This window comes from Nocardioides sp. Z35_8 (genome assembly GCF_059621125.1).
Genome location: NZ_JCAQIE010000001.1, coordinates 1,693,161 through 1,805,806, shown reverse-complemented (window position 1 = coordinate 1,805,806; position 112,646 = coordinate 1,693,161). Strand labels below are relative to the sequence as shown.

At 72.8% G+C, this 112,646-nt stretch carries 111 protein-coding genes (2 of these 111 cut by a window edge); 29 read left to right on the top strand and 82 right to left on the bottom strand.

Going from position 1 to position 112,646, the window contains the following annotated elements; translation table 11 throughout:
- The 11 genes from xdhC to AC54T2_RS08650 form a co-directional block, all read right to left on the bottom strand.
- Window positions 1-59, bottom strand: the 5' portion of a protein-coding gene (gene xdhC, locus AC54T2_RS08700) for a xanthine dehydrogenase accessory protein XdhC (protein WP_186342365.1). It extends 757 nt beyond the left edge of the window; only the first 59 of its 816 coding nucleotides appear in the window; its start codon is at window positions 57-59; the stop codon falls past the left edge of the window.
- Window position 60: 1 nt separating this feature from the next.
- A complete protein-coding gene (xdhB, locus tag AC54T2_RS08695; protein WP_186342366.1) occupies window positions 61-2,436 on the bottom strand; it encodes a xanthine dehydrogenase molybdopterin binding subunit in 2,376 nt (791 codons plus the stop codon).
- A complete protein-coding gene (locus tag AC54T2_RS08690) occupies window positions 2,433-3,818 on the bottom strand; it encodes a xanthine dehydrogenase small subunit (protein ID WP_496665971.1) in 1,386 nt (461 codons plus the stop codon). Before AC54T2_RS08690 ends, xdhB begins: the two co-directional genes overlap by 4 nt.
- A gap of 111 nt (window positions 3,819-3,929) precedes the next feature.
- Window positions 3,930-4,769: a bifunctional allantoicase/(S)-ureidoglycine aminohydrolase gene (locus AC54T2_RS08685; protein WP_186342367.1), complete on the bottom strand. Its 840-nt coding sequence runs from the start codon at window positions 4,767-4,769 to the stop codon at window positions 3,930-3,932.
- Window positions 4,766-6,100, bottom strand: coding sequence for an allantoinase AllB (allB, locus tag AC54T2_RS08680; RefSeq protein ID WP_186342368.1), 1,335 nt, complete (start codon window positions 6,098-6,100; stop codon window positions 4,766-4,768). Before allB ends, AC54T2_RS08685 begins: the two co-directional genes overlap by 4 nt.
- Window positions 6,090-6,410 (bottom strand): hydroxyisourate hydrolase, encoded by a 321-nt coding sequence (uraH, locus tag AC54T2_RS08675; RefSeq protein ID WP_496665970.1) that lies wholly within the window; start codon window positions 6,408-6,410, stop codon window positions 6,090-6,092. Before uraH ends, allB begins: the two co-directional genes overlap by 11 nt.
- The gene (gene uraD / locus AC54T2_RS08670; RefSeq protein WP_186342370.1) at window positions 6,410-6,919 is read right to left on the bottom strand and encodes a 2-oxo-4-hydroxy-4-carboxy-5-ureidoimidazoline decarboxylase; all 510 of its coding nucleotides are present in this window, start codon (window positions 6,917-6,919) and stop codon (window positions 6,410-6,412) included. The genes uraH and uraD overlap by 1 nt, the downstream gene beginning before the upstream one ends.
- The gene (gene pucL / locus AC54T2_RS08665; RefSeq protein WP_186342371.1) at window positions 6,916-7,770 is read right to left on the bottom strand and encodes a factor-independent urate hydroxylase; all 855 of its coding nucleotides are present in this window, start codon (window positions 7,768-7,770) and stop codon (window positions 6,916-6,918) included. The genes uraD and pucL overlap by 4 nt, the downstream gene beginning before the upstream one ends.
- Before the next feature lie 35 nt (window positions 7,771-7,805).
- On the bottom strand, window positions 7,806-9,071 hold the full coding sequence (locus tag AC54T2_RS08660; RefSeq protein ID WP_186342372.1) for a DUF6986 family protein: 1,266 nt from the start codon (window positions 9,069-9,071) through the stop codon (window positions 7,806-7,808).
- Between the two features lie 20 nt (window positions 9,072-9,091).
- Window positions 9,092-9,409 (bottom strand): hypothetical protein, encoded by a 318-nt coding sequence (locus AC54T2_RS08655; protein ID WP_186342373.1) that lies wholly within the window; start codon window positions 9,407-9,409, stop codon window positions 9,092-9,094.
- Window positions 9,410-9,420: 11 nt separating this feature from the next.
- Entirely contained in the window at window positions 9,421-11,133 is a 1,713-nt protein-coding gene (locus AC54T2_RS08650) for a sodium:solute symporter family protein (protein WP_186342374.1), read from the bottom strand.
- Between the two features lie 150 nt (window positions 11,134-11,283).
- Between AC54T2_RS08650 and AC54T2_RS08645 the strand changes: the two genes are divergently transcribed.
- Window positions 11,284-11,682 (top strand): hypothetical protein, encoded by a 399-nt coding sequence (locus tag AC54T2_RS08645; RefSeq protein WP_186342375.1) that lies wholly within the window; start codon window positions 11,284-11,286, stop codon window positions 11,680-11,682.
- 69 nt (window positions 11,683-11,751) lie between these two features.
- Here AC54T2_RS08645 and guaA read toward each other — a convergent pair whose 3' ends face one another.
- The 3 genes from guaA to AC54T2_RS08630 form a co-directional block, all read right to left on the bottom strand.
- Entirely contained in the window at window positions 11,752-13,329 is a 1,578-nt protein-coding gene (gene guaA, locus AC54T2_RS08640) for a glutamine-hydrolyzing GMP synthase (protein WP_489975861.1), read from the bottom strand.
- A 328-nt stretch (window positions 13,330-13,657) separates the two neighbouring features.
- Window positions 13,658-15,376 carry a GMC oxidoreductase gene (locus AC54T2_RS08635; RefSeq protein WP_496665969.1) on the bottom strand — a complete coding sequence of 573 codons (1,719 nt, stop codon included), beginning with the start codon at window positions 15,374-15,376 and terminating at the stop codon, window positions 13,658-13,660.
- Window positions 15,373-16,989 (bottom strand): succinic semialdehyde dehydrogenase, encoded by a 1,617-nt coding sequence (locus AC54T2_RS08630; RefSeq protein ID WP_186342378.1) that lies wholly within the window; start codon window positions 16,987-16,989, stop codon window positions 15,373-15,375. The genes AC54T2_RS08635 and AC54T2_RS08630 overlap by 4 nt, the downstream gene beginning before the upstream one ends.
- Before the next feature lie 117 nt (window positions 16,990-17,106).
- Between AC54T2_RS08630 and AC54T2_RS08625 the strand changes: the two genes are divergently transcribed.
- Window positions 17,107-17,640, top strand: coding sequence for a hypothetical protein (locus tag AC54T2_RS08625; RefSeq protein ID WP_186342379.1), 534 nt, complete (start codon window positions 17,107-17,109; stop codon window positions 17,638-17,640).
- A gap of 22 nt (window positions 17,641-17,662) precedes the next feature.
- On the opposite strand, the gene AC54T2_RS08620 is transcribed toward AC54T2_RS08625, so the two are convergent.
- From AC54T2_RS08620 to guaB, 4 genes are all read right to left on the bottom strand, one after another.
- On the bottom strand, window positions 17,663-19,387 hold the full coding sequence (locus AC54T2_RS08620) for a glycerol-3-phosphate dehydrogenase/oxidase (protein ID WP_186342380.1): 1,725 nt from the start codon (window positions 19,385-19,387) through the stop codon (window positions 17,663-17,665).
- 31 nt (window positions 19,388-19,418) lie between these two features.
- Window positions 19,419-20,528 carry a GuaB3 family IMP dehydrogenase-related protein gene (locus tag AC54T2_RS08615; RefSeq protein WP_186342381.1) on the bottom strand — a complete coding sequence of 370 codons (1,110 nt, stop codon included), beginning with the start codon at window positions 20,526-20,528 and terminating at the stop codon, window positions 19,419-19,421.
- 91 nt (window positions 20,529-20,619) lie between these two features.
- A complete protein-coding gene (locus AC54T2_RS08610) occupies window positions 20,620-22,620 on the bottom strand; it encodes a pre-peptidase C-terminal domain-containing protein (protein ID WP_496665968.1) in 2,001 nt (666 codons plus the stop codon).
- 138 nt (window positions 22,621-22,758) lie between these two features.
- A complete protein-coding gene (gene guaB, locus AC54T2_RS08605; protein WP_186342383.1) occupies window positions 22,759-24,261 on the bottom strand; it encodes an IMP dehydrogenase in 1,503 nt (500 codons plus the stop codon).
- Window positions 24,262-24,307: 46 nt separating this feature from the next.
- Here guaB and AC54T2_RS08600 point away from each other — a divergent pair, with 46 nt between their 5' ends.
- Window positions 24,308-25,855 carry a hypothetical protein gene (locus AC54T2_RS08600; RefSeq protein ID WP_186342384.1) on the top strand — a complete coding sequence of 516 codons (1,548 nt, stop codon included), beginning with the start codon at window positions 24,308-24,310 and terminating at the stop codon, window positions 25,853-25,855.
- Window positions 25,856-25,932: 77 nt separating this feature from the next.
- Here the strand turns inward: AC54T2_RS08600 and groL are convergent, their stop codons facing one another.
- Window positions 25,933-27,552, bottom strand: a complete 1,620-nt coding sequence (gene groL, locus AC54T2_RS08595; protein WP_496665967.1) for a chaperonin GroEL — start codon at window positions 27,550-27,552, stop codon at window positions 25,933-25,935.
- 98 nt (window positions 27,553-27,650) lie between these two features.
- Window positions 27,651-27,944 (bottom strand): co-chaperone GroES, encoded by a 294-nt coding sequence (groES, locus tag AC54T2_RS08590; RefSeq protein ID WP_056605525.1) that lies wholly within the window; start codon window positions 27,942-27,944, stop codon window positions 27,651-27,653.
- A gap of 222 nt (window positions 27,945-28,166) precedes the next feature.
- On the opposite strand from groES, the gene AC54T2_RS08585 reads away from it, so the two are divergent.
- Entirely contained in the window at window positions 28,167-29,357 is a 1,191-nt protein-coding gene (locus tag AC54T2_RS08585) for a class I SAM-dependent methyltransferase (RefSeq protein WP_186342386.1), read from the top strand.
- Window positions 29,358-29,375: 18 nt separating this feature from the next.
- On the opposite strand, the gene AC54T2_RS08580 is transcribed toward AC54T2_RS08585, so the two are convergent.
- Window positions 29,376-31,202, bottom strand: coding sequence for a glycoside hydrolase family 3 protein (locus AC54T2_RS08580; protein WP_496665966.1), 1,827 nt, complete (start codon window positions 31,200-31,202; stop codon window positions 29,376-29,378).
- A 310-nt stretch (window positions 31,203-31,512) separates the two neighbouring features.
- Here AC54T2_RS08580 and AC54T2_RS08575 point away from each other — a divergent pair, with 310 nt between their 5' ends.
- Window positions 31,513-32,112 (top strand): helix-turn-helix domain-containing protein, encoded by a 600-nt coding sequence (locus AC54T2_RS08575; protein ID WP_496665965.1) that lies wholly within the window; start codon window positions 31,513-31,515, stop codon window positions 32,110-32,112.
- A 22-nt stretch (window positions 32,113-32,134) separates the two neighbouring features.
- Here AC54T2_RS08575 and AC54T2_RS08570 read toward each other — a convergent pair whose 3' ends face one another.
- The 3 genes from AC54T2_RS08570 to AC54T2_RS08560 all read right to left on the bottom strand — a co-directional run bounded on the left by AC54T2_RS08570 (window position 32,135) and on the right by AC54T2_RS08560 (window position 34,638).
- Window positions 32,135-32,773: an MBL fold metallo-hydrolase gene (locus AC54T2_RS08570; protein WP_489975853.1), complete on the bottom strand. Its 639-nt coding sequence runs from the start codon at window positions 32,771-32,773 to the stop codon at window positions 32,135-32,137.
- Window positions 32,773-33,906: an S-(hydroxymethyl)mycothiol dehydrogenase gene (locus AC54T2_RS08565; protein WP_186342390.1), complete on the bottom strand. Its 1,134-nt coding sequence runs from the start codon at window positions 33,904-33,906 to the stop codon at window positions 32,773-32,775. Before AC54T2_RS08565 ends, AC54T2_RS08570 begins: the two co-directional genes overlap by 1 nt.
- 117 nt (window positions 33,907-34,023) lie before the next feature.
- Window positions 34,024-34,638, bottom strand: a complete 615-nt coding sequence (locus AC54T2_RS08560; RefSeq protein WP_496665964.1) for a hypothetical protein — start codon at window positions 34,636-34,638, stop codon at window positions 34,024-34,026.
- Window positions 34,639-34,773: 135 nt separating this feature from the next.
- Here AC54T2_RS08560 and AC54T2_RS08555 point away from each other — a divergent pair, with 135 nt between their 5' ends.
- Window positions 34,774-35,172: a hypothetical protein gene (locus AC54T2_RS08555; RefSeq protein ID WP_186342392.1), complete on the top strand. Its 399-nt coding sequence runs from the start codon at window positions 34,774-34,776 to the stop codon at window positions 35,170-35,172.
- Between the two features lie 3 nt (window positions 35,173-35,175).
- Window positions 35,176-36,723 (top strand): hypothetical protein, encoded by a 1,548-nt coding sequence (locus AC54T2_RS08550; protein WP_496665963.1) that lies wholly within the window; start codon window positions 35,176-35,178, stop codon window positions 36,721-36,723.
- Window positions 36,724-36,824: 101 nt separating this feature from the next.
- On the opposite strand, the gene tsaD is transcribed toward AC54T2_RS08550, so the two are convergent.
- The 9 genes from tsaD to glmS are packed head-to-tail and all read right to left on the bottom strand — an operon-like array spanning window position 36,825 to window position 45,684.
- A complete protein-coding gene (gene tsaD, locus AC54T2_RS08545; protein WP_496665962.1) occupies window positions 36,825-37,871 on the bottom strand; it encodes a tRNA (adenosine(37)-N6)-threonylcarbamoyltransferase complex transferase subunit TsaD in 1,047 nt (348 codons plus the stop codon).
- Window positions 37,864-38,319, bottom strand: a complete 456-nt coding sequence (locus AC54T2_RS08540; RefSeq protein ID WP_186342395.1) for a GNAT family N-acetyltransferase — start codon at window positions 38,317-38,319, stop codon at window positions 37,864-37,866. Before AC54T2_RS08540 ends, tsaD begins: the two co-directional genes overlap by 8 nt.
- Window positions 38,316-38,954 carry a tRNA (adenosine(37)-N6)-threonylcarbamoyltransferase complex dimerization subunit type 1 TsaB gene (tsaB, locus tag AC54T2_RS08535; RefSeq protein WP_496665961.1) on the bottom strand — a complete coding sequence of 213 codons (639 nt, stop codon included), beginning with the start codon at window positions 38,952-38,954 and terminating at the stop codon, window positions 38,316-38,318. The genes AC54T2_RS08540 and tsaB overlap by 4 nt, the downstream gene beginning before the upstream one ends.
- Before the next feature lie 10 nt (window positions 38,955-38,964).
- Complete coding sequence (gene tsaE, locus AC54T2_RS08530; RefSeq protein WP_496665960.1) at window positions 38,965-39,855, bottom strand: tRNA (adenosine(37)-N6)-threonylcarbamoyltransferase complex ATPase subunit type 1 TsaE; 891 nt, start codon at window positions 39,853-39,855, stop codon at window positions 38,965-38,967.
- Complete coding sequence (locus AC54T2_RS08525) at window positions 39,852-40,916, bottom strand: alpha/beta fold hydrolase (protein ID WP_496665959.1); 1,065 nt, start codon at window positions 40,914-40,916, stop codon at window positions 39,852-39,854. Before AC54T2_RS08525 ends, tsaE begins: the two co-directional genes overlap by 4 nt.
- Window positions 40,913-42,064, bottom strand: coding sequence for an alanine racemase (gene alr, locus AC54T2_RS08520; protein WP_489975847.1), 1,152 nt, complete (start codon window positions 42,062-42,064; stop codon window positions 40,913-40,915). The genes AC54T2_RS08525 and alr overlap by 4 nt, the downstream gene beginning before the upstream one ends.
- Window positions 42,065-42,071: 7 nt before the next feature.
- Window positions 42,072-43,472, bottom strand: a complete 1,401-nt coding sequence (locus tag AC54T2_RS08515; RefSeq protein WP_496665958.1) for an NAD(P)H-hydrate dehydratase — start codon at window positions 43,470-43,472, stop codon at window positions 42,072-42,074.
- Window positions 43,473-43,481: 9 nt separating this feature from the next.
- Window positions 43,482-43,835, bottom strand: coding sequence for a holo-ACP synthase (locus AC54T2_RS08510; RefSeq protein ID WP_186342401.1), 354 nt, complete (start codon window positions 43,833-43,835; stop codon window positions 43,482-43,484).
- Window positions 43,836-43,839: 4 nt separating this feature from the next.
- A complete protein-coding gene (glmS, locus tag AC54T2_RS08505) occupies window positions 43,840-45,684 on the bottom strand; it encodes a glutamine--fructose-6-phosphate transaminase (isomerizing) (RefSeq protein ID WP_496665957.1) in 1,845 nt (614 codons plus the stop codon).
- A 65-nt stretch (window positions 45,685-45,749) separates the two neighbouring features.
- Between glmS and coaA the strand changes: the two genes are divergently transcribed.
- The gene (coaA, locus tag AC54T2_RS08500) at window positions 45,750-46,718 is read left to right on the top strand and encodes a type I pantothenate kinase (protein WP_186342403.1); all 969 of its coding nucleotides are present in this window, start codon (window positions 45,750-45,752) and stop codon (window positions 46,716-46,718) included.
- A 6-nt stretch (window positions 46,719-46,724) separates the two neighbouring features.
- Here the strand turns inward: coaA and AC54T2_RS08495 are convergent, their stop codons facing one another.
- From AC54T2_RS08495 to rplM, 4 genes are all read right to left on the bottom strand, one after another.
- Window positions 46,725-47,720: a GNAT family N-acetyltransferase gene (locus AC54T2_RS08495; RefSeq protein WP_496665956.1), complete on the bottom strand. Its 996-nt coding sequence runs from the start codon at window positions 47,718-47,720 to the stop codon at window positions 46,725-46,727.
- A gap of 418 nt (window positions 47,721-48,138) precedes the next feature.
- A complete protein-coding gene (glmM, locus tag AC54T2_RS08490) occupies window positions 48,139-49,485 on the bottom strand; it encodes a phosphoglucosamine mutase (RefSeq protein WP_496665955.1) in 1,347 nt (448 codons plus the stop codon).
- 107 nt (window positions 49,486-49,592) lie between these two features.
- Window positions 49,593-50,093 carry a 30S ribosomal protein S9 gene (gene rpsI, locus AC54T2_RS08485; protein ID WP_186342406.1) on the bottom strand — a complete coding sequence of 167 codons (501 nt, stop codon included), beginning with the start codon at window positions 50,091-50,093 and terminating at the stop codon, window positions 49,593-49,595.
- 17 nt (window positions 50,094-50,110) lie between these two features.
- Window positions 50,111-50,554, bottom strand: a complete 444-nt coding sequence (rplM, locus tag AC54T2_RS08480) for a 50S ribosomal protein L13 (protein WP_186342407.1) — start codon at window positions 50,552-50,554, stop codon at window positions 50,111-50,113.
- A 225-nt stretch (window positions 50,555-50,779) separates the two neighbouring features.
- On the opposite strand from rplM, the gene AC54T2_RS08475 reads away from it, so the two are divergent.
- On the top strand, window positions 50,780-52,105 hold the full coding sequence (locus AC54T2_RS08475) for an NAD(P)/FAD-dependent oxidoreductase (RefSeq protein WP_496665954.1): 1,326 nt from the start codon (window positions 50,780-50,782) through the stop codon (window positions 52,103-52,105).
- 119 nt (window positions 52,106-52,224) lie between these two features.
- Entirely contained in the window at window positions 52,225-53,529 is a 1,305-nt protein-coding gene (locus AC54T2_RS08470) for a citrate synthase (RefSeq protein WP_186342409.1), read from the top strand.
- A 71-nt stretch (window positions 53,530-53,600) separates the two neighbouring features.
- On the opposite strand, the gene AC54T2_RS08465 is transcribed toward AC54T2_RS08470, so the two are convergent.
- From AC54T2_RS08465 to AC54T2_RS08455, 3 genes are read right to left on the bottom strand one after another with little or no spacing between them, the layout of a single operon-like run.
- Window positions 53,601-54,212, bottom strand: coding sequence for a DUF3558 domain-containing protein (locus AC54T2_RS08465; protein WP_496665953.1), 612 nt, complete (start codon window positions 54,210-54,212; stop codon window positions 53,601-53,603).
- Complete coding sequence (locus tag AC54T2_RS08460) at window positions 54,205-54,600, bottom strand: hypothetical protein (protein WP_186342411.1); 396 nt, start codon at window positions 54,598-54,600, stop codon at window positions 54,205-54,207. Before AC54T2_RS08460 ends, AC54T2_RS08465 begins: the two co-directional genes overlap by 8 nt.
- Window positions 54,600-56,060, bottom strand: a complete 1,461-nt coding sequence (locus tag AC54T2_RS08455; protein ID WP_496665952.1) for a methyl-accepting chemotaxis protein — start codon at window positions 56,058-56,060, stop codon at window positions 54,600-54,602. The genes AC54T2_RS08460 and AC54T2_RS08455 overlap by 1 nt, the downstream gene beginning before the upstream one ends.
- 158 nt (window positions 56,061-56,218) lie before the next feature.
- Between AC54T2_RS08455 and AC54T2_RS08450 the strand changes: the two genes are divergently transcribed.
- The 4 genes from AC54T2_RS08450 (at window position 56,219) to AC54T2_RS08435 (ending at window position 61,088) form a co-directional block, all read left to right on the top strand.
- Window positions 56,219-57,487, top strand: coding sequence for a S1C family serine protease (locus AC54T2_RS08450; protein ID WP_186342413.1), 1,269 nt, complete (start codon window positions 56,219-56,221; stop codon window positions 57,485-57,487).
- Between the two features lie 136 nt (window positions 57,488-57,623).
- Window positions 57,624-58,775, top strand: coding sequence for an acyl-CoA dehydrogenase family protein (locus tag AC54T2_RS08445; protein WP_496665951.1), 1,152 nt, complete (start codon window positions 57,624-57,626; stop codon window positions 58,773-58,775).
- Window positions 58,776-58,784: 9 nt separating this feature from the next.
- A complete protein-coding gene (locus AC54T2_RS08440; protein WP_496665950.1) occupies window positions 58,785-59,924 on the top strand; it encodes an acyl-CoA dehydrogenase family protein in 1,140 nt (379 codons plus the stop codon).
- Between the two features lie 15 nt (window positions 59,925-59,939).
- Window positions 59,940-61,088, top strand: coding sequence for an acyl-CoA dehydrogenase family protein (locus tag AC54T2_RS08435; protein WP_496665949.1), 1,149 nt, complete (start codon window positions 59,940-59,942; stop codon window positions 61,086-61,088).
- Between the two features lie 19 nt (window positions 61,089-61,107).
- On the opposite strand, the gene AC54T2_RS08430 is transcribed toward AC54T2_RS08435, so the two are convergent.
- A complete protein-coding gene (locus tag AC54T2_RS08430) occupies window positions 61,108-62,307 on the bottom strand; it encodes a PucR family transcriptional regulator (protein WP_496665948.1) in 1,200 nt (399 codons plus the stop codon).
- A gap of 149 nt (window positions 62,308-62,456) precedes the next feature.
- On the opposite strand from AC54T2_RS08430, the gene AC54T2_RS08425 reads away from it, so the two are divergent.
- Genes AC54T2_RS08425 through AC54T2_RS08405 form a run of 5 tightly spaced genes read left to right on the top strand, consistent with a single transcriptional unit; the run spans window position 62,457 to window position 67,226 of the window.
- Window positions 62,457-63,218 carry an ABC transporter ATP-binding protein gene (locus AC54T2_RS08425; RefSeq protein ID WP_186342418.1) on the top strand — a complete coding sequence of 254 codons (762 nt, stop codon included), beginning with the start codon at window positions 62,457-62,459 and terminating at the stop codon, window positions 63,216-63,218.
- Window positions 63,218-63,922, top strand: a complete 705-nt coding sequence (locus tag AC54T2_RS08420; RefSeq protein WP_186342419.1) for an ABC transporter ATP-binding protein — start codon at window positions 63,218-63,220, stop codon at window positions 63,920-63,922. Before AC54T2_RS08425 ends, AC54T2_RS08420 begins: the two co-directional genes overlap by 1 nt.
- 12 nt (window positions 63,923-63,934) lie before the next feature.
- A complete protein-coding gene (locus AC54T2_RS08415; RefSeq protein ID WP_186342420.1) occupies window positions 63,935-64,813 on the top strand; it encodes a branched-chain amino acid ABC transporter permease in 879 nt (292 codons plus the stop codon).
- On the top strand, window positions 64,813-65,886 hold the full coding sequence (locus AC54T2_RS08410; RefSeq protein WP_186342421.1) for a branched-chain amino acid ABC transporter permease: 1,074 nt from the start codon (window positions 64,813-64,815) through the stop codon (window positions 65,884-65,886). The genes AC54T2_RS08415 and AC54T2_RS08410 overlap by 1 nt, the downstream gene beginning before the upstream one ends.
- Window positions 65,883-67,226, top strand: coding sequence for an ABC transporter substrate-binding protein (locus AC54T2_RS08405; RefSeq protein ID WP_186342422.1), 1,344 nt, complete (start codon window positions 65,883-65,885; stop codon window positions 67,224-67,226). Before AC54T2_RS08410 ends, AC54T2_RS08405 begins: the two co-directional genes overlap by 4 nt.
- Before the next feature lie 22 nt (window positions 67,227-67,248).
- Here AC54T2_RS08405 and AC54T2_RS08400 read toward each other — a convergent pair whose 3' ends face one another.
- From AC54T2_RS08400 to AC54T2_RS08375, 6 genes are all read right to left on the bottom strand, one after another.
- Window positions 67,249-68,535, bottom strand: a complete 1,287-nt coding sequence (locus tag AC54T2_RS08400) for a glycosyltransferase (RefSeq protein WP_496665947.1) — start codon at window positions 68,533-68,535, stop codon at window positions 67,249-67,251.
- Window positions 68,532-69,542 (bottom strand): glycosyltransferase family protein, encoded by a 1,011-nt coding sequence (locus AC54T2_RS08395; protein WP_496665946.1) that lies wholly within the window; start codon window positions 69,540-69,542, stop codon window positions 68,532-68,534. The genes AC54T2_RS08400 and AC54T2_RS08395 overlap by 4 nt, the downstream gene beginning before the upstream one ends.
- Before the next feature lie 83 nt (window positions 69,543-69,625).
- The gene (locus AC54T2_RS08390) at window positions 69,626-70,279 is read right to left on the bottom strand and encodes a hypothetical protein (protein ID WP_496665945.1); all 654 of its coding nucleotides are present in this window, start codon (window positions 70,277-70,279) and stop codon (window positions 69,626-69,628) included.
- Window positions 70,280-70,321: 42 nt separating this feature from the next.
- A complete protein-coding gene (locus AC54T2_RS08385; RefSeq protein ID WP_496665944.1) occupies window positions 70,322-71,110 on the bottom strand; it encodes an LLM class flavin-dependent oxidoreductase in 789 nt (262 codons plus the stop codon).
- Window positions 71,111-71,132: 22 nt separating this feature from the next.
- Entirely contained in the window at window positions 71,133-71,315 is a 183-nt protein-coding gene (locus tag AC54T2_RS08380; RefSeq protein ID WP_186342427.1) for a hypothetical protein, read from the bottom strand.
- Between the two features lie 67 nt (window positions 71,316-71,382).
- Window positions 71,383-73,062: an ABC-F family ATP-binding cassette domain-containing protein gene (locus tag AC54T2_RS08375; RefSeq protein WP_496665943.1), complete on the bottom strand. Its 1,680-nt coding sequence runs from the start codon at window positions 73,060-73,062 to the stop codon at window positions 71,383-71,385.
- A 396-nt stretch (window positions 73,063-73,458) separates the two neighbouring features.
- Here AC54T2_RS08375 and AC54T2_RS08370 point away from each other — a divergent pair, with 396 nt between their 5' ends.
- A complete protein-coding gene (locus tag AC54T2_RS08370) occupies window positions 73,459-74,721 on the top strand; it encodes an Nramp family divalent metal transporter (RefSeq protein ID WP_186342429.1) in 1,263 nt (420 codons plus the stop codon).
- Between the two features lie 6 nt (window positions 74,722-74,727).
- On the opposite strand, the gene AC54T2_RS08365 is transcribed toward AC54T2_RS08370, so the two are convergent.
- The 4 genes from AC54T2_RS08365 to mgrA form a co-directional block, all read right to left on the bottom strand.
- Window positions 74,728-75,102: a hypothetical protein gene (locus AC54T2_RS08365; protein WP_496665942.1), complete on the bottom strand. Its 375-nt coding sequence runs from the start codon at window positions 75,100-75,102 to the stop codon at window positions 74,728-74,730.
- 92 nt (window positions 75,103-75,194) lie between these two features.
- Window positions 75,195-75,461 (bottom strand): hypothetical protein, encoded by a 267-nt coding sequence (locus AC54T2_RS08360; protein WP_496665941.1) that lies wholly within the window; start codon window positions 75,459-75,461, stop codon window positions 75,195-75,197.
- A gap of 45 nt (window positions 75,462-75,506) precedes the next feature.
- Window positions 75,507-76,883, bottom strand: a complete 1,377-nt coding sequence (locus AC54T2_RS08355) for an FAD-dependent oxidoreductase (protein ID WP_186342431.1) — start codon at window positions 76,881-76,883, stop codon at window positions 75,507-75,509.
- Window positions 76,880-77,932, bottom strand: coding sequence for an L-glyceraldehyde 3-phosphate reductase (mgrA, locus tag AC54T2_RS08350; RefSeq protein WP_496665940.1), 1,053 nt, complete (start codon window positions 77,930-77,932; stop codon window positions 76,880-76,882). The genes AC54T2_RS08355 and mgrA overlap by 4 nt, the downstream gene beginning before the upstream one ends.
- A gap of 98 nt (window positions 77,933-78,030) precedes the next feature.
- Between mgrA and AC54T2_RS08345 the strand changes: the two genes are divergently transcribed.
- Genes AC54T2_RS08345 through AC54T2_RS08335 form a run of 3 tightly spaced genes read left to right on the top strand, consistent with a single transcriptional unit; the run spans window position 78,031 to window position 81,022 of the window.
- Complete coding sequence (locus AC54T2_RS08345) at window positions 78,031-79,305, top strand: cytochrome P450 (RefSeq protein WP_496665939.1); 1,275 nt, start codon at window positions 78,031-78,033, stop codon at window positions 79,303-79,305.
- 30 nt (window positions 79,306-79,335) lie between these two features.
- Window positions 79,336-80,049, top strand: a complete 714-nt coding sequence (locus AC54T2_RS08340; RefSeq protein ID WP_496665938.1) for a sortase domain-containing protein — start codon at window positions 79,336-79,338, stop codon at window positions 80,047-80,049.
- A 52-nt stretch (window positions 80,050-80,101) separates the two neighbouring features.
- Complete coding sequence (locus AC54T2_RS08335; RefSeq protein WP_186342435.1) at window positions 80,102-81,022, top strand: aminoglycoside phosphotransferase family protein; 921 nt, start codon at window positions 80,102-80,104, stop codon at window positions 81,020-81,022.
- Here AC54T2_RS08335 and AC54T2_RS08330 read toward each other — a convergent pair.
- Window positions 81,019-81,615, bottom strand: a complete 597-nt coding sequence (locus AC54T2_RS08330; protein ID WP_186342436.1) for a class I SAM-dependent methyltransferase — start codon at window positions 81,613-81,615, stop codon at window positions 81,019-81,021. The genes AC54T2_RS08335 and AC54T2_RS08330 overlap by 4 nt on opposite strands.
- Window positions 81,608-82,444, bottom strand: a complete 837-nt coding sequence (truA, locus tag AC54T2_RS08325; protein ID WP_496665937.1) for a tRNA pseudouridine(38-40) synthase TruA — start codon at window positions 82,442-82,444, stop codon at window positions 81,608-81,610. The genes AC54T2_RS08330 and truA overlap by 8 nt, the downstream gene beginning before the upstream one ends.
- A gap of 124 nt (window positions 82,445-82,568) precedes the next feature.
- Between truA and AC54T2_RS08320 the strand changes: the two genes are divergently transcribed.
- The 4 genes from AC54T2_RS08320 to AC54T2_RS08305 are packed head-to-tail and all read left to right on the top strand — an operon-like array spanning window position 82,569 to window position 85,014.
- Window positions 82,569-82,943: an ArsR/SmtB family transcription factor gene (locus AC54T2_RS08320; protein WP_186342438.1), complete on the top strand. Its 375-nt coding sequence runs from the start codon at window positions 82,569-82,571 to the stop codon at window positions 82,941-82,943.
- Complete coding sequence (locus AC54T2_RS08315) at window positions 82,940-83,461, top strand: SRPBCC domain-containing protein (RefSeq protein ID WP_496665936.1); 522 nt, start codon at window positions 82,940-82,942, stop codon at window positions 83,459-83,461. Before AC54T2_RS08320 ends, AC54T2_RS08315 begins: the two co-directional genes overlap by 4 nt.
- Entirely contained in the window at window positions 83,461-84,027 is a 567-nt protein-coding gene (locus AC54T2_RS08310) for a maleylpyruvate isomerase family mycothiol-dependent enzyme (RefSeq protein ID WP_496665935.1), read from the top strand. The genes AC54T2_RS08315 and AC54T2_RS08310 overlap by 1 nt, the downstream gene beginning before the upstream one ends.
- Before the next feature lie 30 nt (window positions 84,028-84,057).
- The gene (locus tag AC54T2_RS08305) at window positions 84,058-85,014 is read left to right on the top strand and encodes a ketopantoate reductase family protein (RefSeq protein ID WP_496665934.1); all 957 of its coding nucleotides are present in this window, start codon (window positions 84,058-84,060) and stop codon (window positions 85,012-85,014) included.
- Between the two features lie 69 nt (window positions 85,015-85,083).
- Here the strand turns inward: AC54T2_RS08305 and rplQ are convergent, their stop codons facing one another.
- The 11 genes from rplQ to AC54T2_RS08250 form a co-directional block, all read right to left on the bottom strand.
- A complete protein-coding gene (gene rplQ / locus AC54T2_RS08300; RefSeq protein ID WP_186342442.1) occupies window positions 85,084-85,662 on the bottom strand; it encodes a 50S ribosomal protein L17 in 579 nt (192 codons plus the stop codon).
- Window positions 85,663-85,763: 101 nt separating this feature from the next.
- Window positions 85,764-86,780 carry a DNA-directed RNA polymerase subunit alpha gene (locus tag AC54T2_RS08295; RefSeq protein WP_056599781.1) on the bottom strand — a complete coding sequence of 339 codons (1,017 nt, stop codon included), beginning with the start codon at window positions 86,778-86,780 and terminating at the stop codon, window positions 85,764-85,766.
- A gap of 122 nt (window positions 86,781-86,902) precedes the next feature.
- Window positions 86,903-87,511 carry a 30S ribosomal protein S4 gene (gene rpsD / locus AC54T2_RS08290; protein ID WP_186342443.1) on the bottom strand — a complete coding sequence of 203 codons (609 nt, stop codon included), beginning with the start codon at window positions 87,509-87,511 and terminating at the stop codon, window positions 86,903-86,905.
- 29 nt (window positions 87,512-87,540) lie between these two features.
- Complete coding sequence (gene rpsK, locus AC54T2_RS08285; protein WP_056906616.1) at window positions 87,541-87,936, bottom strand: 30S ribosomal protein S11; 396 nt, start codon at window positions 87,934-87,936, stop codon at window positions 87,541-87,543.
- 82 nt (window positions 87,937-88,018) lie between these two features.
- Window positions 88,019-88,393 carry a 30S ribosomal protein S13 gene (gene rpsM, locus AC54T2_RS08280; protein ID WP_116570804.1) on the bottom strand — a complete coding sequence of 125 codons (375 nt, stop codon included), beginning with the start codon at window positions 88,391-88,393 and terminating at the stop codon, window positions 88,019-88,021.
- A 257-nt stretch (window positions 88,394-88,650) separates the two neighbouring features.
- On the bottom strand, window positions 88,651-88,764 hold the full coding sequence (gene rpmJ, locus AC54T2_RS08275) for a 50S ribosomal protein L36 (RefSeq protein ID WP_004008316.1): 114 nt from the start codon (window positions 88,762-88,764) through the stop codon (window positions 88,651-88,653).
- 65 nt (window positions 88,765-88,829) lie between these two features.
- The gene (gene infA, locus AC54T2_RS08270; protein WP_056599768.1) at window positions 88,830-89,051 is read right to left on the bottom strand and encodes a translation initiation factor IF-1; all 222 of its coding nucleotides are present in this window, start codon (window positions 89,049-89,051) and stop codon (window positions 88,830-88,832) included.
- Window positions 89,052-89,252: 201 nt separating this feature from the next.
- A complete protein-coding gene (locus tag AC54T2_RS08265; RefSeq protein ID WP_496665933.1) occupies window positions 89,253-91,712 on the bottom strand; it encodes a transglutaminase-like domain-containing protein in 2,460 nt (819 codons plus the stop codon).
- Window positions 91,709-92,878, bottom strand: coding sequence for a DUF58 domain-containing protein (locus AC54T2_RS08260; RefSeq protein WP_186342445.1), 1,170 nt, complete (start codon window positions 92,876-92,878; stop codon window positions 91,709-91,711). Before AC54T2_RS08260 ends, AC54T2_RS08265 begins: the two co-directional genes overlap by 4 nt.
- Window positions 92,879-92,897: 19 nt before the next feature.
- On the bottom strand, window positions 92,898-93,869 hold the full coding sequence (locus AC54T2_RS08255; protein WP_496665932.1) for an AAA family ATPase: 972 nt from the start codon (window positions 93,867-93,869) through the stop codon (window positions 92,898-92,900).
- Between the two features lie 87 nt (window positions 93,870-93,956).
- Window positions 93,957-100,235: an Ig-like domain-containing protein gene (locus AC54T2_RS08250; protein ID WP_496665931.1), complete on the bottom strand. Its 6,279-nt coding sequence runs from the start codon at window positions 100,233-100,235 to the stop codon at window positions 93,957-93,959.
- Between the two features lie 206 nt (window positions 100,236-100,441).
- Between AC54T2_RS08250 and AC54T2_RS08245 the strand changes: the two genes are divergently transcribed.
- Complete coding sequence (locus AC54T2_RS08245) at window positions 100,442-101,578, top strand: FHA domain-containing protein (protein ID WP_496665930.1); 1,137 nt, start codon at window positions 100,442-100,444, stop codon at window positions 101,576-101,578.
- Window positions 101,575-103,014 (top strand): serine/threonine-protein kinase, encoded by a 1,440-nt coding sequence (locus AC54T2_RS08240; protein ID WP_186342449.1) that lies wholly within the window; start codon window positions 101,575-101,577, stop codon window positions 103,012-103,014. Before AC54T2_RS08245 ends, AC54T2_RS08240 begins: the two co-directional genes overlap by 4 nt.
- Window positions 103,015-103,041: 27 nt before the next feature.
- On the opposite strand, the gene AC54T2_RS08235 is transcribed toward AC54T2_RS08240, so the two are convergent.
- The 18 genes from AC54T2_RS08235 to rpsC all read right to left on the bottom strand — a co-directional run.
- On the bottom strand, window positions 103,042-104,073 hold the full coding sequence (locus tag AC54T2_RS08235) for a TerC family protein (protein ID WP_186342450.1): 1,032 nt from the start codon (window positions 104,071-104,073) through the stop codon (window positions 103,042-103,044).
- Between the two features lie 206 nt (window positions 104,074-104,279).
- Complete coding sequence (gene map, locus AC54T2_RS08230; RefSeq protein ID WP_496665929.1) at window positions 104,280-105,104, bottom strand: type I methionyl aminopeptidase; 825 nt, start codon at window positions 105,102-105,104, stop codon at window positions 104,280-104,282.
- A gap of 15 nt (window positions 105,105-105,119) precedes the next feature.
- On the bottom strand, window positions 105,120-105,695 hold the full coding sequence (locus AC54T2_RS08225; protein ID WP_186342452.1) for an adenylate kinase: 576 nt from the start codon (window positions 105,693-105,695) through the stop codon (window positions 105,120-105,122).
- The gene (secY, locus tag AC54T2_RS08220; protein ID WP_186342453.1) at window positions 105,696-106,991 is read right to left on the bottom strand and encodes a preprotein translocase subunit SecY; all 1,296 of its coding nucleotides are present in this window, start codon (window positions 106,989-106,991) and stop codon (window positions 105,696-105,698) included. It lies immediately after the preceding gene.
- A 190-nt stretch (window positions 106,992-107,181) separates the two neighbouring features.
- Window positions 107,182-107,622 (bottom strand): 50S ribosomal protein L15, encoded by a 441-nt coding sequence (gene rplO, locus AC54T2_RS08215; protein WP_186342454.1) that lies wholly within the window; start codon window positions 107,620-107,622, stop codon window positions 107,182-107,184.
- Between the two features lies 1 nt (window position 107,623).
- Complete coding sequence (gene rpmD / locus AC54T2_RS08210) at window positions 107,624-107,806, bottom strand: 50S ribosomal protein L30 (protein WP_056599717.1); 183 nt, start codon at window positions 107,804-107,806, stop codon at window positions 107,624-107,626.
- The gene (gene rpsE, locus AC54T2_RS08205) at window positions 107,806-108,420 is read right to left on the bottom strand and encodes a 30S ribosomal protein S5 (RefSeq protein WP_186342455.1); all 615 of its coding nucleotides are present in this window, start codon (window positions 108,418-108,420) and stop codon (window positions 107,806-107,808) included. Before rpsE ends, rpmD begins: the two co-directional genes overlap by 1 nt.
- 40 nt (window positions 108,421-108,460) lie before the next feature.
- Complete coding sequence (rplR, locus tag AC54T2_RS08200; protein WP_186342456.1) at window positions 108,461-108,844, bottom strand: 50S ribosomal protein L18; 384 nt, start codon at window positions 108,842-108,844, stop codon at window positions 108,461-108,463.
- 1 nt (window position 108,845) lies between these two features.
- Window positions 108,846-109,388, bottom strand: a complete 543-nt coding sequence (rplF, locus tag AC54T2_RS08195; RefSeq protein ID WP_186342457.1) for a 50S ribosomal protein L6 — start codon at window positions 109,386-109,388, stop codon at window positions 108,846-108,848.
- Window positions 109,389-109,422: 34 nt separating this feature from the next.
- Window positions 109,423-109,842, bottom strand: a complete 420-nt coding sequence (gene rpsH / locus AC54T2_RS08190) for a 30S ribosomal protein S8 (protein WP_135838853.1) — start codon at window positions 109,840-109,842, stop codon at window positions 109,423-109,425.
- Between the two features lie 69 nt (window positions 109,843-109,911).
- Window positions 109,912-110,097, bottom strand: a complete 186-nt coding sequence (locus AC54T2_RS08185) for a type Z 30S ribosomal protein S14 (protein WP_011757321.1) — start codon at window positions 110,095-110,097, stop codon at window positions 109,912-109,914.
- Window position 110,098: 1 nt separating this feature from the next.
- Entirely contained in the window at window positions 110,099-110,665 is a 567-nt protein-coding gene (rplE, locus tag AC54T2_RS08180) for a 50S ribosomal protein L5 (protein WP_186342458.1), read from the bottom strand.
- Between the two features lies 1 nt (window position 110,666).
- The gene (gene rplX / locus AC54T2_RS08175; RefSeq protein WP_222129775.1) at window positions 110,667-111,020 is read right to left on the bottom strand and encodes a 50S ribosomal protein L24; all 354 of its coding nucleotides are present in this window, start codon (window positions 111,018-111,020) and stop codon (window positions 110,667-110,669) included.
- A 3-nt stretch (window positions 111,021-111,023) separates the two neighbouring features.
- Window positions 111,024-111,392, bottom strand: a complete 369-nt coding sequence (gene rplN / locus AC54T2_RS08170; RefSeq protein ID WP_056599693.1) for a 50S ribosomal protein L14 — start codon at window positions 111,390-111,392, stop codon at window positions 111,024-111,026.
- A 103-nt stretch (window positions 111,393-111,495) separates the two neighbouring features.
- Window positions 111,496-111,777, bottom strand: coding sequence for a 30S ribosomal protein S17 (gene rpsQ, locus AC54T2_RS08165; protein WP_186342460.1), 282 nt, complete (start codon window positions 111,775-111,777; stop codon window positions 111,496-111,498).
- On the bottom strand, window positions 111,774-112,016 hold the full coding sequence (gene rpmC, locus AC54T2_RS08160) for a 50S ribosomal protein L29 (RefSeq protein WP_206054509.1): 243 nt from the start codon (window positions 112,014-112,016) through the stop codon (window positions 111,774-111,776). The genes rpsQ and rpmC overlap by 4 nt, the downstream gene beginning before the upstream one ends.
- Window positions 112,016-112,435, bottom strand: a complete 420-nt coding sequence (rplP, locus tag AC54T2_RS08155; RefSeq protein WP_186342461.1) for a 50S ribosomal protein L16 — start codon at window positions 112,433-112,435, stop codon at window positions 112,016-112,018. Before rplP ends, rpmC begins: the two co-directional genes overlap by 1 nt.
- A 4-nt stretch (window positions 112,436-112,439) precedes the next feature.
- Window positions 112,440-112,646, bottom strand: partial view of a 30S ribosomal protein S3 gene (gene rpsC / locus AC54T2_RS08150; RefSeq protein WP_186342462.1) — the 3' end only. 612 nt of this gene lie beyond the right edge of the window; only the last 207 of its 819 coding nucleotides appear in the window; the start codon falls outside the window, past its right edge; it ends in the stop codon at window positions 112,440-112,442.

The window sequence follows — 112,646 nt, the reverse complement described above, 5'->3', positions numbered from 1 at the left end:
ACGAGCACGCCGGCCCGCCGCTCGTCGCGGAGCCGTCCGACCGCTGCCAGCCAGTGCACGTCAGGCCTCCCCTGCCGCGTGGGCGGCCCGCTCGGAGCGTGGGCGCAGCGGGGGCGCCGCCGGGTCGGGCCGGTCGGGCTCGACGCCGGGCAGGCCCTCGACGACCCGGCCGGGAGCCGCGGCCCGCGCGCGCTCCACCGCCCAGAACACCGCCTCGGGGGTGGCCGGCGAGGCGAGCTCGACGCTCGTGCCCTCCGGGCCGAACGCGGCGGCGGCCGCCCGCAGCGCCTCGCGCACCGCGAAGGCCAGCATGACCGGCGGCTCGCCGACCGCCTTCGAGCCGTAGACCACGCCCGTCTCGGCGGCCTGCTCGAGGAGCGCGACGTGGAGCTCGTCGGGCAGCTCGCCGAGGCTCGGCAGCTTGTAGGTGCTGGCCGACTGCGTCGTCAACCGGCCGCGGGCCGGCCCGTGCGACTCGTCCCAGCGCAGGTCCTCGAGCGTCAGCCAGCCCACGCCCTGCGCGAAGCCACCCTCCACCTGGCCGAGGTCGACGAGCGGGGACAGGCTGTCGCCGACGTCGTGCACGATGTCGACGCGTCGCGTGCGGTGGGCGCCGGTGAACCCGTCGACCTCGACCTCGGCCGCCGCGACGCCGTAGGAGAAGTACTTGAACGGGTGGCCCTGCATCAGCGTGGAGTCCCAGTGGATGCCCTCGGTGCGGTAGAAGCCGGCCGCCCAGAGCTGCACCCGGCTGGCGTAGGCCTCGCGGACGACCTCCGCCCAGGGCAGTCCCCGCCCCGCGTCGACCTCGCGCAGGCGGGCCAGGATCTGCTCGCACGCGTGCTTCACCGCCCCGCCGTTGAGGTCGGTGCTCGAGCTCGCCGCGGTCGCAGACGTGTTGGGCACCTTGTCGGTGCGGGTGGGCGCGACCCGCACCCGGGCGAGGGGCACGCCGAGTGCGGTGGCCGCGACCTGCAGCATCTTGGTGTGCAGGCCCTGGCCCATCTCGGTGCCGCCGTGGTTGATCAGCACGGACCCGTCCTTGTAGACGTGCACCAGCGCCCCCGCCTGGTTGAAGGCGGTGAAGTTGAACGAGATGCCGAACTTGACCGGCGTGATCGCCAGTCCGCGCTTGCGGTGGGGGTGGGCGGCGTTGAACGCCTCGACCTCGGCGCGTCGGCGTACGACGTCACCGGAGGCGATCACCTGGTCCCAGGCGGCGGCGAGCCGCTCGGGGTGGCGCACCGGCTGGCCGTAGGGCGTGGACTGGCCCTCGACGTAGAAGTTGCGGCGGCGCAGCTCGGCCGGGTCGATCCCGAGGAGGGGCGCGCAGCGACCGAGGATGTCCTCGATCACCAGCATCCCCTGCGGTCCGCCGAAGCCGCGGAAGGCGGTCTGGGAGGTCTTGTGGGTGCGCGCCACCCGGCCGTGCAGACGCACGTCGGGGATCCAGTAGGCGTTGTCGACGTGGCACAGCGCGCGGGCCAGCACGGGCTCGCTGAGGTCGAGGCTCCAGCCGCCGTCGGAGGTCAGCGTCGCCTCGAGCGCGGCGAGCCGGTCCTCGCCGTCGAAGCCGACCCGCCACTGCGCGTGGAAGCCGTGGCGCTTGCCGGTCATCGTCATGTCGTGGGTGCGGCTCAGCCGCAGCCGCACCGGGCGGCCCGTGAGGACGGCCCCGAGCGCCGCCACCGCGGCGAAGCCGTGCGGCTGCATCTCCTTGCCGCCGAAGCCGCCGCCCATCCTCAGGCACTGGACGGTGACGTGGTGGCTGTCGAGGCCCAGCACGTGGGCCACGATCTCCTGCGTCTCGCTCGGGTGCTGGGTGCTGCACTGCACGAAGACCTGCCCGCCCTCGTCGACGAGCGCGAGCGAGGCGTGGGTCTCGAGGTAGAAGTGCTCCTGGCCGCTCATCTCGGTCACGCCGCTGAAGACGTGGGCCGCCCCCGCGAGCCCTTGCTCGACGTCGCCGCGCGCGACGACCGGCCGGCCGCCCTGGAAACTCCCGGCCTCGATCGCCTCGGTGAGCGCCACGACCGCGGGGAGCGGCTCGTAGCCGACCTCCACGGCCGCCGCGCCGAGGCGGGCGGCCTCGATCGTCTCCCCCAGCACCCAGCACACCGCGTGCCCCACGAACATCGCGATCTCGGGGAACAACGGCTCGTCGTGCTTGACGCCGGCGTCGTTGGTGCCGGGCACGTCGGCGGCCGTCAGCACCCGCACCACGCCCGCCACCTCCAGCGCCGGCGCGGGATCGAGGCGGACGACCCGGGCGTGCGGGTGCGGCGAGCAGACCGGGTGGGCGTGCAGGACGTGGGGCGTACGGTGCACCAGGTCGTCGGTGTAGAGCGCGTGGCCGGTGACGTGCAGCGCGGCGCTCTCGTGGGGCAGCGACAGCCCGACGACCGCGTCGTCGGGGCGCCGGGACAGCTCGCTCACCGCTCCCCCCACCCCTCCGCCCACCAGGCTCGCAGCGCGTTGCCGAGCATCGCCGCGCGATAGGCGGCGCTCGCCCGCTGGTCGTCGATGGGCGTGCCCTCCCCGGCCAGCACGACGGCCGCGGCCTCGACGGTCTCGGCCGACCACGGCCGGCCCGCCAGGGCGGCCTCGGTGGCGCGCGCCCGCACCGGGGTGGCGGCCACCCCGCCCAGGCCGACGCGCGCCCGCGCGACGGTGCCGTCGACGACCTCGAGCGCGATCGCGACCGCGACGCTGGAGATGTCGTCGACGCGGCGCTTGGCGACCTTGCGGAACGTGGTGTGCGACGCGAGCGGCGTCGGCACCCGGACGCACCGGATCAGCTCGCCGGGGCGCAGCACGCTCTCGCGGTAGCCGGTGAAGAACTCCGCCAGCGCCACCTCCCGCTCGCCGGCGGCGGACGCGAGCACGAGGCTCGCGTCGAGAGCGAGCAGGGCGGGGGCCAGGTCGCCGATCGGGGACGCGGTCGCGAGGTTGCCGCCGATGGTGGCGCCGTTGCGGATGAGCGGCGAGGCGAACTGCGGCCACAGCTCGGCCAGCAGCGGGACGGTGTCGCCGAGCGCGGCCGCGACCTCGTTGAGCGTGAGCGCGGCGCCGATCTCGACCGGTCCGCCGGCGGTGATCCCGCGCAGCTCGGGCAGCCGGTCGATCGCGACGAGGTGGGCGACCCGGCGTCCGCGCAGGTTGACCTCCACCCCCCAGTCGGTGGACCCGGCGACCACCGTGGCGTCGGGGTGCTCCGCCAGCAGCGCGAGCGCGTCGGCGAGGTCGGCGGGACGGGTGAACCCGGCGACGCGGGTCGGCACCGGCCCGGGCGCCGGGGCGGCCTGCCGCTGCGCGAGGGGGTCCCCCGGCTCGGGGCTGCCGAGCGCGAGGGCCGCGTCGCGGATCGGGCGGTAGCCGGTGCAGCGGCAGAGGTTGCCCGCGATGGCGTGCAGGTCGAACCCGCCGGGACCGTCCTCCCGGTCGGGCCGGTAGTACTCCGCGGCCATCGAGCAGGCGAACCCCGGGGTGCAGTAGCCGCACTGCGAGCCGCCGCGCACCGCCAGCTCGGACTGGACCGGGTGCAGGTCGTCGGGTCGGCCCAGGCCCTCGGCGGTGAGCACCTCCTGGCCGTCGAGCGCGAGCGCGGGGACCAGGCAGGCGTTGACCGGCGTCCACCGGCTGCGTGGCCCGTCGGGCCGGGCGACCAGGACGGCGCAGGCGCCGCACTCGCCCTCCGCGCAGCCCTCCTTGGCGCCGGTCAGCCCGCAGCCGCGCAGGAAGTCGAGCGCGTTGGTGTGGGCGGGCGTGCCGGTGAGCGGGCGCGGGCGCCCGTTGACGGTGATGTGCGGCTCGGGCACGTTCCTCCCCGTGGTGCGTGGCGCAGTGCGGTCGCATGGTTCGGGAGTCACGGGCCGCCGGTTGTCCATGCCGAACGACGACCTGCCGCCCGCCATGCTACGTGACCTGGGTCACGTCGCGGGAGAGGACGGACGAAGCCGCGGGTGCCGGTTGACGTCCTTGTAGAGCAGGTAGCGGAACCGTCCCGGGCCGCCGGCGTAGCAGGCCTGCGGGCAGAACGCGCGCAACCACATGAAGTCGCCCTCCTGCACCTCGACCCAGTCCTGGTTGAGCAGGTAGACCGCCTTGCCCTCCAGGACGTAGAGGCCGTGCTCCATGACGTGGGTCTCCGGGAACGGGATCGCGCCGCCCGGCTCGAAGCCGACGATGTTGACGTGCATGTCGTGGCGCACGTCGAGGGGGTCGACGAAGCGCTGGGTGGCCCACGCCCCGTCGGTGTCGGGCATCGGCTCGGCGGTGACGTCGTCCTCGTGGACGACGAACGCCTCGGGCACCTCGACGCCGTCGACGCGCTCGTAGGCCTTGCGGATCCAGTGGAAGGTCGCGGTCGCCTCGCCGCCGTTGCGCAGCGTCCAGCGCGCACCGGGCGGCAGGAACGCGTAGCTGCCGGCGCCCAGGGGGTGGCTCGCGCCGTCGATCGTCAGCAGCGCCTCGCCGTCGACGACGAGCAGCACCGACTCGGCGTCGGGGTCGTCGTCGGGGCGCTCGGTGCCCCCGCCCGGCGCCACCTCGACGACGTACCACGAGAACGTCTCCGCGAAGCCGGACAGCGGCCGGGCCAGCACCCACAGCCGGGTGTCGTCCCAGTGGGGCAGCCGGCTGGTGACGATGTCGCTCATCGTGCCGCGCGGCAGCACGGCGTAGGCCTCGGTGAAGACCGCCCGGCCCGACTGCCCGGTGGTCAGCTCGGCCTGCGCCGGCAGCCCGCCCCTCGGCACCCAGTAGCTCATCGCCGCTCCCCTCTCCTCAGCAGTCGTCCGCGCGGCGGGGCGGCCGGGTCGACCGGGCGTCCGCGCAGCCAGGTCGCCCGCACCGTGCCGGTGAGCGTACGCCCGGCGTAGGGCGTGACCGGGTTCTTGTGGTGCAGCGCCGCCGGGTCGACGACCCACGTCTCGTCGGGCGCGAAGACGCACAGGTCGGCGTCGGCCCCCACGGCGATCTCACCCTTGGCGGCCAGCCCGACCCGGCGGGCGGGCGCGGTGGCCATCCAGCCGACCACGTCGGCGAGGGGGACGCCGCGCTCCCGGGCACCCGTCCAGACGACCGGCAGGCCGAGCTGGAGGGAGGCGATCCCGCCCCAGGCCGCGGCGAAGTCGCCGGTGTCGCGGGCCTTGAGGTCGGCGGTGCACGGCGAGTGGTCGGTGACCACCAGGTCGATGTCGCCGTCGACCAGGGCCCGCCAGAGCGCGTCGCGGTTGGCCGCGCCCCGGATCGGCGGGCAGCACTTGAGCTCGGTGGCGCCGTCGGCGACCGAGGCGGCGTCGAAGTGCAGGTAGTGGGGGCAGGTCTCCACCGACACGTCGACCCCGGCGGTGCGGGCGGCCCGCAGGGCCGGCACGGCGCCCGAGGCGCTGAGGTGCACGACGTGCGCGCGGGCACCGGTGCGGCGCGCGGTCTCGACGACGAGCGCGACCGCGCGCTCCTCCGCCGCGTCGGGCCGGCTCTCCAGGAAGCCGCGGTAGGTGGTGCCGTGCGCGCACTCGCCCACCTCGTCGGCGTCCTCGGCGTGGACCACCAGCAGCGAGCCGAGGCGCGCGGACTCGCCCATCGCGGCCGCCAGCTCGGCGGGCGAGAGGTGGCCGAACTCCTCGACCCCCGAGTCGAGCAGGAAGCACTTGAAGCCGAACACCCCGGCCTCGTGCATCGGGGCCAGGTCGGCGACGTTGCCCGGCACCGCACCGCCCCAGAAGCCGACGTCCACCCACGCCTGCCCGGTCGCGACCGCTCGCTTGGCCTCCAGGGCCGCGAGGGTCGTGGTCGGCGGGACGCTGTTGAGCGGCATGTCGACGATGGTGGTGACTCCCCCGGCCGCCGCCGCGCGGGTGGCGCTGGCGAAGCCCTCCCACTCGGTGCGGCCCGGCTCGTTGACGTGGACGTGGGTGTCCACCAGACCGGGCAGCAGCACCTCGTCCGCGTCAAGCACGACCTCGGTGGCGCCCGCGGCGTCGGCGTCGAGGGCCGCGACGCCGACGATGACCCCGTCGCGGACGCGTACGGAGGCCGACCGCTCGACGCGCCCGACCACCGCTCGCCGGGCGCGCACCAACAGCTCAGCTGCCACGGTAGGTGGAGTAGCCGTAGGGGTTGAGCAGGAGCGGGACGTGGTAGTGCTCGTCGGCGCCGACGGCGAAGGTCACCGCGACCTCGGGGTAGAACGCCTCGACGCCCGCCGCAGCGAACCAGGCGCCGGTGGCGAAGCGGATCCGGGCCTCGCCCCGGGGCACGTCGCTGGCCAGCTCCCCGACGCGTCCGTCGGCGTCGGTCACGGCCGACGCGAGGACCGTGCCGTCGACCGTCTCCAGCGTGACGCGGACGCCCGAGGCCGGGCGGCCGGCGGAGGTGTCGAGGACGTGGGTGCTCAACGACGCCATCACGCCACCGTCCCTGCCAGCTGCTCCCGCAGGCGCAGGACCGCGATCTGGGTCAGCTGGTCGACGGTCGCGGCGCGCTCGAGCTCGTCGCTGTTGTCGAGGCGCTGCCGCAGGTGCTCCAGGATCTCGGGCCCGCTGCGGCCGGCCGCGCGCACGATGAAGACCCGGCCGAACCGCTGCTCGTAGGCGCGGTTGCCCTCCTCCAGGCGGCGGGCGAGGTCGGCGTCGGCGTGGTCGACGCCCGACTGCTCGCGGGCGGAGTGCTCCGCGTCGTGCCGGTCGGCGTCGGCGCGCTCGCCGATCCGCGGGTGGCGGGCGAGTGCGGCGACGAGGTCGGCGTCGTCGATCGTCGCCGACGCGGCGAGCAGCGCCGCCTCCACCTCGCCGAGGTCGGCGTAGGGCCGCCCGGCCAGCACGCGGTCGACCCAGCCCGGGGCGTCGAGGCAGGTGAGCAGCACCGCCCGGGCGTCCTCCCGCCCCGCGGCGTTGAACGCGTCGAGGTCCCTCACGCCCCCTCCCGCACGACCGTGGCCTCGATGAGCCCGTAGGGGCGGTCGGCCGCGTGGAAGACCTCGCCCGGGTTGTCGAGCCCGAAGGGCTCGAGGTCGACGAGGAAGTGGTGCTTGTTGGGCGCCGCGAACGCGATCGCGGCGATCTCCTCGTGGGCCTCGAGCACGGCGCGTCCCATGGCGTAGAGGGTCTCCTGCAGCGCGCGGCTGTAGGTCGTCGCGAAGGTCGACAGCAGCAGCGCACGCACCGCGTCGTGGGCCGCGTTCCAGTCGACCTGCGCGCCGTCGCGGTAGCGCCACTGGGCACGCAGGGCCGTGGCGAGGATCCGGTCGTCGGCGTCGGGCAGCGTCGTGTAGTCGTCGCGGAGGAAGCCCTTGAACTCCGAGCCGGTCGACTTGAGCACCACCAGGTCCTTCAGCCCGGACGTCACCGTCGGGCCGGCCGGCGACTGCTCGACCACGACGGTGCGCACCTCGCCGCCGCGCCGCACGAACGCGTGGTCGTGGCCGTGACCGTCGACGGGGATCCGGTCCCAGGCGTGCTCCTCGACCTGCACGACCGCCCCCTCCGCGGCCGGGGTGGCCTCGAGCAGTCGGGCGCCGAGCGCGATCGCGTAGTCCTCGGGCGACGACACGCCGTGGCGCTTGGCGAGGGCGAACGCGGTGTTCTTCTGCGTGTCGGTCGGCAGCACCTGCGACTGGTCGCCGTCGGTGTGCGCGGCCGCGAAGTCACCGTGGAGCGACGTCGACACGGTGAGGTCGCGGATCTCGTGGCGCGGCGTGTCGCGCACGATCCGCACCACCCGCGACTCGGCCTTGCCGTAGCGGTTCGGTCCCAGCACGATTCCCATTCCGGCTCCTGCTCCCTGTGATCTCGTCGTCGCCGTCACGCGCGGCCCTCCACGGCACGGTGCGCCAGCCCCGCGAGCCGGTCGGCGGCCAGGCCGGTGCCCGCGCCCACCTCCTCGGCCGACAGCGCGCCGCAGTCGACTCCGCGCAGCAGGAAGTCGGCGAGGGCGCGGGCGGTGGCCGGCTCGTCCAGGACCCCGGAGTCGCGGCGCTCGACGTAGCTGCGCAGCCTGCTCGCCGCGGCGGCCAGGCCGTCGCGGTAGAACCCGAACGTCGCCGCGAACCGCGTCGGCAGCTGGGCCGGGTGGAGGTCCCACCCCTGGTAGTAGCCGCGCGCCAGCGAGCGGCGCACGAGCCGCAGGTGGGTGGCCCAGGCGGCGGCGACCTCGTCCGGCCCACCGACCGGCAGCACGTTGGTGGAGCCGTCGGAGAGGCGTACGCCGGTGCCGGCCGCCGCGGCCTGCATCACCGCCTTGGCGTGGTCGGCCACCGGGTGCTCCAGGCTCTGGTGGGCCGCCGCGATGCCGCACGCCGCGGAGTAGTCGTAGGTGCCGTAGTGCAGCCCGGTGCAGCGCCCCGCCGAGGCGTGCACCATCCGCGCCACCAGCGCGCCACCGTCGGGCCCCAGGATCGACTGCGGCGTCTCCACCTGGATCTCGAAGCGCAGCGCCCCGTCGGCCAGGCCGAGGCCCGACTCGAGCCGGCCGGCAGCGTGCACGAGCGCCTCCACCTGCTCGACCGCGGTCACCTTGGGGAGCGTGACGACGAACGTGTCGGGCAGCGGGCCGTCCTCGACGAGGCGGGACACGAACAGCGCGAGCGTGCGCACCCCGCGGCTGCGGGTGGGGGCCTCGAAGCCCTTGAACCTGATGCCGGAGAACGGCGCGGCGGAGCCCGTGTCGAGCGCCGCGCGCAGCTCGTCGGCCGCGCGGCGGACGTCGGCGTCCTCCTCGGCGTCGGGGCGGGTGCCGTAGCCGTCCTCGAGGTCGATCCGGAGGTCCTCGACGGGCTCGCGGGCGAGCTTGTCGCGCACCCGCGCCACCAGGTCGGCGTCGCCGTCGACGAGGGCCAGCAACCGGTCCTCGTGGGCGTCGACCGCGCGCAGCGACGCGGCGCCGTGCTCGGCGACCAGACCGGCGTGGAAGCGGTCGGCCGGCACGTAGACGGTGTGCACCGGCTGGCGTCCCGCGCGCTCGCCCGGGTAGTGCCTCGCCAGCGCGGCGTCGGCGTCCGCGAGCCGCGCGTCGAGCTCGCTCGTGAGCCCTCCCACGAGGCGGTCGAGTCCGGGCGCCAGGCTCTCCATGCGCCGACCCTAGACCCGCGTCAGTGCGCTGGGGGGCGCTTCCGCTGTGGCGCCGGGCGGGTCGGATCGTCGTCCGGCCGGTCGACGTCGGCCGGCACGACGATGGGCCGCAGACGCGCCCACGCCAGGAAGCCCAGTCCCACCGCCAGCAGGGCGAGGCCCGTCCAGAGGTTGGCGTTGATCCCGCCGGTCTTCTCCGGCTCGTGCTCGCCGAGCAGTCCGGCGAGCGCGAGGATCACGCCGTACAGCGCCAGCAGGGCGCCGATGATGTTGCGGATGTCGAAGAGGCCGGCCTTCTTCTTGGGCTTGCCGTCGGTCTCGGACGTCGTGGTGGACATGGCGCTCCCTCTCAGAAGACGAAGTTGAGGACGATGACCATCGCGAGCGCGATGCCGGCGAGCGGTGCGGTGCGGCGGTACCACGGGTACGACGCCTCGAGCGGGTCGGTGCGGTCCTCGCGAGGCGTCTCGGAGTAGACCAGCCCCCGGAGCTCCTCGGCCGGCTTGGGCCTGGTCACCAGCGACACCACGATGCTGAGCACGATGTCGACGACGAAGGCGACCGACGCGGCGAGGAACGCCACGCCCTGGCCCGACAGCTCGAAGACCCCGGCCGCCGCGGTGCGGTCGACCGCGATGGCCGACAGCGTTCCGGCCACCAGGCCCACCCAGCCGGCGGTCGGGGTCATCCGCTTCCAGAACATGCCGAGGATGAACGTCGCGAAGAGCGGGGCGTTGAAGAACCCGAACAGCGTCTGGAGGTAGTTCATGACGTTGTCGTAGCCGAGCGCGATCTGGGCGGTGAAGATCGCGATGACCGTCGCGCCGACGGTGGCCAGCCGGCCGATCCGCAGGTAGTAGTCGTCGCTGTGGTCCTTGCGGATGTAGCGCTGCCACAGGTCGTAGGAGAAGACGGTGTTGAACGCCGAGATGTTGGCCGCCATGCCGGCCATGAACGCCGCGAGCAGGCCGGCGATCGCCAGGCCCAGCAGGCCGTTGGGGAGGACGTCGCGCATCAGGAGCAGGAGCGCGTCGTTGTAGGCCACCCCCTCGCCCGACGCCCCGCCCGCGGGACTGCCGCCGTCCTTGAGCTCGATCATCTCCGCGACCAGGACGGCCGAGACCATGCCCGGCACGATGACGATGAACGGCACGAACATCTTGGGGAAGGCGCCGATGATCGGGGTCTTGCGGGCCGCCGAGATGGAGTCGGAGGCCATCGCGCGCTGCACCTCGACGAAGTTGGTCGTCCAGTAGCCGAAGGACAGCACGAAGCCCAGCCCGAACACGATGCCGATGACCGACAGGAGCGGGGAGTCGAAGCCGGAGAGCGCCTGGCCCGGCCAGGCGTTGAGCTGCTCCGACGCAGGTGGCGCCTCGGACGCCGACGACGCCCCCGCCGCGGCGGCGGTGATCTTCTCGGTGAGGCCGTCCCAGCCGCCGACCCGGTGCAGGCCGATGAGCGTGAGCGGGGTCAGCGAGGCGACGATCACGAAGAACTGGAGCACCTCGTTGTAGATCGCCGCGCTCAGCCCGCCCAGGGTGATGTAGGACAGCACGACCGCGCCGGCCACGATCAGCGAGACCCAGATCGGCCAGCCGAGCAGGGCGCGCACGATGCCGGCCAGGAGCGCGAGGTTGACGCCCGCGATCAGCAGCTGGGCCACCGCGAAGCTGATCGCGTTGACCAGGTGGGCGCCGGTCCCGAACCGGCGGAACATGAACTCCGGCACCGAGCGGACCTTGGAGCCGTAGTAGAACGGCATCATCACGACGCCGAGGAAGAGCATCGCCGGGACGGCGCCGACCCAGAAGTAGTGGAACGTCGGCAGGCCGAGCTCCGCGCCGTTGGCCGACATGCCCATGATCTCGACGGCGCCGAGGTTGGCCGAGATGAACGCCAGGCCCGTCACCCACGCCGGCAGCGAGCGTCCCGACAGGAAGAAGTCGATCGAGTCCGACACCGAGCGCCGTGCCATCACACCGATGCCGAGGACGAAGCCGAAGTAGATCGCGACCAGCAGGTAGTCGAGCCAGTTGGCGTCGATCAGGGTGTCGGACACGTGGTGCCTCCCGAGAGTCGGCGGTGATCCAGTGGGGCCCTCAGCAACCTAGACCTCCCGCCACGCCTCGCGCGACCACCCCGTGGAAGGTCCTGGCGGTGCAGCGCGCGGCCCATGCCGCGGCCCCTGGACCTCTGACAAGGTGGCGGGGTGGACCGCCAGCCCGTCTCCCCACCCGTCCCCCGGCCCGTCTCCCAGCACGTCTCGGCGCCCGTCATCGCGGCGCTCGTCGTGCTCGGCGTGGGGCTCGCCGCCGTTCCGGCGTTCGCCGCCGGATTCACGGTCTGCGGGGTGTCGGGCTGCTCCGGGGGAGGGTTCGGCCGCTCCACCGACCCCGACCTGACCCGGCTGCTGCTGCTCGCGACCGGGGTGGTCGCCGCCCTGCCGCTCGCCGGCTACGCGCTCGTGCGCCGCAGCGGCCGGCTGGCGGCGTACGCCCTCGGAGTCGCCGTGCTCGCGACGCTCCTCGCCGGCGTCGTCGTCGGCTCCGACCTCCGCGGCTGCCCGCGCAACGTGTCGCACGAGACCTGCCTCGAGGAGTCGCGCTGACGAGGGAGGATCCGAGCCGCCATGTGACCCGGAACCTCCACGGTCACCGTCGTGCGGGAGGCGCGGGGCTCACTCCCACTCGATGGTGCCCGGCGGCTTGGACGTGATGTCGAGGGTGACCCGGTTGATCTCGGCGACCTCGTTGGTGATGCGGGTGGAGATGCGCTCCATCACCTCGTAGGGCAGGCGCGCCCAGTCGGCCGTCATCGCGTCCTCGGAGGTGACCGGGCGGATCACCACGGGGTGGCCGTAGGTGCGGCCGTCGCCCTGGACGCCGACCGAGCGGACGTCGGCGAGCAGGACCACCGGCATCTGCCAGATGTCGCGGTCCATCCCGGCGCGGGTCAGCTCCTGGCGCGCGATGGCGTCGGCGCGACGCAGGATGTCGAGGCGCTCGGCGGTCACCTCGCCGATGATGCGGATGCCGAGGCCGGGGCCCGGGAAGGGCTGGCGCCAGACCATCTCGGCCGGCAGGCCGAGCTGCTCGCCGACGAGGCGCACCTCGTCCTTGAAGAGGGTGCGCAGCGGCTCGACGAGCTCGAACTCGAGGTCCTCGGGCAGCCCGCCGACGTTGTGGTGCGACTTGATGTTGGAGGTGCCGGCGCCACCGCCCGACTCGACGACGTCGGGGTAGAGGGTGCCCTGCACGAGGAAGCCGACCTTGGCGCCGGACTCGGCCGCCTCTCCCAGCACCTCGACCTCGGCGGCCTCGAACGCGCGGATGAACTCGCGGCCGATGATCTTGCGCTTCTCCTCCGGGTCGGTGACCCCGGCGAGGGCGGCGAGGAAGGTCTCGCGCGCGTCGTAGACGTGGAGGTTGACGCCGGTGGCGGCGACGAAGTCACGCTCGACCTGCTCGGCCTCGCCCTCGCGGAGGAGGCCGTGGTCGACGAAGACGCAGTGCAGCCGGTCGCCGATCGCGCGCTGCACGATCGCGGCCGCGACGGCGGAGTCGACGCCGCCGGACAGGCCGCAGATCGCCACCCCGGTCTCGCCGATCTGCTCACGCACCCGCTCGATCTGCTCCTCGGCGATGTTGAGCATCGTCCAGGTCTGGCGGGCGCCGGCGATGTGGTGCAGGAAGTGCTCGAGCACCTTCTGGCCGTGCTCGGAGTGCAGCACCTCGGGGTGCCACTGCACGCCGGCGAGGCCGCGCCCGACGTCCTCGAAGGCGGCGACCGGGGTGTCGGCGGTCGAGGCCAGCACGGTGAACCCCTCGGGCGCCTGGGCGACGGAGTCGCCGTGCGACATCCAGACCCGGTGCTCGGCGGGGATGCCCTCGAGGAGGGTGCCGGGCTCGCTGACCGTGACGGGCGTACGTCCGTACTCGCGGGCGCCCGTGTGGGCGACCTCGCCGCCCAGGCCCTTGGCCATCAGCTGGAAGCCGTAGCACATGCCGAAGACCGGGACGCCGGCCGTGAAGACGTCGTCGTCGATGCCGGGGGCGCCGTCGGAGTAGACGCTCGCCGGGCCGCCGGACAGGATGATCGCCGTGGGCTTGCGCGCCAGCATCTCGGCGACCGGCATCGTGTGGGGCACGATCTCGGAGTAGACCCGCGCCTCGCGCACCCGCCGCGCGATGAGCTGGGCGTACTGCGCCCCGAAGTCGACGACGAGGACCAGGTCGTGCTCTCCAGGCTGCGTCACGCGTGGAGTCTATCGGCGCGCCGTGGGCCCGGGGCGGCCCGGGGCGGCGTCCTGGGACGGACCTTGGAGGCCCAGTCCGACACCTGGAGGCGGTTGCAACGGCCTCCAGGTGTCGGAGTCCCCACTCGAGCGGGGACTCCGACGGCCCCGACGAGGCGTCGCTCCAGGGCCCGATCGAAGAGGGAGGGTGATCGGGCCCTGGAGCTTTGGTCCCAGCCACTGCGGACAGCGCCGAGATCCGGGAGCCCGACCCCTTGGGAGGGAGGGAGCGTGCAGCCGGACTCCGTACCCCGCCCAACGACGCCCTCGGTGCGGGGTTACGGACCAGTCAGCTGACGCCCACGATGGGCAGGCGCAGGGCGCCGGGGGCGGCCTCGGGGACGACCGGGTTCTTCGGCTCGACGGGGGCGAGCCGGCGGTAGGCCGAGCCGAGGGCGGGCCGCGGGTCGGCCTCGCCCTTGTTGGGCCAGAACGCCATCGCGCGCTCGGCCTGGGCGGTGATCGTCAGCGACGGGTTGACGCCCAGGTTGGCCGAGATGGCCGACCCGTCGACGACGTGCAGGCCCTCGTGGCCGTAGAGCCGCTGCCACGGGTCGACCACCCCGTTCTGGGGGGTGTCGCCGATGGTGCAGCCGCCGATGAAGTGGGCGGTCATCGGGCGGTCGAACGGCTCGCCGATGGTGCCGCCGGGCGTGCCGCCGATGAGGTCGGCGATGCGGCGCACGGCCTCGTGACCCACCGGGATGTAGGTGGGGTTGGGAGCACCGTGGCCCTGCCTGCTGGTCATCCGCCACCCCCACCGACCGCGGACGCCTACGGTGGTGATCGAGTTGTCGAGCGACTGCATCACCAGCGCGATGACCGCGCGCTCCGACCAGTGCTTGAAGTCGTAGAACCGGCGGGCGTGGCGGCGTTGGGTCCACAGCTCACGCAGCCAGGTGCGCACCCTCGGCGTGCCCGGCACGTCCTCGGCCAGCACGGTCTGCAGCAGCGCCATCGCGTTGGAGCCGCGGCCGTAGCGCACCGGCTCGATGTGGGTCACCTCGTCGGGGTGGAACGACGAGGTGATCGCCACCCCGCGGGTGTAGTCGACGGAGCGGTCGCTCGCCACGGCGCCGAGGATCGCCTCGGAGTTGGTGCGCGTCAGCATGCCGAGCCGGTCGCTGATGCCGGGCAGGTGCCCCTCGCCCTTGAGCCGGTGCAGCAGCTTCTGGGTGCCGAGCGACGCCGCGGAGAACACCACCTGGTCGGCGGTGAAGGTGCGGGTGGCGGTGCGTCGCGACAGCTTGGCCTTGGTCCACCGCGCGGTGACCTCGTAGCCGCCGCCGTCGCGGGGGCGTACGCGCGTCACGGTGGTCAGCGGGTGGACGACGGCGCCCGCCTGCTCGGCGAGGTGGAGGTAGTTCTTGACCAGGGTGTTCTTGGCGTTGTGGCGGCACCCGGTCATGCACTCGCCGCAGTTGAGGCAGGCGTTGCGGGCCGGCCCGGCTCCGCCGAAGAACGGGTCGGCGACCTCCTCGCCGGGCGCGGCGTCGGGGCCGCCGAAGAACACCCCGACCGGGGTCCGGCGGAAGGTGTGGCCGACGCCCATGTCGTCGGCGACCTGCTTCATCACCGCGTCCGATGGCGTGTGGAGGGGGTTGTCCACCACGCCCAGCATCCGCTTGGCCTGGTCGTAGTAGGGCGCGAGCTCGCTGCGCCAGTCGGCGATCCGCGCCCACGACGGGTCGGTGTAGAACGCGTCGAGCGGCTCGTAGAGCGTGTTGGCGTAGACGAGCGACCCGCCGCCCACGCCGGCCCCGGCCAGGATCAGGCAGTCCCTGACCATGTCGATGCGCTGGATGCCGTACATCCCCGCGGCGGGGGCGAACAGCCACCGCCTGGCGTCGAAGGACGTGGCCGGGAAGTCGTCGTCGGCGAAGCGGGCGCCCGCCTCCAGCACACCGACCCGGTAGCCCTTCTCGGTCAGCCGCAGCGCCGTCACCGACCCCCCGAAGCCGGACCCGACGACGACGACGTCGTAGTGGGTGACCGGGGCGGTGCTCATGCGCGGCCGAGCTTGTTGAGCAGGCGCAGCGCGACCGTCATCACCTTGGCGTTGGTCTCCTCCGACATGCCGAGCACCGGCGCGATCGGCACCAGCCGCTGGGTCCCGACCGACTGCGCCTCTGTGTAGCGGTGGATGCCCTCGGCGCCCTGGCGACGCCCGAGGCCCGACTCGCGCATGCCGCCCATCGGCGCCCCGAGCGAGCCGAACGTCGCGCCGTAGGCCTCGTTGACGTTGACCGTGCCGCAGGCGATGCGACGCGCGATCGCCCGCCCGCGGGCGGCGTCGCGGGTCCACACCGAGGCGTTGAGGCCGTAGGTGCCGTCGTTGGCGCGCTCCACGGCCTCGTCCTCGCCGTGGAAGCGGTAGAGCGAGACGACCGGGCCGAAGGTCTCCTTGCCGAAGCAGGTCATGTCGGCCGTGACGCCCTCGAGGATGGTGGGCTCGAAGACGAACGGGCCCAGGTCGGGACGGTGCCGGCCGCCGGTGAGCACGCGGGCGCCCTTGGCGACGGCGTCCTCGACGTGGGCGGTCACGGTGTCGAGCTGGGCCTGGGAGATCAGCGAGCCGATGTCGACCGACCAGTCCTGGCTGGCGCCGAGGGTCATCGCCTCGGTGCGCCCGACGAACGCGTCGACGAAGCGGTCGTAGACCTGGTCGGCGACGAAGAGCCGCTCCATCGACACGCACAGCTGGCCGGCGTTGGAGAAGACCGCGCGGGTGGCGCCCTCCGCGGCGCGGTGCACGTCGGCGTCACGGAGCACGAGCATCGGGTTCTTGCCGCCGAGCTCGAGCGAGCAGCCGATGAGCCGCTCGGCGCACCCCTGGGCGATGATCCGCCCGGTGGCCGTGGAGCCGGTGAAGCAGACGTAGTCGGCGTGGGCGACGATCGCGCCGCCGACCTCCGCCCCGGGACCGGCGACGACCTGCCAGGTCTCCGGAGGGAACCCGGCCTCCTCGAGCAGCTGGGCGGCGAGGAGGGCGGTCAGCACGGTCTGCGCGTCGGGCTTGGACACCACGGCGTTGCCGGCGAGCAGGGCCGGGATGCCGTCGCACAGCGCCATGGTGAGGGGGTAGTTCCACGGCGAGATGATGCCGACGACGCCCTTGGGCACCCGGTTGACCTCGGCGCGGGTCAGCAGCGGGAACATGCCGCCCACGCGCCGGGTGTCGAGGTGCTGGTGGGCGGTGCGGGCGTAGTAGCGCGCGGTCAGCGCGAGGTGCGCGACCTCGAGGTAGGCGTCCTTGCGGGCCTTGCCCGACTCCCACACGACGAGGTCGATGAGCTCCTCCTGCCGGTCGAGCAGCAGGTCGTGCAGCCGCAGCAGCGCCGCGGCCCGCTCGTCGATGGACGTGGCCGCCCAGGACACCTGCGCCCGGCGCGCCCGGGTGAAGGCCTCGGCCACGTCGGCCGGGCTCGACCGGGGCACGTGCGCCAGGGGGGTGCCGCCGATCGGGGACACCACGGCGGCCGTCTCGCCGGTCGTGCTGACCAGGCGCCGGGTCAGGCTGGCGACGTAGGAGCGGTCGAGGGCGTAGGTGGCGGTGGCGTCGTGCTCGGGGTCCGCCGGGCCATCGGTGACGGGACCACTGGCGGGCGTCTGCTCGGTCATCCCCGAAGCGTAGATCGCTCGCGAAGCGCCCGCTACCGGTCGGTCACTTCGCCCGGGACGCGACCGACCGACCCCACGTGCGCGCAGCGCGTCCGCTCCGCCCCTAGGCTTCGCCGCATGTCGACGCCACTCCCCGATCCCGCATCCTTCGCCCGCTCGACCCGCGTCCTCGCGGCGACCCTCATGGGCGGGCTCGTCGTGGTCGGCGTCGTGCTGGCGGTGGTCCTTCCCGCGCCCGTGTGGGGCGGGGAGGCGCTCGTCGTGCTCGCCGTGCAGGTGGTGGCGGGCGTCGCCGCGCACCTGGTGCTCGAGACCATCGGCTACCGCACGCCGGCGCTGTCCACCGATCTCACCGACGCGGACGCGGCCGCCCGGGCCCGCACCCGGTGGCAGTCGTCGATGATCCTGCGGTTCGCGATCAGCGAGTCGATCGCGATCGTCTCGATCGCCGCCGCGTTCGTGCTGGCCGACGGCAGCATCCTCACCTACCTCGGCGGTGCGGCAGTGTCGCTGGCGCTGATGCTCGTGCACGTGTGGCCGAGTGCCCGGCCGGTCGGCAAGGTCGCCGAGGCCCTCGAGGCGGACGGCCGACGCTCGGGCCTGCGGGAGAGCTTCGGCCTGTCGTCATCCGGCGCGATCCAGCGGCTCTGACCCCGGGCGGTCCCCGCTCGGGTCACACGATGTCGCGCGCCTTGACCCGCGCCTCGTCGGCCTCCTGGTCGGTCGGCATGAGCTGGCTCTGCCGCTCCGCCTCGACGCGCCGCAGGTAGTGGTCGACCTCGTCGTCGAGCTGGGCCCGGTCCCAGCCGAGCGCCTCGGCCATCAGCTCCGCGGCCGGCCGGGCGGCCGCGATCCCGCGGTCGAACGTCTCGATCGACACGCGCGTACGCCGCGCCAGCACGTCGTCGAGGTGGCGTGCGCCCTCGTGGGTCACGGCGTAGAGCACCTCGGCGCGCAGGTAGTGCTCGGCCCCCGGCAGCGGCTCGCCCAGCTCGGGCCGCTCGTGGATGAGCGCGAGCAGCTCGTCGACGAGGCCGCCGTAGCGGCCGAGCAGGTGGTCGACGACCCCGACGGCCAGGCCCGACGCCCGGCTCAGCGCCACGCGCTGGTTGGTGCGCGCCGCGTGGCCCCAGGCCCCCATCAGCGGCACCCGGTCGGTGATCGAGGCGGGCGTGGCGTCGAAGTCGCGGATCGCGTGGTCGACGGCGTCACGCGCCATCACCCGGTAGGTGGTGAGCTTGCCGCCCGCGACGAGCACGAGGCCGGGCACCGGGTTGGCGACCGTGTGCTCGCGGGAGAGCTTGGTGGTCTCCCCCATCTCGCCGTCCTTGCGCATCGGCTTGAGCAGTGGCCGCAGCCCGGCGTAGACGCCGACGACGTCGCGATGGTCGAGGGGGTCCTTGAGGAGCCGGTTGGCGTGCTCGAGCAGGTAGTCGATGTCGCTCTTGCTCGCGGCGGGGTGGGCCAGGTCGAGGTCCCACGCGGTGTCGGTGGTGCCGATGATCCAGAACTGGTCCCACGGGATGATGAAGAGCACCGACTTCTCGGTCTTGGTGATGAAGCCGCACTCGGACCGGATGCGGTCCTTGGGCACGACCACGTGGATGCCCTTGCTGGCGTCGACGTCGAGCTGCGCCCGGCCGCCGAGCAGCTCCTGCACCTCGTCGGTCCACACGCCGGCGGCGTTGATCACCACCCGGGCCCGGATCTCGAGGTCGCGCTGGCCCTCGAGGTCGCGGGCGCGCACGCCGACCACGCGGGCGTCGTCGCCCTCCCCGTCGCGCAGGAAGCCGGTCACCTTGGTGCGCGTCGCCACGTGGGCGCCGTTGTTGGCGGCGGTCCGGGCGATGGTCATCACCAGCCGCGCGTCGTCGACCTGGCAGTCGTAGTAGCGGATCGCGCCGTGCAGGTCGTCGGTGCGCACGTCGGGCGCCATCCGCGCCAGCTGCCTGCGGAAGACGTGCTTGTGCCGGGGCACGCCCATGTCGTACCGGCCGGCCATCGCCATGGCGTCGTAGAGCGCCACGCCGGCCCCGACGTAGGGCCGCTCCCAGGCGTGCTCGAGGGGGTAGAGGAACGGCACCGGCCGCACGAGGTGGGGCGCGAGCCGGGTGAGCAGGAGCCCGCGCTCCTCGAGCGCCTCCTTGACCAGCGCGAAGTCGAACATCTCCAGGTAGCGCAGCCCGCCGTGCACCAGCTTGGAGGAGCGTGACGAGGTGCCGGAGGCGAGGTCGCGCTGCTCGACCAGGCCGACCTTGAGCCCGCGGGTCACCGCGTCGAGGGCCGCTCCGACGCCGACGATCCCGCCGCCCACGACGAGCACGTCGAGCTCACCCGACCCGAGCTGGTCGAGCGCGTCGGCACGCTGGTCGGCGTCGAGGGCCTTGGCGAGCGGCATGGTGCCAGTGTCGCAGGCGCCACCGAACGGGTCAGTGCTGGACGACGACCTCGATGCGCTGGAACTCCTTGAGCTCGGTGTAGCCGGTCGTCGCCATCGCGCGGCGGAGGGCGCCGACGAGGTTCATCGTGCCGTCGGCGACGCGCGAGGGGCCGAACATGATCTCGTGCAGCGACCCGACGGGGTCGAAGCCCACCCGCTCGCCGCGGGGCAGCTGGGCGTGGGTGGCCTCGCTTCCCCAGTGGAAGCCGAGGCCGGGGGCCTCGGTCGCACGGGCCAGCGGCGAGCCGATCATCACGGCGTCGGCGCCGCAGGCGATCGCCTTGGCGATGTCGCCCGAGCTGCCGATGGAGCCGTCGGCGATCACGTGGACGTAGCGACCGCCCGACTCGTCGAGGTAGTCGCGGCGGGCCGCGGCGACGTCGGCGACCGCACTGGCCATCGGCACCGCGACGCCGAGGACGGTGCGGGTGGTGTGGGCGGCCCCGCCGCCGAAGCCGACCAGGACGCCGGCGGCGCCGGTGCGCATGAGGTGCAGCGCGGCCTGGTAGGTCGCGCACCCGCCGACGATCACGGGGACGTCGAGCTCGTAGATGAACTCCTTGAGGTTGAGCGGCTCGGCCTGGCTGCTCACGTGCTCGGCCGAGACGGTGGTGCCGCGGATGACGAACACGTCGACGCCCGCGTCGACGACGGCCTTGACGTGGTCCTTGGTGCGCTGCGGCGACAGCGAGCCCGCGACGGGCACGCCGGCGGCGCGCACCTCCTCGAGCCGGGCGGTGATGAGCTCGGGCTTGATCGGCTCGGTATAGATCTCCTGCATCCGCCGGGTCGCCTCGGGACCATCGAGGGCGGCGACCTCCTCGAGCAGGCCGCTGGGGTCGTCGTAGCGAGTCCACAGGCCCTCGAGGTTGAGCACCCCCAGTCCGCCCATCTGGCCCAGCGCGATGGCGGTGGAGGGCGACATCACCGAGTCCATCGGCGCCGCCAGGACGGGGATCTCGAAGCGGTAGGCGTCGATCTGCCAGGCGGTGCTGACCTCCTCCGGGTCGCGCGTGCGCCGCGAGGGCACGATCGCGATGTCGTCGAAGGAGTAGGCGCGGCGTCCGCGCTTGGCTCGGCCGATCTCGATCTCGCTCACCGGGCCAGCCTATCGGCGCCCGCGCCCCGTGCGTACGACGGCGCGGCCGCCCCGGTGGGGACGACCGCGCCGCCGATCGGTGCGCTGCGGGTCAGCGGCCCGCGTAGGCCCAGGAGGTCACGTTCTCGGTGTCCTCGAGGCCGGTGAAGCCCTCGACCGGCGAGTAGGTGTCGGTCTGGAACTGGATGTTCTCGTCGTCGGCCGTGCCGCCCACGTTGTCCGGGCCGACCCCGTAGAGGTTCTGCCCGAAGTTGGCACCGCCGGAGTCCATCATGTTGTGGATCTCGTTGGCGTTGTCGGTGTGGTAGTTGCCGATGGTGTGGCCGACCTCGTGGGCGGTCACGTTGGCCACCGCGTTGGAGACGAACGTGAACCGGTCGCTGCTGGCGTTGATGTAGGTGTTGAGCGACGACGCGGGTCCGGCCGGGTTGCTCAGCACGTCGAGCAGGACGATGGCCTCGTCCTGGTGCCCGAAGTTGCCCGGGTCGATGTACTGCGCGATGCCGATCGTGTTGATGCCGGTCTCGGCGATCGTGCCGGCGATGTAGATCCGCGAGACGTTGTCCTGCCCGATCAGCTCCTGGTTGTCGCGCGCGTTGAGCACCTGGACGTTGACGGACGGGTTGGTGCCGGCGATCTCGTCCTGCAGGTTGCGGCGGACCTGGTTGACGATGCGGTTCTCCAGGCGGCGCGCGTCGGCGCGCGCGATGCCCCACAGCGGGACGAACGAGGAGAGCGGCGACACCGAGCGCGTGCCGGGGCCGCCCCAGGTGCCGGTGTTGACCCGGCCCGGCGCGAAGTCGAGCAGGACCGTCTGCTGGCGGCCGCGGTCGCCCTGGGTGCCGGGCCGGTAGCCCTCCACCGTCACGTCGTAGGCGCCGGTGCCCCCGCTGACCTGCACGGAGTACCAGCCGGCCTCCTCGGCGACGTAGGCGATGGCGGTGTTGCCGCCACCGATCAGCGGCGAGGTGGGCGGGTAGAGCGACGAGGCGTCGGTGCCCACGCCGCCCACGCGCTCCTCGCCCGAGGGCGTACGCACCTTGAGCCCGGTGGCGGTGCCCTCCGCGCTGGAGCCGATGACGTCGCCGGGGCGCAGCCGCAGGGAGAAGAAGTCGGCGTCGAGCCGACGGCTCGCGATGGTGACGCGGTAGGCGCCGGTGTCGGCACCGCCGGCACCGCTGCCCGAGTCGAACGGGTCGGCCGGGAGCGGGTCGAAGGCGTAGCCGCCGACCATCACGTAGTAGGTGCCGGGCGCCTCGGGCTTGTAGGACACCGAGCTGAGCAGGCCCGTGCCGCCGTCGTCGTCGGCCGCGAGCGGCGTGCCCTCGGCGTCCCAGACGACGAGGATCGTGTCGGTGCCGGTGGCACTGCCCTCGGTGTTGGCCGTCAGCGTCTCGCCGGCCCCGACCTGGACCGAGAAGAAGTCGAAGTCGTTGCTGCCCGAGCCGCTCGAGGCGACGGGGCCGTGGGGGCCGTCACCGAGGACCGAGTCGGTGACCGAGGCGCCGTTGCCGACGATGCCGGTCGACGTGGCGAGCGGGATGGAGCCCTGGTCCTCGGTTGTGGTCACGGTGCGCGTGGTGACCGCCGCCGGTGCGGCGAGCTCGCCCAGGATGCGGACGGCGGGCGTGCGGGCGGCCGCCGTGCCGAAGCCGGGGATCGGCTCGGCGTCGGGGTGCGTGTCGTTGGACCCCGACCGGCCGGCGGGCTCCTCCTCGTCGTGGACGAACGGGGTCAGCACCGCGCGGGCGTTGACGCCTCCGGCCTTGGCGCCGAAGGCCGCGCGGCGGTTGGCGGCCAGCTTGGCGGAGTCGGCCCGCTGCTCGGCGCGCTCGTGCATCACCTTGTTCCAGGCGAAGTAGTTGGCGTCGGTGAGGTCGGGCAGGTTGGCCAGGTAGGGGTTGGGGTTGGTCCGTGCCGCCAGGGCGGCGGCGTCGGAGTCCTTGGGGGCCACCTGGATGCCCAGGTCGAGGGCCTCCTGCTGCGACGGCGTGACGGTGTCGTCACCGGCTGGTGCGGCGACGGACAGGGCTGGGGTGACGACGGCCAGCAGCCCGGCACAGCCGGTCGCGACCAGGATATTTCTGCGCACTGAAGCGCTCCTCCCGAGAGAAATCGGGATCGAGCGCCCAAGGGCGATGGATCGCATCGTCGTCGTGGGGCCCGATCCCCTGACGCGAGTCAACGTATGCCCACGCGACCGCTTTGCGGAAGGGCCGGAAGGGAGTGATCAGGCGCCGGTGTAGTTGGGCGCCTCGACGGTCATCTGCACGCCGTGGGGGTGGCTCTCCTTGAGCGAGGCGGAGGTGATGCGCACGAAGCGCCCCTTCTCCTGCAGCTCGGGGACCGTGCGAGCGCCGACGTAGAACATCGACTGGGTCAGACCGCCGACGAGCTGGTGGGCGACCGCGGCCAGCGGGCCGCGGTAGGCGACCTGGCCCTCGATGCCCTCCGGGACGATCTTGTCGTCGCTGGCGACCTCGGCCTGGAAGTAGCGGTCCTTGGAGTAGGACTTCTTGCCGCGGCTGCTCATCGCGCCGAGCGAGCCCATCCCGCGGTAGGACTTGAACTGCTTGCCGTTGACGAACACGACGTCGCCGGGCGACTCCTCACAGCCCGCCAGCATCGAGCCGACCATGACCGCGTCGGCGCCGGCGACCAGCGCCTTGGCGATCTCACCGGAGTGCCTCATCCCACCGTCGGCGATCAGCGGCACGCCGGCGGGCCTGGTGGCCAGCGACGCCTCGTAGACCGCGGTCACCTGCGGGACGCCGACCCCGGTGACGACGCGGGTGGTGCAGATGGAGCCGGGCCCCACGCCGACCTTGACCGCGTCTGCCCCCGCATCGACGAACGCCTGCGCCCCCTCGCGCGTGGCGACGTTGCCGCCGATGACCTGGACGTGCCTGGTCGCCGGGTCGGACTTGAGCCGGCGGACCATGTCGAGCAGGAGGTGCACGTGCCCGTGGGCGGTGTCGGCGACGAGCACGTCGACGCCGGCCTCGACCAGGGTGGTGGCGCGCTCCCAGGCGTCGCCGAAGTAGCCGATGGCCGCGCCGACGAGCAGCCGGCCGTCGGCGTCGTAGGACGCCTGGGGGAACTGCTCGCCCTTGACGAAGTCCTTGACCGTGATGAGCCCACCGAGGCGGCCGTCAGCGTCGACCAGCGGCAGCCGCTCGCGCTTGTGGGCCCGCAGCAGCGTGGTGGCCTCGTCGCGGGAGATGCCGACGTGGCCGGTGATCAGGCCCTCGCGCGTCATCACCTCGTCGACCTTGGTGGTCGCCCACTCCGCGACCGGGGTGAAGCGCAGGTCGCGGTTGGTGATGATGCCGAGCAGGCGGTTGTCGAGGTCGACCACGGGCAGGCCGGAGACGCGGTACTCGCCGCAGATCCGGTCGAGCTCCTCCAGCGTCGCGTCGGGACCGATCGTGACGGGGTTGGAGATGATGCCGGTCTGGGTGCGCTTGACCAGGTCGACCTGACGGGCCTGGTCGTCGATGGAGAGGTTGCGGTGGAGCACGCCGATGCCGCCCTCGCGGGCCATCGCGATCGCCATCCGCGCCTCGGTGACGGTGTCCATCGCCGCGCTGACCAGAGGCACCCGGATGGAGATCTCGCGGGTGAGCCGCGTGGTGGTGTCGATGTCGCTCGGCGCGAGGTCGGACTCCCCCGGCAGCAGCAGCACGTCGTCGTAGGTGAGGCCGAGCGCAGCGAACTTCTCCGGGATCTCCACACCCTCATTCTACGGCCGTTCGCCACGGCTCTGGGACAGTGTGGGGGTGGGGGTGGACACGTGGCGCTCGGGGCGCATGGTGTGGGTGGCGGCTGCCCTCGCCTTCCTCGCGCGGTTCCCCTCGCTGCTCTGGCCGCTGCGCCCCGACGAGGCCGGCTTCCTGCTCGTCGCGCAGGCCTGGCAGCCCGAGGTCGACTCGGTCTTCGGCCGCTACTTCGTGGACCGGCCGCCGGTGGTCATCGCGCTGATGCGGGCCGTCGACGCCGTCGGCGGGGCGTACGCCCACCGGCTGGTGGCTGCGGTCGGGTGCGCGCTGCTCGTGCTGGCCGCCGCGGCGGCGGCCCGCGAGGTGGCGGTCCGGGCGGGGGTGCTCGACCCTCACGCGGTGCGGCGGGTGACCGGCTGGACGGCGGTGGCGGCGGCCGCGCTCGTCAGCAACGCCGACATCGACCCGGCCGGCGCCAAGGGCGAGCTCTTCGGCATCCCGCTGGTGATGGGCTCGTGCTGGCTCGCGCTGCGGGCCGCGCGCCGCGGGTCGGGCCGCGACGCGTTCCTCGCCGGCCTGCTGGCGATGCTCGCCGTCGGGATGAAGCAGAGCATGGCCGGGGGCCTGGTGTTCGGGGCCACGCTGCTGGTCGGGTCGCTGGTGGCCCAGCGGCTCGACGTGCGCGCCCGGCTGCGGTGCACCGCGTCCGCCCTGGCCGGCGCGGTGGTGCCCGTCGTGGGCGTCGTGGCCTGGGCGGTCGTGGCGGGCGTACGCCTGGACGAGCTCTGGTACACGGTCGTGACGTTCCGATCGGAGGCCAGCGAGGTCCTCGCCGCACAGGACTCCCCCGCGGCGCTGGGCCGGGGCGTGGACGTGCTGCTCGTCTTCGTCGGCACGGGCATGGTGCTCGTGCTGGTGCTGTTCGCCCTGCGCCTGCGCGGCCTGCTGCGACGCGACCCGGTGGTGGTCGTCGCGATCACGGCGACGCTCGTGGCCGACCTGCTCGGAGTCGCGCTGAGCGGGAGCTTCTGGGTGCCCTACCTCTTCGTGCCGATCCCCGGCCTCGCGCTCGCCGTGGCGGCGCTGGCCGCCCACGACCAGGTCGACCGGGTGCCGCGCTGGGCCACGCCGGCGACGGTGGGCGTCCTGGTCGTCTCCAGCGTGGTCGCGCTCCTGCTCTGGACGGGCTCGTGGGTGCGCGGCCGCGTGCCTGTCGAGGTGCGCACGGGCGAGGCGATCGCCGCGGCCGGGAGGCCCGGTGACCGGGTGCTGGTCTACGGCGGCCGGGCCGACATCCAGTGGGCGAGCGGCGCCCCCTCGCCCTACCCGTACCTCTGGTCGCTGCCGATGCGCACGCGCGACCCGGACCTCCAGCAGCTCGAGGAGGTGCTGACCGGGCCCAATCCGCCCACGTGGTTCGTCGAGGCGGCGCACATCGACGCGTGGGCCGATGACGGGACCCGGCCGGTCGAGCGGTCGCTGATCCGCAAGTACGAGTTCGTGGGCACCGCCTGCGACCGCTACCGGGTCTACCACCTCAACACGGTCGATCCGATCCGCCTCGACGTCGACTGCACGACGCCCTTCCGCACGATCCGGGGTCACTGAGCCGGCCCGGCACGGCGACAGGCCCGCACCGGAGTCCGGTGCGGGCCTGTCGTGTCGTGCAGGTGGGACGAGGTGGATCAGTGGCCGTGGCCGTGACCGTGACCGGCGGCGGCCGGCTCCTCCTCCTCGGGCTTGTCCACGACGAGCGTCTCCGTCGTGAGCAGCATGGCGGCGATCGAGGTCGCGTTGACCAGCGCCGAGCGGGTGACCTTGACCGGGTCGAGGACGCCCTGGGCGACCAGGTCGCCGTACTCCTCGGTCGCGGCGTTGTAGCCGTTGCCGACACCGAGCTCGCGGACCTTGGTGGTCACGACGTAGCCGTTGACGCCGCCGTTCTCGGCGATCCAGCGCAGCGGCTCGTCGGCGGCCTTGCGGACCACGCGGACACCGGCGGCCTCGTCGCCGGTCAGGCCGAGGTTGTCCTCGAGCACCGACACGGCGTGGATGAGCGCGGAGCCACCGCCGGGGACGATGCCCTCCTCGATCGCGGCGCGCGTCGCGGAGACGGCGTCCTCGATGCGGTGCTTCTTCTCCTTCAGCTCCACCTCGGTGGCGGCACCGACACGGATCACGCAGACACCGCCGGCGAGCTTGGCGAGGCGCTCCTGGAGCTTCTCGCGGTCCCAGTCGGAGTCGGTGTTCTCGATCTCGGCCTTGATCTGGTTGACGCGGCCCTCGACAGCGGTGCCGTCGCCGGCGCCGTCGACGATCGTGGTGTGGTCCTTGGTGATGACCACGCGACGCGCCTGGCCGAGGACCTCGAGGCCCACCTGGTCGAGCTTGAGGCCGACCTCGGGGGCGACGACCTGGCCGCCGGTCAGGATCGCGATGTCCTGCATCATCGCCTTGCGGCGGTCGCCGAAGGCCGGGCTCTTCACCGCGGCGACGTTGAAGGTGCCGCGGATCTTGTTGACGACCAGCGTCGACAGCGCCTCGCCCTCGACGTCCTCGGCGAGGATGAAGAGCGGCTTGCCGGTGCCGATGACCTTCTCCAGCAGCGGGAGCAGCTCCTGGATCGCGGAGATCTTGCCCTGGTGGAGCAGGATGTAGGGGTCGTCGAGGACGGTCTCCATCGACTCCGGGTCGGTGACGAAGTAGGCCGAGATGTAGCCCTTGTCGAACTGCATGCCCTCGGTGAACTCGAGGTCGGTGCCCATGGTGTTGGACTCCTCGACCGTGATCACGCCGTCCTTGCCGACCTTGTCGAAGGCCTGGGCGAGCAGGTCGCCGATGTGGCTGTCGCGGCTGGAGATGGTCGCGACGGACGCCATGTCCTCGCGGGTCTCCACCTCGCGGGCGGCCTCGCGCAGCGCGTCGCCGACGGCCTCGGCCGCGGCGTCCATGCCACGCTTGAGGCCCATCGGGTTGGCGCCGGCCGCGACGGCGCGCAGGCCCTCGTGGACCATGGCCTGGGCCAGGACGGTGGCGGTGGTGGTGCCGTCACCGGCGATGTCGTTGGTCTTGGTGGCCACCTCCTTGGTGAGCTGGGCACCGAGGTTCTCGAACGGGTCGTCGAGCTCGATCTCGCGAGCGACGGTCACGCCGTCGTTGGTGATGGTGGGGGCGCCCCACTTCTTGTCGAGGACGACGTAGCGGCCCTTGGGGCCGAGCGTCACCTTGACGGCGTTGGCGAGGGCGTCGACACCGCGCTCGAGGGCGCGGCGGGCGTTCTCGTCGAACTCCAGGATCTTGGGCATTGCTGTGCTCCTAGGAACAGGTGAAAGGGGTTCGCCCGGACGTCATGGCCGCTGGTCGCCGGAGCGACCGGCAGCCATGACGTGCCGGGCGAGGGGAATCAGGAGACGACGGCGAGGATGTCGCGCGCAGACAGGATCAGGTACTCCTGGCCGGCGTACTTGACCTCGGTGCCGCCGTACTTGCTGTAGATGACCTTGTCACCCACGGCGACGTCGAGCGGGACGCGGTTGCCGTTGTCGTCGATGCGACCGGGACCGATCGCCACGACCTCGCCCTCCTGGGGCTTCTCCTTGGCGGTGTCCGGGATGACCAGGCCGGAGGCGGTGGTCTGCTCGGCTTCGAGGGTCTGGACGACGATGCGGTCCTCGAGGGGCTTGATGTTGACCGACACTTCGGATCAACCTCCACTTTCTCAAAACAAGAGATCTTCAGGAGCCCGGATCGATTTCCGCCCGGGGCTCCCAGGACGTGGGCTCGCGGACCGCGGCACGCCGTCGCGGGGGTCGTGCCTGGCTCACGAGCGTTGGCATTCTCAGGGCGAGAGTGCCAACGCAGACGCTAGCACTCTGCCCGCTCGAGTGCTAGCCGGTGCCGCCGCTGACAGGATGACGGCGTGGAGATCGAGACGCTGGACTGGTTGCGCACGCCCGACGGCGCCCGTCTGCTCGCCGCCGCCACGCAGGCGTGGGCCGACCACCCGGGCGACCCGGTGCGGGTCGCCGGCGTCGTCCGCCGCCTCGAGCCCGACCCCGAGCGGGCGGCCGCGGCCACCACGCAGGCGCAGCTGCGCGAGCGGGCCGTCGCCAAGTTCGGCGACGCCGCACACCACATGTTCTTCACCCCCGACGCGCTCGAGCAGGCGACCCGGGCGCGGGTCGCCGACCACCGGGCCGCCCGGCTCGCCGCCGCGATCCCCGGCGGCAGCGTCGTCGACCTGGGCTGTGGCATCGGCGGGGACCTCCTGGCCTTCGCCCGGGCCGGGCTGGTCGCGGGCGGCATCGACCAGGACCCGGTGCGGGTGGCGATGGCGCGGGCCAACCTCGAGGCCCTCGGCCTCCCGGGGGCCGTCCAGGTGGGCGACGCCACCGCGATCGACCCGCGGGCGTTCGACGTCGCGTTCGCCGACCCCGCGCGACGCGGCGGCCGCGGCCGGGTCTTCGACGTCGAGGGGTGGACGCCGCCCTGGTCGTGGGTGCTCGACCTGCTGCAGCGGCGCGCGCTGGTCAAGGTGGCGCCCGGCATCGGCCACGACCTCGTGCCCGCGGGCGTGGAGGCGGAGTGGGTCAGCGACGCCGGCGACGTCAAGGAGGCCGCGCTGTGGTCCCCCGACCTGGCCACCACCAGACGCCGCGCCACCGTGATCGCCGACGGCGGGCTCGCCAGCCTCACCGACGAGGACTCGCCCGCCGACGGCGAGGCCGGCACCGAGGTCCGCGAGGTCGGCGCCTTCCTCTACGAGCCCGACGGCGCCGTCATCCGCGCCGGCCTGGTCACGGCGGTCGCCGCCGGCGTCGGTGGCGGGCTGGTCGACCGGCACATCGCCTACGTCACCAGCGACGCCTCGTTCCACACGCCGTTCGCGCGCAGCTACCGGGTGGTCGAGCACCTGCCCTACCGCGAGAAGCCGCTGCGCGCGGCCCTGCAGGAGCGCGGCGTCGGCCGGCTGACGATCAAGAAGCGCGGGGTGCAGGTGGTGCCCGAGGAGCTGCGCAAGCGGCTGGCCCTCAAGGGCGACAACGAGGCCACGCTGGTGCTGACGCGCGTGTCGGGGCAGGGCACCGCCCTGCTCGTCCAGCCGTTCTGAGCCGTTTCGAGCCGCCGCTCAGCAGCCGTCGCGGGCCACGCCCTGGACCGTCACCGGCAGGCGGCCCTTCGCGGGCTGCGCACCGGTCAGCACGTCGACCAGCGCCTCCATCGCCGCAGGCGTGTCCCCGTAGGTGGCCAGGCGCGTCGGGGCACTCACCCGGCCGAGCACCCACGGGCTGTCGGTGGCCACCGCGACCTCCCCGTCGACGGGGGCGTCGCGGTAGCCGGTGAAGCCCACCTGGGCGCCCGCGGCGAGGCGGGCGTCCTCGCGTGCGGTCCAGGCGGCCAGGCGCTCCGACCGCTTCGCCTCGGCCGCCTTCCAGGCGCGCACCCGCTTGCGGAACGCAGGTTTGCGCTCCTTCTTCCTGCGCTCCGGGCGGGGCTCGGCCGTGGCCAGCGCCGCCGGCGGCGAGCGACGCGCCAGCACGGTGATGCCCGCCGCGCGCGCGGCCGCGGTGAACGCACCCACCGCGCCCGCGTCGCCGTAGGCGTGCACCGTGTCGCCGACCAGCCGGCCCGAGCACGCGCCGTGGGTGAGCGTCACCGCGGCGGCCGACAGGCGTCGCGAGGCGGCACGTGCCGAGTCGGGAGGCGCGGCCCCGGTGCCCGATCCTTCGGTGCCGGTGCCGGTGCCGGCGTCGGCGAGGTGCGTCAGCAGGGCGATCTGCCGTGCCGCGGCCTGCTCGAGGCGCCGGCGAGGCAGGTCGTCGCGGCGCACCGCGCGGACCAGCGCGGCGCGGGCGGCGGCCGGCGACGGCGGCATGAGCAGGACGTCGGAGCCGGCCCGCATCGCCTGCACGGCCGTCCGCCCCGGGTCGCGGCCGCGCGTCACCGCCGCCATCTGGAGCGAGTCGGTCACCACGAGCCCCTCGAACCCGAGGTCCTCGCGCAGCAGGCCGGTCACCACCTTGCGCGACAACGACGAGGGCTCGCGCGGGTCCACGGCGCGCACGTCGAGGTGGCCCACCATGACCGCGGGCAGCCCGGCCTCGACACTGCGCGCGAAGGGCACGAGGTCGGTGTCCCTCAGCTCGGCCAGCGACTTCGTCTGCACCGGCAGGCTGAGGTGGCTGTCGGCCGGCACCGACCCGTGGCCCGGGAAGTGCTTGATGACCGGCAGCACGCCGGCCGAGACGAACCCGTCGGCGGCCGCGACCACCTGCTCGGCCACGATCGCCGGTCGCGACGACGCCGAGCGCGACCCGATCGTCGGGTCCTCCGGCCCGGAGGTGACGTCGGCGACGGGCGCGAGGTCGGCGGTGAACCCGAGGCCGCGCAGCTCCGCCGCTCCGGCGGCGTACACCTCCTCGGTCAGCGCGGGGTCGTCCGCGGCCCCGGTGCTCATGAACGCGGGGAAGCGGGTCGCGGCGCCGCGCAGCCGCTCGACCACCCCACCCTCCTGGTCGACGGCGAGGAAGAGCGGCCACTTCCGCGGGACCCGACGAGCGAGCGTCCGGTTGACCGACCTCACCTGGTCGGCGGAGGCGACGTTCGCACTGAAGGCGATCACCCCGCCGAGGTGGAGGTCGCGCACCATCCCCACGGGCGCTGCCGTGCCCGCCCAGTCGGCGACGATCACCTGTCCGGCGAGGTCGGGGAGCCGCATCCGACCGACGGTCCGCGCGGCCCGGTCGAGCTCGGCGCGGTCCGGCCCCCACCCCTCCACCAGCCCGAGCTCCTCGGAGGGGGTCGGCGGCACCGTGGGCGTACTCGTGGCAGCCGGGCCCGCGCTCGAGGGATCCTCGTCGTCCCCCGGTGCCGCGCCGTCACAGGCGGCCAGCGAGGCGACCGCAGCGAGGGAGACGCCGAGGCTCGCCAAACGGGTGGCCGGACGCGAGCGCATCCAGCCATGGTGGCACGCCCTCGGGAGCCCGCCCGCTCGTCGCGCCACCGCCCTCTCCCTCTCACTCTCTCCTGTCATCTGAGTCTCCGGGCGACTCAGATGACAAGGCGGCCCCGCAGAAGGAGCCCGCACCCCCACGCGTCGTCCTGCCACCTGAGTCTCTCCGCGACTCAGGTGCCAGTGCGGGCGGGTGGTCGCACCGGGATTGAGCTGGCCTGTGGACGAGCGATCGCCGGTTGTCGGTGCGGACGACTGGGATGGCAGGACCGAGGACGAGACGACGTCCACGACCGACGGAAGGGGCTGAGAGATGCGGACGACGGAGGAGTGGGACGCGGAGTGCGAGTGGACCGACGACGAGGTGGAGTGGTACCTGATGGGCCCGTTCGATGGAGGCGTGCCCGGTCTCGTGCGCCGCATCAGGCGGATCCTGGACGTGTCGCAGCGCGGGCTGGCGGCCATGATCGGGGTGTCGCAGTCAGTCGTCGCGAGGTGGGAGACCGGCCGCACGAGCCCGCGGGTGAGCGTGATGCAGTACCTGCTCGGCCTCGCCGGACTGGGCAGCACCGTCCACGACGGCGACAGCGGCGAGGTCGTCGAGCCGATGCGCGACGACGGGGCGCGGGACCGGGGCGGGAGGCGCTACCCCGCCCACGTCGACCTCAAGGCCACCGGGTGGTACGTCCCGCGCGGCCTCGAGTGCACGCCCGAGCCCGCTCGGTGGCGGCGCGCCTCGCGCGCCCGGAGGGAGCCGCTCGTCCTCCACCACACCTCGCCCTACTGGCGCTGGCTCCAGCGGCGCGTGTTCGGCACGCCCGTCGACCATCCGGCGTCCCGCCAGCTGGCGGCCGAGGCCGAGCACCTCGACGAGGTGAGGGAGGCCCGCCAGCAGCAGTGGCGGGCCGCCTGACCCCGGCTGGCCACAACCGACCTCAGCCGGCGAGCCGCTCCCGCTCGGCCCCGATGGTGGTGTCGGGACCGTGGCCGGTGTGCACGACCGTCTCGTCGGGCAGCTCGAGGAGCCGCGACCGGATGGACTCCTTGATCAGGTCCTCGTCGGAGTAGGAGCGACCGGTCGCCCCGGGCCCGCCCTGGAAGAGGGTGTCACCGGTGAAGACGCACCCGAGGTCGTGGACGTAGAGGCACACGGCGCCGGGAGCGTGGCCCGGCGTGTGGATCACCGTGACGGCCGCCCCGCCGATCGTGAGCGTCTGACCGTCGGCGAGGTCGACGTCCCAGAGCTCGGCCCCCTCCTCGTCACCACCGTGGGTCAGCTCCCACAGCGGCCGGTCGTCGGGGTGCAGCAGCACGGGCGCCCCGGTCCGGCGGCGCAGCTCGGGCGCGACCCGCACGTGGTCGTCGTGCGCGTGCGTGCACACGATCGCCTTCACGGTGCGGCCGCCGACGACCGCGAGGATCGCGTCGACGTCGTGCGGGGCGTCGATGACCAGGCACTGCTCGTCGTCCCCGATCACCCATACGTTGTTGTCGACGTCGTAGGTCTCTCCGTCGAGGGAGAACGTGCCCGAGACGACGCCGTGGTCGACCCGCACGCCGCGCGGCCCGGTCATCAGAGCACCACCACCGAGCGGAGCACGCTGGGGCCGTCTTCTGGCCCGTGGTGCATCTTCTCGAACGCCGCCTCGACATCGCCGATGCCGATCTCCTCGGTCACGAAGGCGTCGAGGTCGAGCCGGCCCTGCTGGTAGAGGTCGACCAGCATCGGGAAGTCGCGCGAGGGCAGGCAGTCGCCATACCAGGAGGACTTGAGCGAGCCGCCGCGGCCGAAGACGTCGATGAGCGGGATCTCGGGGATCGTCATGTCCGGCGTCGGCACGCCGACGAGGACGACGGTGCCGGCCAGGTCGCGGGCGTAGAAGGCCTGCTTCCACGTCTCCGGGCGACCGACGGCGTCGATCACCACGTCGGCCCCGCCCTCGTGGCCGGTGTCGTCCTGCGGCGGGGTCAGCTCGCGGATGGCGGTCACGGCGTCGACCTCGGCGGAGTTGACCGTGTGGGTGGCACCCATCGAGCGCGCCATCTCGAGCTTGCGGTCGTCGATGTCGACAGCGATGACCCGGGACGCTCCGGCGAGTGCGGCGCCCGCGATCGCTGCGGCACCGACGCCGCCGCAGCCGATGACGGCGACGGTGGAGCCGCGGGTCACGTTGCCCGTGTTGATGGCAGCACCCAGGCCGGCCATCACCCCGCACCCGAGCAGGCCGACGGCGGCGGGACGCGCCGAGGGGTCGACCTTCGTGCACTGGCCGGCCGCGACCAGCGTCTTCTCGGCGAACGCCCCGATGCCCAGCGCCGGCGACAGCTCGGTGCCGGCGAGGTCGCCCTCGGCGAGCGTCATCTTCTGGGTGGCGTTGTGGGTGGCGAAGCAGTACCACGGCTCACCGCGGTTGCAGGCGCGGCACTCGCCGCACACCGCGCGCCAGTTGAGGACGACGAAGTCGCCCGGCTCGACGCTCGTGACGTCCGGGCCGACCGACTCCACGACGCCGGCGGCCTCGTGGCCGAGCAGGAAGGGGAAGTCGTCGTTGATCCCGCCCTCGCGGTAGTGGAGGTCGGTGTGGCACACCCCGCAGGCCTGGATCTTCACGACCGCCTCGCCCGGGCCGGGGTCGGGGACGTTGATGGTGGTGAGCTGCACCGGCTCGCCCTTCGCGAGCGCGACGACCGCCTGGACCTGCTGCATCGATGTGCCTCCTCTGTGTCTGGGTCGACGCGAACGCTGCGACGCCGACCCCACAGATGCAACCACCCCGGGTGTCACGGTGTGCTCACCGGGACCCGGGCCAGCCCCGGGTGCCGCTCAGTCCAGGTCGGTCTTGAAGCTGGCGAGCAGGGAGTCGGTCACGACCTGCATCTCGTCGTCGGTCAGCGGCTGCGGCACGCCGTCGAGGTTGTGCCGGATGGTGATGGTCCAGCTCGAGTCGAGGAACATCACCCCGAAGGTGTGCACGCGGTACTGCGGGTCGGACGTCTCGTCGACGACGTGCCAGGCGTTGTACTTGCCGCCGGCCACCGCGTCGTCCTGGCGCACCTGGACCTTCGGGCCGTCGTGCTGGCGGATCCACTCCTTCGCGAAGGCGTCGAGCGAGGCCGTGTCGGTCAGCGCCGGCGCCAGCGTCACGCCGCTCTGGCCGTCGCGGAAGCCCTGCACGATGCCGAAGTCGCTGTTGCGGGTGTAGGTCGCCAGGCCGTGCATGCTGGCGCCGGGGACCTTGATCCGGGGCCCGTCCGCCGGCTCCACGACCGTGCTCGTCGCGGTCGGGACCGGGGTCGGCGGGGCGGACGACGACGTGGGCGAGCCGCCGACCGGGTCGGCGTCCGTGCCCTCCCCCGACGACTGGCACCCGCTGGCCAGGACCGCGACCAGACCGACGCACGCCGCCACCAGACGGACCCGCTCTCCCCGAGACATCATGCGCGGGAGCCTATCGGGCCGGACGACACGTCCCGGGGCACCGCGTTTTCCCTGGAGGATGCCTCGCGAGGCAGTTCGCCCACATAGGGTGGTTTTGGTTCTGCGACGAGGGGGAAAGGACAGATCATGCTGCCGTTGGAAGACCGTGAACTGCTCAACCAGACCATGGTCGGGCTCAACATCGATCCCGAGACGACCGCCTCCTTGATGGCCTCCTTCGACAAGGCCGCCGAGGGCGTCGTCAACAATCCCGTCGTGCCCGTCGCGAGCACCTCGTTCGGTCAGTCCTACACCGGTGGATACCGCCTCGGCACCAACACCGAGATGGCCCACCAGACCGTCGCCGACGAGCTCAAGAAGATGGCGGCCGGGCTGCGCGGGATGGCCGAGTCGGTGGAGCTCTTCAACAAGGACATGGAGACGACGACCGAGCAGACCGCCGCGACGATGCGCCTGATCCAGACGTCGACGAGCTGCGTGGCTGCCCCCGACTTCGGCACCGACCAGTGCACCATGCCCACCGAGGAGGACTGAGCCGTGACCAAGGGACCCAACCGTCAGGTTCTCGACACCTACCTCGACTCCGCGGCCGGGGGTGAGATCAAGAACGCCGGCGACGCCTGGAAGGAGAAGGCCGCCGACCTGAAGGTGCTGGGCGACGCCCTCAGGAACGCCGCTCAGCAGGCCGAGCTCCGCATCGGCGAGTCGACCCTCACCGGTCCGGCCCTGCGCGCCGGGATGGAGGAGTCGGCGACCTCGATCATCGCGAAGTCCGAGCAGCTCGAGGCGGCCGGCGAGGCCCTGCGCCAGGTGGGACTCCAGATCGAGGACACCCGGACCACGCGCGACAACATGGCTGACCTCGGCGACAAGCCGGCTCCCTACCAGGCTCCCGCGGGCACGCCCGGCGTCGAGCCGACCAAGGAGGAGCTGCAGGCGCAGGCGGCCGCGTCCAGCGCGCGGGCCAACGCGCGCTCGTCCTGGCAGGCGGAGTACGAGAAGCAGGAGGCCAAGGCTCTCGCGCTCACCAAGGACCTCGATGCGGCCTTCCTCGGTGCGATCCCGCCGATGAAGGAGATCCACGGGCAGCCCGACCCGACCGAGCCGCCGCCCAGCGTCCCGACCGGTCCGTCGGGTCCCTACCTGCCGGGCACCAAGGCGCCGGGCGTTCCGACGACGCCCGAGGGTCCCGGCAACGGCAACCCGCCGGGCACCTGGAACCCGACCCCGCAGCCGCCCACCGGCCCCCCGATCCCTGAGCCGCCCCCCGGCGACCCGACTCCTCAGCCGCCCACCGGCAACCCGTCCCCTCCGCCCACCACGGAGCCGACTCCGCCGACCCACACCCCGCCGACCCACACCCCGCCGACCCACACCCCGCCGGGCACGACCCCGACCTACCCGGGAGCCACGCCGGGCGAGACCAGCACGGTCGCGGGCTCGTCGCAGGGCGGGGTGAGCTACACCCCCGGCGGCTCGCAGGTGGCGGCGCCCGGCGCGGCGGGCGCGGCCGGAGCGGGCGCCGGCGGCGTCAACGCCGCGGCGATGGGCGCTGCCGGTGCGGCCGGCGGTGCCAGCGGCATGATGGGCGGCGTCCGCGCCGGCTCGGTGTCCTCCCCCGGTTCGTCCACCACCCGACCGATCGGAGCCACCGGTCGCAGCGGCAGCGCCGGCGCGTTGTCGCGTCCGACCAGCGCGGGTGCGGCAGGTGCGACCGGACGCGGCGGCGCGGCGGCCGGCAGCCCCACCTCGCGCGGAGCCGGCTCGGCGGCCGCACGCGGGGCCTCCACCGGTGGGTCGTCAGCCCGCGGTGCCGGCTCGGCCGGTGCCCGTGGCGCCGGCACGGCGGGTGGACGCGGTGCCGGCTCGGCGGGCAGCCGCGGCGCGGCGGCCGGCTCGAGCACCGGCTCCCGCTCCGGCGGGCGCGGCTCGAGCGGGGCCCGCGGTGCGGGTGCAGCGGCTGGTGGCGCCTCCGGGCGCGGCGGCCGCAAGGGCGACCGCGACCAGGCCGCAGAGCGCGACAGCCTGGTCTACGACCAGGACTGGCTCGGCGACGACGAGGTCGCTCCGAGCGTCCTCGACTGACGACCACGGCGCACGAGTGCGCGTGACGAAGGCCCCCGCTCTCGGGCGGGGGCCTTCGGCGTCCCCCATGGGGCAACGGTGGGGCAACGGTGCCGGAGCGGTCAGGCCACGACGGTCGTGATCGGCTGCGAGGAGTCGGCGGGGAGGTCGAGCGAGGAGGGCGTACGCCCCCGTGCGACGAGCTCGGCGCCGAGCGCGGCGACCATGGCCCCGTTGTCGGTGCACAGGCCCGGGCGCGGCACCCGCACCCGGATGCCACGGGCGGTGGCGCGCTCCTCGGCCATGGCACGCAGGCGGCTGTTGGCAGCCACCCCGCCGCCGATCAGGATGTCCTCGATCCCTCGGCTCGTCGCCGCGTCGATCGCCTTGCGGGTCAGCACGTCGCATACGGCCTCCTGGAACGACGCGGCCACGTCGGCGACGTCGATCGTGGCCCCCGAGCGCTGCTGGGCCTCCACCCAGCGGGCCACGGCGGTCTTCAGTCCGGAGAAGGAGAAGTCGAAGCGGTGACGCTCGAGGTCGCGCCGGCTGGTGAGCCCGCGCGGGAAGTCGATGGCGACGCTGTTGCCCGAGCGCGCCTGCTTGTCGATGTGGGGGCCGCCGGGGAAGGGCAGGCCGAGCAGCCGGGCGACCTTGTCGAAGGCCTCCCCCGCGGCGTCGTCGATGGTGGCGCCCATCGGCTCCACGCCGACCGTGACGTCGGTGACCTCCAGCAGGCTGGAGTGACCGCCCGAGACCAGCATCGCCAGGCACGGCTCGGGCAGCGGACCGTGCTCGAGCTGGTCGACGGCGACGTGGGCGGCGAGGTGGTTGACGCCGTAGATCGGCTTGCCGAGGCCGAGCGCGAGCGCCTTGGCGCTCGCCACGCCCACCAGCAGCGCGCCGGCGAGCCCGGGCCCGCTGGTCACGGCCACCGCGTCGATGTCGGACAGGGAGATGCCGGCGGTCTCGGCGGCCCGCTCGATCGTGGGCACCATCGCCTCGAGGTGGGCGCGGCTGGCGACCTCGGGCACGACGCCGCCGAAGCGGGCGTGCTCCTCGACGCTGCTGGCGACGGTGTCGGCGAGCAGCGTGTGGCCTCGGACGATGCCGACGCCGGTCTCGTCGCACGAGGTCTCGATGCCGAGGACGAGCGGTGCGTCAGTCATGGGCGGTCTCCGTCTGCTCCCTCGCCGCGCCCGGGAGCCAGCGGCACATCACCAGCGCCTCCGACCCGTCGCGGTAGTAGTGCGGTCGTACGTCGATGACGCTGAACTGCCGGGCGACGTAGAACCCGACGGCGGGCGCGTTGGCCACGCTCACCTCCAGCAGCATCCGCGAGGCGCCGTCGGTGTCGACGAGGAGCTCCTCGAGGAGCCGGGAGGCGAGGCCGGCGCGGCGCGCGTCGGGGCGTACGCCGATGCGCAGCAGGTCGACGATGTCGCCGGCGGTCATCGTCACCGCGTAGCCGGAGAGGTCGTCGGCGACCAGGAAGCGTCGCCCGGGCCCCTCGATCTCCTCGCGCACGAGCGCCTCGCTCCACGCGTCGGGACCGAAGAGCTCCTGCTCGAGGGCGAGGAGTGCCGGCAGGTCGGCGAGCGTGGCGGGACGGATCACGAGACGGGCTTCCGGGGTGCGCCGGCGACCGCGTCGGGGCGGCGCAGGTAGAGCGGCTCGGGGTCGAGCAGCTCGACGAGCTCGTCGGCCACGCCGACGGCCAGCCAGCCGGCGCCCGGCCGGGTGGGAGCGATCGCGTGGGGGAACGCGTCGGGGTAGAGCTCGGGACCGGCGCCGGCGACGGGTGCGCCCGTGGCGACCTCTGCCGGGCGGGTCACGACGGGGCCCTCGAGGCGGCGGCCGTCGGCGTCGTAGGAGGCGAGGTAGACCTCCTTGCGGCGCGCGTCGGTGGCGACGAGGAACCCGCCGTCCGGTGCGCCGGCGCCGGCGACCTCGAGGGCGACGGCGTCGAGCGAGCACACGCCGTAGACCGGGACGTCGAGGACGAAGCCGAGGGTGCGCGCGGTGACGACGCCGACCCGGAGCCCGGTGAACGGTCCGGGGCCGACCCCCACTGCGACCCCGGAGAGGTCCTGTCGCACGATGCCGGCGTCCTCCATCGCGCGGGCGATGAGCGGCGCGAGGTGCTCGCCGTGCTTCATCGGCTGCTCGGAGGAGTGCTCGACGACCACCCGCTCACCGTCGTGCAGGGCGACGGAGACCAGCGGGGTCGCGGTGTCGAAGGCGAGCAGCACGGCGTCGAGGCTACTGTCCGACGATCCAGCGCAGCGAAACCCGGCGCGGGTCGGCCCCGTCGTCGGCCGGCGCGTCGCCCACCGTCCGCTCGATCACGACCTCGAGGCGCGACTCGGCCAGCCCCTCGGCCAGGCCCGCCCCCCACTCGACGACGGTCACGGCCGTGTCGAGGGAGGTGTCGAGGTCGAGGTCGTCGAGCTCGTCGAGGCCGCCGAGTCGGTAGGCGTCGACGTGCACGAGATCGGGCCCGTCCCCCAGCGCGGGGTGCACCCGGGCGATCACGAACGTCGGCGACGTCACGCCGCCGCGCACGCCGAGCCCCTCGCCCAGGCCCTGGGTGAACGTCGTCTTGCCGGCGCCCAGCTCACCGGTGAGCACCACCAGGTCGCCGGCGACCAGGCTGGCGCCGACCCGGGCCCCGAGCCGGCGCATCGTCTCCGCGTCGGGGGCGTCGAACGACGTGCCCAGCCACCTCGCGAGCTCGACGTAGGGGCTCGCGCCGCCCGTGACGACGAAGTCGTGGGCCTCCCAGAACGCGACGGTGCCGGGCAGCTCCTCGCGGGCGACGACCCGCACCGCCGACCGCCCGGCGGACGCCTCCACGGCCGCCTCGACGAGTGCGGTGGCCACTCCCCTGCCCTGCGCCGCCGGTGTCACGCCGAAGCGGCGGAGCACCAGCCCGTCGGGCCCCGGGTCGAGGACAACGCAGCCGACCGGCTCCCCGTCGAGGCATGCCAGCAGACCACCCCGGCGCGCGAGCAGGCGCCGCAGGGAGTCGACGTCCTCGCCCAGGGCGTCCGCCGGCGGGTCGAGGGCCGGGCGGGCACCGAAGGCCTCCCGCACCACGGCCAGCACGTCGGCGGCCGACTCGGGGCCGACCCTGCGCACGACGAGGCTCACGACAGGTCCTGCCCCTGGGCCAGCGAGATCAGGTCGTCGAGCTCGGCGGTGACCTGCTTGTGGCGCTCGAGCAGCACCATGTGGCCCGCGCCCTCGCACTCGAGCAGGCTCGAGCCCGGGATCCGGCTGTGCAGCTTGCGGCTGTGACCGACGGAGGTGATCTTGTCGGCGGTGCCGCAGATGATCGAGGTGGGGACCTGCCCCAGGGGCGCGAGGTGGTCGAAGTGGTCGAGGGTGGCGAAGGCGGGGTAGAAGTCCGCGACCACCGCGAACGGCGTCGCGTCGAGCATCGAGTAGACGAACTCGACGTGCGAGGCGGGGACGTCGTCGCCGAAGGCGTAGCGGTCGGTGATGACGTCGGCGACCGCGTGGCCCCAGGACCGCGCGAGGTCGACGGCCTTGTGGCCGCGGTCGAGGGTGCGTACGGCACGGCCGACGAACCGCCCGCCGAGGCCGAGCGGCAGCATCGGGAACAGGATGCGACCCGGGTCGAGGCCTCCGGCCGTGGTGGAGATCAGCGCGGCGCCGCGGACCTTGTCGCCGAAGAGGTCGGGGTGCTGCTGGGCGAGCGAGATCACGCTCATCCCGCCCATGGAGTGGCCGACCACCACGCACGGACCGGGCACCGTCGTCTCGATGACGCGGCGCAGGTCGTGGCCGAGCTGCTCGATCGTGCAGTGCTTCTCGTCGGAGCGCGCGGAGCGGCCGTGGCTGCGCTGGTCGTAGAAGACGGTGCGCACCTGGCCGCGGTAGGCCGCGCGCTGGTAGTGCCAGCAGGCGAGGTTGAGGGAGTAGCCGTGCACGAACACCACGGTGAGGTCGTCGTCGGTCGTGGCGCGGCCGCCGAAGTCGGCGGGCTCGTCGATCTCCACGTGCAGGGCGAGGCCGTCGTCGGCGACCACCACCCGCGGCGGGCTGTGCAGCTCGCCGAAGGCGACCGTCTCCCCGGCGGCGCGGTTGCCGATGACGCGGTTCTGGCGCGCGATGCCCACGGCGCCGGCGGCGGCGGCCAGGCCCGCCGCGCCCACGACCGAGCCGAAGACGCGGCCCTTGACGCTCACGGTGCGGTCCCTCCGGGCTCGTCGCCGTCGACGTGCCGGCGGACGAACCGGCCGCCGATCCGGGTGACGATCTCGTAGCTGATCGTGCCCACCGCGTCGGCCCACTCCTGCGCGGTCGGCTCACCGGCGTCGCCGGGACCGAAGAGGACGACCTCGGTGCCGGGCGGCGGCAGCTCGCCGTGCAGCTCGATCACCAGCTGGTCCATGCACACGCGTCCCCGGACGGGGCGTCGCGAGTCGCCCACCCATACGGCGGCGGTGTTGCCTGCTGCCCGCGGGACGCCCTCGGCGTAGCCGACCGGCACGACGCCGACGCTCGTGTCGCGCTCGGCGTGCCAGGTGTGCCCGTAGGAGACGCCGTCGCCGGCCCGCACCTCCTTGCTGAGCAGCAGGCGGGCCCGCACCGTCATCGCCGGCCGGAGGCCAAGGAGCGGGCTGACGCCGGGTGCCGGGTCGAGGCCGTAGGCCGCGATGCCGCAGCGGACCATGTCGAAGTGGGAGGACGGACGCAGGACCGCCGCCGCCGAGTTGGCCAGGTGGGCCACGTCCGGGTCGAGACCCGCCTCGGCGGCCAGCGCGAGGGCGTCGCGGAAGGCGGCCTCCTGCGCGTCGTTGGCCGGGTGCTCGGGCTCGTCGCTCGCGGCGAGGTGGGACCAGATGCCCGTGACGGTGATGCGGCCCTGGCGCTCGAGCAGGCTCGCCCTGGCGAACAGCTCGGACCACTCCGCGCGGGGCGCGCCGCCGCGGGAGAGGCCGGTGTCGACCTTGAGCTGCACGCGGGCAGCGCCCACGGCGGCGATCTCCTCGAGCTCGGCCAGCGAGTAGGCGGTGACCTCGATGCCGGCCGCCACGGCGGCCGCGAAGTCGTCGCCCGGGGCGCTCAGCCAGCACAGCAGCGGGCCCGAGTCGCCGGCGGCCCGCAGGGCGAGCGCCTCCTCGATGGTGGCCACCCCCAGCCAGTCGGCCCCGGCATCGCGGGCGGCCGCGGCCACCTCGGCCATGCCGTGGCCGTAGCCGTCGGCCTTGACGACCACCATGAGCGCGACGGGGCCGTCGACGTTGACGAGGTCCTTGAGGATGCGCACGTTGTGGCGCACGGCGGCGAGGTCGACGACGATCTCGGCGCGTGGCGGCACAGGATCGCTCATGGGACGATCATCCCAAACCCGCGAGCGTGTCACGCACCAGGCGCGGGATCTGGTCAGCGACGCGGCCCGCGGTGAGCGGTCCGTCGCCGGACGCCTGCGTCGCTGCGGCGCCGTGCAGCCAGGAGCCCACGGACGCGGCGTCGAAGGGATCGAGGCCCGCGGCGAGCAGCGCGCCGATGAGTCCGGCGAGCACGTCGCCGGCCCCGGCGGTGGCGAGCCAGGGCACGCCGGTGGTGGTGGCCCGCACCCGCCCGCCGGGGTCGGCGACGAGGGTGTGGTGGCCCTTGAGGAGCACCACGCAGTCGAAGCGGTCGGCCGCCCGGCGTGCGTGCTCGAGCGGGGCTGCCTCGACCTCGGCGCGCTCCAGGCCGAGCATGGCGGCCAGCTCGCCGGCGTGCGGGGTGAGGACCCAGCCAGGCGCGCGGCCATCGACGTGGCGCAGTGCGTCGGCGTCGGCCACGACGGGCACGTCGTCGGAGCGGGCCGCGGCGACCATCGCCTCGGCGTCGTCGCCGCCCCCGGGGCCCACGACCCAGGCCTGGACCCGTCCGTCGCCCACGACCTCCGGGTGCGCACTGCGGACAGCGGCGGCGACCTCGTCGGGGCCGACGTAGCGCACCATCCCGGTGAGGCCGCACGCGGCGCCGGCGACCGCCAGCAGGGCGGCCCCGGGGTAGGTGCTCGACCCGGCGCGGACGCCCACCACGCCGCGGGTGTACTTGTGCGCGGTGGGTCCCGGCCGGGGCAGCAGGCGGCGGACGTCGGCCGGCTGGAGCGCCTCCACCGCCGGCGCGCCGAGGTCGCCGTCGTCGAGGCCGAGGTCGACGAGGTGGACCGCCCCGCTGGCCAGGCAGGCGGGGTCGACGAGGTGGGCGACCTTGTGGGTGCCGAAGGTGACCGTCAGGTCGGCGCGCACCTGCGCGCCGTCGAGGGTGCCGCCGTCGACGTCGACACCGGACGGCACGTCGACCGCGACCACCGGCACGCCGGCGAACCGCTCGAGCGCCGCCACCGCGTCGTGCCGCAGCCCGGGCCGGCCGCCGATGCCGACGATGCCGTCGACCACCACGTCGGGGTGGGGGTCGAGGTCGTCGGCGTTCCGGGTCGTACGCCCCCCGGCGGCGAGCAGCGCGGCGTGGCCCGCCTCGTGGGCGTGGTCGGCGAGCAGCAGACCCCCGACCGAGGCGCCGCGGGCGGCGAGCCGGGCACCCGCCCACAGCGCGTCGCCGCCGTTGTCGCCGGGCCCGACCAGCAGCAGGACGCGCCGGCCGTAGCCCCCGCCGAGCAGGTCGAGGACGGCGGCTGCCAGGCCTGCCGCGGCGCGCTGCATGAGTGCGCCCTCGGGCAGGCGTGCCATCGCGGCGGCCTCCGCGCGGCGTACGTCCTCGACGGTGTGGGCACGCAGCATCGCGACTCCTCAGGACTCCAGCACGACCACGGCCGAGGCGATGCCGGCGTCGTGCGACAACGAGACGTGCACGTGCACGACCCCCAACGCCTCGGCGCGCGCGGCGACCGTCCCGCGGATCTCGAAGCGCGGCCGGCCGGTCTCCTCCGAGACGATCTCGGCGTCGTGCCAGGCCATCCCGACGGGCGCGCCGAGCGCCTTGGCCATCGCCTCCTTGGCCGCGAAGCGCGCGGCCAGCGACGCCGGAGGACGCACCGACTCGGCCTCGGTGAACAGTCGACCGCGCAGCCTTGGGGTGCGCTCGAGGGACTGCGTGAAGCGGTCGATGTCGACCACGTCGATGCCGACGCCGATGACCGGCATGCGTCTACTCGACCGTGACGGACTTGGCGAGGTTGCGGGGCTGGTCGACGTCGTGGCCGAGCAGCGTGGCGAGCTCGCACGCGAACAGCTGCAGCGGCACCACGGCCAGGATCGGCTGGAGGAGCACCGGCACCTGCGGCAGCGTGATGAGCTCGTCGGCGTAGGGGACGATGGTCGTGTCGCCCTCCTCGGCCAGGCAGATCGTCCGGGCGCCGCGCGCGCGGACCTCCTGGATGCCGCTGATCATCTTGTTGTGCAGGTGGTCGCGGCCCCGGGGCGGCACGACGCACAGGACCGGGAGCCCTTCCTCCACCAGCGCGATCGGCCCGTGCTTGAGCTCGCCGGCGGCGAAGCCCTCGGCGTGCAGGTAGGCGATCTCCTTGAGCTTGAGGGCCCCCTCCAGCGCAACCGGGTAGCCGGCGTGGCGGCCCAGGAACAGCACCGAGCGGTTGTCCACGTGGTCGCGGGCGAGCGCGTAGACCTGCTCGGCCTTCTCCAGCACGGTCTCGACGTGGCCGGGCATCTCGTCGAGCTGGTCCATCACCAGGGAGATCTCGTCGCCGAAGCGGGTGCCCTTGACCTGCGCGAGGTAGAGCGCGAGGAGGTAGCAGGCGACGAGCTGGGTGAGGAAGCCCTTGGTCGAGGCGACGCCGATCTCGGGGCCGGCGTGGGTGTAGATGACGCCGTCGGACTCACGCGGGATGGTCGAGCCGTTGGTGTTGCAGATGGCCAGCACCTTGGAGCGCTGCGCCCGGGCGTGCCGGATGGCCTGGAGCGTGTCGGCGGTCTCGCCGGACTGGCTGATCGCGACCACCAGGGTGGCGTTGGTCAGGATCGGGTCGCGGTAGCGGAACTCGCTGGCGAGCTCGACCTCGACCGGGATCCGGCACCAGTGCTCGATGGCGTACTTGGCGACCATGCCGGCGTAGAACGACGTGCCGGCCGCGATGATGATGATCTTGTCGATGTCGCGCAGGTCCTGGTCGGAGAGGCGCATCTCGTCGAGCTGCAGGTGCCCGTCGGCGCCGCGGCGGCCCAGCAGCGAGTCGGCGACGGCACGCGGCTGCTCGAAGATCTCCTTGCGCATGAACCAGTCGTGGCCGTCCTTCTCGGCGGCCGAGAGGTCCCAGTCGACGTGGTAGCGGCGGCCCTCGGCCGGGGTGCCGTCGAAGCCGGAGACGCTGACGCCCTCGCGGGTGATCGTGACGACCTGGTCCTGGCCGAGCTCCAGCGCCTCGCGGGTGTGCTCGATGAAGGCGGCCACGTCGGAGCCGACGAAGTTCTCGCCCTCGCCGACGCCGACCACGAGCGGGCTGTTGCGGCGTGCCGCGACGACGCGGTCGGGGTCGTGGGCGTCGACGGCGACGAGGGTGAACGCGCCCTCGAGGCCGCGGCAGACGTTCTGCATGGCGACGGTCAGGTCGACGCCGGTCTCGAGCTGTTCCTCCAACAGGTGCGCCGCGACCTCGGTGTCGGTGTCGGAGGCCATCTCGATGCCGTCGGCCTCCAGGCGCGCGCGCAGGTCGGCGAAGTTCTCGAGGATGCCGTTGTGCACCAGCGCCACGCGACGCTGACGGCCCAGGTGCGGGTGGGCGTTGCGGTCCGTCGGCGGGCCGTGGGTGGCCCAGCGGGTGTGCCCGATGCCGGTGGTGCTGGCCGGGAGCGGGGAGTCGATGATCGCCTTCTCGAGGTTGGCGAGCTTGCCGGCGCACTTCTCCGACACGATCGACCCGGCGTCGACGAGCGCGATGCCGGCGGAGTCGTAGCCGCGGTACTCCAGGCGCCGCAGTCCCTCGATGATGACGCCCTGGGCCGGCCTGGGACCCACGTACCCGACGATTCCGCACATGGGCCGGGAGTCTATCGGCAGGGTGCTGCGCGGCCCGACGCAGCGGCGGTGCCACAATCGCACCCATGCCCGAGGACAGCGCGCCCTCCAACGGCGGCGAGTCCTCCCCCTACGTCGAGCTCGACCGGGCGGCGTGGGCGCAGCTGGCGGGCACGGCCGAGACCACCCTGACGCGCGAGGAGGTCGCCCGTCTCCGGGGTCTGGGCGACCAGCTCGACCTGCGCGAGATCGAGCAGGTCTACCTCCCGCTCTCGCGGCTGCTGAGCCTCTACGTCGCGGCCAACTCGCGCCTGCACCGCAAGCAGGAGGAGTTCCTGCACCGCGTCACCCCGCCGCGTACGCCGTTCGTGATCGGCCTCGCCGGGTCGGTGGCGGTCGGCAAGTCGACCACCGCGCGCGTGCTGCAGCAGATGCTCGCCCACTGGCCCGAGCACCCCAACGTCGCCCTCGTCACCACCGACGGCTTCCTGCTGCCCAACGCCGAGCTCGAACGCCGCGGGATCCTGCACCGCAAGGGGTTCCCGGAGTCCTACGACCGCCGGGCGCTGCTCAAGTTCGTCATCGACATCAAGTCGGGCCGCGACGAGGTCGAGGCGCCGATCTACTCCCACCTGGTCTACGACGTGCTGCCCGACGAGAAGGTCGTGGTCAAGCGCCCGGACATCGTGATCATCGAGGGCCTCAACGTCCTCCAGCCCGCACGGGTCCGCGAGGACGGACGCACCGGGCTGGCGGTCAGCGACTTCTTCGACTTCAGCGTCTACGTCGACGCTGCCCTGGCCGACATCAAGCGGTGGTACGTCGACCGCTTCCTGCGGCTGCGCGAGACCGCCTTCCGCGACCCGGCGTCCTACTTCCGCAAGTACGCCGCGCTCTCCCACGACGAGGCCGTCGACCAGGCCACCCGCATCTGGGACTCGACCAACGGGCCCAACCTCGTGCAGAACGTCGCCCCCACCCGCTCCCGCGCCAACCTGGTGCTCCGCAAGGACGCCGACCACTCCGTGCGCTACGTGCGGCTGCGCAAGCTCTGAGTGGCCTCAGAGCCGCTTCTGCAGCTCCAGCAGCGTCTCGATCGTGCGGTAGCCGAGCGCGTCGTTGACGGCGTTCATCCAGGTGTTGACCTCGGCGTTGGAGGTGTCGAGGGAGACCAGGCCGGGATGGGTGGCGAGGGCGAGGTCGTGCGTGGCGACCTTGAGCGCCAGGCCGAGCCGGCGGCCGCGGTGGACCGGGTCGACGAGGGTGATGCCGACCTGGCCGTGGGCCGGGTCGCTGTCGTCGACGCGTACGTCGGAGACACCCGCCACCGAGCCGTCCGGTGCGATCGCCAACGCCGTGTGGACGTGGCGGCCGATCGCGACCTGGCGCTGCTCGGCCTCGCGGATCCGCTCCGGCGTCCAGTCCGACGCCGTGAGGTCGAGCTCGCCGAGCGGGATCTCCGACATCAGCATGCCGAGGATCCGGCCGAACGACGCGAGGTGCTCCTCGGGGCACACGGTGTCGAAGGTGACGACGCGGTAGCCGTCGGGCACCGGCGCAGTCGCCACCAGCTCGTCGCGGCGGGCGCGGAAGTCAGCGAGCGCCAGCTCCTTGATCGACTCGCGGCTGGCGACGTCGTAGCCCATCGCCCGGGCGAAGTGCTCGGCCGGGCCGGACCCGCCGGGCGGGACGTAGGCCTCCCCCTGAATCGTCGTACGCCCGTCGCCCGCGGCCACGACCTCGAGCTCCTCGGCCAGCCGGCGCCCGATGCCCTGCCGCGTGCGGTCGGGGCGGACGTAGACGAACGCCATGGCGGAGTGCAGGTTGTCCTTGAGCGTCCGGGTGAGCAGGCCGGCCCCGACCATCTCACGGCCGTGGATCGCCCCGACGATCGTGACGCCCCGCTCGGGGTTGGGCGCCGGCAGGGCGACCCGGCTCTGCTCCCACACCGGCCACGGCATGCCGGGCCGCTCGGCCGTCGCCGCTCGCCCGACCTCCCACCACGCGCGGAGGGCCGCCTCGTTGCGCGGGTCGATCTGCTCGATGTCGACGCCCACGGCGGCGACGGTAGTCGGCGGGGCCTGCCGGTTCACCCCGATTAACGGCGTGCGTCCGGCGTCACGCTGCTGCAGGGTCGTCGGATGACGACCGACTCACCGCTCCGCAGCTGGCTGCGCACGGCGCTGCTCGACGCCCGCCGTGCTCCCGCGCGAGGCCGGCTGGCCCACTAGACACGTCCCGTCCCCGCTAGGACACCCGGATCCGGGCCGTTGAGCGGGGACATCCCCGCTCCAGCACCGCCACGCTCCCGCGCGAGTCTGGCTGGCCCACTACACACGCCCCGTCCCCGCTAGGACACCCGGATCCGGGCCGTTGAGCGGGGACATCCCCGCTCAACCCCGGTGGTCTTCGCCTGCCGACCTCATTCAGATCGCGTCGTCACACGATCTCGACCCACGTGCTCGATCAGTACGGCTAGAGCGCGAGCTCCCGGCGGACGACCTCGGCGAGCCGGGAGGCGACGTCCTGCGCCTCGTCCTCGCTGGGGGCCTCGACCATCACCCGCACGATCGGCTCGGTGCCGGAGGGACGGAGCAGGATGCGGCCGCGGTCGCCCAGGAGCGCCTCCTCCTCGGCGAGGGCCGCGGCGACCACCGCGTCCTCGTCGGCGCGCGACTTGTCGACGCCCGAGACGTTGAGGAGCACCTGCGGCAGCCGGTGGACCACCGAGGCGAGGTCGGCCAGCGACCTGCCGGTGGTCGCCATCCGCTCCAGCACGTGCAGCGCGGTCAGGATGCCGTCACCGGTGGTGGCGTGGTCGCTGAGGATGACGTGGCCGGACTGCTCGCCGCCGAGGTTGTAGCCGGAGACCCGCATCGCCTCGAGGACGTAGCGGTCTCCGACCTTGGTCTGGCGCACGCCGACGCCGGCCGCGCGCAGCGCCTGCACGAAGCCCAGGTTGCTCATCACCGTCGCGACGACGGTGTCCTTGGCGAGCTTGCCCTGCTCGCGCATGGACAGGGCGAGGATCGCGAGGATCTGGTCGCCGTCGACGACGTTGCCCTCGGCGTCGACGGCCAGGCAGCGGTCTGCGTCGCCGTCGAGCGCGAAGCCGGCGTGGGCGCCGTGCTCGACCACCGCGGCGCGCAGCGACTCCAGGTGCGTGGAGCCGCAGTTGTCGTTGATGTTGATGCCGTCCGGGTCGGCGTGGATCGCGATCACGGTCGCGCCGGCGTCCTCGAGGGCACGCGGGCCTGCGGCGTGCGCCGCCCCCTCGGCGCAGTCGAGCACCACCGTGAGCCCGGCCAGCGGATGGCTGATCGTGCTCTCGAGGTGGGCGGCGTACTCCTCCACTGCGGTGTCGTAGGCCCGCACGCGGCCGACGTCGCCGCCGGTCGGCCGCTCCCACGGCTCGCCCATCCGGCGCTCGACGGCGTCCTCGATGACGTCGTCGAGCTTGTGCCCGCCGCGCGCGAGGAACTTGATGCCGTTGTCGGGCATCGGGTTGTGCGAGGCCGAGAGCACCACGCCGAGGTCGGCGCCGAGGCGGTCGGTCAGGTAGGCCACCCCGGGGGTGGGCAGCACGCCGAGCAGCAGCACGTCGACGCCGGCCGAGGCGAGCCCGGCCACGACCGCCGCCTCGAGGAACTGCCCGGAGATGCGGGTGTCGCGGCCCACCACCGCCAGGGGCCGGTGCCCCTCGAACTCACCGCGGTCGGCCAGCACGTGCGCCGCACAGACGGAGAGGTCGAGGGCAAGCTCGGCCGTGAGGTCGGCGTTGGCCAGGCCCCTGACCCCGTCGGTGCCGAAGAGTCGCGTCATGGCCCGGCAGCCTACGGGCCGTCGGTGCCTGACGCGCCACCGAGGCCGCACATGCGACGAGGCCCGCACCGTCGTAGGACGGTGCGGGCCTCGAGGTGCAGGCTGGATCAGCGCTTGCTGAACTGCGAGGCCTTGCGGGCCTTCTTGAGACCGGCCTTCTTGCGCTCCACGACGCGGGCGTCGCGGGTGAGCAGCCCGGCCTTCTTGAGCGCGGGGCGGTTGGCCTCGGTGTCGATCCCGTTGAGGGAGCGGGCCACGCCGAGGCGCAGGGCGCCGGCCTGGCCGGCGATGCCGCCGCCGTGGATGCGGGCGATCACGTCGAAGCGACCCTCGAGCTGCAGCTCGACGAACGGCTCGTTGGCGATCTGCTGGTGCAGCTTGTTGGGGAAGTAGCTGTCCATCGAGCGACCGTTGATGGTCCACTCGCCGGTGCCGGGGACGATGCGCACGCGGGCGACGGCCTCCTTGCGACGGCCGGTGGCCGCGCCGGGGGCGATGGTCGCCGGGCGGGCCGGGGAGTCCGCGGAGGCGTCGCTCTCGGACGTGTAGGCAACGCCCTCGGCGTCGGTCTCGAAGGTCTCCTCGACCTCGGTGGTGTTCTCAGTCATCTGTGCGTCCTCAGTCGTCACTGGGAGATCTGCGTGATCTCGAAGGGAGTGGCCTGCTGGGCCAGGTGCGGGTGGTCGGGGCCTCCGTAGACCTTCAGCTTCTTCAGCATCTGGCGACCGAGCTTGTTCTTGGGGAGCATGCCCCACACCGCGTTCTCGATGGCCTTGCGCGGGTCCTTCTCGAGGAGCTCGCCGAACGGGGTGGCCGAGAGGCCGCCCGGGTAGCCGGAGTGGCGGTAGGCCATCTTGGTGGTCTTCTTGGACCCCGACAGCGACACCTTGGAGGCGTTCACGATGATCACGAAGTCGCCCATGTCCATGTGAGGAGCAAAGGTCGGCTTGTGCTTGCCGCGGAGGAGGTTGGCGGTCTGGACGGCGAGGCGGCCCAGGACCACGTCGGTGGCGTCGATGACGAGCCACTCACGCTGGATGTCAGCGGGCTTGGGGCTGTACGTGCGCACGGCGGTGTCCCGTTCTGGTTCGTTGGTCCCGGCCCTCGGACGAGGGCCGGCTGGTGCTGCTGCGGCTTCTGACGAACACGGCCCGGATCGCTCCCCCGACTCAGGGAGGATGACGTCCGGATCTGCACCCGGTCCCGGAGGGAGCGGACGCGGCAGGAGTCGCGACCATCAAGACTACGGCCCGCCCGCGGGGCGGTCAAAACGCCGGGGCACCACAATGGGCGCGTGCGCAACGGCGGCGTGTCCTTCTGGTGGCAGCAGGTCGGGCTGCCCTCCCCCACCGACCAACTGGCCGGCGACGCGTCGTGCGACGTGGCCATCGTAGGCGGGGGCCTCACCGGCCTCTGGACGGCCTTCTACCTCGCCGAGGCCGACCCGACGCTCGACGTGCGCGTCGTCGAGGCGCAGTTCGCCGGGTTCGGGGCGTCGGGGCGCAACGGCGGCTGGCTCTCCAGCGAGCTCGCCGGCAGCCCCCGGGCCTACGCCGCGGTGGCCGGCGAGGACGGCGTACGACGCCTGCGCGAGGCGTTGCGCTCGACGGTCGGCGAGGTGATCGGCGTGGCCGCCCGCGAGGGCATCGAGGCCGACATCGTGCGCAGCGGCGTGCTCACCGTCGCGCGCTCGGAGGCCCAGCGCCGGCGGCTCGGCGGCGAGCTCACCGCGGCGCAGGTGGCCGAGCGGGTCCGGGTGGCCGGAGCCGTCGCCGGGCACTTCGACCCCGACTGCGCGCGGGTGCAGCCCGCCCGGCTGGTGGCGGGCGTCGCGCGCGCCGTCCGCGCGCGCGGCGTGCGGATCCACGAGGGCACGCGGGCCACGTCGGTCACCGCCGGGACGGTCGTCACCGACCGCGGCACCCTGACCGCGCCGGTGGTGCTGCGCTGCCTGGAGGGCTTCACCGCCGGGCTGCCCGGGCACCGCCGCGACTGGCTGCCGATGAACTCCGCCATCGTCGTCACCGAGCCGCTCGACCGGGCACGGTGGGACGAGATCGGCTGGAGCGGCGCGGAGCTGCTCGGCGACGAGGCGCACGCCTACTGCTACGCCCAGCGCACCGCCGACGGGCGCATCGCGATGGGCGGGCGCGGCGTCCCCTACCGCTTCGGCTCGCGCACCGACGTCGACGGCCGCACCCAGCCGCAGACGGTCGAGTCGCTGCGCTCGACCCTGACGACGCTCTTCCCGTCGCTGGCCGGCGTGCGGCTCGACCACGCCTGGTGCGGCGTGCTGGGCGTCCCGCGCGACTGGAGCGCGAGCGTGGCGTACGACCCCGCGACCGGTCTCGGCCACGCCGGCGGCTACGTCGGCTCCGGCCTGACCGCCACCAACCTGGCGGGTCGCACCCTGCGCGACCTCGTGCTCGGCCACGACACCGACCTGACCCGGCTCCCGTGGTCCGGGCACCGGGTGCGGAGGTGGGAGCCGGAGCCACTGCGGTGGGCAGGCGTGCACGCGCTGTACGGCCTCTACCGCACCGCCGACCGACGCGAGGACGCGGGGCTGGGTCGCACCAGCCGCATCGCCCGCGTCGCCCACCGCGTCGCCGGCCGGTGACGGCGTGCAGGGATCATGGGCGTCCCTCTGTCTGGACACCTGATTCGCGGTCGTTGCGGACGCCGGTCTAGGTTGAGGGGACCCCACAGACGTACAAAGACGTATGAACAGGAGCCGACGTGACCGACGTTGCGGCCAAGGATTCCCTGACTGTCACCGACAATCGGACCGGTCAGACGTATGACATCGCGATCACCGACAACACGATCGCGGCCAAGGACCTCGGGCAGATCCGCCTCGATGAGGAGCAGCCCGGACTCGCGACCTACGACCCCGGGTTCGTCAACACCGCCTCGTGCCGCTCGTCGGTGACCTACATCGACGGCGACAAGGGCATCCTGGAGTACCGCGGGTACCCCATCGAGCAGCTCGCGGAGAAGTCCAACTTCCTCGAGGTGGCCTACCTCCTCATCCACGGCGAGCTCCCCACCAAGGAGCAGTACGACGCCTGGGTGCACGAGATCACCTACCACACGTTCGTGCACGAGAACGTGAAGAACTTCATGCACGGCTTCCGCTACGACGCCCACCCGATGGGCATGCTGATGGCCTCGGTCGGCGCCCTGTCGACGTTCTACCCCGACGCCCGCAACATCAGCGACGCCGACAACCGGCACATGCAGATCGTGCGCATGATCGCGAAGATGCCGACCCTCGGCGCCTGGTCGTTCCGCCACGCGCAGGGCAAGCCCTACGTCTACCCCGACAACGACCTCGGCTACACCGCCAACTTCTTGTCGATGCTGTTCAAGATGAGCGAGCAGAAGTTCGAGGCCGACGAGCGCCTGGTCAAGGCCCTCGACGTCCTCTTCATCCTGCACGCCGACCACGAGCAGAACTGCTCGACCAACGCGGTGCGCTCGGTCGGCTCCTCGCAGGTCGACCCCTACTCGGCGGTCTCCGCCGGCATCGGCGCCCTCTACGGCCCGCTGCACGGCGGCGCCAACGAGGCCGTGCTGCGGATGCTCAAGCGCATCGGCAGCAAGGAGAACATCCCCGCCTTCATCGAGGGGGTGAAGGACGGCAACGAGCGGCTGATGGGCTTCGGGCACCGGGTCTACAAGAACTACGACCCGCGCGCCAAGATCATCAAGAAGTCCGCCGAGGACGTCTTCGAGGTCACCGGCACCAACCCGCTGCTCGACATCGCACTGGAGCTGGAGAAGATCGCGCTCGAGGACGAGTACTTCGTCAAGCGCAAGCTCTACCCCAACGTCGACTTCTACTCGGGCCTGATCTACGAGGCGTTCCAGTTCCCGCCGGAGATGTTCACGGTGCTGTTCGCCATCGGCCGCACGCCGGGCTGGCTCGCGCAGTGGTCGGAGCTGGTGCAGGACAAGGACCAGAAGATCGCCCGCCCGAAGCAGATCTACACCGGTGACCGCGAGCTGACCTTCACCCCCGCGTCCGAGCGCTGGGCCTGAGTCCCCGCTCCACCGTCGTACGAACGAACGCCCCCGGCCGCACGGCCGGGGGCGTTCGTCGTGTCCGGGCCTCAGGCGGCCGCGACCACCTGCTCGGCGACCGAGCGCACCACCTGCTCGTACTGCTCGACCTGCTTCGGCTCGGCACCGGGCGCGAGCAGCCTGATCGTCAGCAGGCGGTCGCCGGCGAGCGTCGCGAGGTTGACGTAGACCGGGCTCCCCGCTCCTCTCACGAGCAGTGCGGGGCTGCCGCCGACCGTCACGTCCTCGATCTCCTCCTGGCCCGAGATCTGGAGGGCGGCTCCCTCCTGGTCGAGGTCGCCGTGCTCGGTCACGAGCTCGACCTCCACCACCGTGGGCTCGTCCTTCTGGAACAGCGAGCAGCCCTCGTCGCCGCCGATCTCGCCGACACCCGACGGCTCCTCGAGGGGCACGCCGTTGTCCGCTCCGGCGACCTGGACGTCGATCGCCTCGCAGGCATAGCCGTCGCCACCCGCGGCGCCACCGGACGTGGGCTCCTCCGTGGGCTCCTCCGTGGGCTCCGCTGACGAGGTGCCGCTCGGGCTGCTCGTCGCACTCCCCGGGTCGGTGGGCGCCGGCTCGTCGTCGCCGCCGCACCCCGATGCCACCAGCACCAGGGCCACGGCCGCGAACGCCGTCGTCACCCGTCTCAGGTCAGTCACGCTGCTCCTTCGTGTCGAGTCGGGCGAGGGTCTCGCCGGTCTCTCGTGTCGTCCGCACGATCGCGGCCTGGATGATCTCGAAGCCACGGTATTCGTCGTGCGGTCGCTGCCAGAACCGGTCCCAGGTCGTCGCCCGCCGCTCGACCCGCTCGTACACCCGCCGGAAGTGGTCGGGCGCGTCCTGCGCCCCGGTGATCTGCTCGAGTGCCGCGACGATGTCGGCGTCGAGCGGCTGCGCCCCCTCCTCCTCGAGGATGCGATCGACCAGGTCGTCGACCTCGTGCAGGCGCTCGAGCAGGGCCGACGTCGTGGCGTCCGCGCCGAGGTCACCGAGGACCTGCTCGATCGGGTCCTGCGGAGCGGCGCTCGAGGCGTCGTAGAACTCCATCAGCGACCACCCACCCGCTCGGCGACCTTCGGGACGCGCACGTCGTCCTCGGGCACCGCCACCTGCGGCGGCGCCATCGGGGGGTGCCACTCGGGCGGCAGGACCGACGGGCCGAACATGCCGGGCTGGCCCGCGGGCGGGTCGTCGGGCAGGCAGTCCTCGTCGTAGTGGACGCTGGGATCCGTCTTGCCGGCCTCGTTCACGCCCTCGTCGACGGCCGCCTCGAGGTCGTCGAAGGCCTCGCCCTCGGGGTCCCCGAAGTCGGTCTTGAGGTCCTTGAGCGACTTCTCGACGTCGGTCACGTCCTTGGGCAGGTCGCCGAGGCTCATCTTGCCGCGCGCGTGCGGCAGCTTCTCGATGATGGTGACGACCTGCTTGACGGTGTTGATCCGGTCTGCCTGCTCCTTGGCCCACTCCTCCACGTCGTCGGCGAGCCCGAAGGCCACCTTGATGAGCTTCGTGACGGTCTTGACGTCGTCGACGAGGTCGGTGAAGAACGCCGTGCCCTTCTCGGCGATCTCCTTGATCGTCACGAAGATCCCGACGGCCGCGTTGATGCGCTTGAGCAGGAACTTCATCAGCTTGAAGAGCTTCTGGGCGAGCACCCGGATGATCTTCTCCACCTTGATGGCGATCTTCTCGCTCATCTCCGCCAGCTCGTCGAAGACCTTGGCCAGTCCTGACACCACGGCCGAGATCGCGGTCATCACGGTGCCGTAGAGACCGATGTGGGCCGTCAGCGTCAGACCCGCCTGGCCCTTCATGGCCGCCGAGGCGTTGATGGCGAGGAGTCCGAAGTTGTAGGCGTAGTCCTTCAACGCCTTGGACAGATTGCGGCACGCCGAGGCGTTCTGCTGGATCGCGTAGTAGTCACCCGACAGCGGGAAGACGATGAAGTCCTCCAGGCTCTTGTCGGGAAGCTCGTCGAAGATGTCGATCTTGTGGTCGCGGCACCACTTGATGCACTCGTTGATCTTGTCGCGCGCGTCGTCCCAGCCGGTCACGACCGACTGGAACGGCTGGTCGTGGTCCTTGGGGAACTGCTGCTCGCCCGGAGGCGGTGCGGTGAGGACGTCCGTGGGGTCCTTGAGGTTCTTCAGCCGCACCTCGATGCCGGCGCCCTCGCCCCCGGCCTGTCCGGGCTCGCCGGTGAGCCTGTCGATGTCGAACTTGATGCTGTCGTCGGTCGCGTAGACGTCCTTGGCCGTGGTGACCACCGCCTCGCGCAGCCCGTCGTAGCGCGTCTCGAACGTGCTCTTCACCGTGGTGAAGTGGCCACGCATCGTGCCCATCGCATCGGCGAGCTTCTTGAGTGCGAAGGGCTCGAAGTCGAAGCCCGCCGCGTTGCACACGTGCGTGCCGACGTACGTGTCGATGCTGTCCACCTGGTCGCGGATCGCGACCATGTCCTCGAGCAGCATGTCGAGACTGCCCCACTGGATCTGCAGAGTCTGGCCCATCGTTATCCCCCCGGTTCGGTGCTGACGCCACCCGTCTACCCCGTTGCCCGCGCCGTACACTTGGCTGCCGGACGTGCCCTTGCGAGGTGCCGCGAGGTCATCGCGGCTTTACAGCGGGCTCTCAGCGCATCCACAGGGTCCCGGCGCACAGTGGAGCCATGACCGAGCGACCCACTTCCCAGTACGGCGGCCCGCAGACCCCGCGCCCCGCCGGTGACAACCCGTTCCAGCAGGCCACGGCGGGACCAGGAAGCACTGACAGCGTGCACCCCGCCACCGGCGCGGCCACGCCGCCGGGACAGTACCCCGTGACCGCACCCCCGCCCCAGCGACGCCCGAGCGGTCGCGCCGGGCTCGCCGCCGCTGTCCTCGCCACCTCGCTGCTCGTCGGCGGAGGCGCCGGCTTCGGTGGCGCGGCGCTGTGGCACGCCACCCAGGACGAGCCCGCCAGCGCGTCGCAGTCGGCCCCCGCGTCGCCCGCCTCGGAGGCGGACACCCCCGCCCCCGAGGGGTCGGTGGAGTCGGTGGCGCAGAAGGTGCTGCCCAGCGTCGTGAAGATCGACGTCGCCACCGCCCAGGGCGGCGGCTCGGGCTCGGGCATCGTCCTCACCGCCGACGGCACCATCCTGACCAACAACCACGTCGTCGAGGGCGCCGAGGAGGGCGGCCTCCGGGTGTCGTTCGACGACGGCACCACAGCGGACGCGACGGTCCTCGGCACCGACCCGCTGACCGACACCGCGGTGATCAAGGCGGAGGGCGTCTCCGGCCTCACACCCGCGACGATCGGCAAGTCGGCCAACCTCGGCGTCGGTGAGAGCGTCGTCGCGATCGGCTCGCCGTTCGGCCTCGACGCGACCGTCACCAGCGGCATCGTCAGCGCGCTCGACCGTCCCGTCAACGTCGGCTCGGACGACCAGGGCAACTCCACCACCTACCCCGCGATCCAGACCGACGCGGCCATCAACCCCGGCAACTCCGGCGGCCCGCTGGTCGACATGACCGGAGCCGTGGTGGGCATCAACTCCTCCATCCGCTCGGCCGCCTCCCCGTCCCCCTACGGGCAGAGCGAGGCCGGCTCGATCGGTCTCGGCTTCGCGATCCCGATCGACGAGGTCATGCCGATCGTCGACCAGATGGCCGCCGGCGAGACCCCGACCCACGCGCGCCTCGGCCTGCGGGTCACCGACGCCGAGGACGGTGCGCAGATCGCCGGAGTCTCCGACGGCTCGACCGCTGCCGACGCGGGCATCCGTGCCGGCGACGTGATCACCTCGATCGACGACCACCGGATCACCGGCGCCGACTCGCTCGTCGCGACCATCCGGTCCTACCGGCCCGGCGACAAGGTGGAGATCACCTGGACCCGCGACGGCCAGACCAAGCAGGCGACGGTCACCCTGGACTCCGACGCCACCCAGGGCTGACCCCTCCCATTCCCTCCCCTTCCCTTCCCCGCACTCCCGCCCCCACCCAGTGGGGGCGGGAGTTGTGCGCGTGGAACATCGACCCGTGACCACCGGGCGGACATGATGGGGCCACCCGTCACCCCCGAGGAGTCACATGCAGCTCGAGCTCAGCCCCGCCGACGCGGAGTTCCGGACCCGGATGCGGGAGGTCTTCACCACCAAGGTGCCGCAGGAGATCCGCGACGCCGTGCTGGAGGGGCGCCACCTGGCCCGCGAGGACTTCGTGGCGGCCCAGCGCACCCTCAACGCCGAAGGGCTCGCCGTGCCGCACTGGCCGGTCGAGTGGGGCGGGCAGGACTGGACCGACCTCCAGCGCCACCTGTGGCACGAGGAGCTCCAGCGCGCCGGGGTGCCGCCGCCGCTCGCCTTCAACACCTCGATGATCGGGCCGGTCATCGCCCACTTCGGCACGCAGGAGCAGAAGGAGCGCTTCCTGCCCGCGACCGCCAACCTCGACATCTGGTGGTCGCAGGGCTTCTCCGAGCCCGACGCCGGCTCCGACCTCGCCAGCCTGCGCACCACGGCCGTGCGCGACGGCGACGACTGGGTCGTCAACGGCCAGAAGACGTGGACCACCCTGGGCCAGTACGGCGACTGGATCTTCACCCTCGTGCGCACCGACCCCGAGGTCAAGAAGCAGGCGGGCATCTCGATGCTCCTCATCGACATGACCACCCCGGGCGTGGAGGTGCGCCCGATCGAGCTGATCGACGGTGGCCACGAGGTCAACGAGGTGTGGTTCACCGACGTGCGCGTGCCCGGCGACCTGCTGGTCGGCGAGCTCAACGGCGGCTGGACCATCGCCAAGTTCCTCCTCGGCAACGAGCGCGTCGGCGTCGCCCCCGTCGGCACCGTCAAGCGGGTGCTCGCCGGGCTGAAGACCACGGCCGCGGACCGGATGGACGACCCGCTCGTCCGCGCCCGGGTCGCCGAGCTCGAGACCGAGCTGCTCGCCCTCGAGCTCACCGCGCTCCGCGTCGTGGCCCACTCCTCGCACGGCGCCCCGCACCCGGCCTCGTCCGTCCTCAAGCTCAAGGGCACCGAGCTGCAGCAGGCGGTGAGCGAGCTCGCCCTCGACCTCGCCGGCCCGGCGTCGCTCGCCGCCCGGGCGGGCGACGACTCGCCGCAGGAGGGCTGGGCCCGGCGCACGGCGCCGGCCTACCTCAACCTCCGCAAGGCCTCGATCTACGGCGGCTCCAACGAGATCCAGCGCCAGATCATCAGCCGCACCATCCTGGGACTCTGAGGAGACGACGTGGACTTCACCTACGACGACGAGCAGCAGGCGCTGCGCGAGGCCGTCCGCGGCCTCCTGGCCACGACGTACGCCGACCACGACCGACGGCGCCGCACGGTGGCCGAGGAGCCCGGCTTCGACCGCGGGCTGTGGGGACGGCTGGCCGAGATGGGCATCCTCGGGCTGCCCTTCAGCGAGGCCGACGGCGGCGTCGGTGCCGGCCCCGTCGAGATCGGCATCGTGTGCCAGGAGCTGGGCCGGGTCCTCGCGCCCGAGCCCTACCTGTCCGCCGTGGTGCACGCGGGCGGCCTGGTCGCCGCGCTCGGCACCGCGGACCAGAAGGCCGACCTGCTCGGCCGGCTGAGCGCCGGCGAGCTCCTGCTGGCCGCCGCCGACACGTCCCCGGGCGATCGCTGGACCTCGCGCGCCGACGGCGTGCGCGCCTCGGCCACCGACGACGGCTGGACCCTCGACGGCGTGGCCGACCCCGTGATGGGCGGCGAGTCGGCCGACCTCCTCGTCGTGACCGCCGCGCTGCCCGACGGCGGCACCGGGGCCTTCCTCGTGGAGCCGTCCGCGGCGACGGTCTCCGGCTACGCCGCCGCCGACCTCACCCGGGCGGCCACCGTCCGGCTCGACGCCAGCGCCGCGACGCCACTTGGCGAGCCCGGCCGTGACGTCACGGCGAGCGTCGCGACCCTCAGCGACCTCACCCGGATCATGGGGGCCAACCAGGCGCTCGGCGTCATGCAGAGCCAGGTGCGCGCGACCACCGGCTACCTCAAGAGCCGCAAGCAGTTCGGCGTCACGCTCAACACCTTCCAGGCGCTCACCTTCCGCGCCGCCGACATGTACGTCTCGCTGGAGCTCGCGCACAGCGCGGTCGACTGGGCGACGATGACCATCGCTGGCGGTGACCGCGAGGCGGTGGCCGACGCCGCCGACCGCGTCGGGCTCCAGGTCTCCCGCGCCGCGCGCCACATCGGGCAGGAGGCGATCCAGCTCCACGGCGGCATCGCCATGACCGCGGAGTACGCCGTCGGGGTGGGCACCGCACACCTGACGGTGCTCGAGCAGTGGCTCGGCAACGCCGGGCACCACCTCTCCCGGCTCTCCGAGCGGGTCACCGACCACGACCGCGTCGAGGCGCTGTCGTGAGGCGGGCCGGCTGACGTGGACCTCTCCCTCACCGAGGAGCAGCAGGCCTTCCGCGCCCTCGCGCGCGACTTCCTCGAGCGCGAGGCGGTCCCGCACCGGATGCAGTGGGACCGCGACGAGTCGGTCGACCTCGCGATCGTGCCGCGGATGGCCGAGCTCGGCTTCTTCGGCCTGACCATCCCCGAGGAGTACGGCGGGGTCGGCGGCGACTACGTCACCTACTCCCTCGCCATGGAGGAGCTCGGCCGGGCCGACTCCGCCCTGCGCGGCATCGTCTCGGTCAGCAGCGGCCTGGTCGGCAAGTCGATCCTGTTCCACGGCACCGAGGAGCAGAAGCAGGAGTGGCTGCCGCGCCTCGCCTCGGCCACCGCGCTGGGGTGCTTCGGGCTGACCGAGCCGGGCACCGGCTCCGATGCCGGCAACCTCACCTCGCGGGCCGCCCGCGACGGCTCCGACTGGGTGCTCGACGGCCAGAAGCTCTTCATCACCAACGGCACCTGGGCCGACGTCGCGCTCGTCTTCGCCCGCACCAGCGACGACGGCCCGCGCGGCGTGACGGCGTTCCTCGTCCCGACCGACTCCCCCGGCTTCACCGCCCGCGAGGTGACGGGCAAGCTCGGGCTGCGCGGGCAGGCGACCGCCGAGCTGTTCCTCGACGGCGTACGCGTGCCCGACTCCGCCCGCCTCGGGGAGGTGGGCCAGGGCTTCAAGATCGCGATGGGCACCCTCGACAAGGGCCGGCTCGCCGTCGCGTCCGGGTGCGTCGGCATCGTCCAGGGCTGCCTGGAGGCCTCGGTGGCCTACGCGACGCAGCGCACCCAGTTCGGCAAGCCGATCGCGTCGTTCCAGCTCGTGCAGGACCTGATCGCCGGCATCTCCCTCGACGCCGACGCCGCACGACTGCTGACCTGGCGGTGCGCCGACCTCATCGACCGCGGCGAGCCCTACGGCGTCGCCGCCTCCAAGGCCAAGCTCTTCGCCTCCGAGGCGGCCGTCCGCGCCGCCAACGACGCGATCCAGGTGCACGGCGGCGCGGGCTACGTCGACGACTTCCCGGTCGCGAAGTACCTCCGCGACGCGCGGGTGATGACCCTCTACGAGGGCACCTCGCAGATCCAGAAGCTCCTGATCGGGCGGGCGGAGACGGGCATCAGCGCGTTCTAGGTGGCACGGTCCCGGCCGGTCAGGACCGCGCCGTCAGCGCCAACCACAGCAGCATCTTGTCGCGCGGGTCGGTGAGGTCGCGTCCGGTCAGTCGCTCGATCTGCTTGATCCGGTACATGACGGTGTTGCGGTGGCAGTAGAGCTCCTCGGCGGCGTGCGTGGGTGAGCCGTCGTGGGCGAGGAGCGAGCGCAGCGTCTCGAGCAGCGTGTCGACCTGCGGGTGGTCGAGCAGGGCGCCGAACGCCTCGACGATCAGCAGCGGCGTCACGCACGAGTCGCCCGCGAGGAGCACCTCCGGCAGCCGGTCGCTGACGCCGACGACCCCACCCCCGGCCGGTACGGTGCGCGCCGAGCGCATCGCCAGGCGGAACGCGGTGCCGAAGCCGTGGACGCCGTTGCTCGTCGCGACGGCGATCCGCCCCTCGCCGGCGGGCTCGATGAGCCGGACGAGGCCGGGCTCGTCCGGCAGCCGGCCCGACAGCAGCCCGTAGGCCGCGCCCGAGCGCACGTGCCAGTGGGCGGTGATGCCGTGGCGCTGCAGCTGGTCGTCGAGCCGGCCGACCGGGTCGCCGTCGCCCTGGTCCGCGATGACCACCACGCAGGCGACCGCGTCGTGGGCGTCGAGCCCCAGCGCGGCGCGGGCCGTCTCGGCGAAGGTGGGGTCGCCTCCGCGACCGTCGGCCAGCCCGTCCATCACCGTCTGCTGGCGCTGCTGGTCGCGGCGGTGCACGCGGTCGCGCTCGCGGTGGTAGGCCTCGATCAGGACCGCGCTCTGCACGTCGAGGTTGGACCAGACCGCCCGCGCCGCCACGAGGAGGTCGGTGTCGGGCACGTCGGCCGCACCCGAGCGTCCGGCGGCCTCGGCGAGCGCCTCCCAGAGCACCCGCGCCCCCATCGTGTAGGCGTTGAGGACCAGCTCGAGCGGGACGCCCTGGCGAGCCCGGCGCCGTCCCGTCTCGCGCCACAGCTCGACGGCCGAGGCCTTGGCCGAGTCGATCCCCGACAGCACCTGCAGGCCGCGCCGGATGTGCTCGCGGCAGGACTGCCGGATGTCGTCGGGCAGGTGCGCGTTCATCTCGGCGTAGGTGTCGATGTCACGGGCCAGCAGCCGCGCCGAGATCACGTCGGCCACCTCGTCGGAGCGGTGCAGGATCGAGCGCCAGGCGCGCTCGACCCGCTCGGAGGCCGGAGCCGGCTCGTCGCTCACCCGTGTGTCCACGGCCCCACCGTGGCACCCGGCGCACACAGATCGCCACCGCTGGGGCCGAATTGGCCTCCGGTTCTGTGCTGCCCGCCCAATGTGCTCGCAGCCCGATCTGGTGACAGTGGTCTACGTCATGTCCCGGACCGGGAAGGGTCGAGCCACACGTGGACGAGCTCCAGCTGAACGACGTCACCGTCACCTTCGGCGGGCTCACCGCGCTCCGCGACGTCAGCCTCGCGGTCGGGGCGCGCGAGGTGCACGGCGTGATCGGCCCCAACGGAGCCGGCAAGACGACGCTGTTCAACGTGGCGTGCGGATTCGTGCAGCCCGACAGCGGCGAGGTGGTCCGGCGCGGCGAGCGGATCGACCGGCTGCGCCCCCGCGACCTCCCGGGGCTCGGGATGGCCCGCACCCTGCAGGGGCTCGGCCTCTTCGACCGGATGACGGTGCTGGACAACGTCATGGTCGGGGCCGACCACCACGCCCGCTCCGGCTTCCTCGGCTCGCTGCTCGCGCTTCCGAGGGCCGGTCGCGACGAGCGGGCGCTGCGCGAGCGCTCCCGCGCGACGCTCGACGACCTCGGTGTCGCGGCGTACGCCGATCGCTACCCGCCGAGCCTGCCCTACCCCGTCCGCAAGCGTGTCGCCCTCGCCCGCGCGCTCGTCGCCGCCCCCGAGGTGCTGCTCCTCGACGAGCCGGCGAGCGGGTTGTCGGCGGCCGAGATGGACGAGCTCGGCGAGCTGGTGACCACGCTCGCGGGGACGACCTCCGTGCTGCTCGTCGAGCACCACATGGACCTGGTGATGCAGGTCTGCACCCGCATCACGGTGCTGGACTTCGGCCGGGTCATCGCCCAGGGGACGCCCGAGCAGGTGCGCGAGGACCCGGCCGTCCTCGCGGCCTACCTCGGGGAGGAGGTCGGCTGATGCTCGCCATCACCTCCCTCTGCGCCGGCTACGGCCCGATCACGGCGCTCGACGACGTCACGTTCACGGCCCGCGAGGGAGAGATCACCGCGGTGCTCGGCGCCAACGGCGCCGGCAAGACCACGCTCCTGCGGACCGTGTCCGGGCTGCACCGCGCCCGCTCCGGCACGGTGGAGCTCGCCGGCCGCCCGCTCGACCGGCTGCCGGCCGAGCGGATGCCCGGGCTGGGCATGGCCCACGTGCCCGAGGGCCGCGGCGTCATCACCGAGCTGACCGTCGAGGAGAACCTGCGCCTCGGCGGGCTCGGGCGCGGTGGCAAGGTCAGCCGCGGCGACCTGGACCGCGTCTACGACCTGTTCCCCGTCCTCGGCGATCGTCGCACCGCGCTGTCCACGACCCTGTCCGGGGGCGAGCGGCAGATGCTGGTCGTCGGGCGGGCGCTGATGGCGCGGCCCACGATGCTGCTGCTCGACGAGCCGTCGCTGGGCCTGGCGCCCCGCATCGTGGCGCAGCTCTTCGGCCTGGTCCGCGACCTGGTCCGCGCCGAGGGCCTCAGCGTCCTGCTCGTGGAGCAGAACGCGCGCAGCGCCCTGTCCGTCGCCGACCGCGGGGTCGTGCTCAGCCTCGGCCACGTGGTCGCCGACGCTCCGGCCGACCAGCTCGCCGGCGACGAGAAGCTCCGCCACGCCTACCTCGGATTCTGACCAGGAGACCCTGTGCTGCAGCTCGTCAACACCGCACTGACCGGCCTGACGCTGGGCATGGTCTACGCGGCCTTCGCCCTGGCGCTCGTGCTGATCTGGCGCTCCACCCGCGTCGTCAACTTCGCCCAGGCGCCGATGGCGATGGTGACCACCTTCGTGGCCCTCGTGGTCATCGACGCGGGCCACAGCTACTGGCTGGGGTTCGCGGCTGCGCTGCTGTCGGGCCTGGTCCTGGGCGCGGTGCTCGAGCGGGTGGTGATCCGCCCGGCGGAGGGGGGACCCGAGATCAACGCGGTCATCCTGACCCTCGGCCTGTTCATCGTGCTGCACGCCCTGGCGGCCGTCGTCTTCGGCAACCGCTACCGGTCGTTCCCGGCGCCGTTCGGGCTGCGGGGATTCGAGGTCGGCGGGACGACCATCGCGCTAAACGGGTTCGGCGTCTTCACGATCGTCTCGGTCGGGGTCGTCCTGGTCGCGCTCGTCGCCCTCTTCCGGTTCACCGACGTCGGACTGCGGATGCGCGCCGCCGCCCTCGACCAGGAGGTGGCGCGACTGCTCGGGGTCCGGGTCGGGCACATGCTCACCCTCGGCTGGGCCCTCGCGGCGGTGGTCGGCTCGCTCGCCGGCCTCCTGATCGCCGGCGGCAGCCTGGTCCACCCCGCCTACATGGACTCGGTCGTGGTGTTCGGCTTCGTCGCGGCCGTCCTGGGCGGGCTCGACAGTGCGCTCGGGGCGGTGGTCGGCGGGCTGGTGCTGGGCGTGTCGCTCAGCTTCGTCAGCGGCTACGTCGGCTCGCAGCTCGTGCCCCTGGCGGCGCTGGCGATCCTCATGCTGGTGCTGACGCTGCGACCCGGCGGCCTGTTCGCCCAGGCCCCGGAGCGTCGGGTCTGATGCGCGCCCGGGCTGCGGCGATCTGGGGCTCCACCCTCGGCCGCCACCTCGTGCTCACGCTGGCTGCGCTCGTGGTGCTGGTGGTGGTCCTCGAGAGCGTCTCTGACTACCGCAACACCCAGCTCGCGGCCATGGCCTACCTCGGCATCGCGGCCGGCGGGCTGACGGTGCTGACCGGCACCAACGGACAGCTCTCGCTGGGGCACGGAGCGCTGATGGCGGTCGGCGCCTACACCGCCGCCCTGCTGCTGCCCGAGCGCGACTCGGGGATGCCGCTGAGCGTCGTCGTCGTGGCCGCCGTGCTGACCACGCTGGCCGTCGGCACCGTGGTCGGGCTGGCCGCCGCGCGCCTGCACGGGCCCTACCTCGCCGGGGCCACCCTGGCGCTCGCGGTCGCCGTCCCGGGCATCGCGCTCTACTTCAAGCAGACCCTCGGCGGCGAGCAGGGCCTGCGCGTGGTGATGCCCGAGATCCCGGTGTGGGTGCTCGACGTCGCGTTCTTCGTCACCGGTCAGGAGCTCACCCGCTCGCGCTTCACGGCGTACGTCGGGTGGCTGACGCTGATCGTGGTCTACCTGCTGCTGGCCAATCTCGGCGCCGGGCGCACCGGGCGCCGGTGGCGGGCCGTGCGCGACGCGGAGGTCGCCGCCGAGCTGGCCGGCATCGACCTCGGGCGTGCGCGGGTCTCGGCGTTCATGGTCAGTGCGGCCGCGGCGGGGGCCGCCGGCGCCATCGTGGCCTTCACCGTCAAGCTCGCCGCCCCGAGCGCGTTCACCCTGACCCTGAGCCTCACCCTGCTCGCGGCGATCGTGCTGGGCGGCCTCGGCAGCCTGACCGGGGCGCTGCTCGGGGCCGGGCTCCTCACCTTCCTGCCCGGCATCGTCACCGACCTCGGCCGCGGCGCCGGGCTCGACGACATCCGCGCGGCCGAGCTGGCCCCACTGGTCTACGGGCTGGTCACGGTGGCGGTCATCCTCCTCGCCCCCGCCGGGATCGTCGGCTCCCTCCGCGGCGCCCTCGCGCGTCGACGCAGCACCCATCGCACCACCTCATCGAAGGGAACATCAGCATGAGCAGACACTTCCGGGTCGCAGGACCCCTGGCCGTCGCGCTGGCGACCTCGCTCGTCCTCGGGGCGTGCGGCGCCGGCGGGCGCGACGACTCCGACGACGGGGACGGGGGCGGTGGCGGGGCCGCCGCCGACCCCGGCGTCACCGACGACACGGTCACGATCGGCGCGACCTTCCCCCTGACCGGCGTGGCGGCGCCGGGCTATGCGGAGATCCCCACCGGCGCGAAGGCCTACTTCGACTACGTCAACGAGGCCGGCGGCGTGCACGGCAGGACCATCGAGTACATCGTCAAGGACGACGGCTACAACCCCACCAACACCAGCACCGTGACCAACGAGCTGGTCCTGCAGGACGAGGTCTTCGCCACGGTCGGCTCCCTGGGCACCCCGACGCAGGCCTCGGTCGCCGACTACCTCAACGACGAGGGCGTGCCGCAGCTGATGGTGTCCTCCGGCTCGCTCCAGTGGGGCGACGACGTCGAGGCACGCCCGATGACCTTCGGCTGGCAGCCCGACTACGAGTCCGAGGGCAAGGTCATCGGCCAGTGGGTCGCCGACAACATGCCCGACGCGCGGGTCGGGCTGTTCCTCCAGGACGACGACCTCGGCGAGGACGCGGAGAAGGGCGTGCGGCGCTACATCGACGACCAGATCGTCGCGGTCGAGCGCTACACCACCGGCAACACCGACGTCGCCCCCCAGATCACCGGCCTGCAGGCCGAGGACGTCGACCTGGTGCTCGCCTTCAACACGCCCTCCTACACGGCGCTGAGCCAGCTGGTCGCGCTCAAGACCGGGTTCACCCCGAAGTGGTTCTACGCCAACATCGGCTCCGACCCGGCCCTCGTCGGCTCGCTGCTCGAGCGGTTCTCCGAGGGCGCCGTCACGGGCGACTCCGGCGCCCTCGACGGGGTGATGACGACCGAGTACATCCCCGGGGTCGACAGCGCCGACGACCCCTGGGTGCAGCTGTGGCAGGAGGTCTGGGACGAGCACGGGGGCAAGGGCGAGCTCACCAACTACCGCATCTACGGCATGTCCCAGGCCTACGCGTTCGTCCAGGCCCTCGACGCGGCGGGCGAGGACCTGACCCGCGACGGACTGGTGGCGGCGATCGAGGAGGGCGGCTCCGAGTGGGAGGGCCCGCAGCTCGCGCCGTTCCGCTACGGCGCCGACAGCCACATGGGCATCGCCGGCATGCGCCTGGTCGAGCTGAAGGCCGGCGTGGGCGAGCCGGTCACCGACGTGCTGGTGACCGACATCGGCGACGCCGAGATCACGACCGACGACTCGGGCCAGGCCGACGACAGCCCGCCGGAGGGCGGAGTGCCGACGAGCTGAGCGGCAGCCGGCGCGTCGGTCCCTAGGCCGGGTCCGACGCGGCGGCCCACCCGCCCAGCCACGCCTCGAGCGTCGCGTCGCCCGTCCACGGCCGCAGCGACGTGGCGAGCGGGGGTCCCGGCGGGGCCAGGTCGGGCCGCCCCCACCGGCCGGCCCGGCGCAGCAGCCGGAGGTCGCGCAGCTCGACGCACCCATCCGCGACCGTGCGCGACCCGGTGCTCCCGTCGAGGCCGTCGATCAGGGCCGGCCAGGCCGCCGCGTCCCCGTGGAGGCCGCGGCGCACCTCGAGGTGCAGCCGGGCCGTGGCCGGCAGGTCGTCCTCGGCAGCCACGACCCTCGGGTCGTCGCCCACGAGGGCTCGGTGCGCGGCGCCGACGCGGACGACGGCACGCGGGAGCGCCGCCAGCAGCGAGTCGACGGTGACGAGCAGCTCGGTGGCGCCGAGGCCGGGCGCGCAGGTCACGACGAGGTCGGCCGGGCCGCGCAGCAGGCCGCGCCACGTCGTGCCGGCGGCCGACGTCCGGTCGGCCACGGCCGCTGTCTGGGCGAGGTGGGCATCGGGGTCGCGCGGACGGGCGGCGGCGTCGGGGCCGTCGTGCCACGCCACCGCGTCGGCCCGGTGGGCCAGCAGCCCGCCCGCGGTCCACGATCGGTGGGCGAACTCCCAGTCCTCGCCTCCGTAGGTGCGGAACGTCTCGTCGAAGCCGCCCACCTCGTCCCACCACCACCGGCTGCAGGCCAGGACGGCGCTGATCACGAAGCGGTGGCTGCTCGCGTCGGCGTCGAGCAGGTCGCGCGTCGAGGCGTACGCCCGGCGCAGCCACGCCGGCTCCGGCAGCTCGCGGGGCGGACCCGCCGCCTCGACGGGCTCGTCGGGCGCGACGCCGGACAGGTCGGCGTGCCGCCGACGCCCCACGACCAGCGCCTCCGGCAGCGCCTCGGGGAGGGCCACCATCCGCTTGACGAAGCCCGGCTCGGGCGTGGTGTCGGCGTCGAGCAGCACCAGCACGTCGCCGGTCGTGGCCGCGACGCCGAGGTTGCGCGCGGCGGCGGCCCGGAAGCCGTCGTCCCGCTGGCGCACCAGGCGCACCCCGGGCGGGACGACGGGAGCCTGCCTTGACCCGTCGTCGGCCACCACCACCTCGTCGGGCGGCCGGGACTGCCGGCCCAGAGCCGCGAGCGTGCGCGCGAGCGCCTGCTCCTGCTCGAAGTGGGTGACCACGACCGACACCCGACGCCGCGGCGCCCCGGCCGGCGCGAGGTCCCAGCGGTTGCCCGGCACGCTGGTGCCGAAGGGCGGCGCGGTCATCGGACCGAGGCCCACCACGCCCGGTAGGCAGCGACGGTGTCCGCGAGGTGCGGGCCGAGGTCGAGGCCGGGTGCGGTCCACGTCGAGGTCGGGTCGCGGAGTGCGGCGTCGAGGCGCGGCACGAGGGTCGAGTCGTCGAACAGGGTGATCGTGCCCGGGCGGAGCGCGGCCATCTCGCGGGCGTAGGCCCCGTCGCGGACCAGGGGCCGCCGGCCCGCGGCGATCCAGGAGTTGAGGCTCGCCGAGGCCGACACGTTGCGGTGCGCCGTCACCCCGACCGCCACCGCACGCAGGGCGTCGACCAGCTCGTCGTCCGGCACCCGCCCGGCGACCTCGACCGGGACGCCGCGGGCACGGCTCGTGCGCACCAGCACCTCGAGCTCGTCGGCGTGGCCCGGCGCCGCGTCGCCCAGCACCCGCACCGAGGCCGGTGTGCCGGCTCGGCGCAGCGCCGCCACGGCCCGCACCACCTGGCGGTGGCCCTTGCCGGGGTAGACGAAGCCGAAGACGCCGACCACCGGCTCCGGCACGACCGTCGGGCCCTCCCCCGCGCCGCGGGCCGCGGCGCGCACCGGCAGCGGGATGACGGTGCCGCGGGCGCCGGCGGCGCTCCAGCGGTCGACGAGCGCGTGCTCGTGCCACGAGTTGGTCGCCCACGCGCGGCTGGCCCGCACGATCTGCCCGTAGGCTGCCGCGCGGGCCGCGAAGACCGGCCCGTCGGTGGGCTGCGGGACGTCGTGGAGCGTCACCGTCAGGCTCACCTGCTGCGCGAGCCGGCGCACCGCGGCGGCCGCGCGGGCCGGCTCGGGACCGAAGAGCCGGTCGGTCAGGTGCAGGTGCACCGCCGAGCCCGGAGCGAGGTCGCTGACGTCGCGCACCACCCGCGCCCGCGCGGCGGCGGCCACCTCGCCGGCGTACGCCGTGACGCCGTGCGCGTCGGGGCCGAGCAGCAGGTGGTCGGGCACCACGAGGTCCGTGACGCGGACGCCGGCGGTGGGACTCAGCACGCGCCTCATCCTGCGTGACCCGGGACAGACCTTGCCTCCCCCCTAGGCGTGAGCGGCAGACCGTGGGGAGACGGTCGCGCGCGTCAGTCGCACTCGGTGGTGCACCCCGTCCACCCCAGCACCGGCGGGCTCCACCTGCGGCCACTGGGCGCGGTGTCGCTCCTGCCGTCCTTGGCCAGCCGTACGGCGGTCCGCCACGCGCCCCGCGGCCCGTCGCCGGGCGGGCTCGGCGTCCGCAGGCACCGCCACAGGTCGAGCCTGACCTTGAGGAAGCGGTCGGACGAGAAGGCGCCGCCCACGGGCAGGTCGCTGTACGCGGAACCGCAGGGCACCCGCCGCCCGGCGCCGGTCCAGCCGCCGCCGATCCGAAAGGCCTGCCGGGCGTGCAGCAGGCGGGGCCATCTGCGGTCCTTCCGCAGCCGCACGGTGAGTCGGCCCTCGGGCGCGGCGTCGCCGTCGATGTCGAACCACACCGTGAGGTGGTGGCCGTCCCGGAACCGGTGCGGCACGGTGATCCACATCCACTGAGCGGTGAAGCTGCCCGAGCTGGCTACGAGGCTGACCTGCGAGATGTCCACCGAGGGCGGTGAGGTGCGGCCGTCCGTGACGGTGACCGACTCGGGCAGCGGCGCCGGGGCGGGCGCGGGGCTCGCACCCGCCGGCAGCGCGGTGACCCCGAGCAGCACGCCCAGGGCGGGGACGAGTCGCAGGCGGAACGAGCGGCGGCGAGCCGGCATCGTTCGACGCTAGCACCGCCCGGGGCGCGGGGGCACCCCTCCTCAGCGGGGGCCAGTCCGCACCACGCGGCGCACGTCGTCGAGGTCGAGGTCGTAGGGCCCGACCCGGGTGAGCACCCACGACGCGCCGCGGTCCAGCCACGGGGCGGGGTCCTGGTCGGTCCGGAGGTCGACGACGAGGTCGAAGCCCGGCGCCGGGTCGTGCGCCGCCAGGTCGCCGGCGACGGTGTCGAGGTCGCCCGGGTCGTCGAGGCCGATGACGAAGAAGCCGTCGTACGACGCCGCCCGCCGCAGCGGGGCCTGGTTGCCGAAGCGACCGGCCAGCCAGATCGGCACCCGCGGCGCCGGCACGAACCGGGCCTGGCGCGCGCTGTAGTGCTCCCCCACGTGGTCGACGGGCGCCCCCGCGAGCAGACCGGTCAGCACGCCGAGGCCCTCGTCGAGCATCCGGCCGCGCACCCTCGGGTCGGGCTCGTCGCCGAAGGCGCTGTACTCCCCCACCCAGTCGTCACCGAGCCCCAGGCCGAGCACGAGGCGCTCGCCGGACAGCACCGCCAGGCTGGCCGCCTGGCGCGCCAGCACCTGCGGACGGCGGCGCGGCAGCGGCGTCACCAAGGGCCCGAGCAGCAGCCGCTCGGTGCGCAGGGCGATCGCGGCGCAGCACGTCCACGGGTCGGCGATCGCGGCCACCCGGTCGCCGTAGAGCAGGTGGTCCCAGACGAAGAACCCGTCCCAGCCCGCCTCCTCGGCGTCGGCGGCGAGGTCGCCGACCACCAGCGGGTCGGCCAGGCCGTCGAAGGGCGCGACGAAGAGCCCGCGACGCGTGGTCATGCGGTCAGGGAAGCACGGGACGTCAGGCGCCGGGCCCCTCGGAGCCCTCAGCGTCCTCGGCGTCCTCTGGGGAGTCCGGGGTGGGATCCTCCTCCGCGTCCTCCTCGGGCTCGAAGGTGTTGGGCTCGTCGGTCATGCCGATCTCGGCACCGACGGGCTCCTCGCCCTCGGGCCGCCCGGTTGCTGCGTCGCTGGAATCGCTCATGCGTGGGCCTCCTTGCCGTTCGGTCTCCTGTCGCCTTCTGGTACCCGCTGCAGGCGCGAGCGATGCGTCACCGCGAGCGGGCCACGCGACCCTCGTCCCACACGGGTCCATCCGACTCGTAGACCTCGCCGTCGGCGCCGTAGACCAGGAAGCGGTCGAAGCCGCGGGCGAACCAGCGGTCGTGGGTCACGGCCAGCACCGTGCCGTCGAACGCCTCGAGCCCGGCCTCGAGGGCCTCGGCCGACTGGACGTCGAGGTTGTCGGTGGGCTCGTCGAGCAGCAGCAGGGTGGCGCCCGAGAGCTCGAGGAGCAGGATCTGGAAGCGCGCCTGCTGCCCGCCGCTGAGCGACTCGAACCGCTGCTCGCCGGCGTGGGCGAGCTCGTAGCGGTCGAGCACCCGGCTCGCGGCCTCGCGGCCCATCCCGTCGCGGTGGTCGTCGCCGCGGTGCAGGATCTCCAGCAGCGTGCGCCCGACCAGCTCGGGGTGCTCGTGGGTCTGCACGAACCAGCCCGGCCGCACCCGCGCGCCGAGCTTGGCGCTGCCGGTGTGCTCGACCGGCGCGGGAGGCACGCCGACCGGCTGGTGCTCGACGTCGGGATCGCTGCCGCCGGCGGCGAGGAGGCGCAGGAAGTGCGACTTGCCGGACCCGTTGGAGCCCAGCACGGCCACCCGCTCGCCGTACCAGACCTCGAGGTCGAAGGGCTTCATCAGGCCGGTCAGCTCGAGGCCCGTGCACACCACCGCGCGCTTGCCCGTGCGCCCGCCCTTGAGGCGCATCTTGACCTGCTGCTCGCGCGGCTGCTCGGTCGGCGGCCCGGCGTCCTCGAACTTCTTGAGCCGGGTCTGGGCCGCCTGGTAGCGGCTGGCCATGTCGGAGTTGTAGGCCGCCTTCTGCTTGTACATCAGCATCTGCGCGCGCAGCTTGGCGTACTCCTCGTCCCAACGGCGGCGCAGCTCCTCGAAGCGCTCGAAGCGCTCCTCGCGGGCCTGGTGGTAGGTGGCGAACCCGCCCGGGTGGGTCCACACCAGGTTGCCCGCGCTGCCGAGCTCGACGGTGACGATGCGCGTCGCGGTGTTGGCGAGCAGCTCCCGGTCGTGGCTGATGAACAGGATGGTCTTGGGCGACTCGCGGATCCGCTCCTCGAGCCAGATCTTGCCGGGCACGTCGAGGTAGTTGTCCGGCTCGTCGAGCAGCAGCACCTGGTCGGGCCCCTGCAGGAGGTACTCCAGCACGAGCCGCTTCTGCTCGCCGCCCGACAGCGTCGTGAGGGCGCGATACTTGGCGCGGTCGTAGGGCATCCCCATCGCCGCTGTCGTGACCTTGTCCCAGACCACCTCGAGGTCGTAGCCGCCGACGTCGCCGTAGTGGCCCAGCGCCTCGGCGTACGCCATCTGCACCGGCTCGCTGTCGTCGTCCATCAGCCGCAGCTCCTGGGCCGCCACCTCCTGCGACCACCGACGTACGTCTGCCGGGGCCACCGAGAGCAGCAGGTCGGCGACGGTCTCGTCGGCACCCCCGTGACCGACGAACTGGCGCATCACCCCCAGCCCGCCCGACCGCGTGACGACACCCGCGTGCGGCTTGAGGTCGCCGGTGACGATGCGCAGCAGCGTCGTCTTGCCGGCGCCGTTGGCACCCACCAGCGCGACCTTCTGCCCGTCGCCGACGCGGAAGCTGACGTCGTCGAGCAGCACCCGCCCGTCCGGCAGCTCGTAGCGCACCCCGGCGACATCCACGTGACCCACGGGAGGATTCTCGCAAGCGACCTGCCGCGGCGTCGCATGGATATCGGTCGGGGCCGTCCGGGGTGCGGTGCGACCGGCCGCTCAAGCGGGCACGTCCCCGCTCAACCACCCGGATCCGGGTGTCCTAGCGGGGACGAGACCGTCCTAGTGGCCCCGCTCGCCCTGTGCTGCCGCCGCTACCCACCGGGACCACCGCGCACTACCCACCACCCGTCACGCCGAGCGTCCCGCTCCCCAGTCGACCGGCACACCCGGGGTCGCCCGCGATCCGGCCACCCGGGGTGTACGCCGGCCGCGGCGCGCCGCGCAACCTCGGCGAGGATGCGCCGACTCGAGCGACGGTCTCGTCCAGCACGCCGGGCCGCACTGGTCCAGACCGCGGTTATGGTGCTGCCCATGGCTGACACCACCTCGACCGGATCGGCGGAGCAGTCCACGGTCCCCCGCTGGAGGATCATCGGTCCGGGGCTCGTCGTCGCGGCGACGGGCGTCGGCGCCGCCGACCTGGTGGCGACGCTCATCGCGGGCCAGAAGTTCGGCTACACCCTGCTGTGGTGCGTCGTCGTGGGATGCGTCATGAAGATCGTCCTGGTCGAGGGCGCGGGGCGCTACTCGCTGGCGACGGGCCGCACGATCTTCGAGGGCTGGCGCTCCCTCGGCGCCTGGACGACGTGGTACTTCGCGCCCTACATCGTGATCTGGGGCTTCGTCTACGGCGCCGCCGCGATGGCCGGCACGGGACTGGCCCTCACCGGGCTCCTCGGTGGCCTGAGCACGACGTGGTGGGGCATCCTGTCGGGCCTGATCGGCCTGCTGCTGGTGTGGACGGGCCGCTACAGCGTCTTCGAGAAGGTGCTCGCCGCCCTGGTCGGGATCATGTTCGTGACGATGGTCGGCGCGGCCCTGCTGACGCTGCCCAACCTCGGCGAGCTGCTCACCGGCCTCGCCCCGCGCATCCCCGACGACGGCCTCGTCAACACCCTCGCCCTCGCCGGCGGTGTCGGCGGCACCATCACGCTGGCCGCCTACGGCTACTGGCTGCGCGAGAAGGGCTGGTCCACTCCTCGCTACATGCGGGTGATGCGCATCGACAACGCCGTCGCGTACGTCGTCACCGGCCTCTTCGTCCTCGCCACGCTGGTGGTCGGCGCCGAGCTGCTCTACTCCACCAGCGTCGCCATCGAGAGCGGCGACCAGGGCCTCGTCGACCTCGGCGTGGTGCTGCAGGACCGCTACGGCGAGTGGGCCGGCAAGCTCTTCCTGCTCGGCTTCTGGGCCGCCGCGATGTCGTCGCTCGTGGGCGTGTGGAACGGCGTCAGCCTGATGTTCGCCGACTTCATGACCAACGTGACCAAGGGCGATCCGTCCGAGGCCCGCGCCGGCGGCAGGTGGTACCGCGTCTACATCCTCTGGCTGACCTTCCCGCCGATGGCGATGATGTTCCTCGGCAAGCCGATCTGGCTGATCCTCGCCTACGGCGTGCTCGGGGCGTTCTTCATGCCGTTCCTGGCGATCACCCTGCTGTGGCTGCTCAACACCGACCGGACGCCCGCCGAGTGGCGCAACAAGCTCCACTCCAACGTGCTGATGGCCCTGTGCGCACTGGCATTCATCGCCCTGTGCGTCAACGAGGTCCGCAAGGCCGTCGACGGAGCGTGAGGCCCCTCAGGCGCCCGTCGGGTGCCTGACCCACACGTTGGGCTCGACGTAGGTCGCCGTGCCGTGCTCGGCGTCGCACATCACCGGGGCCAGCGCGCCCGGGACGACGACCGGGCCGGTGGTGTCGAACGGCAGGCCGGTCCACTCGCGCCACTCCCCGACCGTGCCGGGGATGACCATCGAGCGGGGGGCGACCCGGTCGATGCGACCGCCGGCGCGCACGTGGACGCGCAGCCACGGGTCGACGGGCAGGCCGTCGTCGCGGGTGCGGAAGGCGTAGTCGGCCATCGGCTCGTGGACGTCGGTCTTGCCGTTGGGCCGCACCGGGGCGAGCAGCTCGGGATAGCCCAGCCGCCGGGCGTTGTCGCGCAGCGCGGCCACGATCCGGCCGGAGAGCCCGGTGCTCTGCAGGCCCGGCTCGATCGCGATCTCGATCGCGGAGACGGCATCGGGCTCCTCGCCGCGCAGCCTCGTCAGCAGGCCGCTGCGGATCGCGTGGTCCCAGCCGGCGTCGGGCAGCTCGCCCTCGTCCAGCGGAACGGCACCGAGTGCGCCTTGGCGACCATCCGCCCGGTGTCGTCGAGGACCACCAGCACGTAGTCGGCGAACTCCTCGAGCGCGGCGTAGTAGGCGTTGCCGATGGGGTCGTGCTTCATGAACTCCGGCCAGGAGGTCTCCATGTCCCAGAAGGTCTCCATGAGACCGGGGCGCTCGGCGAGGGTGACGAACTCGAGGTGCATGACGGCATCCTCGCCCACCCGGGCGCGAGACCGCGCCCGGGTTGCTCAGAGCCGCTCGGCCACCCGACGCGCCGCGATCTGCAGCACCTCCCAGGTGGTGGCGAACGGCGGCGCGTAGGCCAGGTCCATCCAGGCCAGGTCGTCGACCGATCCGCCCGCCCACAGCACGGCGGCGGAGGTGTCGATGCGCTTGCCGGCGCCGTGGCCGCCGACGACCTGCACGCCCAGCAGCCGCCGGGTCACCCGGTCGGCCATCACCCAGATCGCGATCGGCTCGGCCTCCGGCATGTAGCCGGTGGCCGTGGTGCCCTCGGTGACCAGGGCCACCGCGTCGTGCCCGGCAGCCGCGGCGTCGGCCCGCGACAGCCCGGTGCGGGCGATCTCCACGTGCACGTCGCCCGCGGAGAAGCGGGTGATCGAGGTGTCGACCATGCCGTCGAAGGTCAGCCCGCCTCCGGCCAGGCTGTCGCCGAGCGCGCGTCCCATCTTGGCGGCGTGGGTGCCGAGCGGGCGGAACACCCACTGGTCGTCGATCCGGCGGCGCACCTCGCAGCAGTCGCCGGCCGCCCACACGTGGTCGGCGACGCGGCCGTGGGGGTCGGGGCGCAGCGCCCCGCCCTCCGACAGCTCGAGGCCGTTGCCGGCCAGGAAGTCCGTGGCGGGCCGGACGCCGATCGCCACCACCACGAGGTCGGCGTCGCCGCGCCCGCCCTCCCAGCGCACCCCGCTCACCCGGTCGCCGTCGACCTCGAGGCCGGTAACCTCGGCTCCCAGGACGAGCTCGACCCCCGCGTCGACGAGGGCGGCGTTGACGCGGTCGGACAACTCCTCCTCCAGCATCGACATGCCGCGCGTGCGGGTGAGCACGGTGACGCCGAAGCCCCGGGCGAGCGCGGCCTCGGCGACCTCCACGCCGACGTAGCCCGCGCCGACCACGACCACGTGCGCACCCGCGCCGGCGGCCGCGAAGCGCTCGACCCAGGCGGCCCCGTCGTCGAGCGTCTTCACCACGCCCACCCCGTCGTACGCCGTGCCGTCGGGGCGCACCGCCCAGTCGGGCACGACGGCCGGGGCGCCGGTGGCCACGACCAGCTCGTCGTAGCCGAGCTCGTCGCCGTCCGCGGTCGTGACGGTGCGGGCCGCCAGGTCGGCGCCGACCACCTCGACGCCGAGCCGCAGGTCGATGCCCGCCTCGCGGTGCTCCGCGGCGGTGCGGGCGACCAGGTCCTGCTGGGTCGGCACGTCGCCCGACATCCAGTAGGGGATGCCGCAGGCGCTGTAGGAGGTGTGGTGGCCCCGGTCGAGCACCGTGACGGCGAGCCGCTCCCCGTGCCGGGCGGCGGTGCGGAGCGCCTGGTGCGCCGCCGACATCCCGGCCCCGTCGGCGCCCACGACCACGACGCGGCGCTCGGCCCCGCTCACTGCTCGGTCTGCCCGGCCCAGAGGTTGACACCCGAGTCGACGGCGTGGCGGTCGATCTCGGCCAGCTCCTCGTCGGTCAGCGGCGGGCCGTCGAGCGCGTCGAGGTTGGTGTCGAGCTGCTCGACGCTGGAGGCGCCGACCACGGCGCTCGTCACGCGCTGGTCGCGCAGCACCCACTGCAGCGCCAGCTGGGCGAGCTCCTGGCCGCGGCCCTCGGCGATCGCGTGGAGCGATCGGACCCGGCCGAGCGTCTCCTCGTCGAGGCCGGCGATCGTGGACTCGGACCGGGCGGCACGCGAGTCGTCGGGGACGCCGTCGAGGTAGCGGTCGGTGAGCAGGCCCTGCGCCAGCGCGGTGAACACGATGCACCCCATCCCCTGCTCCTCGAGCTCGTCGAGCAGGCTCCGATCGCCGTCGCGCGGCTGCTCGATCCAGCGGTTGAGCATCGAGTAGGACGGCTGGTGGATCAGCAGCGGCGTGCCGAGCTCGCGGGCGATCGCCGCCGCCTCGCGCGTGCGGGCCGCGGAGTAGGACGAGATGCCGACGTAGAGCGCGCGCCCCGAGCGCACCGCCGCGTCGAGCGCCATCATCGTCTCCTCGACCGGCGTCTCGGGGTCGAAGCGGTGGCTGTAGAAGATGTCGACGTAGTCGAGCCCGAGCCTTCCCAGCGACTGGTCGAGGGAGGCCAGGAGGTACTTCCGCGAGCCGCCGCCCTGGCCGTAGGGACCGGGCCACATGTCGTAGCCGGCCTTCGTCGAGACGATCAGCTCGTCGCGGTAGGGCGCGAAGTCGTCGGCGAGGTAGCGGCCGAAGTTCTCCTCCGCGCGACCGTAGGGCGGACCGTAGTTGTTGGCCAGGTCGAAGTGGGTGACCCCTCGGTCGAACGCCCGCCGCAGGATCGCCCGCTGCGTCTCCTCGGGGCGGTCGGTGCCGAAGTTCTGCCACAGCCCCACCGAGAGGGCCGGCAGCTTGAGTCCGCTGCGTCCCGTCGCCCGGTAGTGCATCCCGGTCGTGCCGTCGTACCGCTCGGGGGCTGCGTCGTAGGCCATGGCCCCATCCTGCCCGGTGCGGTCACCCGGGGGTGCCCCGGGACGCCTCGGGGACATGCCGGATGGCAGTGGAGCGCCAAACAGTGTGGACTGGACCCATGGCCCCCTCGTTGTCACCGCCCCGGCCGGCTCCCCGGCTGCGCACCACCGCCCTCCGGTTCGCGCTGTCGTCGGCCCGCCGGGTGCCCGCCCGGGTGCGCTTCCCCCTGGAGCGGCACGGCGTCCAGCCGGTCCCGCGGCTCGAGGAGAGCCGGGCGCGCGGCGACGTCGTCCGCCTGGCCAGCCTGCTCGGCACGCGCGTCTGGCTGGTCACGGGCTACGACGTCGCGCGGGAGGTGCTGGCCGACTCCGTGACGTTCGCCAACGACGTGCGCGGACTCATCGGCCGCCAGGACCGCGACGCCCCCGCCGAGCGCATCGGCGGGCTCGGCATGACCGACTCCCCCGACCACGAGCGCCTGCGGCACGTGCTGACGCCCTACTTCACCCGGCGCCGCCTCGCCGACCTCCAGGACGACGTCGACCGGGTCGTCGAGGCCGCCCTCGACGACATGGCCGCCCACGGCCCCGAGGTCGACCTGGTCGCCCGCTTCGGCTTCGCGGTGCCCTTCGGCGTCATCTGCGACCTGCTCGGCATGCCGGAGGTAGACCGCGAGTCGTTCCGCCGCAGCGGAGCGGCGCGCTTCGACCTGCGCGACGGCGGCAGCGGGATCTTCGACACCGCCGCCGGCACCCGGCAGTTCCTCATCGACCTGGTCGCCGCCGAGCGCCGCTCGCCCCACGTGCCCGACGGCCTCCTCGCGCGGATGGTCGCCGACCACGGCGCCGACTTCGACGACGTCGAGCTGGGCGGGCTGGCCGACGGGGTGTTCCTCGGCGGCTACGAGACCAGCGCGAGCATGCTGTCCCTCGGCACGTGGGTGCTGCTCCAGCACCCGGACGCGTGGGCGGCGCTGCAGCGCGGCGATCGCGTCGAGGTCGACCGCGTCGTGGAGGAGCTGCTCCGCTTCGTGTGCCCGGTGCAGGTCGCGTTCCCGCGGGTGGCCCGACACGAGGTGCGGGTCGGCGAGCAGGTCGTGCGCGCGGGCGACATCGTCATCGTCTCGCTCACCGGCGCCGGTCGCGACCCGGCCCGGCACGTCGACCCCGCCCGCTTCGACCCCACCACGGCGGCGGCCGGCACCCTCGCGTTCGGCCACGGCGTGCACCGCTGCGTCGGTGCGGAGCTGGCGCGCATCGAGCTGCGCACCGCCCTGGTCGGGCTGGCGAGGCGCTTCCCCGACCTCGCGCTGGCCTGCGACCCGCGTGACCTGCGGTTCAGCGAGCTCGCCATCGTCCACGGGGTGGAGGAGCTGCCGGTCCGCCTCGGGTGAGGCCGACCACCCGCTGCGTACGGTGGACGGGTGCCGGGACGCCGCCTCGCCCTCCTCGCCGCCGCCCTCGTCGCGACGGTCTCGGGATGCGCCGCCGAGGGCCCGCGCCGCGGCGGCGGGCCGACCGAGGCGCCGGCGCAGCGGCCCGCGACGAGCGCGCCGGGGCCGGCGCCCACCACCGAGCCCACCACCGAGCCCACCGCTGAGCCGGAGGTCGAGGAGTCGGTGCCGGAGCCGCGTCGCTCCTTCGTCACGATCCCGGCCATCGGCCTGCGCGACTTCCCCGTCGTGCGCTACCGGGGCACCCCCGACGACGGCCCCGGCACCGCGCTGCAGAACGCCGGCGAGATGGCCTCCCCGCGCGGGCCGCGCGGCGGCACCGGTCCCGGCGAGGTCGGCAACTACCTCGTCACCGGGCACCGGCTCACCGGCGCCGCTCCCCTGCGCGACTCGCCGTCGCTCAGGAGGGGCGACCGGATCCTGGTGCGCACCGGCGACACCGTCTTCGTCTACGAGGTGCGCAGGACCCGCTGGCCGTCGTTCCGCCAGCCCGCGTCCCTCCGCGCGCAGCGTGCCGAGGTGCCCGGGCGGCCGGGCGAGGCGGCGACGCAGCCGATGCTCACCCTGTCCACCTGCGCGACGCCCGAGGACCACGCCGCGGGCAACTACTGGGCCGACGAGTTCGACAACCCCGAGCACCGCATCGACAAGATCGGCGTGCTGGTCGCGACCCGGCCGGCCTGACGGCCGCCTCATCCCGTTGCCCGATGCGCCGCCGCGCGGTGGAATGCCGGGCATGAGCCAGCTCGCCGACCGGTGGCGCGACCCCGCCTTCCTCGACGCCGCCCACGCGTGGATCCACGAGCAGCTCGACACGACCGCGCCGGTCGTGGGCATCGAGCAGACCCACGTCACCGACTGGTCGACGGTCCTGCGGGTCACGACCGGCGCGGGGCAGGTGTGGTTCAAGGCCAACGACGACACGATGCGGCACGAGGCCGCCGTCACCGGCGTCGTCGCGGCGCGATCCGCGGGCCGGGTGCCGGCCCCGCTCGCGAGCGACCCCGGCACGGGCTGGATGCTGCTGGCCGACGCAGGCCCGCGGTTGCGCGAGGTGGTGCCCCTGGAGCGGTCCCTCGACCGCTGGCACGACGTGCTCGACGCCTACGCCCGGGTCCAGCTCGCCTGCGAGGACGAGGTCGACACCCTGCTCGCCCTGGGCCTGCCCGACCGGCGGCTCCACACGCTGCCCGCGGCGTACGCCGACCTGCTGGCCGGGCTCGACGGTGCCGACCCTCGCCTGCCGGACGCCTCGCTGATCGCCGAGCTCTGCGACCGACTCGCGGCCCACGGCATCCGCGAGACGGTGCAGCACGACGACCTCCACGACGGCCAGGTGTTCCTCGGCGACGGCGTGCACCAGGTGCTCGACTGGGGTGACGCCTGCGTCTCGCACCCGTTCTTCACGCTGTCGGTGACGCTGGAGGGCGTCATCGCCTGGGGCGTCGACGACGAGGCGGGCTCCGAGGACCTCGAGCCCCACCTGGCGGCCTACCTGCGTCCCTACGAGGAGCACTACGGCCGGACCGACCTCCGCGACGCGGCGGCGCTGGCGATGCGCCTGGGCTGGGTGTGCCGCGCGATCAACGGGGCGCTGCCGCAGGACCCCGGCAGCACCCGTACCCGGCTCAAGATGTTCCTCGACGCGAGGCCCTAGGCGCGGCGCGTCTCCAGCACCCGGAAGCCCTTGCTGCTCGCCAGGCGCTCGGTCGGCCAGCCGCGCTCGGTGAGCCACCGCTGGAGCGAGTCGGCGCCGAGGTTCTTGCCCACCACCATCACCATCCGACCGCCCGGGGCCAGGCGCGGCAGCCACGTCAGCAGCAGCTCGTGCAGGGCCTCCTTGCCGATGCGGATCGGCGGGTTGGACCAGATCTCGTCGAAGACCTGGTTGCCGGGCACCTGCTCGGGCAGGCAGGCGACGAAGCGGGAGTCGAGGCCGGCGGCACGTGCGTTGTCGTTGGCCAGCAGCAGGGCCCGCTCGTTGACGTCGACGCCGGTCACGTTGGCCAGGGGCACCGCCTTGGCGATCGCCAGCCCGATGACGCCGTAGCCGCATCCCAGGTCGAGGAACTGCCCCTGCACCGGCGGCGCGAGCTCCTTGAAGAGCACGGCCGTGGCGTGGTCGAGGTGACCCTTGCTGAACACCCCCGACCCGGTGTCGAAGGTCAGCGTGCTGCCCCACAGCTCGGCGGTGAAGCTCTCCCGCTCGAAGGGGACGCTGGGGTCGGCGGAGAAGTAGTGCTCAGGCATCGATCGCCTCTCGTCGGGCTCGGGCTCGCTCGGCCTGCGCGGCCAGCTCGTCGTCGTCGGGGTAGCCGACCTCCTCCAGCGTGAGGCCGTGGGCGTGCACCACGCGTACGCCCTGGTCGCGGCGCCGCCCGGCCATCACCTCGGCCGGCCAGCCGGTCGGCATGCGGCCCTCGCCGACGGCGATCAGGCAGCCGACGAGGGCGCGGACCATGTTGTGGCAGAACGCGTCGGCGCGGACCGTGCCGACCGCCCGGCCGGCCTCGTCGCGCCGCCAGTCGAGGTCGAGCAGCGTGCGCACGGTCGTCGCTCCCTCGCGCTGCTTGCAGAAGGAGGTGAAGTCGTGCAGCCCCACCAGCGGCCGGGAGGCCTCGTTCATCGCGTCGAGGTCGAGACGCCGGCCCCAGTCCAGGACGTGGCCGCGCACCAGCGGGTCGGCGAGCTCCTGCGCGTCGGCGATGCGGTAGGCGTAGCGGCGCCAGGTCGCGGAGAACCGCGCGTCGAAGCCGGCCGGCGCCTCGCTGATCCGGCGCACGCGCAGGTCGGGGGGCAGGATGCCGTCGACGCGGCGCGCGAGGGCGGCCGGCGGCGGGTCGCTCGAGCGGCCCGCCGAGGCGGCCAGCACGTCGGCGTCGACGTCGACATGGGCCACCTGCCCGCGCGCGTGCACGCCCGCATCGGTGCGGCCGGCCACCGTCACCCGCACCTCCGGCACCCGCAGCGCGGTGGCGAGCGCCGCCTCGAGGGTGCCCTGGACCGTGCGGCGCTCCGGCTGGGCCGCCCAGCCGGAGAAGTCCGCCCCGTCGTAGGCACAGTCGATCCGCAGGCGCACGGGAGCGATCCTAGGCGCCGTCCGCCCGCCCACTCGCGCCGCCCACCTTTGTTCAACCACATGGTTGACAAGGCCGCCCATGGCTCCTACCGTCTACTCAACCAATTAGTTGAGGAAGGTGCTCGTGACCGACCAGCTCTCCCGGGTCTTCGCCGCCCTGGCCGACCCGACCCGCCGTGACATGGTGGCCCGCCTGACCGAGGGCGACCACACCGTCAACGACCTGGCCGCGCCCTACGACGTGAGCCTCCAGGCCGTCTCCAAGCACGTGAAGGTGCTCGAGGACGCCGGCCTGGTGACGCGGACCCGGGAGGCGCAGCGACGTCCCGTGCACCTGGAAGCCGAGGTGTTCGACCTCATGACGAAGTGGATCGAGCGCTACCGACGCCGGGCCGAGGAGCGCTTCGCACGCCTCGACGCCGTGCTCGCCCGCATGCAGGACGACGACGGCTCCGCACCCGGCACCACCACCACCCCGCAGGAAGGAACCGCATCATGACCAGCACGCAGAGCCCCGACGCCTCCACCCGCTACCCCGAGGCCGTCATCGAGCCCGACGGCGAGGTGCCCGCCATCCACATCTGGCGCGACTTCGACGCCACCCCCGCCCAGCTGTTCCGGGCGCACACCGACCCCGACCTCTACGCGCAGTGGATCGGTCCCACCGACGTGGGTGCCGACATCACCCACTGGGACGCCCGCGACGGCGGCAGCTGGAGCTACACCGCGAGCGGCAGCGACGGTCGCGAGGAGTTCGAGACGTCGTTCCGCGGGTGCTTCCACACCGTGCGCGAGGACCGGATCGTGCAGACGTTCACGTGGGAGGGGATGCCCGACGCCGTCTCCCTCGAGACGATGACGTTCGAGGACCTCGGCGACGGGCGCACCCGGCTGCACGCGCTCAGCCTGTGCGACTCGTTCGAGGACCGCGACGGCTGGCTGCGCAGCGGCATGGAGGTCGGCGTCAAGGACGGCTACGCCGCCATCGACCGGATGCTCGCCGAGGGCGCGCTCTGATGCCGCTGCCCGAGGCGCCCGCCGAGCGGCACGCGGCGGTCGCCGACGGCTTCGGCCGGCTGGTGGCGCAGACCACCGACTGGTCGGCGCCGGCCCCGGTCGACGGGTGGACCGCCCGTGACGTGGTGGCGCACCTCGTCGAGTGGTTCCCGCACTTCCTGGCCGCCGGTGGAGTCGAGCTCGCGCCCGGCCCGTCGGCGTCCGACGACCCGGTCGCCGCGTGGCGGCACCACGCCTCGGCCGTGCAGGCCCTGGTGGAGCAGCGCGGCGAGGAGACCTTCAGCCATCCCCACGCCGGCACCGACCGGCTGGCCGACGTGGTCGACCGGTTCTACACCACCGACGTGTTCATGCACGCGTGGGACCTCGCCCTCGCCACCGGCCAGGAGCCGGGCCTCGACGCGGTGCACGCCACCCGGCTGCTGGAGGGGATGCGCCCGATCGAGCAGCTGCTGCGCGACTCGGGCCACTACGGTCCCGCGGTCCCGGTGGCCGACGACGCGCCCGCCGCCGACCGGTTGATGGCCTTCGTCGGACGCGATCCCGCCTGGCGGCCCCCCGCCTGACGCCGCGCCGGCCCTCCGTAGGGTCGTGGCATGCGATACGTGGTGTACGGCGCGGGCGCCGTCGGCGGGGTCGTCGGGGCCCACCTCCACCTGGCCGGGCACCACGTCACGCTGGTGGCGCGAGGAGCCCACCTGGCGGCGATCCGCCGCGACGGGCTGGTGCTCGACGCCGGTGACGGACGCCACCGGATCGACGCCCCGGCGACCGACACCGCCGCGGACGTCGCATGGACCGACGACACGGTCGTGCTGCTCGCGGTGAAGTCGCACCAGGCCGCGACGGCGCTCGCCGACCTCCGCGCCCACGCCCCCGACGACGTCCCGGTCGTCTGCGCGACCAACGGCGTCGCGACCGAGACCGCAGCCCTGAGGCTGTTCGCCCGGACCTACGCGGTGTGCGTGATGCTGCCCGCCACCCACCTCGAGCCCGGGGTCGTCGTCGCGGCGTGCCACCCGACCCCGGCGATCCTCGACATCGGCCGCTTCCCGGGCGGCGCCGACGCCACCACCGCCGCCGTGGCCGCCGACCTCCGCGCCGCGCGCATCGAGTCGGAGGAGCGCGACGACATCATGGCGAGGAAGCGCCGCAAGCTGGTGATGAACCTCGGCAACGGTGTCGACGCGTCGTTCGCCGAGGGCGAGGCGGCCGACGAGCTCGCCGAGCTGGCCCAGGCGGAGGGCGAGCGCGTCCTCGAGGCGGCCGGGCTCAGCGTCACCTCCGCCGAGGAGGACCGGCAGCGGCGCGGGACGATCCTGCAGCGCCGACCCGACCTCGAGCGGCGCGGCGGGTCCACCTGGCAGAGCCTGGCGCGCGGCACCGGCGACTCCGAGATCGACTACCTCGCCGGCGAGATCGTGCTCCAGGGACGCCTCCTGGGGCTGCCGACCCCCGTCAACGAGTCGGTGGTCGCCGCGACCCGGCACCTGGTCGCCACCGGTGGCGAGCCGCGCAGCCTGGACGCCGCCGAGGTCCTCGCCCGCCTCTGACCCACGGGCCCGCGAACGCGCGAGGCCCGCCACCCCGGTGGGGTGGCGGGCCTCGCGATCAGCGGTGGATCAGGCCTTGGCGTCGTCGGCCGGGACCTCGTCGGCCTCGACCTCCGCAGCGTCGCCCTGGGCCTGCGCCTCGGCGGTCTCGGCGTCGGCAGCCTCGGTCTCCACGACCTCGGTCTGACCGTCGACGTCCTCGGCCTCGACCTCGGCAGGAGCGGCGTCGGCGGCGGGCGCCGGCGCGGCAGCAGCCTCGGTCTTCTTGGTCGAGGGAGCCTTGGGGCTGTAGGCCTCGGTCACCAGCTCGATGACCGCCATGGGAGCGTTGTCGCCCTTGCGGGGGCCGATCTTGGTGATCCGGGTGTAGCCACCGGGACGCTCGGCGAAGGTCGGCGCGATCTCGGTGAACAGGGTGTGCACGACCGACTTGTCACGGATGGTCTTGAGGACCTCGCGACGGTTGTGCAGGTCGCCCCGCTTGGCCTTGGTGATCAGCTTCTCCGCGACCGGGCGCAGCAGGCGCGCACGGGTCTCGGTGGTGGTGATCCGGCCGTGCTCGAACAGGGCGGTGGCCAGGTTGGAGAGCATGAGGCGCTGGTGGGCCGGGCTGCCGCCGAGGCGGGGGCCCTTCTTGGGCTTGGGCATGTGGTGCCTTCCTTCTCTCGGGCCGTGTCAGGTACCCGGGTAGACGACCGGCGCGCGCCGGTCGGTTTTGATGGGTGGCCCCGGGAGCCCGGGGCCGCAGGTCAGAGCTGCTCGTCCTCGATGAAGGCATCGTCGTCGTCGTCGCCGTAGGCGGCGAGGGCGGCGTGCGGGTCGAAGCCGGGCGCGCTGTCCTTGAGCGAGAGACCCATCTCGACGAGCTTGGCCTTCACCTCGTCGATCGACTTCGCACCGAAGTTGCGGATGTCGAGCAGGTCCTGCTCCGAGCGGGAGATGAGCTCACCCACGGTGTGGATGCCCTCGCGCTTGAGGCAGTTGTAGCTGCGGACCGTGAGCTGCAGGTCCTCGACCGGCAGGGCCAGGTCGGCGGCGAGCTGCTCGTCGACCGGCGACGGGCCGATGTCGATGCCCTCGGCCTCGACGTTGAGCTCGCGGGCCAGGCCGAAGAGCTCCACCAGGGTCTTGCCGGCCGAGGCGATCGCGTCGCGGGGACGGATCGACGGCTTGGTCTCGACGTCGATGACGAGCTTGTCGAAGTCGGTGCGCTGCTCGACACGGGTGGCCTCGACCTTGTAGGTCACCTTGAGCACCGGGCTGTAGATCGAGTCGACGGGCATGCGGCCGATCTCGTTGTCGGCGCCCTTGTTCTGCACGGCGGAGACGTAGCCGCGACCGCGCTCGACGACGAGCTCCATCTCCAGCTTGCCCTTGTCGGACAGCGTGGCGATCTTGAGCTCGGGGTTGTGCACCTCGACGCCGGCGGGCGGGGTGATGTCGGCGGCGGTGACGTCACCGGCGCCGGACTTGCGCAGGTACATCACGACCGGCTCGTCGTGCTCGGAGGAGACGACGATGCCCTTGAGGTTGAGGATGATCTCGGTCATGTCCTCGGTGACGCCCTCGATCGTCGAGAACTCGTGGAGGACGGAGTCGACCTTGATGCTGGTGACCGAGGCACCCGGGATGGAGCTGAGGAGCGTACGACGAAGCGAGTTGCCGAGGGTGTAGCCGAAGCCGGGCTCGAGGGGCTCGATGACGAAACGCGAGCGGAACTCGTCGACGGTCTCTTCCGTGAGGGTCGGGCGCTGAGCGATAAGCACGGAGTTTTTCCTTTCCGGATCCACCCACTATTTGACGGATCCGAACCTGATGAGGTTGGCGGAGAAGAAGGAATGGGACGAGCTGCGCCGGTGGCCGCCCGGAGGCGGCCACCGGCGGTGGATCACTTCTTGGAGTAGAACTCCACGATCAGCTGCTCCTGGACCGGCACGTCGATCTGCGCGCGGACCGGGACCTGGTGGATGAGGATGCGCATCCGCGACGGGATGACCTCCATCCACGCGGGGACGACGCGCTCGCCGTGGGTCTCGCGGGCGACGATGAGCGGGGTCGCCTCGAGCGACTTCTCGCGCACGTCGATGATGTCGTGGTCGGTGACCTGGTAGGACGGGATGTCGACCTTCTTGCCGTTGACCAGGAAGTGGCCGTGCACGACGAGCTGGCGGGCCTGACGGCGCGTCCGGGCGAACCCGGCGCGGTAGACCACGTTGTCGAGGCGGCACTCGAGGAGCTGCAGGAGGTTGTCGCCGGTCTTGCCCTGGCGACGGCTGGCCTCCTTGTAGTAGCGGACGAACTGCTTCTCCATCACGCCGTAGGTGAAGCGAGCCTTCTGCTTCTCACGAAGCTGCAGCAGGTACTCGGACTCCTTGATGCGGCCGCGGCCGTGCTGGCCGGGCGCGTAGGGACGCTTCTCGAAGGCAGCGTCGCCGCCGACCAGGTCGACACCGAGACGGCGCGACTTGCGGGTCATGGGACCGGTGTAGCGGGCCATGTGTCAGTCTCTCTTTCTCAGTCTCGGGCTCAGACGCGGCGGCGCTTGGGCGGCCGGCATCCGTTGTGCGGGGTGGGCGTGACGTCCTGGATGGTGCCGACCTCGAGGCCGATGGCACCCAGCGACCGGATGGCGGTCTCACGACCCGAGCCCGGGCCCTTGACGAAGACGTCGATCTTCTTCATGCCGTGGTCCATGGCGCGACGGCCGGCGGCCTCGGCAGCCATCTGGGCGGCGAAGGGGGTGGACTTGCGCGAGCCCTTGAAGCCGACGGTGCCGGCAGAGGCCCACGAGATCACCGCACCGGTCGGGTCGGTGATCGTGACGATGGTGTTGTTGAACGTGCTCTTGATGTGGGCTTCGCCCTGAGCGACGTTCTTCTTCTCCTTGCGGCGGACCTTGGTCGCGCGGCTCTTGGGAGGCATTCACTAACTCCTGATGAGGTCTGGTCTTGAAGCTTGCGTGGGGACTGAAGTGATCAGCGCTGCGCCCGGTGAGGGGAGCAGATCACTTCGCCTTCTTCTTGCCGGCGACGGTGCGCTTGGGACCCTTGCGGGTGCGCGCGTTGGTCTTGGTGCGCTGACCGCGGACCGGGAGGCCCATGCGGTGGCGGCGACCCTGGTAGCTGCCGATCTCGATCTTGCGGCGGATGTCCGCCTGGACCTCACGCCGGAGGTCACCCTCGATCTTGAAGTTGGCTTCGATCTCGTCGCGAAGCTTGACCAGCTCCTCGTCACCGAGCGTGTGGACCCGGGCGTTCGGGTCGACGCCGGTGGCGGCCAGGAGCTGCTGGGCGCGGGTACGGCCGATGCCGTAGATGTAGGTGAGAGCGACCTCGATGCGCTTGTCGCGCGGGAGGTCAACACCAACGAGGCGTGCCATGTGGCTGTTCCTTGTCTGTTCTTGCGCTGGTTTCTGGTCGTGACGCGTCCCATCCCGCCTCGGGTGGGCTCCGGCCAGTGCTCCGGAGGTGACTTCGGTCAGGTGGTGCCCGACCTAGCGATCACGTTGTGGGGTGTTGCTGTCGTGCTGAGCTCGTGCTGGGCTGTCGTGCTGGGCTTCAAGCCCGCTTGCCGCAAGCGGCTGCGCGGCTCACGCTGCTCGTCCCGCTCCGGCTCCGCCGGATCGGGGCGAATCGCTCAGCCCTGGCGCTGCTTGTGACGCGGGTTCTCGCAGATGACCATGACCCGGCCGTGACGGCGGATGACCTTGCACTTGTCACAGATGGGCTTGACGCTCGGGTTGACCTTCATGTCAACAACTTCCTTGCTGCTCGGCTGGCGCCTGCGCAGATCGGTGGTCTCGCAGGCTCGATCACTTACTTGTAGCGGTAGACGATCCGACCCCGGGTGAGGTCGTAGGGCGAGAGCTCCACCACGACCCGGTCCTCGGGGAGGATCCGGATGTAGTGCTGGCGCATCTTGCCGCTGATGTGGGCGAGCACCTTGTGCCCGTTGGCCAGCTCCACGCGGAACATGGCATTGGGAAGGGCCTCCACGACGGTGCCCTCGATCTCGATCACGCCTTCTTTCTTCGGCATGTCCTCCACAATCTGTCGTCTCGTTGTCTACCGTGGCCCGGGAACCGCCCGGCACCTGCGAGCAGGTGGCCGGTGGACCTCGTGAGGCGGTCCGGGGGTGCCTCTTCCCGGAGCACGCGCGAGCGTCAGCGACGATCACACGAAGTCCCGGGCAGCCGCGAGGCGCCACGAACACAGCCCACGTTGGGCCGACGCACCAGTTTAGTCAGGCGCGCGGCGAGAACGCCAATCAGTGAGGCCGCGCACCCGCCGGGCCAGCGCCGTGACACGCCCGGGCGCGGGGGGCGGACCCGGTGCGGCACCCCCGTCGTCGCCGTCGCGCGACGACGTCGTACGCCGCAGCGAGCGGAGGCTGACCGCGGCGCGCAGCCGCTGCCACCGGGTCACCTCGTACGACATGGCGCGGCGCTCGGCGTCGACGGACTCCCAGTAGGTCGTCGCCGCCGCGACCTCGGGCGCGCTCGGACCGAAGACGAAGCCATCGGCCCGGCGGGCGAGGACCGCTGCCTGCGCGGAGACGATGCCGGCCGACTGCTCACGACGGGTGACCGTCGGCCCCAGCGGGACCGGCTGCCCGAGGTCGCGGGCGTGGTCGACGAGCTCGCGCCAGGCACCCACGAACCGGGCCGACGGGGAGGCCGCGCTACGGCGGCGGTGCCGGCGCAGCGCCTTCACCCCGACGACGGCGCCCAGCAGCAGCGCGATCGCGAGCAGCGGCAGCCCGACATAGGTCACGACCCGCCCGACCCACGCCGGGAGGCCGGGGATGAGGGCGTCCTCCTCCTCGTCGGCCTTCTTCTTGCGCGTGGCCTTGCGCTCCTTGAGGTCGGCGTCGCTCTGCTCGCCCGCGTCGGACGGCGGCGGGATCGGGTTGGGCGGCGGGATGACGGTGCCGGACATCGGCGTGTCGGTCTCGGGCACCTGGTCGGCCGGCGGGGTGGTGGACATGAAGGCCTCGGTGGGCAGCGTCCGCCACGACCCGTCGGCGGCGCGCAGCTCGACCCAGGCCGAGACGTCCTTGCCGGTGACCCGGCCGCCGGCGGGCACGACCGCGCCGAGCACGACCCGCGCCGGCACGCCGATGTGGTTGGCGATCAGCGCCATCGTGGCGGCGTACTGCTCGTCGTTGCCGACGATCTGCGGGGCGTTGACGAACTCGTCGGACAGCCGCCAGGTGCTGTGGCCGGCCACGTAGATGCGCTCGGTGCGGCCGATGCCGTCGGAGTACCTGCCGTCCGTGCGCAGGTGCTCGGCCGCGGCGAGCACCCGGTCCATCGGGTCGTTGCCCGCACCCTCGGTCCACTTCTCGCTCGGGCCCTGGATGAACGCCGCGCCGGCCGGGAGCGGGGCGACCTCGGCCGAGCCCACGGTCTGGTCGGTGAGCTCGTCGTCGGGGCTCACCGCGGTGAAGGAGTAGCGGTCACCGCTCTGGAGGCCCGTGGGGACCACCGCGGTCGAGGTGGCGAGGTTGTAGCGGAACACCTCGGCCGTGGCGCGAGCGTCGCCGGTCTCGAACGACACCGACCGCAGCGCGCCGACCGTGGGCATCCACACGCCGGTCCACCCCTCCCCCAGCGTCACCGTCGCGGCGACCGGCTCGCCCTCGACGGGGTTGTCGATGGTGGACGAGACCCGCTGGAAGGAGTCGTCGGCCGGGCCGGGCAGCGCGTCGTCGGTGGCGCCCCACACCATCCCGTCGTAGCGGTCCATCGCGGCGAACCTGACCCGGGTCCCGGCGGGGACGCCCTCGATGTCGAGCAGCGTCTTGTCGTAGACGTTGGCGGGGTCGGCGCGGCCCTTGAGGTCGACGTACTTGCGGAATCCGGCCAGCGGGGAGGGGTAGCGGCCGATGTCGAAGGGGGGCTCGACCCAGTTGCGGGCCACCGCCCGCCGGGAGTCGTCGCCGACGACGATCGCGCTGACGGGCTGGGCGAGCGCTGCCGCGAGCGCGAGCATCGCCACCGCGCCCATGCCGCGGACGTACGACGTGGTGCCGCCGTGGACGGTCGCGCTCGCCCGGCGGGCGCGCAGGGCGAGCCAGGCGAGGGCGAGGGCGGTGAAGACGCAGCCCTGCAGCAGGAGGGACTGGGGACGGCGCACGCCGAGCAGGATCACGGCGGCGAGCACCACCGTCATCCCCGCGACGGGCAGGAGCGCGGCCAGCCAGGGCCGCCGCGGCCGCCGCTGCGCGAGGGCGAGGCCGACCAGTCCTGCGACCATCCCGGACAGCCAGGGCAGCACCAGCAGCGGGCCGTCGCCGTCGACCGGCGGGAGCGTGGTCAGCAGGTCCTTCCACCCGAAGACCGCCTGGTCGACGACCCGGGCCAGCGTCGTGGGCCCCGGCAGCGTGTAGGTGTCGCCGAGGGAGCGCAGGCCGAGCGGCCCGCCCAGCACGAGGAACAGCACGAGGCAGATGACGACGGCCGAGACGACCGGCCAGCCGGCCGCCCGGGTCAGGTGCGTGACGACGACCGCGATGACGGCACCCAGCATCCCGACGACCAGGTAGGTCGCGCCGGTGAAGGAGGTGCCGAACGCGAGCAGCGCCACCGCGGCGAGCGCGAGGGTGAAGGCGATGTCGACCCACGAGTGGAGGTCGGGCACGAGCGCGTGGGGCCGCACGCGGGTGCGGGTGCCGGTCGTGGTGCTCTCGGGGCTCATCGCACGCTCCACCTCAGCAGGCCGCCGAGGTCCTCCTTGGCGGCGAGGTGGAGCACGGGCAGCCCGAGGGTCTCGGTCACGCGGCTGTTGCCCCGGGGGTCGATCACGATGCCGAAGCGGCGCACCTCCGGCGGGAAGGCGGCGGAGGCGCGCACCAGGTCGGTGAACGGCGACTCGCTGCCGCCGACGAGGAACGCGAGGCTGGTGTCGGGCGCCAGCATGCTGGCCTGCCGCCCCGACTCGACGATGCCGCGCTCGCCGAGGTCGGCGCGGCACACGGCGTCGAGCGCGAGGTGGCCGTCGGACCCCGACGAGGCGCGGCTGCCGCACACGAACGACACGTCGAACTCGTCGAGCACGGCCCGCACGGCGATCGACGCCGCGACGCTCATCGCGGTCTCGAAGTCGTCCGGGTCCGACCAGGAGTCGAGCCGGTCGTCGACGACGATCGTGGCGTGGCTGCGCCGGGTGTCGAGGTACTGGCGCACCAGCAGGGCCGACTCGCCGGTCGAGGCCATCACCTTGGCCGAGGAGCGCCAGTGGATGTGGCGCAGGTCGTCGCCGGGGACGTACTCGCGCAGGGCGTGGAAGGCGAGGTCGCTCTGGCTGACCGCGTCGGTGGAGACGCCCTCGAGGTCGCGCAGCAGGCCGGCGCCGAGCGACTCCATCGGCACGAGCGGCGGACGGACCAGCACCTCGCGCACCGGCGTCCAGACCACGTCGCGGGAGAAGATGCCGATCGGGTCGCCGCGCCGGGTCATCGCGGGACCGACCGCGATCACCCCACGGCGCTCGGTGCGGATCGTGAACGACTCCTCGTGGGCGGCACCCGGCGCCAGCGAGCGGATGCCGTAGCGGTGCACCGCCGACCCCACCGGGACCTCGAGGGTGGTCGGGACCAGCCGCGAGGACGCCCGGTTGACCACCAGCACACCCGCCGCGACCGACTCCCCCGCGGCGACGCGCTCGGGCTGGAGCCGGAGGTCGACCGACACCGACGTGCGACCGAGCAGGAACGGCAGCGCGAGGACGACGAGCAGCAGGCAGCCCACGCCGAGGACCGCCAGCTCACGCCACTGCGTGAACGCGGCGACCAGGAGCGCGCCCAGGCCCAGGCCGAGGACCAGCCAGCCGATCGGCTTGAGGACCTCGAGCGCGTCGTTCAACCGTTGCCTCATCGAGGGCTCAGACCCCCACGCGGTCGGTCGGCGGGGCCACGGCGTCGAGCAGGCGCGAGACGACCGTCTGCACGTCGACGCCGCTGAACTGCGCCTCCGCGTCGAGGAGCAGGCGGTGCGAGAGCACCGGCTCGGCCAGGTCCTTGACGTCGTCGGGGACCACGTGGTCGCGACCGTCGGCGGCGGCCCACGTCTTGGCGACCCGCACGAACGCCAGGCACCCGCGCGGGGACAGGCCGAGCTTGACGTGCGGCTGGCGGCGCGACTCCTCCGCGAGCTCGGCCACGTAGCCCACGACGGCCGGGTCGACGTAGACCTCGTCGGCCAGGCCGCTCATCTGCGCGATCGTCGCGGCGGTGATCACCGGGGTGACGAGGGCGGCGCGGTCGCGGACGGCGGCGTTGTTGAGCAGCTCGACGGTCGCCTGGCGGTCGGGGTAGCCGACCGAGGTCTTCATCAGGAAGCGGTCGAGCTGGGCCTCGGGCAGGCGGTAGGTGCCGGCCTGCTCGATCGGGTTCTGGGTGGCGATCACCAGGAACGGCCTGCCGACCGGGTGGGCGACGCCGTCGACGGTGACGCGGCCCTCCTCCATCACCTCGAGGAGCGCCGACTGGGTCTTGGGCGAGGCCCGGTTGATCTCGTCGGCCAGCACGATCGTGTGGAAGATCGGCCCCGGGTGGAACTCGAAGGTGCCCTTGTGCTGGTCGTAGACCGTGACGCCGATGACGTCGGAGGGCAGCAGGTCGGGCGTGAACTGGATGCGGGCGTGGCTGCCCTGCACGGTGTTGGCCAGGGCGCGCGCCAGCATGGTCTTGCCGGTGCCGGGGAAGTCCTCGAGCAGGATGTGCCCCTCAGAGAGCAGGCAGGTCAATGCCAGTCGCACGACGTGGCGCTTGCCGAGGACTGCCTTCTCCATGTTGTCGGTGAGCTGGTCGAAGGTCGACTTGAACCACTCGGCCTGTTCGTGGCTGATCGTCATGCGGGTTCCTTGCGGCGGGTGTCGGAGCGGCGGGTGTCGGGGCGGTGGGTCAGGCGTGCAGGGGTCGGGGGCGGTGCCGGTGAGCGGTCACCAGTCCTTCCAGCCCGAACCACCCGCTTGGTAGTTGCCCTGGTCGGGGCGGTAGTCGGGCGTCGTGCAGTTGAGGGCTACCTGCCCGGCGACGAGCGCGCCGTAGTGGTAGGCGTTGCCTCCGCGCGCCTCCGCGGGGTCGACGGCGAACGAGATGTCGGAGCGGAACCGGCGCTGGATGGTGCAGGTGTAGCGGGAGAGGAACCCGCGGACGCTGAAGTTGATGAAGGCGCAGTTGTCGTCCTCGCAGGTGTCCCCGGTCCAGCCGCGCGAGCCGCAGTCCGGGACGTCGGCGGGTCGGTCGGCGCGGGTCGAGCACTTGTCTCCACGGAAGATGACGATCTCGGGCTCCGGGGGCGCGGCCGTCGAACCGTCGGCGCTGCGGGAGACCGGGCCGCGGCCGTTGGCGCCGTCGGCGAGCGTGACGGTGACCCTCTCGCCGTGCCGGAAGCCCACGTCCAGGTTCTGCGTCTGGACCGACCACTGCCCGGCAGGCACCTGGAAGGTCTGGTTGCGGTCGGCGGAGGACACCGTCAACGTGGCCGGGCGACCGTTGGACGTCCCGGTCACCACCCAGGAGAGCCGCTGGCCGTCGGGCACCGGCTGGATCGAGGCGATGTTGTCGGCCTGCAGCGGTCCGAAGCTCTGCACGTTCACCTGCCCGCTCACCGTGCAGCCGGCCGGAGCGTCCTCGTTGCACACGCGCAGCTGCACCGGATAGGGCTGCTCGTTGCCGGGCAGCTGGACACGGGTGGTGACCGCGCCGGTCTGCTGGTTGAACGTCCGGGCGACCCCACCGGCGACGAGGATCTCGACCTTGCTGGTGCTGCCGCGTGAGTCCGGCACGGTGTACTGCAGCTGGACCTCCTGGTTGGCCCCCGTCGCCACCGCCTGGAAGGAGCCCCACGCCGCCGGGCGGCCGACGGCCTGGATGGACGTGCCGGCGCTCGCCTGCGAGCGATTGCCCGGCTCGTCGCCCGGCTGGTTGGCCGCCACCACCGTGTAGGTGTACGTGAGGCCGTCGTAGGGCACGCCGGTGTGCGTGCAGACGAGCGACGCGGTCCGCTGACAGCCGGGGACGGCGCCGGAGCTCTGCCCGTCGGTGTAGTTGACGGTGTAGACGGTCGGCCCGGGCCCCTCCGGCAGCACCGCCTGCCAGGAGATGCGGATGGACGTCTGGTTGGTGCCCGACTCCAGGTCGGCCACCGAGGGAGCGGGTGGTGCGGCCGGCGTGCCGAGGGACTGCATCTCGCCCGACGTGCGCGGGAGGGAGTAGCCCACCTGGTTCTGGGCCTTGATGGTGAAGTCGTAGCGCTGGTTGTTGTCGAGCCCGACGGCGGTGTAGGACGTCCTGCTGCCCGGTACGACGTCCTGTCCGCCGCGCCAGGTGATGGTGTAGTCGAGGATCCGGGAGGTGTCGGTGGCCGGCTTGTCCCACGCCACCGTGATCTGGCCGTCGCCACGGCTCGCCATCCGGATGTTCCGGACCCGGCCCGGCTGGGTGTCGGCCCGCGCCGAGCGCGACACGTCGCTCCACTCGCTCGACCCCACCCGGTTGACCGCCTGGGCACGGAAGCTGTAGTTGCCGCCGGTCTTGAGCTTGCGGAAGACGCACTCGTTGGTGTCGCACCGCTGCCGGGTGCCCGTCTTCTCCTCGCGCACCCAGTAGTGGAGGATCGGCGCCCCGCCGTCGTCGCCCGGAGGGGCCCATCCCATCTTGATGGTGCCCACCTCGTCGGACAGCGGGTAGGGCCGCGGCTCCCCGGGTGCCTCGGGCACGCCGACGACCTTGAACTGGATGCGTCCCTGCGCCCGGCGGTTCGCCGGCGGGTCGGACGTGGCGACGTCGCTCACCACGAGGTCGAAGGCCGCATCGGCGCCCCGGGCGTCCTGCGCGGCGCGCAACGTCAGGCGACTGCCGTCGACGCTGGCCTTCACCGCGGAGTTGCCCGTGCTCCGCACCGACACGACCTGCGGCTGGGGGTCGGCCACCCCCGCCTCGAGGTAGGAGCCGATGTCGTAGGTGCGGGTCTGGCCGGCCTCCATGGTCTCGACCCGGATGGGCAGCAGCCGCGGCGGCGGCGCCTGGGCCAGCCGGAAGCGCACCTCCTGGACGTTGCTGTCGCCGGCACGCACGGCCAGGACGGCATCGCCACCCTCGGTGGCCGCATCGGAGGCGGTGACCGCGACGATCGACCCCTGGGGGCTGGCGACCTCCACCCCGTCGAGTCCCTGGCTCCACTCCGCACTGAACTCGAGGGAGGCGGCGTCTCGCGGATCGACGGTGAAGACCTTGCAGTAGCTCGCGATGTCGAGCTCGTAGCGCTGACCGGCCGACATCGGGATCGCGCTCGTCGGGCACTCGAGCGAGGGGGTGTCGTCGCCGACGAGCACCGGGATGGACAGCACGGCCGTGACCCCGTCCTGGGTCGTGGACGTGTCCTCGTTGCCGCCGGCGCCGGTGGCCGTGGTGACCTCCACGAGGACCGAGCCCGGCCCGCGGAAGCCGGCCGGCGCCGACAGGGTGAAGCGGTTGTCGCCGTCGGGTCCGACACTCAGGGCACTGGGCGAGGCGGAGTAGGAGCGCCGGCCGGACGCGAGCCGCACCTGCCTGCCGTCGGGCGCCGCGATGTAGTCGGAGATCCGGCCCGTCGTGCTCTCACCCGGATCGAGCTCGATGAGGGCGTCGGGCAGGACGTAGGGAAGTTGGTCGCCGGTGGGCGGGATGTAGACGGCCGCGGCCGCGACCGCGCCGTCGGCGTCCCGCACCTGGAAGGGCAGCACCTTGGGCGCCGGGCCCCGGTCGGCGCGCACCTGCACCCCGTCGATCACGCGCGCCGAGGGGTCGCCGGTGACGTCGACGAGCTCGAGGTCGTCGACCGACCCGTCGGGGTCGTAGGCGCCCTCGAGGACGTCGACCACGACGCTCTCGCTCTCGTCGGCGCGCCCGAACGCGTCGTAGACGACCGGCGGGTTGTCGTAGTCGTCGGCAGTGTTCAGGGTCATCGTCGAGCGCGACTCGTCGATGCCGTTGGTGACCCGGTAGACGAGCACCGTCGGCGGCGCGGTCGCCGAGCCGGGCGCGGGCACCGTCACCAGGTTGGTGTCCGGGTCCAGGCGTGCGCCCTGGGGACCGTCGAGGATCTCGATCTCCACGGAGTCGCCCGAGGCGATGAAGTCGTTGGCCAGCGGGTCGAACGTCGCCGTGCGGCCGGGCTCGACGGTGAGCCGGTCCTCGACGGCGAGCGGCGGCTGGGGCTGACCGGGCTCGACCACGGCCACCCGGACCGTCCCGGTCGCGAAGGCGCCCTGGGAGTCGACGACGGAGTAGGTGAACTCGTCGGTGCCGACCGTGCGCGGGTAGGCCTGATACTCCAGGAAGTTGCCGCCCACGCCCTCGATCCGACCCAGCCGCGGGGCCGACGTGATGCCGGTGACCGTGACGGGGTCCCCGTTGCGGTCGACCCCGACGCCGGGCACGCGGACCTTGACCACGTCGCCGGAGACGACGCGGCCCTCCAGGGTCGGGGGCTCCGGCGCGTCGTTGGCCTCGTCCGCAGGCACGACGGTCACCTTCAGCACCCCGTCGGCGCGCTTGCCCTCCAGGTTCTGTGCCACGTAGGTGACGCTGTAGGTGTCGCGCTCCTCGACCGTCTCCGGCGCGACGTAGCGCACGACCCGGCCCGACACGAACGCGCGCCCCACGTCGCCCGTGACGTCGATGGGCGCGACGACGGCGAGCTCGCCGGGGGTGCCGGTGCTCGCGAGGTCGTTGAGCAGGGTCAGCCGGTCGCCGGCGGGCGAGACGTCGTTGTCGAGCACGGGCACCGCGACGGCCGCACCGGCACGCACCACGACCTTGTCGCTGACGGTGATCGGCGTGTTGTCCGCCGGGGCGGGACGCTGGGTGAGCACCACCTCGCCGCGCACGCCCGAGCTGGCACCGTTGCTGATCGTGTAGGAGACGGTCTGGGTGGTCGGGGCGAGCACCGGCTGCACCGCGGAGATCCGCAGCCAGCGTCCGTCGATGATCGCCACGTCGAGCTGTTCGTCGAGGTCGGCGGTCGCGCGCTGCACCACGAGCAGGCCGCCGCCCGGGTCGAGGTCGTTGGCCAGCACGTCGACGATGCCGGGGGCCTGGCCGTAGACGGTGAGGGTGTCCGGCATCGCCACCGGGTCGGCCGAGCGCTTGGGGCGCGCCTTGACGTCGACGCGGATCATGCCCTGGTCGAGCGGCGCGTTGCCGAAGCCGGCGTCATAGCTGAGGAAGTAGGTGCCGGCGCGCTCGCCGGTGAACGTCAGCTGGCCGGCGTCGAGGTCGGAGACGATCTTGGCGTTGGGCTGCTGCGGCACCTTGCCGCCGAGCGAGAGCTCGGCGTCGGGGGCGTTGGGGTCGGATCCGGGCAGGTCGTTGAGCAGCGGCCTGATCTTGATCGGCTTGCCGACCTCGCCGCGTACGACGTCGGGCTCGGCCTGCGGCGCATAGGACTTCTGGTCCTTCGGCGCCTGCACCTGGAAGCTCATCGACTTCCTGACCGGGGCGGAGCGGCCGTCGGTGACCGCGAACTCCACCCGCACCAGCTGTGGGCCATCCGCGGGGCCGCTCGGGGCCGTGAAGCGGATCCGGCCGTCGGCCGTGGTGCGCGCGGCCGCTCCGGACTGGTCCCCGCCGACCGCCCGCGCCGAATCGAGGAGCAGCGTGTCGCCGTCGCGGTCGTCACGCCAGTCGGCGACGACCGGGACCGCGAGCTCGCCGCCGTGCGGCACCTTGTAGGTCGGCTTGGTCCACCCCGCGCGCACGGCCGGCGGCTCGTTCTGCTGGGCGCCGCGCACCTCGATGTCGACGGTGGCGTGTGCGGACAGGCCGTTGCGGCCGTCGTCGATGAAGTAGTCGAACCGCGCCGGCCGGGCGTCCTCGGGCATCTGCAGCACGAGGGTCTGGCCGTCCGGGCTGATCTCGACGCGAGCGCCGCCGGAGGGCTGGTCGACGTCGACGATGCTCAGCAGCCGTCCGGCGGGCGCGGAGTCGTTGTCGAGCGGGTGCAGCACGGTGGTGCGCCCGGCGCGCACGCCGTAGGAGTCCGGCTTGGCGCGCGGGGGGCGCCGGTCGGCCTCGGCCTGGTTCTCGTTCTCCTCGTCGTCGTCCTTGTTCTTCTTCTTGGAGGTGAACGCCTCCCAGTTGTCGATGCGGATCGGCTTGTCCTGCTGGACGTCCCACACCGTGCCGCTGTTGGCATCGTTGAGCACGATCTCGCCCCGGTTGACCCGGAACGCCAGGCTGGTGGCGTTGCCACCGAGGTCGTCCTCCTTGACCTCGGCGGAGCCGCACTGGACCGCGACGGCGCCGAGGCCGCCGGACCAGGCGCCGTAGACGCACGCGCCGAGGCGGACCGGCTCGGCGGGGGCTCCCGACCTGCCCGAGACCGTGGTGACGTCCCCGGAGTCGAGGTCGACGCTCAGCAGTCCCTCGGGCGCGCCCACCAGCACCGTGCCGTGGGCAGGACCGGCCTGCTGCAGCCGGCTGCCCGGCGGGACGGGCACGGTGGCGCCGCCGACGACGCTGAGGACCCCGGCGTCGGCGTCGAGGGTCACGACGCGCTCGCCCACGGTGGTGACCTCCGACACCTGGCCGGCATCGCCGGGGAGGTCGGTGGTGCGGGGCTTGCGGAAGGTCGCGTCGGTGGGCGACAGGGCCGTGAGGGTGCCCTCCTCGGTCGAGGTCACCACCACCGTGCCGGCCTGGCTGACGGCCAGGGCGGCGCCCTCCCCGGTCTCGGCCACCGGCTCGGCCTGCCGGTCGACGGCGCTCACCAGCGGCTTGCCGAGGTGGTCGTCGTAGCGCACGGCCCACACCTCGCCGGTCTCGGCGTCGACGGTGGCCAGGGTGCCGCCCGCCATCGCGACGTCGCCCGTCGCGGGAACCGCGGCGGAGCCGCCGTCCTGGGCCTCCAACCTGCTGGTCTCGATCGCCTGGCCGCGACTGGTGCCGGCATCCAGGGTGACGACCGCGGCGCCGTCCTGCACCACGTCGAGGCGGGCCTTGCCGTTGTCGCCGGGCACGACGCCGTCGAGCTGGTTGATCGGCTTGTTGAGCCGACCCGACCAGCCCAGCTTGCCGTTGACGACCCACACGCCGCCGTCGTTGAGCTCGGCCTCGTGCGCCTTGTAGCCGTCGGCGGTCACGGCGTAGACGACGACGGCGGTGACGGTGATCGCCAGAGCGACACCTGAGGCGATGCCCGCCCGGTGTCGACGCAGAGCGCCCCCACGTGCCACGTCGGTCCCCCCTCGGCCCCACGAATCGGAGGTGCGCCCGCCGCGATCCCCCAGAGGAGGGTAAGTATGCCTTCGGGGTTCGACAAGTTTACGAGAAGTCCAGACCATGTGCGCGGGACTGGCGTGATGGGTGATGATGGCGCCGTGGGGGTGCGCGAGGGGAGCCGAGGTTGATCGTGGAAGCGCGGTACGCCAGAGGGACCGGCGTGCTCGTCGGGCGGGGGGCGCACTGGGTGCTGCTCACCGACCCCGGTGACGAGCAGGTGCTCCAGGACATCTGGGACGCGCTGTCGCCGACCGCACCGTCGGGCCCGAGCGTCGCGGAGAGGGTGCTGGCCATCGCGGAGAGGGCCTTCGCGGGCGACCCGCCCGCCCTGGCCCTCGCCGACTTCACCTCGGGTGCCTCGAGCACCCTGTCGCGCGGCTCCGGCCACGTACGCCTCGCCGGCCCCTCCCGCGTGCTGGGCATCGACCGAGGCGCCGATCCCGACGGCCTCGCGCCCACCCGACGCCTCGTGGGCGGGGTCGTGGCCGCCGACCGCGTCGAGCTCACGCCGGTCTCGACCCGCACCGCTCCCGCGCCGCGTGCCGACGTGGGCGACCCGCCGGCCGCGGCCGAGGCCCTCATCGACGGGATCCCCGCCGACATCCTCGCCGCCAAGGGACCCGACGGACCGCCGCCGCGCACCCGCGTACGCCGCCCCGTCGAGGACACCGGCTCCCTGGCCGACACCTCCGAGCCCGATCCCCTCGTCATGCAGCGGATCGAGGAGGGCGCGCACACCACGATCCGGCCCGCGCCCGGCCCCGCCGGGGCGTCCGACGACCACGACGGGTCGACGACGCTGCGCCCCTCGCACCTGGCGCACGGCACGGTCCCGACCGTGCTGGCGGTGAGCTGCCCGCTGGGCCACCTCACTCCGCCGGCCGCGCCGCAGTGCCGGGTCTGCCACCAGCGCGTCGCCCCGCAGCAGCCCCGTCGCGTCGACCGCCCGCCGCTGGGCGGGCTGCGGCTCCCGACCGGCGAGGTGGTGCCGCTCGACCGCGGCGTGATCCTGGGCCGCAAGCCCGCGCCGCCCGAGGGCAGCACCGACTGGCCCCACCTCGTCCACCTGCCCTCCGACCACTCCTTCGTCTCGCGCCGCCACCTGCAGATCGAGCTCGACGGCTGGGACGTCGTCGCCCGCGACCTCGAGAGCCGCGGGGGCACCACCGTCGCGCTGCCGGGCCGCGACCCCGAGCGGATGCGTCCCGGCGACGCCTACGTCCTCGAGCCCGGCAGCGTCCTCGACCTGGCGCACGTCTACAGCGTGCGCTTCGAGTCGGGGGCGGTCGCCCGGTGAGCGCCCCCACCATCCCGGGGTTCGCGTTCGTCGAGCACCTGGGCAGCGGCGGATTCGCCGACGTCTTCCTCTACGAGCAGCAGTGGCCGCGGCAGCGGGTCGCGGTCAAGGTGGTGCGCCCCGACGTGCCGCTGACCGACCGGGAGAAGTACCTCTTCACCGCCGAGGCCAACGCGATGGCGCGCCTGGCCGACCACCCCTACATCGTCTCGGTGATCACCGCCGGGGTGACGGCCGAGGGCGGCCGTCCGTTCCTGGTGATGCGCTACTGCCCGCCGCCCGACCTGGGCGTGCGGGTGCGCGCCAACCCGATGGCGCCCGTCGACGCCGTCTCCACCGGGATCAAGCTGGCGAGTGCCATCGAGACCGCCCACCGCTCGGGCATCCTGCACCGCGACATCAAGCCGAGCAACGTGCTGGTCACCAGCTATCACGAGCCGGCCCTGACCGACTTCGGCATCGCCGGGCACATCGCCGACGTCGAGGGCGACAACGACGTCCGCATCTCCTATCCCTGGTCCCCGCCGGAGCTGCTCGACGGGCGCTCCAACGGCTCGGTCGCCTCCGACGTCTACTCGCTCGGCGCCACCATCTGGCACCTGCTGGTGGGACGCTCGCCGTTCTCGATACCGTCGGGCGACAACTCCACGCGGGCGCTCAGCGCCCGCATCCTGCACGCCCCCGCGCCGGCCACCCAGCGCCCCGACGTCCCGCCGGCGCTCGACCGGCTCCTGCAGCAGTGCCTGGCCAAGCGCCCCGACCACCGGCCCTCAAGTGCGCTCGAGCTCGCCCGGGCCCTGCAGCGGATCGAGGCGGCCGCCGGCTGGCCCCGCACGCCTGTGGCCGTCGAGGGCGACCGCCCGGACTCGTCCGTGAGCACCGCACCGGCCGTCGGGGCCGCTGGCGGGGCAGTGGGCTACGCCGGGGACACCGACGACGCCACGGCGATGAAGCCGGTCACCGTGATCTCGGCGAGCGGCCCGCGGCGCATCGCCGCGCAGGTCCCCGCGCCCGTGAGCGACGACCAGGACGAGCAGCGCGGCCGCGTGCCCGCACTGGTGTGGGCCGGCGCCGGAGCGGCGGTCCTCGCGGTGGTGCTCGCCCTCCTCGTGTTCGGAGGCGACGACCGTGGGGAGGACCCCGGGGTGGTGGTGCCGACCGCGTCACAGACGCCCGCCGACGTGGTGCCCGACGTGATCACAGAGGCCGTCACCCTCAACGGCACCCGCACACCTCGCGGCGTGCTGTTCGAGTGGCGCCCGCCGGTGCCGGTGGAGCCGGGCGACTCGTTCGGCTGGCACCGCGACGACACCGACGAGTACGGCACCACCACCCGCAGGCGGCTGCTGGTCCGCACCGACGACCCGGTGTGCCTCGACGTGCGGATGACCCGCGGGTCGGACAACTCGCCCAGTGCGAGCGCCTGCGTGTCCTGACCCGCGGGTCGCGCCGTCAGGCCGCGGTCAGTCGTCCTCCCAGTCGCGGCGCGGGCCGGTGGCCGCGTCCTGCTCCTGGGCCGACATCCGGCTCGAGGCCCACAGCGACACGACCGCGGTGATCGCCAGCGTGGCCACGATGACCACCAGGGAGAGCCAGATCGGGATCTCCAGCCAGGCGTAGTCGAGGTGCTCGCCACCGTTGATGAACGGCAGCTCGTTCTCGTGGAGCGCGTGGAAGAACAGCTTCACGCCGATGAAGGCCAGCAGGAACGCCAGGCCGTAGGACAGGTAGATCAGGCGCTGGAGCAGGCCGCCGATCAGGAAGTAGAGCTGGCGCAGGCCCATCAGCGCGAAGATGTTGGCCGTGAGCACCAGGTAGGGCTCCTTGGTGATGCCGAAGATGGCCGGGATCGAGTCGAGCGCGAACAGCAGGTCGGTCGTGCCGAGGGTGATGATCACGATGAGCATCGGCGTGATCATCTTCTTCGCGCCCTCCCCGCTCACGACCAGCTTCCGGCCGTGCCACTCCGAGGTCGCGGGGAAGCGACGCTCGACGAACGCGACGAGCTTGTTCTCCTCGAACTCGTCGTCCTCGTCCTCCGAGCCCTCCTTGGCCAGCTTGACCGCCGTGTAGACCAGGAAGAGGCCGAAGAGGTAGAAGACCCAGCTGAAGTTGTTGATGGCCGCGGCGCCGACGGCGATGAAGACCGCCCGCATGGCCAGGGCCATCACGATGCCGATCATCAGGGCATACTGCTGGAGCTCACGCGGCACCGCGAACTTGGCCATGATGATGATGAAGATGAAGAGGTTGTCGATGGAGAGCGAGTACTCCACCAGCCAGCCGGAGTAGAACTCGAGGGCCGGCGTGCCGCCTGATGTGTACCAGACGCCGAGGCCGAAGAGGATGGCCAGGCCGACGTAGATCGACAGGTAGGTCGCGCACTCCTTCATGCTCGGCTCGTGCGGCCGGCGGCCGACCACGGCGAGGTCGAAGGTGAAGATCGCGAGGGTCACCACGCCAGTGGCGATCCAGACCCAGGTGGGTACGTCCACGCTGCTTGCTCCTAGGGATGAGGCGAGATCGGGGTCCGCGCACGGCACGGACGCCAGAGGTCTCTTCCGCCCGCCCGACCGGGCGGACCAGTGGCACCGGGCGCCGCTCGCGCGGACGCCGTACTGACGACACCACTACCAGGGAATACTCCCCTCCAACCGCGTCAGTCTGTCACGCCCGTCACGGTGGGCACGAACCCCAGGGGTCAGCGTCCGCCGAATGGGACGCCGAGCGCCGCGAGCCGCTCGCGGCCCCCGTCGACCGCGGTGAGCACCCAGGCCCCCTCGGGGGTCACGGTGAACGTGTGCTCGAAGTGGGCGGCGTAGGAGCCGTCGACCGTCGAGACGGTCCACTCGTCCTCGTGGAGGTCGGTGTGCTTGCTGCCGAGGGTCACCATCGGCTCGACCGCGAGCGCCAGGCCCTCCACGATCGACGGACCGCGGCCGCGGCGCCCGACGTTGGGCACGTTGGGCGCCATGTGCATCTCGGTGCCGATGCCGTGGCCGGTGTAGTCCTCGAGGATGCCGTAGCGGCCCTGGGCGCGCACGTAGGACTCGACGGCGTGGCTGATGTCGGAGACCCGCCCGCCGAGCCGTGCGGCGGCCATCCCGCGCCAGAGCGACTCCTCGGTCACGCGCAGCAGCTCGGCCACGTCGTCGGCCACCTCGCCCACGGGGACCGTGACGGCGGCGTCGCCGTGCCAGCCGGCGACGATCGCCCCGCAGTCGATCGAGATCACGTCGCCGTCGGCGAGCGTGCGCTGCCCGGGGATGCCGTGCACGACCTCGTCGTTGACGGACGCGCAGATCGTCGCCGGGAAGGGCGGGTGGCTGTAGCCCTTGAACGACGGCACGCCGCCGTGGTCGCGGATGTGGGCCTCGGCGAGGGTGTCGAGCTCGAGCGTCGTCACCCCGGGCCGGACCGCCGAGCGCAGCAGCTCGAGCGTCTCCCCCACCAGCAGCCCGGCGACCCGCATGAGGTCGATCTGCTCAGGGGTCTTGATCTCGATCCCGCGATCGCGGAAGCCCATGGGTGCGCCCGACCGTCAGCTCTGCGGGACGACGTCGAGGGCACCGAAGATGCGCTCGGTGACCTCGTCGACCTCGCCCATCCCGTCGACCTCGACCAGGAGGCCGCGCTCGCGGTAGACCTCGATCAGCGGCTCGGTCTGCTCGGCATAGAGCTCCTGGCGGCGCCGGATGACGTCCTCGGTGTCGTCGGTGCGACCGTCGGTCACCGCGCGGTTGAGGAGCCGCTGGACGAGCTCCTCCGCGTCGACCGTCAGCACCACGACCGCGTCGAGCCGGTGACCGGTGAAGGCGATCATCTCGTCGAGCTCGCCCACCTGGGCCAGGGTGCGGGGGTAGCCGTCGAGCAGGAAGCCCGGCGCGGCGTCGTCCTCGCCGATGCGGTTGCGCACCATCAGGTTGGTGACCTCGTCGGGGACGTACTCGCCGGCGTCCATGTAGCGCTTGGCCTCGACGCCGAGGGGCGTGCCCTGCGTGACGTTGGCGCGGAAGATGTCGCCGGTCGAGATCGCCGGGATGCCGAAGTGGTCGGCCACGAAGCGGGCCTGGGTGCCTTTTCCGGCTCCCGGGGGGCCCATCAGGATGAGTCTCATCTACTTCAGGAATCCTTCGTAGTTGCGCTGCTGGAGCTGGCTCTCGATCTGCTTCACGGTGTCGAGCGCGACACCGACCATGATCAGGATCGACGTGCCGCCGAACGGGAAGTTCTGGTTGGCCTGGATCATCGCGAACGCGACGAGCGGGACCAACGAGATCAGGCCGAGGTAGAGCGCTCCGGGGAACGTGATGCGGGACAGGACGTAGGACAGGTAGTCCTCGGTCGGCTTGCCCGCCCGGATCCCGGGGATGAAGCCGCCGTACTTCTTCATGTTGTCCGCCACCTCGACAGGGTTGAAGGTGATCGAGACGTAGAAGTACGTGAAGAAGATGATCAGCAGGAAGTAGGTCGCCATGTAGAGCGGGTGGTCGCCGTTGACGAAGTAGGTCCCGATGAAGTCGAGCACGGGGTTCTGGCTCTCGGGGTTGAACTGCACCGCCATCGCCGGCAGGTAGAGCAGCGAGGAGGCGAAGATGACCGGGATGATGCCGGCCTGGTTGACCTTGAGCGGGATGTAGGTCGAGTTGCCGCCGAACATCTTGCGCCCGACCATCCGGCGGGCGTACTGCACCGGGATGCGGCGCTGGGCCTGCTCGATGAAGATGACGCCCGCGACCAGCACGAGGCCGATGACCATGACGATGGCGAACGTGACCCAGCCCTGCGAGGTCTGCACGCCCCACAGCGCGGCCGGGAAGGTCGCGACGACCTGGGTGAAGATGAGGATCGACATGCCGTTGCCGATGCCGCGGTCGGTGATGAGCTCGCCGAGCCACATGATCACGGCGGTGCCGGCGGTCATGGTGATGACCATGACGAGGAACGTGGCGGTGCCGTCGTCGTGGAGCAGGTCGCGCGTGCAGCCCTGCAGCAGGGCGCCGTTGCGCGCGAGGGCGACGATGCCGGTCGCCTGGAGGACGGCGAGGCCCAGGGTGAGGTAGCGCGTGTACTGGGTGATCTTCGTCTGCCCGGCCTGCCCCTCCTTCTTCAGCGCCTCGAGCCGTGGGATCACCACGACGAGCAGCTGCAGGATGATGGAGGCCGTGATGTACGGCATGATCCCCAGCGCGAAGATGGTGAGCTGGAGCAGCGCACCGCCCGAGAAGAGGTTGATCAGGCTGTAGAGGCCGCCCTCCTCCAGCTGGCTGATGCACGCCTGGACGTTGGCGACGTGCACACCGGGGGTGGGCACCTGGGAGCCGAGCCGGAAGATCGTGATGACCAGCAGGACGAAGAGCAGCTTGCGCCGCAGGTCCGGAGTCCGGAAAGCGTTGGCGAACGCGCCTAGCACTGGTTCCTCTTTCGTATGGGTGCCCGGCCGGGGTCGGCGGGCGGACGAGACACCCTCGCCGTCGTACGGCGGAGGGCCCGGGGAAGCCTAACAGCCGGGGTGCGACCCGCTTCCCCGCTCAACGACGAAGGCCCGGCCGACAGTTCCCACTGTGCGGCCAGGCCTTCACCGGATGAGCGAGATCGTGACCTCAGGCCACGGTCACGGAGCCGCCGGCGGCCTCGATCTTCTCCTTGGCGGAGCTCGAGAACGCGTCGGCGCTGACCTGGACGGCGACGGAGATGTCGCCCTGGCCCAGGACCTTGACGGGCTGGTTCTTGCGAACGGCGCCCTTGGCGACCAGGTCCTCGACGGTCACGGTGCCGCCGTCGGGGAACAGCTCGCCGAGGCGGTCGAGGTTGACGACCTGGAACTCCACGCGGAAGGGGTTCTTGAAGCCCTTCAGCTTGGGCAGGCGCATGTGGATCGGCATCTGGCCACCCTCGAAGGCGGACGGCACCTGGTAGCGCGCCTTGGTGCCCTTGGTGCCGCGGCCCGCGGTCTTTCCCTTGGAGCCCTCACCGCGACCCACACGGGTCTTGGCGGTCTTGGCGCCCGGAGCGGGACGCAAGTGGTGCAGCTTGAGCGTCATGTCACTCCACCTCCTCGAACGTCACCAGGTGACGGACAGTGTTGATCATGCCCCGGATCTCCGGGCGGTCTTCCTTCACGACGACGTCGCCGATCCGCTTGAGACCGAGCGAGCGCAGCGTCTCGCGCTGGTTGGCCTTGAGGCCGACCAGCCCGCGCTTCTGCTGGACCTTGAGCTGTGCCATCAGGCCGACACCTCCGCAGCGCCCTCGGCGCGCGCCTTGAGCAGCGCGGCCGGGGTGACGTCCTCGACCCGCATGCCGCGGCGAGCAGCCACGGCCTCGGGCTCCTCGAGCATCCGCAGCGCCTCGACGGTCGCGTGGACGATGTTGATCTGGTTGGACGAGCCGAGCGACTTGCTCAGCACGTCGTGGATGCCGGCGCACTCGAGGACCGCACGCACCGGGCCACCGGCGATGACGCCGGTACCGGGGGCGGCGGGACGCAGCAGGACGACGCCCGCAGCCTTCTCGCCCTGCACCGGGTGCGGGATCGTGCCCTGGATGCGGGGGACCTTGAAGAAGTGCTTCTTGGCCTCCTCGACACCCTTGGCGATCGCCGCGGGGACTTCCTTCGCCTTGCCGTAGCCGACGCCGACCAGACCTTCACCGTCGCCGACGATCACGAGGGCGGTGAAGCTGAAGCGACGACCACCCTTCACGACCTTGGCGACTCGGTTGATCGCCACGACGCGCTCGATGTAGGCGGTCTTGTCAGCCTGGTTGCGACCGTTGTCGCGTCCGCGACGGTCACCAGACTGGCGCTCGCCACCGCGCTGTCCGCGCTGGGCTCCGCTCATGAGACTTGCTCCTTAATCGTCATTCTTGGGTGTCGGGCGATCAGAACTGGAGGCCGCCCTCACGGGCGGCGTCGGCCAGGGCCGCGATGCGGCCGTGGTACTTGTTGCCGGCGCGGTCGAAGACCACGTCGTCGATGCCTGCCGCCTTCGCCCGGTCGGCCACCAGCGCGCCGACCTTCTTGGCCTGGTCGGTCTTGTCGCCGCCCGCGTTGCGGACGTCGGCCTCCATCGACGAGGCGTAGGCCAGCGTCGCACCGGCGAGGTCGTCGACGACCTGCACGGTGATGTGACGCGCCGAGCGGGTCACGACCAGGCGCGGACGCTCGGTCGTGCCGTGGATCCGCTTGCGGCCGCGCGCCTGGCGGCGCAGACGGGCACGAACGCGCGGAGCGGTGTGCTTGTTGTTGGACAGCGAGATCGCCATGTCACTTACCGGCCTTTCCGACCTTGCGGCGGATGTGCTCGCCGGCGTAGCGCACGCCCTTGCCCTTGTAGGGCTCGGGCTTGCGGAGCTTGCGGATCTTGGCCGCAACCTCTCCGACGAGCTGCTTGTCGATGCCGACGACACCGAGCTTGGTCGGGCCCTCGACGGTGAAGGTGATGCCCTCAGGGGCGTCGAAGATGATCGGGTGCGAGTAGCCGAGCTGGAACTCGAGCTGCGTCGGCCCCTTGGGCAGGACGCGGTAGCCCACGCCCACGATCTCGAGCTTCTTCTCGTAGCCGTCGGTCACGCCCACGACCATGTTGTGGATCAGCGTGCGGGTGAGGCCGTGGAGCGAGCGGCTGTTGCGCTCGTCGTCGGGACGCTGCACCTCAAGGATGCCGTCCTCGCCCTTGGCGACCGTGATCGGCGACGCGATGGTGTGCGACAGGGTGCCCTTGGGGCCCTTGACGGTCACCAGCGAGTCGTCGATCGCGACGTCGACACCGGACGGGACCGCGATGGGGAGCTTGCCAATGCGCGACATGCTTCTCTCTCTTCCTGGTCTCAGATGGTCCGGGTCACCAGACGTAGGCGAGGACTTCGCCGCCCACGCCCTTCTGGTTCGCCTGGCGGTCGGTCAGCAGTCCCTGCGACGTCGAGATGATCGCGACACCGAGGCCCCCGAGGACCTTGGGCAGGTTGGTGCTCTTGGCGTAGACGCGCAGGCCGGGCTTGCTGATGCGGCGCACGCCCGCGATGGAGCGCTCCCGGTTGCGGCCGTACTTGAGGGTCACGGTCAGCGTCTTGCCCACGGCGGGCTCGCCCTCGGCGCTCACGTTGTCCGCGACGTCGTAGGAGGTGATGTAGCCCTCCTGCTTGAGGATCTCGGCGAGGCCGGCCTTCATCTTGCTGTAGGGCATCGACACCACGTCGTGGTACGCCTGGTTGGCGTTGCGCAGACGCGTGAGCATGTCTGCGATCGGGTCAGTCATCGTCATGATGGGGTTCTTTCTCGTCGTGGTTTCCCGCGGCTCGCGGCCTCGGGACCTTCAACGTGTGTGAGTGAATTACCAGGAGGACTTGGTGACGCCGGGGAGCTCGCCGCGGTGGGCCATCTCCCGCAGGCAGATCCGGCACAGGCCGAACTTGCGGTAGACGGCCTTCGGGCGGCCGCAGCGCTGGCAGCGGGTGTAGCCGCGGACAGCGAACTTCGGCTTGCGGGCGGCCTTGACCTTGAGCGCAGTCTTCGCCATGTCAGTTCTCCTTGAACGGGAAGCCGAGCTGCTTGAGCAGCGCGCGGCCCTCGTCGTCGTTGGTGGCGGTGGTCACGACGGTGATGTCCATGCCGCGGGACCGGTCGATCCTGTCCTGGTTGATCTCGTGGAACATGACCTGCTCGGTGAGACCGAAGGTGTAGTTGCCGCGCCCGTCGAACTGCTTGGGCGAGAGGCCGCGGAAGTCGCGGATGCGGGGCAGCGCCAGGGACAGCAGGCGGTCGAGGAACTCCCACATGCGGTCGCCGCGCAGCGTCACGTGGGCGCCGATCGGCATGCCCTCGCGCAGCTTGAACTGGGCGATCGACTTGCGGGCCTTGGTCACGGCCGGCTTCTGGCCGGTGATCGCGGTGAGGTCGCGGATCGCGCCCTCGATCAGCTTGGAGTCGCGAGCCGCCTCGCCGACGCCCATGTTGACCACGATCTTGGTCAGGCCGGGCACCTGCATGATGTTGGCGATCTCGAACTCCGAGCGCAGCGCGGGGACGATCTCCTCGCGGTAGCGCGCCTTGAGACGGGGAATCTCAGTGGTCTGGGTCTCGGCCATCTCAGATCTCCTTGCCGCTCTTGCGGGACACGCGGACCGAGCGCGACGCGGCGTAGGTCGAGCCGTCCGGACGACGCTTGGTGACCTCGTCGCGGCGGAAGCCGACCCGGGTGACGCCGTCGCCCTCGACGAGCATCACGTTGGAGACGTGGATGGGCGCCTCGCGCGTGATGATGCCGCCGGTGGTGTTGGTCTGCTGGACGGACTTGGTGTGGCGCTTGACGAGGTTGACACCCTCGACGATCACGCGGTCCTCCTCGCGGAGCACCGAGATGACCTTGCCCTGGGCACCCTTGTCCTTGCCGGCGATCACCTTGACGGTGTCGCCCTTCTTGATGTTCATGTGCTTACCCATCTCTCACAACACCTCCGGGGCGAGCGAGATGATCTTCATGAAGCGCTTCTCGCGCAGCTCGCGGCCGACGGGACCGAAGATGCGCGTGCCGCGCGGCTCACCGTCGTTCTTGAGGATGACGGCGGCGTTCTCGTCGAAACGGATGTAGGAACCGTCGGCGCGGCGACGCTCCTTGACGGTGCGCACGACCACGGCCTTGACGACGTCGCCCTTCTTGACGTTGCCACCGGGGATCGCGTCCTTGACGGTGGCGACGATGACGTCACCGATGCCGGCGTAGCGACGCCCAGAGCCACCGAGAACACGGATGCAGAGGATCTCCTTCGCACCGGTGTTGTCGGCGACCTTGAGTCGCGACTCCTGCTGGATCATTGATTTCTCCTGGTTGTCGAGCTGGTTCTCGCCCCCTCAGCGGGGAGCGAGCCTGGCCGAACTGATGTGTGGAAGATGTGGAGCTCGAGGCCGGGGCCTCAGGTCACTTGGCCTTCTCGAGGACCTCGACGAGGCGCCAGCGCTTGGTGGCCGACAGCGGGCGGGTCTCCATGATCAGGACCCGGTCGCCGATGCCGCACTGGTTGGTCTCGTCGTGCGCCTTGAGACGCGAGGTCTTGCGCAGCACCTTGCCGTAGAGGGCGTGCTTCACGCGGTCCTCGACGGCGACGACGATGGTCTTGTCCATCTTGTCGCTCACGACGAGGCCCTCGCGGACCTTGCGCTGCTTGCGCTCAGCGGACTGGGTGGCAGTGTTCTCGCTCATGCCTTCGCCTCTTCGTTGGTGCCCGGGGTGGTGCGGATGCCGAGCTCGCGCTCGCGCACCACGGTGTAGATGCGGGCGATGTCCTTCTTGACCACGCGCAGCCGGCCGTTGCTCTCCAGCTGGCCGGTCGCGGCCTGGAACCGCAGGTTGAACAGCTCCTCCTTGGCCTCGCGCAGCTTGGCCTCGAGGGCGGTTGCGTCGAGCTCGTCGAGCTCGTGGGCGTTCAGCTTGGTAGCCATCAGAATTCACCGGCCTCACGGGAGATGAACCGGCACTTCATCGGGAGCTTGTGCATCGCGCGGCGCATGGCCTCGCGGGCAACGGTCTCGTCGACGCCGGAGAGTTCGAACATGACGCGGCCGGGCTTGACGTTGGCCACCCACCACTCGGGGGAGCCCTTGCCGGAGCCCATGCGGGTCTCGGCCGGCTTCTTGGTCAGCGGACGGTCCGGGTAGATGTTGATCCAGACCTTTCCGCCTCGCTTGATGTGGCGGGTCATGGCGATACGGGCCGACTCGATCTGCCGGTTGGTCACGTAGTGACCCTCGATCGCCTGGATGCCGAAGTCACCGAAGGCCAGCGTGGTGCCGCCCTTCGCGGCGCCACGACGCTTGGGGTGGTGCTGCTTGCGGTGCTTGACGCGACGGGGCATCAGCATGAGGTCAGGCCTCCTGTCCGGTGCTCGGTGCCGCCTCGGCGGCCGGGGCCGCAGACGTCTCGGCGGGGGCCTCGGCACGAGGGGCGCGGTCGCCGCGCGAGCCACGGCTCGGACGGTCGCCGCCACGGGTGTTGGGACGGCCACCGCGGCCGGGGGCACCGGCGCGGGCGGCCTGCTGGGCCTGGCGCTCGGCACGGGTGCCGGCGACCTC

Bases quoted from the DNA above. Each gene is read 5' to 3' on its own strand.
- AC54T2_RS08575 (WP_496665965.1), top strand. From the start codon at position 31,513: ATGCGGACGACGGAGGAGTGGGACGCGGAGTGCGAGTGGACCGACGAC.
- AC54T2_RS08360 (WP_496665941.1), bottom strand. From the start codon at position 75,461: ATGCACCTCGAGTTCGTCACCCTCGCCGAGCGCCCCGGTCTCATGGAG.
- tsaD (WP_496665962.1), bottom strand. From the start codon at position 37,871: ATGACTGACGCACCGCTCGTCCTCGGCATCGAGACCTCGTGCGACGAG.
- AC54T2_RS08225 (WP_186342452.1), bottom strand. From the start codon at position 105,695: ATGAGACTCATCCTGATGGGCCCCCCGGGAGCCGGAAAAGGCACCCAG.
- AC54T2_RS08635 (WP_496665969.1), bottom strand. From the start codon at position 15,376: ATGAGCACCGCCCCGGTCACCCACTACGACGTCGTCGTCGTCGGGTCC.
- rpmD (WP_056599717.1), bottom strand. From the start codon at position 107,806: ATGGCACAGCTCAAGGTCCAGCAGAAGCGCGGGCTGGTCGGCCTCAAG.
- rplP (WP_186342461.1), bottom strand. From the start codon at position 112,435: ATGCTGATGCCCCGTCGCGTCAAGCACCGCAAGCAGCACCACCCCAAG.
- AC54T2_RS08400 (WP_496665947.1), bottom strand. From the start codon at position 68,535: ATGACCGCGCCGCCCTTCGGCACCAGCGTGCCGGGCAACCGCTGGGAC.
- AC54T2_RS08380 (WP_186342427.1), bottom strand. From the start codon at position 71,315: ATGAGCGATTCCAGCGACGCAGCAACCGGGCGGCCCGAGGGCGAGGAG.
- AC54T2_RS08420 (WP_186342419.1), top strand. From the start codon at position 63,218: ATGCTCGCCATCACCTCCCTCTGCGCCGGCTACGGCCCGATCACGGCG.
- rpsM (WP_116570804.1), bottom strand. From the start codon at position 88,393: ATGGCACGCCTCGTTGGTGTTGACCTCCCGCGCGACAAGCGCATCGAG.
- glmM (WP_496665955.1), bottom strand. From the start codon at position 49,485: ATGACGCGACTCTTCGGCACCGACGGGGTCAGGGGCCTGGCCAACGCC.
- rplQ (WP_186342442.1), bottom strand. From the start codon at position 85,662: ATGCCCAAGCCCAAGAAGGGCCCCCGCCTCGGCGGCAGCCCGGCCCAC.
- glmS (WP_496665957.1), bottom strand. From the start codon at position 45,684: ATGTGCGGAATCGTCGGGTACGTGGGTCCCAGGCCGGCCCAGGGCGTC.
- AC54T2_RS08580 (WP_496665966.1), bottom strand. From the start codon at position 31,202: ATGCGCTCGCGTCCGGCCACCCGTTTGGCGAGCCTCGGCGTCTCCCTC.
- AC54T2_RS08370 (WP_186342429.1), top strand. From the start codon at position 73,459: ATGGCTGACACCACCTCGACCGGATCGGCGGAGCAGTCCACGGTCCCC.
- AC54T2_RS08390 (WP_496665945.1), bottom strand. From the start codon at position 70,279: ATGCCGGCTCGCCGCCGCTCGTTCCGCCTGCGACTCGTCCCCGCCCTG.
- AC54T2_RS08305 (WP_496665934.1), top strand. From the start codon at position 84,058: ATGCGATACGTGGTGTACGGCGCGGGCGCCGTCGGCGGGGTCGTCGGG.
- AC54T2_RS08570 (WP_489975853.1), bottom strand. From the start codon at position 32,773: ATGACCGGGCCGCGCGGCGTGCGGGTCGACCACGGCGTCGTCTCGGGC.
- AC54T2_RS08330 (WP_186342436.1), bottom strand. From the start codon at position 81,615: ATGCCTGAGCACTACTTCTCCGCCGACCCCAGCGTCCCCTTCGAGCGG.
- AC54T2_RS08445 (WP_496665951.1), top strand. From the start codon at position 57,624: ATGCAGCTCGAGCTCAGCCCCGCCGACGCGGAGTTCCGGACCCGGATG.
- AC54T2_RS08655 (WP_186342373.1), bottom strand. From the start codon at position 9,409: ATGTCCACCACGACGTCCGAGACCGACGGCAAGCCCAAGAAGAAGGCC.
- AC54T2_RS08255 (WP_496665932.1), bottom strand. From the start codon at position 93,869: ATGACGATCAGCCACGAACAGGCCGAGTGGTTCAAGTCGACCTTCGAC.
- AC54T2_RS08620 (WP_186342380.1), bottom strand. From the start codon at position 19,387: ATGCCGCTCGCCAAGGCCCTCGACGCCGACCAGCGTGCCGACGCGCTC.
- AC54T2_RS08410 (WP_186342421.1), top strand. From the start codon at position 64,813: ATGCGCGCCCGGGCTGCGGCGATCTGGGGCTCCACCCTCGGCCGCCAC.
- rpsI (WP_186342406.1), bottom strand. From the start codon at position 50,093: ATGACTGAGAACACCACCGAGGTCGAGGAGACCTTCGAGACCGACGCC.
- AC54T2_RS08385 (WP_496665944.1), bottom strand. From the start codon at position 71,110: ATGACCACGCGTCGCGGGCTCTTCGTCGCGCCCTTCGACGGCCTGGCC.
- AC54T2_RS08565 (WP_186342390.1), bottom strand. From the start codon at position 33,906: ATGCAGCAGGTCCAGGCGGTCGTCGCGCTCGCGAAGGGCGAGCCGGTG.
- AC54T2_RS08515 (WP_496665958.1), bottom strand. From the start codon at position 43,472: ATGCTGCGTGCCCACACCGTCGAGGACGTACGCCGCGCGGAGGCCGCC.
- AC54T2_RS08345 (WP_496665939.1), top strand. From the start codon at position 78,031: ATGGCCCCCTCGTTGTCACCGCCCCGGCCGGCTCCCCGGCTGCGCACC.
- rplF (WP_186342457.1), bottom strand. From the start codon at position 109,388: ATGTCGCGCATTGGCAAGCTCCCCATCGCGGTCCCGTCCGGTGTCGAC.
- groL (WP_496665967.1), bottom strand. From the start codon at position 27,552: ATGCCCAAGATCCTGGAGTTCGACGAGAACGCCCGCCGCGCCCTCGAG.
- AC54T2_RS08630 (WP_186342378.1), bottom strand. From the start codon at position 16,989: ATGACCGAGCAGACGCCCGCCAGTGGTCCCGTCACCGATGGCCCGGCG.
- rplX (WP_222129775.1), bottom strand. From the start codon at position 111,020: ATGGGTAAGCACATGAACATCAAGAAGGGCGACACCGTCAAGGTGATC.
- AC54T2_RS08405 (WP_186342422.1), top strand. From the start codon at position 65,883: ATGAGCAGACACTTCCGGGTCGCAGGACCCCTGGCCGTCGCGCTGGCG.
- AC54T2_RS08625 (WP_186342379.1), top strand. From the start codon at position 17,107: ATGTCGACGCCACTCCCCGATCCCGCATCCTTCGCCCGCTCGACCCGC.
- rplO (WP_186342454.1), bottom strand. From the start codon at position 107,622: ATGACGCTCAAGCTGCACCACTTGCGTCCCGCTCCGGGCGCCAAGACC.
- rpsQ (WP_186342460.1), bottom strand. From the start codon at position 111,777: ATGAGCGAGAACACTGCCACCCAGTCCGCTGAGCGCAAGCAGCGCAAG.
- coaA (WP_186342403.1), top strand. From the start codon at position 45,750: ATGCCCGAGGACAGCGCGCCCTCCAACGGCGGCGAGTCCTCCCCCTAC.
- rplN (WP_056599693.1), bottom strand. From the start codon at position 111,392: ATGATCCAGCAGGAGTCGCGACTCAAGGTCGCCGACAACACCGGTGCG.
- AC54T2_RS08510 (WP_186342401.1), bottom strand. From the start codon at position 43,835: ATGCCGGTCATCGGCGTCGGCATCGACGTGGTCGACATCGACCGCTTC.
- pucL (WP_186342371.1), bottom strand. From the start codon at position 7,770: ATGGGAATCGTGCTGGGACCGAACCGCTACGGCAAGGCCGAGTCGCGG.
- infA (WP_056599768.1), bottom strand. From the start codon at position 89,051: ATGCCGAAGAAAGAAGGCGTGATCGAGATCGAGGGCACCGTCGTGGAG.
- AC54T2_RS08185 (WP_011757321.1), bottom strand. From the start codon at position 110,097: ATGGCGAAGACTGCGCTCAAGGTCAAGGCCGCCCGCAAGCCGAAGTTC.
- AC54T2_RS08310 (WP_496665935.1), top strand. From the start codon at position 83,461: ATGCCGCTGCCCGAGGCGCCCGCCGAGCGGCACGCGGCGGTCGCCGAC.
- rpsH (WP_135838853.1), bottom strand. From the start codon at position 109,842: ATGACGATGACTGACCCGATCGCAGACATGCTCACGCGTCTGCGCAAC.
- AC54T2_RS08560 (WP_496665964.1), bottom strand. From the start codon at position 34,638: ATGATGTCTCGGGGAGAGCGGGTCCGTCTGGTGGCGGCGTGCGTCGGT.
- rplE (WP_186342458.1), bottom strand. From the start codon at position 110,665: ATGGCCGAGACCCAGACCACTGAGATTCCCCGTCTCAAGGCGCGCTAC.
- AC54T2_RS08460 (WP_186342411.1), bottom strand. From the start codon at position 54,600: ATGGAGTTCTACGACGCCTCGAGCGCCGCTCCGCAGGACCCGATCGAG.
- AC54T2_RS08685 (WP_186342367.1), bottom strand. From the start codon at position 4,769: ATGAGCTACTGGGTGCCGAGGGGCGGGCTGCCGGCGCAGGCCGAGCTG.
- AC54T2_RS08660 (WP_186342372.1), bottom strand. From the start codon at position 9,071: ATGGAGAGCCTGGCGCCCGGACTCGACCGCCTCGTGGGAGGGCTCACG.
- map (WP_496665929.1), bottom strand. From the start codon at position 105,104: ATGGGCTTCCGCGATCGCGGGATCGAGATCAAGACCCCTGAGCAGATC.
- rpsE (WP_186342455.1), bottom strand. From the start codon at position 108,420: ATGAGCGGAGCCCAGCGCGGACAGCGCGGTGGCGAGCGCCAGTCTGGT.
- rpsK (WP_056906616.1), bottom strand. From the start codon at position 87,936: ATGCCTCCCAAGAGCCGCGCGACCAAGGTCCGCCGCAAGGAGAAGAAG.
- AC54T2_RS08315 (WP_496665936.1), top strand. From the start codon at position 82,940: ATGACCAGCACGCAGAGCCCCGACGCCTCCACCCGCTACCCCGAGGCC.
- AC54T2_RS08450 (WP_186342413.1), top strand. From the start codon at position 56,219: ATGACCGAGCGACCCACTTCCCAGTACGGCGGCCCGCAGACCCCGCGC.
- AC54T2_RS08335 (WP_186342435.1), top strand. From the start codon at position 80,102: ATGAGCCAGCTCGCCGACCGGTGGCGCGACCCCGCCTTCCTCGACGCC.
- mgrA (WP_496665940.1), bottom strand. From the start codon at position 77,932: ATGGCCTACGACGCAGCCCCCGAGCGGTACGACGGCACGACCGGGATG.
- rpmC (WP_206054509.1), bottom strand. From the start codon at position 112,016: ATGGCTACCAAGCTGAACGCCCACGAGCTCGACGAGCTCGACGCAACC.
- alr (WP_489975847.1), bottom strand. From the start codon at position 42,064: ATGAGCGATCCTGTGCCGCCACGCGCCGAGATCGTCGTCGACCTCGCC.
- rpsD (WP_186342443.1), bottom strand. From the start codon at position 87,511: ATGGCCCGCTACACCGGTCCCATGACCCGCAAGTCGCGCCGTCTCGGT.
- rplR (WP_186342456.1), bottom strand. From the start codon at position 108,844: ATGGCGATCTCGCTGTCCAACAACAAGCACACCGCTCCGCGCGTTCGT.
- AC54T2_RS08455 (WP_496665952.1), bottom strand. From the start codon at position 56,060: ATGGGCCAGACTCTGCAGATCCAGTGGGGCAGTCTCGACATGCTGCTC.
- AC54T2_RS08265 (WP_496665933.1), bottom strand. From the start codon at position 91,712: ATGAGCCCCGAGAGCACCACGACCGGCACCCGCACCCGCGTGCGGCCC.
- rpmJ (WP_004008316.1), bottom strand. From the start codon at position 88,764: ATGAAGGTCAACCCGAGCGTCAAGCCCATCTGTGACAAGTGCAAGGTC.
- uraH (WP_496665970.1), bottom strand. From the start codon at position 6,410: ATGGCGTCGTTGAGCACCCACGTCCTCGACACCTCCGCCGGCCGCCCG.